General features: G+C 61.0%; 120 protein-coding genes (2 of these 120 cut by a window edge). 63 read left to right on the top strand and 57 right to left on the bottom strand.

The features are described 5' to 3' along the window. On the bottom strand, window positions 1–32 hold the 5' end (the start) of the coding sequence (locus B8746_RS04555; RefSeq protein WP_095380848.1) for a DUF1674 domain-containing protein. 154 nt of this gene lie to the left of the window's left edge; only the first 32 of its 186 coding nucleotides appear in the window; it begins with the start codon at window positions 30–32; its stop codon lies off the left edge, out of view. A 112-nt stretch (window positions 33–144) separates the two neighbouring features. Here B8746_RS04555 and htpX point away from each other — a divergent pair, with 112 nt between their 5' ends. The 15 genes from htpX to tilS all read left to right on the top strand — a co-directional run bounded on the left by htpX (window position 145) and on the right by tilS (window position 16,154). After that, window positions 145–1,050: a zinc metalloprotease HtpX gene (gene htpX / locus B8746_RS04550; protein ID WP_084392042.1), complete on the top strand. Its 906-nt coding sequence runs from the start codon at window positions 145–147 to the stop codon at window positions 1,048–1,050. Beyond that, entirely contained in the window at window positions 1,047–2,327 is a 1,281-nt protein-coding gene (locus tag B8746_RS04545) for an RsmB/NOP family class I SAM-dependent RNA methyltransferase (protein WP_084392041.1), read from the top strand. The genes htpX and B8746_RS04545 overlap by 4 nt, the downstream gene beginning before the upstream one ends. Before the next feature lie 115 nt (window positions 2,328–2,442). After that, entirely contained in the window at window positions 2,443–2,937 is a 495-nt protein-coding gene (locus B8746_RS04540) for an outer membrane lipoprotein (protein WP_084392040.1), read from the top strand. An 88-nt stretch (window positions 2,938–3,025) separates the two neighbouring features. Then, on the top strand, window positions 3,026–3,682 hold the full coding sequence (gene rpe, locus B8746_RS04535; RefSeq protein ID WP_084392039.1) for a ribulose-phosphate 3-epimerase: 657 nt from the start codon (window positions 3,026–3,028) through the stop codon (window positions 3,680–3,682). Window positions 3,683–3,712: 30 nt separating this feature from the next. Next, the gene (locus B8746_RS04530) at window positions 3,713–5,440 is read left to right on the top strand and encodes a heparinase II/III family protein (protein WP_084392038.1); all 1,728 of its coding nucleotides are present in this window, start codon (window positions 3,713–3,715) and stop codon (window positions 5,438–5,440) included. Continuing rightward, window positions 5,437–7,332, top strand: coding sequence for a polysaccharide biosynthesis protein (locus B8746_RS04525; RefSeq protein ID WP_084392037.1), 1,896 nt, complete (start codon window positions 5,437–5,439; stop codon window positions 7,330–7,332). Before B8746_RS04530 ends, B8746_RS04525 begins: the two co-directional genes overlap by 4 nt. Window positions 7,333–7,392: 60 nt before the next feature. Further along, complete coding sequence (gene purH, locus B8746_RS04520; RefSeq protein WP_084392036.1) at window positions 7,393–8,979, top strand: bifunctional phosphoribosylaminoimidazolecarboxamide formyltransferase/IMP cyclohydrolase; 1,587 nt, start codon at window positions 7,393–7,395, stop codon at window positions 8,977–8,979. Between the two features lie 147 nt (window positions 8,980–9,126). Continuing rightward, window positions 9,127–9,570 carry a YbgC/FadM family acyl-CoA thioesterase gene (locus B8746_RS04515; protein ID WP_084392035.1) on the top strand — a complete coding sequence of 148 codons (444 nt, stop codon included), beginning with the start codon at window positions 9,127–9,129 and terminating at the stop codon, window positions 9,568–9,570. Between the two features lie 183 nt (window positions 9,571–9,753). Further along, the gene (gene tolQ, locus B8746_RS17500; RefSeq protein WP_084392034.1) at window positions 9,754–10,458 is read left to right on the top strand and encodes a protein TolQ; all 705 of its coding nucleotides are present in this window, start codon (window positions 9,754–9,756) and stop codon (window positions 10,456–10,458) included. 3 nt (window positions 10,459–10,461) lie between these two features. Next, entirely contained in the window at window positions 10,462–10,908 is a 447-nt protein-coding gene (locus tag B8746_RS04505; protein WP_084392033.1) for an ExbD/TolR family protein, read from the top strand. Window positions 10,909–10,913: 5 nt separating this feature from the next. Further along, entirely contained in the window at window positions 10,914–11,810 is an 897-nt protein-coding gene (locus B8746_RS04500) for an energy transducer TonB (protein ID WP_084392032.1), read from the top strand. A 24-nt stretch (window positions 11,811–11,834) separates the two neighbouring features. Next, on the top strand, window positions 11,835–13,193 hold the full coding sequence (tolB, locus tag B8746_RS04495; RefSeq protein ID WP_084392031.1) for a Tol-Pal system beta propeller repeat protein TolB: 1,359 nt from the start codon (window positions 11,835–11,837) through the stop codon (window positions 13,191–13,193). A 136-nt stretch (window positions 13,194–13,329) separates the two neighbouring features. After that, window positions 13,330–13,881 (top strand): peptidoglycan-associated lipoprotein Pal, encoded by a 552-nt coding sequence (gene pal, locus B8746_RS04490; RefSeq protein ID WP_084392030.1) that lies wholly within the window; start codon window positions 13,330–13,332, stop codon window positions 13,879–13,881. 102 nt (window positions 13,882–13,983) lie between these two features. Next, window positions 13,984–14,952, top strand: coding sequence for a tol-pal system protein YbgF (gene ybgF, locus B8746_RS04485; protein WP_084392029.1), 969 nt, complete (start codon window positions 13,984–13,986; stop codon window positions 14,950–14,952). A gap of 29 nt (window positions 14,953–14,981) precedes the next feature. Next, window positions 14,982–16,154, top strand: a complete 1,173-nt coding sequence (tilS, locus tag B8746_RS04480) for a tRNA lysidine(34) synthetase TilS (protein WP_084392028.1) — start codon at window positions 14,982–14,984, stop codon at window positions 16,152–16,154. On the opposite strand, the gene B8746_RS04475 is transcribed toward tilS, so the two are convergent. Then, complete coding sequence (locus tag B8746_RS04475; RefSeq protein WP_084392027.1) at window positions 16,135–16,905, bottom strand: formyl transferase; 771 nt, start codon at window positions 16,903–16,905, stop codon at window positions 16,135–16,137. The two genes, tilS and B8746_RS04475, sit on opposite strands and share 20 nt — an antisense overlap. Before the next feature lie 104 nt (window positions 16,906–17,009). Beyond that, window positions 17,010–18,356, bottom strand: coding sequence for a phosphoglucosamine mutase (glmM, locus tag B8746_RS04470; RefSeq protein WP_084392026.1), 1,347 nt, complete (start codon window positions 18,354–18,356; stop codon window positions 17,010–17,012). A gap of 227 nt (window positions 18,357–18,583) precedes the next feature. Between glmM and glmS the strand changes: the two genes are divergently transcribed. Further along, window positions 18,584–20,422, top strand: a complete 1,839-nt coding sequence (gene glmS / locus B8746_RS04465; protein WP_084392025.1) for a glutamine--fructose-6-phosphate transaminase (isomerizing) — start codon at window positions 18,584–18,586, stop codon at window positions 20,420–20,422. Between the two features lie 311 nt (window positions 20,423–20,733). Here glmS and B8746_RS04460 read toward each other — a convergent pair whose 3' ends face one another. Continuing rightward, complete coding sequence (locus B8746_RS04460) at window positions 20,734–21,348, bottom strand: TetR/AcrR family transcriptional regulator (RefSeq protein WP_084392024.1); 615 nt, start codon at window positions 21,346–21,348, stop codon at window positions 20,734–20,736. Window positions 21,349–21,424: 76 nt separating this feature from the next. On the opposite strand from B8746_RS04460, the gene B8746_RS04455 reads away from it, so the two are divergent. From B8746_RS04455 to B8746_RS04445, 3 genes are read left to right on the top strand one after another with little or no spacing between them, the layout of a single operon-like run. Further along, window positions 21,425–22,414: an NAD(P)H-dependent glycerol-3-phosphate dehydrogenase gene (locus B8746_RS04455; RefSeq protein ID WP_084392023.1), complete on the top strand. Its 990-nt coding sequence runs from the start codon at window positions 21,425–21,427 to the stop codon at window positions 22,412–22,414. 1 nt (window position 22,415) lies between these two features. Further along, entirely contained in the window at window positions 22,416–22,706 is a 291-nt protein-coding gene (locus B8746_RS04450) for a YciI family protein (RefSeq protein ID WP_084392022.1), read from the top strand. Continuing rightward, window positions 22,706–23,383: a glutathione S-transferase gene (locus B8746_RS04445; protein ID WP_084392021.1), complete on the top strand. Its 678-nt coding sequence runs from the start codon at window positions 22,706–22,708 to the stop codon at window positions 23,381–23,383. Before B8746_RS04450 ends, B8746_RS04445 begins: the two co-directional genes overlap by 1 nt. On the opposite strand, the gene B8746_RS04440 is transcribed toward B8746_RS04445, so the two are convergent. From B8746_RS04440 to B8746_RS04415, 6 genes are all read right to left on the bottom strand, one after another. Next, window positions 23,361–24,176 carry a sulfotransferase family protein gene (locus B8746_RS04440; RefSeq protein WP_084392020.1) on the bottom strand — a complete coding sequence of 272 codons (816 nt, stop codon included), beginning with the start codon at window positions 24,174–24,176 and terminating at the stop codon, window positions 23,361–23,363. The genes B8746_RS04445 and B8746_RS04440 overlap by 23 nt on opposite strands. A gap of 43 nt (window positions 24,177–24,219) precedes the next feature. After that, window positions 24,220–24,756, bottom strand: coding sequence for a TerB family tellurite resistance protein (locus tag B8746_RS04435; RefSeq protein WP_084392019.1), 537 nt, complete (start codon window positions 24,754–24,756; stop codon window positions 24,220–24,222). Window positions 24,757–24,834: 78 nt separating this feature from the next. Next, entirely contained in the window at window positions 24,835–27,111 is a 2,277-nt protein-coding gene (locus B8746_RS04430; RefSeq protein WP_084392018.1) for a PQQ-dependent dehydrogenase, methanol/ethanol family, read from the bottom strand. A gap of 117 nt (window positions 27,112–27,228) precedes the next feature. Continuing rightward, window positions 27,229–28,110, bottom strand: coding sequence for an orotidine-5'-phosphate decarboxylase (gene pyrF, locus B8746_RS04425; protein WP_095380825.1), 882 nt, complete (start codon window positions 28,108–28,110; stop codon window positions 27,229–27,231). Beyond that, entirely contained in the window at window positions 28,107–28,937 is an 831-nt protein-coding gene (locus B8746_RS04420; RefSeq protein ID WP_084392017.1) for a S1 family peptidase, read from the bottom strand. Before B8746_RS04420 ends, pyrF begins: the two co-directional genes overlap by 4 nt. Before the next feature lie 15 nt (window positions 28,938–28,952). Then, window positions 28,953–29,384 (bottom strand): DUF350 domain-containing protein, encoded by a 432-nt coding sequence (locus B8746_RS04415; protein ID WP_084392016.1) that lies wholly within the window; start codon window positions 29,382–29,384, stop codon window positions 28,953–28,955. A 77-nt stretch (window positions 29,385–29,461) separates the two neighbouring features. Between B8746_RS04415 and B8746_RS04410 the strand changes: the two genes are divergently transcribed. Together B8746_RS04410 and B8746_RS04405 are read left to right on the top strand one after the other, a co-directional pair. Next, window positions 29,462–30,247, top strand: coding sequence for a 3-hydroxybutyrate dehydrogenase (locus B8746_RS04410; RefSeq protein ID WP_084392015.1), 786 nt, complete (start codon window positions 29,462–29,464; stop codon window positions 30,245–30,247). Window positions 30,248–30,361: 114 nt separating this feature from the next. Further along, the gene (locus B8746_RS04405) at window positions 30,362–31,204 is read left to right on the top strand and encodes a hypothetical protein (protein WP_084392014.1); all 843 of its coding nucleotides are present in this window, start codon (window positions 30,362–30,364) and stop codon (window positions 31,202–31,204) included. A gap of 274 nt (window positions 31,205–31,478) precedes the next feature. On the opposite strand, the gene B8746_RS04400 is transcribed toward B8746_RS04405, so the two are convergent. The 4 genes from B8746_RS04400 to B8746_RS04380 form a co-directional block, all read right to left on the bottom strand. Beyond that, window positions 31,479–32,888: a vWA domain-containing protein gene (locus tag B8746_RS04400; RefSeq protein WP_143434523.1), complete on the bottom strand. Its 1,410-nt coding sequence runs from the start codon at window positions 32,886–32,888 to the stop codon at window positions 31,479–31,481. Between the two features lie 183 nt (window positions 32,889–33,071). Then, the gene (locus tag B8746_RS04390; protein ID WP_084392011.1) at window positions 33,072–34,352 is read right to left on the bottom strand and encodes an HlyC/CorC family transporter; all 1,281 of its coding nucleotides are present in this window, start codon (window positions 34,350–34,352) and stop codon (window positions 33,072–33,074) included. Between the two features lie 3 nt (window positions 34,353–34,355). Next, complete coding sequence (gene aroB / locus B8746_RS04385) at window positions 34,356–35,474, bottom strand: 3-dehydroquinate synthase (RefSeq protein ID WP_233123919.1); 1,119 nt, start codon at window positions 35,472–35,474, stop codon at window positions 34,356–34,358. Window positions 35,475–35,478: 4 nt separating this feature from the next. Beyond that, the gene (locus tag B8746_RS04380; RefSeq protein ID WP_084392009.1) at window positions 35,479–36,060 is read right to left on the bottom strand and encodes a shikimate kinase; all 582 of its coding nucleotides are present in this window, start codon (window positions 36,058–36,060) and stop codon (window positions 35,479–35,481) included. Between the two features lie 93 nt (window positions 36,061–36,153). Between B8746_RS04380 and B8746_RS17495 the strand changes: the two genes are divergently transcribed. Both B8746_RS17495 and B8746_RS04375 read left to right on the top strand, forming a co-directional pair. Further along, window positions 36,154–36,288 carry a hypothetical protein gene (locus B8746_RS17495; protein WP_267905928.1) on the top strand — a complete coding sequence of 45 codons (135 nt, stop codon included), beginning with the start codon at window positions 36,154–36,156 and terminating at the stop codon, window positions 36,286–36,288. Continuing rightward, on the top strand, window positions 36,278–38,032 hold the full coding sequence (locus B8746_RS04375) for a hypothetical protein (RefSeq protein WP_084392008.1): 1,755 nt from the start codon (window positions 36,278–36,280) through the stop codon (window positions 38,030–38,032). The genes B8746_RS17495 and B8746_RS04375 overlap by 11 nt, the downstream gene beginning before the upstream one ends. Here the strand turns inward: B8746_RS04375 and B8746_RS04370 are convergent. From B8746_RS04370 to lepA, 4 genes are all read right to left on the bottom strand, one after another. After that, window positions 38,029–38,868, bottom strand: a complete 840-nt coding sequence (locus B8746_RS04370; protein ID WP_084392007.1) for a rhamnogalacturonan acetylesterase — start codon at window positions 38,866–38,868, stop codon at window positions 38,029–38,031. The genes B8746_RS04375 and B8746_RS04370 overlap by 4 nt on opposite strands. A gap of 15 nt (window positions 38,869–38,883) precedes the next feature. After that, window positions 38,884–39,690, bottom strand: a complete 807-nt coding sequence (locus B8746_RS04365; protein WP_084392006.1) for an enoyl-CoA hydratase/isomerase family protein — start codon at window positions 39,688–39,690, stop codon at window positions 38,884–38,886. Between the two features lie 181 nt (window positions 39,691–39,871). Next, window positions 39,872–40,561 (bottom strand): hypothetical protein, encoded by a 690-nt coding sequence (locus B8746_RS16955; RefSeq protein ID WP_143434522.1) that lies wholly within the window; start codon window positions 40,559–40,561, stop codon window positions 39,872–39,874. Between the two features lie 2 nt (window positions 40,562–40,563). Further along, the gene (gene lepA, locus B8746_RS04355; RefSeq protein ID WP_084392004.1) at window positions 40,564–42,369 is read right to left on the bottom strand and encodes a translation elongation factor 4; all 1,806 of its coding nucleotides are present in this window, start codon (window positions 42,367–42,369) and stop codon (window positions 40,564–40,566) included. A 116-nt stretch (window positions 42,370–42,485) separates the two neighbouring features. Here lepA and B8746_RS04350 point away from each other — a divergent pair, with 116 nt between their 5' ends. From B8746_RS04350 to B8746_RS04340, 3 genes are read left to right on the top strand one after another with little or no spacing between them, the layout of a single operon-like run. Then, window positions 42,486–42,677 (top strand): type II toxin-antitoxin system VapB family antitoxin, encoded by a 192-nt coding sequence (locus B8746_RS04350; RefSeq protein WP_084392003.1) that lies wholly within the window; start codon window positions 42,486–42,488, stop codon window positions 42,675–42,677. After that, on the top strand, window positions 42,678–43,082 hold the full coding sequence (gene vapC / locus B8746_RS04345; protein WP_084392002.1) for a type II toxin-antitoxin system VapC family toxin: 405 nt from the start codon (window positions 42,678–42,680) through the stop codon (window positions 43,080–43,082). It abuts the gene before it with no gap. Between the two features lie 19 nt (window positions 43,083–43,101). Beyond that, window positions 43,102–44,214, top strand: a complete 1,113-nt coding sequence (locus tag B8746_RS04340) for an aromatic ring-hydroxylating oxygenase subunit alpha (RefSeq protein ID WP_084392001.1) — start codon at window positions 43,102–43,104, stop codon at window positions 44,212–44,214. Between the two features lie 15 nt (window positions 44,215–44,229). Here the strand turns inward: B8746_RS04340 and B8746_RS04335 are convergent, their stop codons facing one another. From B8746_RS04335 to B8746_RS04325, 3 genes are read right to left on the bottom strand one after another with little or no spacing between them, the layout of a single operon-like run. Beyond that, window positions 44,230–44,442: a DUF4287 domain-containing protein gene (locus B8746_RS04335; RefSeq protein WP_084392000.1), complete on the bottom strand. Its 213-nt coding sequence runs from the start codon at window positions 44,440–44,442 to the stop codon at window positions 44,230–44,232. 42 nt (window positions 44,443–44,484) lie between these two features. Further along, window positions 44,485–45,201, bottom strand: a complete 717-nt coding sequence (locus tag B8746_RS04330; RefSeq protein ID WP_084391999.1) for a DUF1428 domain-containing protein — start codon at window positions 45,199–45,201, stop codon at window positions 44,485–44,487. A 35-nt stretch (window positions 45,202–45,236) separates the two neighbouring features. Further along, window positions 45,237–45,917: a glutathione S-transferase family protein gene (locus B8746_RS04325; protein ID WP_084391998.1), complete on the bottom strand. Its 681-nt coding sequence runs from the start codon at window positions 45,915–45,917 to the stop codon at window positions 45,237–45,239. A 69-nt stretch (window positions 45,918–45,986) separates the two neighbouring features. Between B8746_RS04325 and B8746_RS04320 the strand changes: the two genes are divergently transcribed. Beyond that, a complete protein-coding gene (locus B8746_RS04320) occupies window positions 45,987–46,427 on the top strand; it encodes a MarR family winged helix-turn-helix transcriptional regulator (RefSeq protein WP_084391997.1) in 441 nt (146 codons plus the stop codon). A gap of 109 nt (window positions 46,428–46,536) precedes the next feature. After that, window positions 46,537–47,166: a MarC family protein gene (locus B8746_RS04315; RefSeq protein WP_084391996.1), complete on the top strand. Its 630-nt coding sequence runs from the start codon at window positions 46,537–46,539 to the stop codon at window positions 47,164–47,166. 15 nt (window positions 47,167–47,181) lie between these two features. Here B8746_RS04315 and B8746_RS04310 read toward each other — a convergent pair whose 3' ends face one another. Further along, complete coding sequence (locus B8746_RS04310; RefSeq protein ID WP_084391995.1) at window positions 47,182–48,060, bottom strand: 3-hydroxybutyryl-CoA dehydrogenase; 879 nt, start codon at window positions 48,058–48,060, stop codon at window positions 47,182–47,184. A 191-nt stretch (window positions 48,061–48,251) separates the two neighbouring features. Here B8746_RS04310 and B8746_RS04305 point away from each other — a divergent pair, with 191 nt between their 5' ends. Beyond that, window positions 48,252–48,785: a DUF305 domain-containing protein gene (locus tag B8746_RS04305; RefSeq protein ID WP_084391994.1), complete on the top strand. Its 534-nt coding sequence runs from the start codon at window positions 48,252–48,254 to the stop codon at window positions 48,783–48,785. Here B8746_RS04305 and B8746_RS04300 read toward each other — a convergent pair. Further along, a complete protein-coding gene (locus B8746_RS04300; RefSeq protein WP_084391993.1) occupies window positions 48,775–49,185 on the bottom strand; it encodes a MerR family transcriptional regulator in 411 nt (136 codons plus the stop codon). The genes B8746_RS04305 and B8746_RS04300 overlap by 11 nt on opposite strands. A 161-nt stretch (window positions 49,186–49,346) precedes the next feature. Between B8746_RS04300 and B8746_RS04295 the strand changes: the two genes are divergently transcribed. Then, on the top strand, window positions 49,347–50,048 hold the full coding sequence (locus B8746_RS04295) for a glutaredoxin (protein WP_308421850.1): 702 nt from the start codon (window positions 49,347–49,349) through the stop codon (window positions 50,046–50,048). Between the two features lie 21 nt (window positions 50,049–50,069). Next, a complete protein-coding gene (locus B8746_RS04290) occupies window positions 50,070–50,822 on the top strand; it encodes an SIR2 family NAD-dependent protein deacylase (RefSeq protein ID WP_084391991.1) in 753 nt (250 codons plus the stop codon). Window positions 50,823–50,880: 58 nt separating this feature from the next. Here B8746_RS04290 and B8746_RS04285 read toward each other — a convergent pair whose 3' ends face one another. From B8746_RS04285 to B8746_RS17065, 7 genes are all read right to left on the bottom strand, one after another. Beyond that, window positions 50,881–51,810, bottom strand: a complete 930-nt coding sequence (locus B8746_RS04285; RefSeq protein ID WP_084391990.1) for an electron transfer flavoprotein subunit alpha/FixB family protein — start codon at window positions 51,808–51,810, stop codon at window positions 50,881–50,883. Further along, window positions 51,810–52,556: an electron transfer flavoprotein subunit beta/FixA family protein gene (locus tag B8746_RS04280; RefSeq protein WP_084391989.1), complete on the bottom strand. Its 747-nt coding sequence runs from the start codon at window positions 52,554–52,556 to the stop codon at window positions 51,810–51,812. The genes B8746_RS04285 and B8746_RS04280 overlap by 1 nt, the downstream gene beginning before the upstream one ends. Before the next feature lie 134 nt (window positions 52,557–52,690). Continuing rightward, window positions 52,691–52,942 carry a DUF3297 family protein gene (locus B8746_RS04275; protein ID WP_084391988.1) on the bottom strand — a complete coding sequence of 84 codons (252 nt, stop codon included), beginning with the start codon at window positions 52,940–52,942 and terminating at the stop codon, window positions 52,691–52,693. 63 nt (window positions 52,943–53,005) lie between these two features. Beyond that, a complete protein-coding gene (locus B8746_RS04270) occupies window positions 53,006–53,428 on the bottom strand; it encodes a hypothetical protein (protein ID WP_084391987.1) in 423 nt (140 codons plus the stop codon). Window positions 53,429–53,438: 10 nt separating this feature from the next. Further along, window positions 53,439–54,011, bottom strand: a complete 573-nt coding sequence (locus tag B8746_RS04265) for a cob(I)yrinic acid a,c-diamide adenosyltransferase (RefSeq protein WP_084391986.1) — start codon at window positions 54,009–54,011, stop codon at window positions 53,439–53,441. A 9-nt stretch (window positions 54,012–54,020) separates the two neighbouring features. After that, the gene (locus tag B8746_RS04260; RefSeq protein ID WP_084391985.1) at window positions 54,021–54,224 is read right to left on the bottom strand and encodes a twin transmembrane helix small protein; all 204 of its coding nucleotides are present in this window, start codon (window positions 54,222–54,224) and stop codon (window positions 54,021–54,023) included. Window positions 54,225–54,680: 456 nt separating this feature from the next. Next, the gene (locus B8746_RS17065; protein WP_158084532.1) at window positions 54,681–54,995 is read right to left on the bottom strand and encodes a hypothetical protein; all 315 of its coding nucleotides are present in this window, start codon (window positions 54,993–54,995) and stop codon (window positions 54,681–54,683) included. Between the two features lie 268 nt (window positions 54,996–55,263). Between B8746_RS17065 and rpoH the strand changes: the two genes are divergently transcribed. Next, a complete protein-coding gene (gene rpoH / locus B8746_RS04250) occupies window positions 55,264–56,151 on the top strand; it encodes an RNA polymerase sigma factor RpoH (RefSeq protein ID WP_084391984.1) in 888 nt (295 codons plus the stop codon). Here the strand turns inward: rpoH and B8746_RS04245 are convergent. Then, entirely contained in the window at window positions 56,148–57,356 is a 1,209-nt protein-coding gene (locus B8746_RS04245; protein ID WP_143434521.1) for a hypothetical protein, read from the bottom strand. The genes rpoH and B8746_RS04245 overlap by 4 nt on opposite strands. 83 nt (window positions 57,357–57,439) lie before the next feature. On the opposite strand from B8746_RS04245, the gene B8746_RS04240 reads away from it, so the two are divergent. Both B8746_RS04240 and B8746_RS04235 read left to right on the top strand, forming a co-directional pair. Continuing rightward, window positions 57,440–58,234: a TrmH family RNA methyltransferase gene (locus tag B8746_RS04240; protein WP_084391982.1), complete on the top strand. Its 795-nt coding sequence runs from the start codon at window positions 57,440–57,442 to the stop codon at window positions 58,232–58,234. Between the two features lie 75 nt (window positions 58,235–58,309). Then, the gene (locus B8746_RS04235; protein WP_084391981.1) at window positions 58,310–58,636 is read left to right on the top strand and encodes an RcnB family protein; all 327 of its coding nucleotides are present in this window, start codon (window positions 58,310–58,312) and stop codon (window positions 58,634–58,636) included. 7 nt (window positions 58,637–58,643) lie between these two features. Here B8746_RS04235 and B8746_RS04230 read toward each other — a convergent pair whose 3' ends face one another. The 6 genes from B8746_RS04230 to B8746_RS04205 form a co-directional block, all read right to left on the bottom strand. Beyond that, window positions 58,644–59,939 carry an adenylosuccinate synthase gene (locus tag B8746_RS04230; protein WP_084391980.1) on the bottom strand — a complete coding sequence of 432 codons (1,296 nt, stop codon included), beginning with the start codon at window positions 59,937–59,939 and terminating at the stop codon, window positions 58,644–58,646. 86 nt (window positions 59,940–60,025) lie between these two features. Then, window positions 60,026–61,492, bottom strand: coding sequence for a flavin-containing monooxygenase (locus tag B8746_RS04225; RefSeq protein WP_084391979.1), 1,467 nt, complete (start codon window positions 61,490–61,492; stop codon window positions 60,026–60,028). 78 nt (window positions 61,493–61,570) lie between these two features. Then, window positions 61,571–62,158 (bottom strand): acyloxyacyl hydrolase, encoded by a 588-nt coding sequence (locus tag B8746_RS04220; protein ID WP_084391978.1) that lies wholly within the window; start codon window positions 62,156–62,158, stop codon window positions 61,571–61,573. Between the two features lie 95 nt (window positions 62,159–62,253). After that, complete coding sequence (locus tag B8746_RS04215; RefSeq protein WP_084391977.1) at window positions 62,254–62,844, bottom strand: flavodoxin family protein; 591 nt, start codon at window positions 62,842–62,844, stop codon at window positions 62,254–62,256. A gap of 101 nt (window positions 62,845–62,945) precedes the next feature. Next, complete coding sequence (serA, locus tag B8746_RS04210; RefSeq protein WP_084391976.1) at window positions 62,946–64,541, bottom strand: phosphoglycerate dehydrogenase; 1,596 nt, start codon at window positions 64,539–64,541, stop codon at window positions 62,946–62,948. Window positions 64,542–64,657: 116 nt separating this feature from the next. Then, window positions 64,658–65,830 (bottom strand): phosphoserine transaminase, encoded by a 1,173-nt coding sequence (locus B8746_RS04205; protein WP_084391975.1) that lies wholly within the window; start codon window positions 65,828–65,830, stop codon window positions 64,658–64,660. 188 nt (window positions 65,831–66,018) lie between these two features. Here B8746_RS04205 and B8746_RS04200 point away from each other — a divergent pair, with 188 nt between their 5' ends. Together B8746_RS04200 and B8746_RS04195 are read left to right on the top strand one after the other, a co-directional pair. Continuing rightward, window positions 66,019–66,924, top strand: a complete 906-nt coding sequence (locus B8746_RS04200) for a DMT family transporter (protein ID WP_143434520.1) — start codon at window positions 66,019–66,021, stop codon at window positions 66,922–66,924. 66 nt (window positions 66,925–66,990) lie between these two features. Beyond that, window positions 66,991–67,839, top strand: coding sequence for a TauD/TfdA dioxygenase family protein (locus B8746_RS04195; RefSeq protein WP_084391973.1), 849 nt, complete (start codon window positions 66,991–66,993; stop codon window positions 67,837–67,839). A gap of 34 nt (window positions 67,840–67,873) precedes the next feature. On the opposite strand, the gene B8746_RS04190 is transcribed toward B8746_RS04195, so the two are convergent. The 5 genes from B8746_RS04190 to ftsH form a co-directional block, all read right to left on the bottom strand. Further along, window positions 67,874–68,686: a PhzF family phenazine biosynthesis protein gene (locus tag B8746_RS04190; protein ID WP_084391972.1), complete on the bottom strand. Its 813-nt coding sequence runs from the start codon at window positions 68,684–68,686 to the stop codon at window positions 67,874–67,876. Between the two features lie 89 nt (window positions 68,687–68,775). Then, window positions 68,776–69,438: a peptidoglycan DD-metalloendopeptidase family protein gene (locus B8746_RS04185; RefSeq protein WP_084391971.1), complete on the bottom strand. Its 663-nt coding sequence runs from the start codon at window positions 69,436–69,438 to the stop codon at window positions 68,776–68,778. Then, complete coding sequence (gene thiD / locus B8746_RS04180; RefSeq protein ID WP_084391970.1) at window positions 69,435–70,259, bottom strand: bifunctional hydroxymethylpyrimidine kinase/phosphomethylpyrimidine kinase; 825 nt, start codon at window positions 70,257–70,259, stop codon at window positions 69,435–69,437. Before thiD ends, B8746_RS04185 begins: the two co-directional genes overlap by 4 nt. Before the next feature lie 44 nt (window positions 70,260–70,303). Beyond that, the gene (locus B8746_RS04175; protein WP_143434519.1) at window positions 70,304–70,885 is read right to left on the bottom strand and encodes a hypothetical protein; all 582 of its coding nucleotides are present in this window, start codon (window positions 70,883–70,885) and stop codon (window positions 70,304–70,306) included. Between the two features lie 51 nt (window positions 70,886–70,936). Continuing rightward, entirely contained in the window at window positions 70,937–72,856 is a 1,920-nt protein-coding gene (gene ftsH / locus B8746_RS04170; RefSeq protein ID WP_084391968.1) for an ATP-dependent zinc metalloprotease FtsH, read from the bottom strand. A gap of 204 nt (window positions 72,857–73,060) precedes the next feature. Here ftsH and B8746_RS04165 point away from each other — a divergent pair, with 204 nt between their 5' ends. Further along, on the top strand, window positions 73,061–74,365 hold the full coding sequence (locus B8746_RS04165) for a TAXI family TRAP transporter solute-binding subunit (RefSeq protein ID WP_233123917.1): 1,305 nt from the start codon (window positions 73,061–73,063) through the stop codon (window positions 74,363–74,365). Here B8746_RS04165 and rlmN read toward each other — a convergent pair. After that, window positions 74,362–75,525, bottom strand: coding sequence for a dual-specificity RNA methyltransferase RlmN (gene rlmN / locus B8746_RS04160; RefSeq protein ID WP_084391967.1), 1,164 nt, complete (start codon window positions 75,523–75,525; stop codon window positions 74,362–74,364). The two genes, B8746_RS04165 and rlmN, sit on opposite strands and share 4 nt — an antisense overlap. Window positions 75,526–75,627: 102 nt before the next feature. Between rlmN and B8746_RS04155 the strand changes: the two genes are divergently transcribed. Further along, the gene (locus B8746_RS04155) at window positions 75,628–77,448 is read left to right on the top strand and encodes a flavin-containing monooxygenase (RefSeq protein WP_084391966.1); all 1,821 of its coding nucleotides are present in this window, start codon (window positions 75,628–75,630) and stop codon (window positions 77,446–77,448) included. Here B8746_RS04155 and B8746_RS04150 read toward each other — a convergent pair. Next, complete coding sequence (locus tag B8746_RS04150; protein WP_084391965.1) at window positions 77,445–77,945, bottom strand: invasion associated locus B family protein; 501 nt, start codon at window positions 77,943–77,945, stop codon at window positions 77,445–77,447. The two genes, B8746_RS04155 and B8746_RS04150, sit on opposite strands and share 4 nt — an antisense overlap. 234 nt (window positions 77,946–78,179) lie before the next feature. Here B8746_RS04150 and B8746_RS04145 point away from each other — a divergent pair, with 234 nt between their 5' ends. Together B8746_RS04145 and B8746_RS04140 are read left to right on the top strand one after the other, a co-directional pair. Beyond that, the gene (locus B8746_RS04145) at window positions 78,180–78,698 is read left to right on the top strand and encodes a sigma-70 family RNA polymerase sigma factor (protein WP_084391964.1); all 519 of its coding nucleotides are present in this window, start codon (window positions 78,180–78,182) and stop codon (window positions 78,696–78,698) included. A 133-nt stretch (window positions 78,699–78,831) separates the two neighbouring features. Further along, window positions 78,832–79,479 carry a cupin domain-containing protein gene (locus B8746_RS04140; RefSeq protein ID WP_084391963.1) on the top strand — a complete coding sequence of 216 codons (648 nt, stop codon included), beginning with the start codon at window positions 78,832–78,834 and terminating at the stop codon, window positions 79,477–79,479. A 19-nt stretch (window positions 79,480–79,498) separates the two neighbouring features. On the opposite strand, the gene B8746_RS04135 is transcribed toward B8746_RS04140, so the two are convergent. After that, complete coding sequence (locus B8746_RS04135; RefSeq protein WP_084393114.1) at window positions 79,499–79,840, bottom strand: DUF2794 domain-containing protein; 342 nt, start codon at window positions 79,838–79,840, stop codon at window positions 79,499–79,501. Window positions 79,841–80,201: 361 nt separating this feature from the next. Here B8746_RS04135 and B8746_RS04130 point away from each other — a divergent pair, with 361 nt between their 5' ends. Genes B8746_RS04130 through B8746_RS04115 form a run of 4 tightly spaced genes read left to right on the top strand, consistent with a single transcriptional unit; the run spans window position 80,202 to window position 84,644 of the window. Continuing rightward, window positions 80,202–80,930 (top strand): ABC transporter ATP-binding protein, encoded by a 729-nt coding sequence (locus tag B8746_RS04130; protein WP_084391962.1) that lies wholly within the window; start codon window positions 80,202–80,204, stop codon window positions 80,928–80,930. Beyond that, entirely contained in the window at window positions 80,927–81,691 is a 765-nt protein-coding gene (locus B8746_RS04125; RefSeq protein WP_084391961.1) for an ABC transporter permease subunit, read from the top strand. Before B8746_RS04130 ends, B8746_RS04125 begins: the two co-directional genes overlap by 4 nt. Next, entirely contained in the window at window positions 81,688–83,577 is a 1,890-nt protein-coding gene (locus tag B8746_RS04120; protein ID WP_084391960.1) for a Gldg family protein, read from the top strand. Before B8746_RS04125 ends, B8746_RS04120 begins: the two co-directional genes overlap by 4 nt. Next, window positions 83,574–84,644 carry a DUF4340 domain-containing protein gene (locus B8746_RS04115; RefSeq protein WP_084391959.1) on the top strand — a complete coding sequence of 357 codons (1,071 nt, stop codon included), beginning with the start codon at window positions 83,574–83,576 and terminating at the stop codon, window positions 84,642–84,644. Before B8746_RS04120 ends, B8746_RS04115 begins: the two co-directional genes overlap by 4 nt. A 4-nt stretch (window positions 84,645–84,648) precedes the next feature. On the opposite strand, the gene B8746_RS04110 is transcribed toward B8746_RS04115, so the two are convergent. The 8 genes from B8746_RS04110 to cysS form a co-directional block, all read right to left on the bottom strand. Continuing rightward, entirely contained in the window at window positions 84,649–85,476 is an 828-nt protein-coding gene (locus B8746_RS04110; RefSeq protein WP_084391958.1) for a glycosyltransferase family 2 protein, read from the bottom strand. Further along, on the bottom strand, window positions 85,473–86,747 hold the full coding sequence (locus tag B8746_RS04105; protein ID WP_084391957.1) for an O-antigen ligase family protein: 1,275 nt from the start codon (window positions 86,745–86,747) through the stop codon (window positions 85,473–85,475). The genes B8746_RS04110 and B8746_RS04105 overlap by 4 nt, the downstream gene beginning before the upstream one ends. An 8-nt stretch (window positions 86,748–86,755) precedes the next feature. Next, window positions 86,756–88,735 (bottom strand): threonine--tRNA ligase, encoded by a 1,980-nt coding sequence (thrS, locus tag B8746_RS04100; RefSeq protein ID WP_084391956.1) that lies wholly within the window; start codon window positions 88,733–88,735, stop codon window positions 86,756–86,758. Between the two features lie 18 nt (window positions 88,736–88,753). After that, the gene (gene yidD / locus B8746_RS04095) at window positions 88,754–89,074 is read right to left on the bottom strand and encodes a membrane protein insertion efficiency factor YidD (RefSeq protein WP_084391955.1); all 321 of its coding nucleotides are present in this window, start codon (window positions 89,072–89,074) and stop codon (window positions 88,754–88,756) included. A gap of 123 nt (window positions 89,075–89,197) precedes the next feature. Further along, window positions 89,198–89,647 carry an iron-sulfur cluster assembly scaffold protein gene (locus B8746_RS04090; protein ID WP_084391954.1) on the bottom strand — a complete coding sequence of 150 codons (450 nt, stop codon included), beginning with the start codon at window positions 89,645–89,647 and terminating at the stop codon, window positions 89,198–89,200. A 50-nt stretch (window positions 89,648–89,697) separates the two neighbouring features. Then, on the bottom strand, window positions 89,698–90,327 hold the full coding sequence (locus B8746_RS04085) for an exopolysaccharide biosynthesis protein (protein WP_084391953.1): 630 nt from the start codon (window positions 90,325–90,327) through the stop codon (window positions 89,698–89,700). Then, on the bottom strand, window positions 90,308–90,853 hold the full coding sequence (locus B8746_RS04080; RefSeq protein ID WP_084391952.1) for a SixA phosphatase family protein: 546 nt from the start codon (window positions 90,851–90,853) through the stop codon (window positions 90,308–90,310). The genes B8746_RS04085 and B8746_RS04080 overlap by 20 nt, the downstream gene beginning before the upstream one ends. A 14-nt stretch (window positions 90,854–90,867) precedes the next feature. Beyond that, window positions 90,868–92,253 (bottom strand): cysteine--tRNA ligase, encoded by a 1,386-nt coding sequence (cysS, locus tag B8746_RS04075; protein ID WP_084391951.1) that lies wholly within the window; start codon window positions 92,251–92,253, stop codon window positions 90,868–90,870. A gap of 380 nt (window positions 92,254–92,633) precedes the next feature. Here cysS and folE point away from each other — a divergent pair, with 380 nt between their 5' ends. The 5 genes from folE (at window position 92,634) to B8746_RS04050 (ending at window position 95,779) form a co-directional block, all read left to right on the top strand. Next, entirely contained in the window at window positions 92,634–93,248 is a 615-nt protein-coding gene (folE, locus tag B8746_RS04070) for a GTP cyclohydrolase I FolE (protein ID WP_084393113.1), read from the top strand. Between the two features lie 62 nt (window positions 93,249–93,310). Further along, window positions 93,311–93,664 carry a hypothetical protein gene (locus B8746_RS04065; protein ID WP_143434518.1) on the top strand — a complete coding sequence of 118 codons (354 nt, stop codon included), beginning with the start codon at window positions 93,311–93,313 and terminating at the stop codon, window positions 93,662–93,664. Between the two features lie 75 nt (window positions 93,665–93,739). Next, a complete protein-coding gene (locus B8746_RS04060) occupies window positions 93,740–94,831 on the top strand; it encodes an alpha-amylase (protein ID WP_084391949.1) in 1,092 nt (363 codons plus the stop codon). A gap of 84 nt (window positions 94,832–94,915) precedes the next feature. Continuing rightward, window positions 94,916–95,296 carry a VOC family protein gene (locus B8746_RS04055; protein ID WP_084391948.1) on the top strand — a complete coding sequence of 127 codons (381 nt, stop codon included), beginning with the start codon at window positions 94,916–94,918 and terminating at the stop codon, window positions 95,294–95,296. 57 nt (window positions 95,297–95,353) lie between these two features. Beyond that, window positions 95,354–95,779 (top strand): hypothetical protein, encoded by a 426-nt coding sequence (locus B8746_RS04050; RefSeq protein WP_084391947.1) that lies wholly within the window; start codon window positions 95,354–95,356, stop codon window positions 95,777–95,779. 48 nt (window positions 95,780–95,827) lie between these two features. Here the strand turns inward: B8746_RS04050 and B8746_RS04045 are convergent, their stop codons facing one another. Further along, entirely contained in the window at window positions 95,828–96,316 is a 489-nt protein-coding gene (locus tag B8746_RS04045; RefSeq protein ID WP_084391946.1) for a cupin domain-containing protein, read from the bottom strand. A gap of 161 nt (window positions 96,317–96,477) precedes the next feature. Continuing rightward, on the bottom strand, window positions 96,478–98,928 hold the full coding sequence (gene hrpB, locus B8746_RS04040; RefSeq protein WP_084391945.1) for an ATP-dependent helicase HrpB: 2,451 nt from the start codon (window positions 98,926–98,928) through the stop codon (window positions 96,478–96,480). A gap of 132 nt (window positions 98,929–99,060) precedes the next feature. On the opposite strand from hrpB, the gene B8746_RS04035 reads away from it, so the two are divergent. The 9 genes from B8746_RS04035 (at window position 99,061) to B8746_RS03995 (ending at window position 106,652) form a co-directional block, all read left to right on the top strand. Next, window positions 99,061–99,792: a glycosyltransferase family 2 protein gene (locus B8746_RS04035; protein ID WP_084391944.1), complete on the top strand. Its 732-nt coding sequence runs from the start codon at window positions 99,061–99,063 to the stop codon at window positions 99,790–99,792. 204 nt (window positions 99,793–99,996) lie between these two features. Continuing rightward, window positions 99,997–100,464, top strand: coding sequence for a hypothetical protein (locus tag B8746_RS04030; RefSeq protein WP_084391943.1), 468 nt, complete (start codon window positions 99,997–99,999; stop codon window positions 100,462–100,464). 131 nt (window positions 100,465–100,595) lie between these two features. Then, a complete protein-coding gene (locus B8746_RS04025; protein ID WP_084391942.1) occupies window positions 100,596–102,284 on the top strand; it encodes an alanine/glycine:cation symporter family protein in 1,689 nt (562 codons plus the stop codon). A 160-nt stretch (window positions 102,285–102,444) separates the two neighbouring features. After that, complete coding sequence (locus B8746_RS04020; RefSeq protein ID WP_084391941.1) at window positions 102,445–103,359, top strand: tyrosine recombinase; 915 nt, start codon at window positions 102,445–102,447, stop codon at window positions 103,357–103,359. 93 nt (window positions 103,360–103,452) lie between these two features. Further along, window positions 103,453–103,707 (top strand): hypothetical protein, encoded by a 255-nt coding sequence (locus B8746_RS04015; protein WP_084391940.1) that lies wholly within the window; start codon window positions 103,453–103,455, stop codon window positions 103,705–103,707. Window positions 103,708–103,827: 120 nt separating this feature from the next. Then, a complete protein-coding gene (locus B8746_RS04010) occupies window positions 103,828–104,466 on the top strand; it encodes a putative 2OG-Fe(II) oxygenase (protein WP_084391939.1) in 639 nt (212 codons plus the stop codon). An 82-nt stretch (window positions 104,467–104,548) separates the two neighbouring features. Next, window positions 104,549–105,604, top strand: coding sequence for an HpcH/HpaI aldolase/citrate lyase family protein (locus tag B8746_RS04005; RefSeq protein WP_084391938.1), 1,056 nt, complete (start codon window positions 104,549–104,551; stop codon window positions 105,602–105,604). A 38-nt stretch (window positions 105,605–105,642) separates the two neighbouring features. Further along, window positions 105,643–106,191 (top strand): TonB family protein, encoded by a 549-nt coding sequence (locus B8746_RS04000; RefSeq protein ID WP_084391937.1) that lies wholly within the window; start codon window positions 105,643–105,645, stop codon window positions 106,189–106,191. A gap of 35 nt (window positions 106,192–106,226) precedes the next feature. After that, window positions 106,227–106,652 (top strand): hypothetical protein, encoded by a 426-nt coding sequence (locus B8746_RS03995; RefSeq protein WP_084391936.1) that lies wholly within the window; start codon window positions 106,227–106,229, stop codon window positions 106,650–106,652. Between the two features lie 59 nt (window positions 106,653–106,711). Here B8746_RS03995 and B8746_RS03990 read toward each other — a convergent pair whose 3' ends face one another. Further along, on the bottom strand, window positions 106,712–106,912 hold the full coding sequence (locus B8746_RS03990) for a dodecin family protein (protein ID WP_084391935.1): 201 nt from the start codon (window positions 106,910–106,912) through the stop codon (window positions 106,712–106,714). 140 nt (window positions 106,913–107,052) lie between these two features. On the opposite strand from B8746_RS03990, the gene B8746_RS03985 reads away from it, so the two are divergent. The 4 genes from B8746_RS03985 (at window position 107,053) to sugE (ending at window position 109,431) form a co-directional block, all read left to right on the top strand. Then, complete coding sequence (locus B8746_RS03985; protein WP_233123910.1) at window positions 107,053–107,472, top strand: nuclear transport factor 2 family protein; 420 nt, start codon at window positions 107,053–107,055, stop codon at window positions 107,470–107,472. Next, entirely contained in the window at window positions 107,469–108,017 is a 549-nt protein-coding gene (locus B8746_RS03980) for a GNAT family N-acetyltransferase (protein ID WP_084391934.1), read from the top strand. Before B8746_RS03985 ends, B8746_RS03980 begins: the two co-directional genes overlap by 4 nt. A 33-nt stretch (window positions 108,018–108,050) precedes the next feature. Then, window positions 108,051–109,013 (top strand): acetyl-CoA carboxylase carboxyltransferase subunit alpha, encoded by a 963-nt coding sequence (locus B8746_RS03975; RefSeq protein WP_084391933.1) that lies wholly within the window; start codon window positions 108,051–108,053, stop codon window positions 109,011–109,013. A 97-nt stretch (window positions 109,014–109,110) separates the two neighbouring features. Beyond that, window positions 109,111–109,431 carry a quaternary ammonium compound efflux SMR transporter SugE gene (sugE, locus tag B8746_RS03970; protein ID WP_084391932.1) on the top strand — a complete coding sequence of 107 codons (321 nt, stop codon included), beginning with the start codon at window positions 109,111–109,113 and terminating at the stop codon, window positions 109,429–109,431. 3 nt (window positions 109,432–109,434) lie between these two features. Here the strand turns inward: sugE and B8746_RS16950 are convergent, their stop codons facing one another. Beyond that, a complete protein-coding gene (locus B8746_RS16950; RefSeq protein ID WP_143434517.1) occupies window positions 109,435–109,689 on the bottom strand; it encodes a TraR/DksA family transcriptional regulator in 255 nt (84 codons plus the stop codon). 104 nt (window positions 109,690–109,793) lie between these two features. Between B8746_RS16950 and B8746_RS03960 the strand changes: the two genes are divergently transcribed. After that, a protein-coding gene (locus B8746_RS03960) for an ABC transporter ATP-binding protein (RefSeq protein WP_084391930.1) crosses the window boundary here: on the top strand, window positions 109,794–109,836 show its start. 920 nt of this gene lie beyond the right edge of the window; 43 of the gene's 963 nt are visible here — the first part of the coding sequence; it begins with the start codon at window positions 109,794–109,796; the stop codon falls past the right edge of the window.

Here is a 109,836-nt window from a genome sequence, read left to right as displayed (position 1 = left end):
CGCTGGGCTTCAGGGGAAAGCGGTCTGGTCATGATATTTCTGTCATTCAACACGTAGACGACTGACATCTACGTTAACAAATTCCATATATTCCATTGTAACAGATTAGAACCACCCAATTGCCAATCAAGGAGCTGCGTCCCCGTGGGCACTGCAAAGACATTTATCCTCCTGGCCGCAATGACGGCCCTGTTCATGGCTGTCGGCTATCTTGTCGGTGGCGCCGTGGGCATGGCGATCGCTTTCGGCATCGCGCTGGTGATGAACATCTTCTCCTACTGGAATGCCGACAAGATCGTGCTCAGGATGCAGGGTGCGCGGCACATCACTGAAGACGAGCCCTCGCCCGTCTTGCGTACCTTCGCGAATGATACACGTGCGCTGGCCGAGCATGCCGGCATGCCGGCTCCCAAGATCTATATTATCGACACGCCGCAGCCCAACGCCTTTGCGACGGGCCGCAACCCGCAGAATGCGGCTGTGGCGGCGACGACAGGCCTGCTCAACATGCTGACGCGCGAGGAAGTCTCCGGTGTGATGGCGCATGAACTGGCGCATGTAAAACACCGCGACACGCTAACCATGACAGTGACCGCCACGATTGCAGGTGCGATCGGCATGCTGGCCAATTTCGCGCTCTTTTTTGGCAATCGCGAGCGCGGCGGCATCATCACCTCAATCGCGATCATGATCTTCGCGCCGATGGCGGCCGCCCTCGTGCAAATGGCGATCAGCCGTTCGCGCGAATATGAAGCCGACCGCCTTGGCGCAGAGATCTGCGGCAATCCGCAATGGCTCGCCTCGGCGCTACAGAAGATCGACCGGGGCGCGCGGGCCGCTGTGAACCAGCGCGCCGAGGCCAATCCGGCCATGGCTCACATGTATATCATCAATCCGCTGAACGGGTTGAAGGGCGACAACCTCTTCTCGACCCACCCGTCCACGGCAAACCGGGTCGAGGCGCTCCGCAAACTGGCGGCTGAGATGAAGGCGCCGATGGATGACAGTGCAAACGTCGCGAACCAGCGCGCGGCTGGTCCCTGGGGATGAGCGGGGCAAGATCACGGCAGGCAGCGGCTGACCTTCTTATTGAGACGCTCGACAATCGCCGGACTCTCGACGAGGCGATGGCGACGTCGCAATTCTTTGAACGCCTGAGCGGTCCGGATCGCGGGTTTGCGCGGGCCATGGCCAGCGCTGCGCTTCGACAGCTGGGCCGCATCGACAAGGGGCTTGCGCCTTTCCTGACCCGCTCGCTCGATACGGCGACGCCGCCGGCGCGGGCGCTGCTCAGGGTCGGCGCGGCGCAGGCCTGGCTGATGGAAACCCCACCCCACGCCGTGGTCAGCGAGACGGTCGATGCGGCGAAGAGCTGGGCGCGGGCGAAGTCGGCCGCCGGGTTCCTGAATGCTGTCCTTCGCAAGGTCGTGTCGGATCGGTCGCATTTCGACAAGGCGCCGGTGATCTCTGTCTGGCCGGACTGGCTGACCGTTGCGATGATGACGAGCCTGGGGGTTGAGGCAGCGGGGCGCATCGCCGAGGCCCAGCTTGTCGAGCCGGAACTGCACCTCACCCCCAAATCTCCCGATGAGGCCGGAGCGCTCGCGGCAAGCCTTGAGGGGCAAGTGATCGGGCCGGGCAGCGTTTCGGTGCCAACCGGCAGGATTGCCGAGATGGAAGGCTTCGAAGGCGGCGGCTGGTGGGTGCAGGATGTCGCGGCCGCCTTGCCGGCTCGCCTGCTCGGCGCGCAACCGGGCGAAATGGTTTTCGATCTCTGCGCTGCGCCGGGTGGCAAGACCATGCAGCTGGCTGCAACCGGCGCTAAAATCGTGGCGCTGGACCGCTCGGCCTCGCGGCTTGAGCGGGTCTCGGAAAATCTTGCGCGGACGGGGCTGTCTGACAATGTCGAGATCGTGGCCGACAAGCTTGAAGACTGGACGCCGTCTCAACCGGCCGACCGTATCCTGCTGGATGCGCCCTGTTCGGCGCTCGGCACACTGCGGCGGCACCCGGAAGGGGCATGGATCAAGTCACCGGACGACATAGCGCGCTTTCCGGAGGTGCAGGCGCGCCTGCTCGAAGCGTCCGCGAGGATGCTGAAGCCAGGCGGAACGCTCATCTATTGCGTATGTACGCCTCTCAGCCGCGAGGGCGTGGAAGTGGTCGACCGAGTGGTTGCGGGCGGCCTTCTGGAACGCGCGCCGATAAGCGCTGACGAGGCGGGCGACTTCGCCAATGGCGTGACAGGGCACGGCGATGTCCTCACCTTGCCGAACGGTCAATATGGCCACGATTTCTTTTTCGTCTCGCGCCTAAGGCGAATTTAGACAGTCCTTGCCCTAGAATACCGGCAAATCGCCACAATATTGCCTGCGCGAATTCATATCGGGTTCAGCGAGAAGGCGGGATAATTGCCGCGTCCAATGTGCAAAGGAGCACCAGATGACAACTGAGAACAATACCGTTCAAACGCCGAGCAAGATGATGGCCGGCGCTTTCGCTGCCCTGACGCTCGCGCTTGCGGGTTGTGCCAGTGGCTATGGTGCCAACACGGTCAGCCCGAACGCGGTCGGCTATCAGACCGAAGTGCGGTCGGGTGTCGTAACCACTTATCGCGAAGTCCAGATCAAGCCGGAGCAATCCTGGCTGGGCGCGGCAACAGGTGCCGTCCTGGGCGGCCTCGCAGGCTCTGAGCTTGGCGGCGGCGACAAGGCCCAGACGGCTGGCGCCGTCGGTGGCGCTGTCCTCGGCGGCGTTGCAGGTAACGAAGCCGGCAAGGCCCTCAATACCCGCCGCGGCTATGCCTATACCGTCCGTTTCGACAATGGACAGGTTGCCGAAATCATTCAGGGTGGAGACATCTTCATCCAGCCCGGTACGCGCGTGAACGTCACCTATGGTGATCGGGTTCGTGTCGTCCCGCTCAGCGCCTACTGATTCAGAGCGCGCTGAGCGCTGCAGTAGAGTGATTTAGAGTGCCGCCGTCAGCCTTGTGCTGACGGCGGTTTCGGCTTAGGCGGTAGCCATGTCTGATGTCCTGATTTCTCCATCGATCCTGTCTGCCGATTTTGCGAAACTCGGCGAGGAAATTCGTGCCATTGATGCGGCCGGTGCCGACATGATCCATGTCGATGTGATGGATGGCCATTTCGTGCCAAATCTAACCTTCGGACCGCCGGTCATCGAAAAGCTGCGGCCGCACAGCGACAAGCCGTTCGACGTGCACCTGATGATTGCGCCGGTTGATCTCTATATCGACGCCTTTGCCAGGGCGGGCGCGAACATACTGACGGTGCACCCGGAAGCCGGTCCGCACATTCACCGCACGCTGCAGGCCATCCGGGCCGCGGGCATGAAACCCGGCGTGGCCATCAATCCCGGCACACCGGCGGATGTCGTCGACCCGATCATTGACGATATTGACGAGATTCTCGTCATGTCGGTGAACCCTGGGTTTGGCGGGCAGAGCTTTATTGAAAGCCAGCTCAGAAAGATCGAGATCTTCCGCAAGAAGATCGACGAGACAGGCCGTGACATCATCCTTGAAGTGGATGGCGGCCTCAACCCCGAAACGGCTCCGCGCGCGATTTCAGCCGGCGTAAACGCCATCGTGGCGGGTTCGGCAGTGTTCAAGGGCGGCCCAAGCCACTATGCTGCGAATATCGCGGCCCTTCGGGGCTGAGCACCCAGCAGGTCCAGCAACAGGCAAGCTATGAGCGTAGAGTTTGCAAAATCGGCCCCTGCCATGCGCCGCACACCTGAAGAAGACGCCGAACTGTGGGCGCGGCTGACGGGTCGTAGCGGCGAGGAATCAACGGCAAGTCCGATTCACCGCCTGAAGATTGCGGGAGCCGCGCCCGACGGATTCGGCGTGTATCCGCGGGCTATTGCGCCGGCTGACGATATGCGCGGCGAGAGCCTGATGCGCGATATCTGGCGGATCGGCATGGACAAGATCCAGATGGAAGCGGGACGTGCCCCATGGTCGGGACGCCTGCCTTCAAAGCATTTTGCCGATCGCCTGCACCGGTTTGACTGGCTACCCGATGTGTTCACGCAAGGCGATGCGGGCGCTGACCGCGCGCGCTTCCTCGTGGATGACTGGATCGAGAATTTCGGCCGGTTCAACGGATTCGCCTGGCGGGCTGGCTGCGCTGCGGACCGGATCTGGAACTGGATGATCTGCGGTCCGGCCCTGTTCGAAGTGGGCGACGAAGAGACTGTCCATCAGCGTCTCGACGTGCTCGGCCGGCAGATCCGGCATGTCGAATCCCTGCATGATGACTGTACAGAACCGGCTGCGCGGTGGCGGATCTCGATCGTGCTCGTGCTGAATGCGCTCTGCCTGAAGCGGGGCAAGGGGCTCAGCGAAGCGCTGACCCTGCTGGAGAATGAGTGTACCGCGCAGATCCTGCCCGATGGCGGGCATGTGACGCGGGCACCGGCGCGCGGATTGCGGTCGATGCTTGAGCTTTGCGTCCTGCGTGACGTGATCCAGCGGTCGGACCGGGCGGTGCCGCCCTTCATCCAGAGCTGGATCGAACGTCTCGGCGGGATGGTGGGGTTCTTCCGGGCGGGCGATGGTGCGCTTCCGCCCTTCAATGACGGGCATGAGAGCCTGCCGGAGGCGGTGGACGCTGCAATCGAGCAGCTGGGCACATCGCCGCGTCGGTTTACCGTGGCGCCGAAATCCGGCTTTCACAAGCTGGTCAAGGGCGAGACAAGCCTTTTGCTCGATGCCGGCGCCGCACCGGAGCAGCCCTTTGGCGACCGCGCCCATGCCGGCGCTCTCGGTTTCGAGCTGCATGACGGGGCCGCCAGGCTGGTCACCTCCTGTGCGTTCAGCCCGGAGATCGATATTGACTGGCAGGCTGCCGTGCGCCGCACGAGCGCGCATTCGACCCTGATCCTTGCGGGCGAGGACTCAGCGCCCTTCGTGCGCAATGACGAGACGGGGCTGACCTTCCCGGATGGGCCGGAGGGTATCTCGGCAAAGCGGCTGGAAGAGGCGGACGAGATCTGGCTCGATGCGCAGCATGGTGGCTACAAGAAACATTTCGGCCTGTTGCACAGACGGCGGCTTTTCATGTCCGGCAATGGGCGCAGGCTGGCCGGAGAGGACTCGCTCGCGCGCCCGGTGTCGGCAGGGCCTGCCGATGATTCGCGCACAATTGCCTATACGGTGCGGTTTCACCTGCATCCAACGGTAACCGTCATGATGGGCGACAATTCCATTCGACTTGAAACCGAAACAGGGGCAGTGTGGCGCTTCAAGACGAGCCACGAGGCGGCTCGGCTGGAAAAGAGTTTTTACCTCGGGCGTGGCGTGATTGAAAAAACCTCCCAGATTGTTCTCAGCGGCCGTGCACAGGCCGATAGCGACGGGTCCGGTCCGCCAAACTGTGTCCGCTGGGCATTCCTGAAGGACAGGCCTGCATGAGCCCGCGGGACGAAGCGCGCCGCGCCATGGCGATGACGCTCGGTTTCGATACCGGGGCAGCCGCCGTGGCGATGGCAATCGCAATATCATCCAGATGGCTTTCAACCGGCGGGGCACCGCCGGAGGCCTGGCAGGCCGGGGCCGTTGCAACCTTCACCTTCGCCCTGGTCGGGCTGGCATCATTCTATCTGCTGCGCGTGCACCGCCAGGTCTGGCGCCATGCCGGCTGGCCCGATGCTGTGAAGATCATGCAGGCTGTTGGTCTTGCGACGCTGATGTTCCTGCCAGTCATGTTCCTCTGGAACCGGCTGATCGGCTTTCCGCGCAGCGCCATTCTCATCGCGGACCTGATCTGGTTGGCCATTATCTTTCTCGGCCGGATGATTGCGCTCGGCCGGTCGACCCGCCGGCCTTTCCAGATCTTCTTTTCGAGAGTTCGCAACGACGCGCCGATGACGCTGCTCATCTGCAAGGCGATTGAGGCACCGTCTGTCCTGCGCGCGCTCAATCAGGACCAGGAAGGCGCCAAGGTTCGCGTGCTTGGCCTGCTCGAACCGGACGGTGCAGAATTTGGCCGGGCCATTCGCGGCGTTCCGGTGATGGGCGGGCTTGATGATCTCGGCAAGGTGCTTGACCTGCTGGCCGTGCGCTACGGCAAGACACCGCTCGTTGCGGTTTCGGGCTCTGCGCGTGAGCGCCAGTACATGACGCAGATCCTTGAAGAGGCGGCCAACCGCAAGACGGAAGTCATGTCGCTCGATGCGGGCGGCGATGGCGGGGCGATGCTGCCCGTGCGCCCTGCCGACCTTCTCAAGCGACGCGAGCGCATTCTGGATAATCGACCGGTTGCGGGCCTCATTGAGGGCTCCCGCGTTTTCGTGACGGGCGGCGGTGGCACGATCGGGTCTGAACTGGCACGCCAGTGCGCCGCAATGAATCCCGACCTTCTTACCCTGTTCGACTCGTCAGAATACAATCTCTACGAGGCGGACCTTGCCCTGCGCAGCGAGTTTCCGAACGTGCGGATCAAATCGGAGCTCGGCGATGTTCGCGACGAAATCCGCGTGCAGCGCGCCATCAAGGAAGCGGATCCGGATGTCATTATCCATGCAGCCGCTCTGAAACACGTGCCGCTGATGGAGCACAATGTCTGTGAAGCGATCCTCACCAATGTCGGCGGGGCGGTCAAAACAGCCCGCGCGGCCATTGAGTATGACGTCGAGAAGCTGGTTTTTGTCTCGACCGACAAGGCCGTGAACCCGGACAATGTGATGGGCGCAACCAAGCGGCTCGCCGAAATTGCCATGACGCGTCAGGCCCGCTCATCGAACCTGGCCGTTTCCATGGTGCGCTTCGGCAATGTGCTGGGCTCGTCCGGCTCTGTCGTGCCGCTGTTCGAACGGCAGATATCCAATGGCGGTCCGGTGACGCTGACCCATCCGGATGTCACTCGCTACTTCATGACGGTGGAAGAGGCCTCGGCGCTGGTGTTGCAATCGGCCACGCATAATGGCTCACCGGGCACCTCGTCTCTTTATGTGCTCGATATGGGCGAGCCGATCCGTATCAAGGCGCTCGCCGAAGCCATGATCCGCCTGAAAGGTCTCGTGCCGGGCCGCGATATCGAGATCAGGACAACGGGTCTGCGACCCGGCGAGAAGATGCACGAAATGCTGACCTACAATCACGAAGAGGTTCACTCGGTCGGGATCGAAGGCATCTACAAGGTGGCCCTGGAGCATCCCATTGCAAACGATTTCGACGAGCAACTGGACGAATTGCTCGACCATGCCCGTAACCGGCGCCGGGATGAGGCCATCAAGGCGCTGTCGCGCCTCGTGCCTGAATACAAGCCAAAACACCTCAGGGACCGAGACAGTCTGATCGGTTGACCTTGTTACAGTGCGTGCTACGGCAGCGCCTGAATAGCCCTTTCCGGAGACCGCCTGCCCATGTCCGAGCGTTTCAAGATTCGCCGCGCGCTTCTTTCTGTGTCTGACAAGGAGGGGCTGGAAAAACTGGCGCAACGTCTGGCCGCTCACGGAGTGGAACTGGTTTCCACGGGTGGGACAGCGAAGGCGATAAAGGCGGCCGGTCTCGACGTTCGCGATGTTTCAGACCTGACCGGCTATCCGGAAATGATGGACGGGCGGGTCAAGACGCTGCACCCGGCGGTGCATGGCGGACTGCTCTTCCGACGCGATCTCGATACCCACATCCAGGATGCCGAGACGCATGGCATCGTTCCAATCGATCTCGTCTACATCAACCTCTACCCGTTCGAGGCCACGGTTGCCGGCGGCGCGGATTTCGAGACTTGTATCGAGAACATCGACATTGGCGGCCCGGCCATGCTGCGCGCCGCAGCCAAGAATGGCGATTCAGTCGCGGTGTGTACCGACCGCGAGGACGTGCTGGCCGTGCTGGGTGAAATGGATTCGGGAAAGGGCCTGATCCCGCGCGCCCTTGGCCGCAAGCTGGCGGCAAAGACCTATGCGCGCACGGCGGCCTATGATGCGGCGATTTCCGGCTGGTATGCCGCGCAGCTCGAAGAGAATGCGCCGGACTGGATGGCGTTCGGCGGCGGTCTTTCACAAAGCCTTCGCTATGGCGAGAACCCTCACCAGTCAGCAGCCTTCTACAAGACCGGCGACAAGCGCCCCGGTGTCTCGAATGCGCGCCAGGTGCAGGGCAAGGAGCTGTCCTACAATAATATCAATGACACCGACGCGGCCTACGAGCTGATTGGCGAACTGGGTGATGAGACGCCCGCCGTGGCGATCATCAAGCATGCCAATCCGTGCGGCGTGGCGCTGGGCGAGACGGCAATCGAGGCCTACCGGCAGGCGCTGGCCTGCGATTCCACTTCGGCCTTTGGCGGGATCGTTGCCCTCAACCGTATGCTGGACGCGGAAACGGCTGAAGAGATCACCAAGGTCTTCACCGAAGTCGTGATCGCGCCGGGCGCCGACAATGGCGCGCTGTCTGTATTCGAAAAGAAGAAGAACCTTCGCCTCCTGCTTACCAATGGCATTCCTGACCCTTCCGCGCGTGGAAAGGTCGTGAAGTCTGTGGCGGGCGGGCTTCTGGTGCAGGACCGCGATTTCGGCCGGATCGACATCGAAGACCTTCGCGTGGTGACGGACAAGGCGCCGAGCGAGCAGGAACTGAAGGACCTGATCTTCGCCTGGCGGGTTGCAAAGCATGTGAAGTCAAACACGATCGTCTATGCCAAGGACCTGGCGACAGTGGGCATCGGGGCAGGCCAGATGAGCCGCATTGATTCAGCGCGCATCGCCGCTCGCAAGGCAGAAGACGCCGCGGAAGTCGCAGGCTGGCCCGAACCGAAGACCAAAGGTTGCGTCGCCGCGTCCGATGCCTTCTTCCCCTTCCCCGATGGTCTGCTCCAGGCGGCATCGGCAGGGGCGACCGCGGTCATCCAGCCGGGTGGGTCGATCCGTGATGAGGAAGTGATCAAGGCGGCGAATGAGGCGGGCATCGCCATGGTGCTGACCGGCATGAGGCATTTCCGGCACTAGCTAGGCGGCGATTGTGGCTTCATCCTTCGACAGGCTCAGGATGAGGTTGCGCTTGAGGAAAAGGTTGGCATGGCCATCCCATAGCCCTCATCTTGAGCCTGTCGAAGGACGAGGGCCATCTGGCGGTATGCAAAGGGAAGCAGGCGGATGACAGGGACTTCCGGCAGGATCGACGAACGGAACCAGCACTGGCTGCAGGTTCGTGTCTATTATGAAGACACCGATTTTACCGGCATGGTCTATCACGCGAATTATCTGCGCTTCTTCGAGCGGGGGCGATCCGATTTCCTTCGCGATGCCGGGGTGTCTCACCAGTCCTTGTTGCAGCGTCCCGACCCGGCCGCCTTCACGCTGACCAATGTGAATGTCGATTTTCGCAAGGCGGCGAAGGTCGATGACCTGCTCGAGATCCGGTCGCGCTATATTGGTGTGCAGGGGGCGAGGATCATCTTCCAGCAGACGGCGTTCCGGGGCGACGAAGTCGTTGCCGAGGCCGATATCACCGCGGTGATGATCCACTCAGATGGCCGCCCGCGCCGGCCCGTGCCCGAAATGGTCGAGCATCTGAAGTCCTTCATATTTGCGGCCTGAAACCCGTTCATTCACTGACAAATCGTTAACCAGTTCGCTCCAATGCTGCGCCTGCTGCCATGAATGGCTGCGACGTCAAGTTTCCGCCCGATTCTCATTGGATATGGGAGGAGTTTGCCAATTCTGGCTCCGTCCGGCTGCGCGGGATGTGCAGTGTCAGATGCACAATTAACGAGGATATTCATGGAAAGCGAAGCTCTCTCCCAGGCGCCTACGGAAGGCGGCTTCTCCCTACTCGGCCTGCTTCTCGAAGCGGACATCGTGGTGAAACTGGTGCTGATCATACTGTTTATTGCCAGCCTCTGGTCCTGGTCGGTCATCATCGAGAAGCTGTTCACGGTCGGCAGTGCCCGCAAGAAGGCCAAGGCCTTTGAGGACGCTTTCTGGACGGGCCGTGCCGATGATCTCGACGCACGACCCGGCTCGGGCAACAGTGATCCGGCGTCGCGGCTCTTCGCGTCGATCTCGCGTGAGTGGAATGATGCGCGCCGCATGCCGCCGGGCGATGACGCGAATTTGCTGATTGGCCGCGCGGAGCGGTCTCTCCGCGCTGGCGTTGACCGCGAAGTTGGCCGGGTGAGCAAAGGGCTCGGCGTGCTTGCGACAATCGGTTCGTCTTCGCCCTTTATCGGCCTGTTCGGCACGGTCTGGGGCATCATGAATGCCTTTATCAACATTTCCGAAAAGCAGGACACGTCGCTGACCAACGTGGCCGGCCCGATTGCCGAAGCGCTGTTTGCAACCGGCCTCGGCCTGATCGCGGCGATCCCGGCAGTCATCTTCTATAACAAGTTCACGGGTGACCTGAACCAGTTTGCCGACAGGCTCGACACGTTCAGCCAGGACCTTCTTGTCCGCCTGTCGCGCCGCACGACCGAGAGGAGCTAGACCATGGCAGGTGGTTGGGCAGCTGGACCCTCAGGCGGAAAGCGCGGACGCCGCGGCCTCGCCGCTGAAATCAACGTCACGCCGTTCGTCGACGTCATGCTGGTGCTGCTGATCGTGTTCATGATCACCGCGCCGCTGCTGACGACTGGGGTGGAAGTGTCGCTGCCGAAGGCGTCGGCAGAAAACCTGGCCGCGCCGAAGTCGCAGCCCCTTTCGGTCACGCTGAATTCCAGCGGCGAGATGTTCATCCAGGATACGAAAGTAAGCCCCGAAGACCTGGTCTCGACGCTCTATGCCATCGCTGGCGAAGGTTATGAGGAGCGCATCTACCTGCGCGCCGATGACGGCGTGAACTATGGCGCGGTGATGGAAGTCATGACCCGCATGCAGCGCGCCGGCTATCGCAACATCGCGCTCGTCACCGACCCGAAAGCGCAAGGACAACAGTAACCCCCATGATTCGCGGCATTCCTGCCTCTCTCCTGCTTCATGCCGCCGTTATCGGCGCGGGCTATATCGTATGGCCCTATGTCGGGGCAGACGTGCTCGAGGAAGAGTTCGTGATCGTGCCGGTCGATCTCGTTGACCTTGGCGAGATCACCAATGTCGCGCCTGTCCGTGAACAGCCCGAGGAAACCGAGCCGGAAGAAGAGCCGGAGCCCGAACCCGTCGAAGAGGAAGAGCCTGAAGATCCGGTAGAAGAAGAACCGGATGAGCGGGACCTGCCTGAAGATGATATCGCGACGGCGGCAGAGCAGTCTGCGCCGGAAGAAGCTGAAGACGATATCGTGCCGGACCTCGATAAAGAGCCGGAAGAAGAACCTGAGCCTGAGCCAGAGCAGCCCAAGCCGCAGCAGCCTAAACCACCCAATCCGACGCCGAAGCGCAATCCGCTCGATGACTTCCTGAATGATGCGGATTCGACCTTCGAGAGCGAGCGCGAGACCAAGCGCCGCACCGATCCGCCCAAGCAGGAACAGACGAAAATCCCTGACGTCAAGCCGAACCAGGAAGCCCGCAAGGGCGCTGGCGAACGCACGGCCAATACGGTTCGGATCGAGCAATTGCTCTACAACCAGATCTATCCGTGCTGGGACGGCGTGGCCGACCAGCCGGAGCCGAAGCGGTTAAACGTTCAGATGCGCGCTGAACTCGATGCAGAGGGCAATCTGATCGATATCGAACTTGTGCGCCCGTCGCGCGCGCCTATTGGTGACCGGTCCATGTCGCTTGCAATCGAGCGTGCCCTACGCGCAGTTCGCAAATGCCAACCTTACCGGTTGCCGCGCGACGATTACGAACTCTGGAAGACTGCAAACATCAATCTCGGACCTGCCTTTACAGGCGACTAAAACCAACGAGGCGAGGAGCCCCATATGCTTAAACGATCCATCGCTGCCCTTCTGACCGGACTTGCCGTCCTGCTGCCTGCCGCCCAGGCCCAGGTGACAGTCAATATTGCCGAAGGTGTGCTGAAGCCGACCCCGATTGCCATCCCGACCTTCGAGGCGACGGGTGACAATGTGCAGCTGGCGACCGACATCACCGCGGTTGTGCAGAATGATCTGCTATCGACGGGCCTGTTCACGATCACCCCGCAAAGCGCACATATCCAGCGCGATCTTTCGATCAATGCGCAGCCGCGCTTTGCGGACTGGAAGATCATCCAGACGGATGCCCTGGTTGTCGGCGAAGTCGATACGGTGACGGTCGAGGGGGTCGAATTCATCCGCGCCTCCGTCCGTCTCTGGGACGTCTATGGCGAGGAAGTCATGCGCCTTGAGGGACAGGCCGGCCGACGCTTCACGGCAAAGCCTGAAGACTGGCGCCGCATCGCGCACAAGATTGCAGATTCCATTTATTCGCGCCTGACCGGTGAAGATCCGTATTTCGACTCACGCATCGTCTACATCGCCGAGACCGGCCCGAAGGATGCACGCACCAAGCGCCTCGCCATCATGGATTCTGACGGTGCCAATGTGAAATATCTGACGTCCGGCACCTTCACCGTGCTGACGCCGCGATTCTCGCCGTCGAACCAGCAGATCACCTATATGTCGTATGAGAATAACCGTCCGCGCGTCTATCTCTTCGACATCCAGAACGGTCGCCAGGAAGTTCTCGGCAATTTCCAGAACATGACTTTTGCGCCGCGTTTCTCGCGTGATGGCCAGTCGGTCCTGCTGACGCAGGCCAATAGCGGCAATTCCGACATCTTCATCCGCGATCTCGTAACCCAGAGCACGCGCAGGCTGACAGATCACCCGGCGATCGATACCTCGCCATCCATGTCGCCAGATGGCCGCCAGATTGTGTTCAACTCCGACCGCGGTGGCAGCCCGCAGCTCTACATAATGAACACGGATGGTTCGCCGCTCACCTGTCCGTCGGGCGGCCGCGACACCGCCTGCCGGATCACATTCGGGTCGGGCCGCTATTCGACACCGGTTTGGAGCCCACGCGGTGACCTGATTGCCTTCACCAAGCAGGCCGCCGGAAAATTCCATATCGGCGTGATCGGCATCGACGGAGAGGGCGAGCGTTTGCTGACCGAATCCTATCTCGATGAAGGTCCGGAATGGTCGCCGAATGGCCGTGTGATCACCTTCTTCCGCGAGACGTCACCGGGGGCAGGACCAAAGCTCTGGTCGGTTGACCTTACAGGCCGCAATCTTCGCCAGATTCCAACGCCGACCGACGCTTCGGACCCGGCCTGGTCTCCTCTTTTGAACTGAAGACTTGCTGTTTGAAGTATAGTGTTCAAAATGCCACAGCGTGCTGATCAAGAATCAGGTCGGTATATTAGCCACGAAGTTGACAAATTCGCTGTCTATAGGCGCACGCTGAAACGACCATAGCAAGGAGTAACCAATGCGTCGTACTGTAATGTCTACCGCTTCCATCGCCCTTCTTCTCGGCGCTGCAGCATGTGCTTCCAAACCGAAGCCAGCCCCGGTGCAGGAAACTGCTCCTGTTGCTGAAACCACAGAACCAGCAAATACCCGCACTGTGGTCGAAGAACCAACCCGCGTCATCGACGCCGGCCCAGCTGCTGGTTCGATCGAAGACTTCACCGTCAATGTTGGTGACCGCGTCTATTTCGATCTCGACCAGTATCGCCTCGACTCCGACGATCAGGATATCCTGCAGCGTCAGGCAGCCTGGCTGCAGTCCTATCCGTCGGTTCGCATTCTCGTCGCTGGTAACTGCGATGAGCGTGGCACCCGCGAGTATAACCTCGCCCTCGGCGAGCGCCGCGCAAGCATCGTGAAGGACTATCTCGTCAGCCTCGGCGTTGATCCGGCCCGTATCGAAACCGTTTCTTACGGCAAGGAGCGCCCGCTGGCGACTGCATCCAATGAGGCGGCCTGGGCTCTCAACCGCAACGGCTTCACCCAGATCCTGTCCGGCGCAACCAGCTAAGGCGGTGTGCCAACTGTAATGATTGAGCCGGGTGCCATAATTTGGCCCCGGCTTTTTCATATGCGAAAACGCTGAACACCCGATTCGCGTGGAGTCTTCTATATGAACCGTCTGGTTATCGCCTGTAGCCTGCTTGCCATGTCGTTCGTCAGCGTTCCTGTTGCCAGCGCACAAGCTGCCCCGATTGTGCGGGGTGCGACGAGTGGCAACCTTGCCGACGCCGTCGCCGATGTGCGTCAGCAAAACGCGCAGCTGAAGCTGAGCGTGACCCGCCTTCAGGATGAGAATGCCCAGCTCAACGGCAAGATCGAAACTCTTGAATTCCTTCTGTCGCAGTCTCGTGACGAGATGAACCGCATGCAGAATGACGACGCGCAGATCGCAGAGGAGCTTGAAAGCCTGCGCAGTGCCAATGCGAGTCTGAATAGCCGCCTGCAGGATCTTGAGGGTGACATACAGGCCATTCTCAGCCGGGGACTCACCGATGAAGGCAGCGAGGCCGTGATCGCGGCGCGCACGGCGCCTCCGGAAGATGCCGATGAGCGGGCGCAGGTTGCCAGTGCTGCAACGCAGGCGGGAACCCAGCGCCGGATTGTGACGCGTACAACAGACACGGGGACTTCAGGTGCCAATCCGTCCGTGCAGGGTTCGCTCGGTACGCTGACAGCCAGCGACCTTCCAGGCGAGGCCGGCCCGCTGTTTGCGATGGCGAAATCGAGGCTCCTGAAATTCCAGTATGAAGAGGCCGAGCAAGCCTTCCGTGCGTTTCTTGAGCGCTTCGGCGACGATCCGCAGGCGGGCGAAGCCCAGTACTGGCTGGCGGAAACGCTGTTCCAGCAGGAAGCCTTCGCCGAATCCGGCCAAGCCTACACCCAGATGATCCGCGAATATCCCGATGATGCCCGCGCGCCTGACGCGCTGGTCAAGCTCGCGCGGTCCATGCGTCTCGTCGGTGACACGGACAAGGCATGCAACGCGCTTGCCATCCTGCCTGAGCAATATCCAAATGCGTCGGGCGTGACGCGGAACCTGGCGGCGCTTGAAAGCACGCGGTCGGGTTGCGATTCCTAGGCCAGCATACGCATCAACTGATTGATCGCATGGCGGCGGGGCGAGAGGGGCCCGTCGCCATCGCCGTTTCTGGCGGCAGTGATTCTCTGGCGCTGCTCCTGACGGCGCATGACTGGGCCAAGGTGAGCGGGCGAGACCTTCTGGTTCTGACCGTTGATCATGGGCTTCGCCCGGAAGCAGTGGATGAAGCGAAGGGCGTTGCAGCCCGTTCCGAGGCGCTCGGCCATGCAAGCCGCATTCTGACATGGAGAGATGGCGCACCCAGCCAGGTGCAGGCAAGGAAGGCCCGGCATGGCCTGCTTGCGCGTGCAGCGCGTGATGCCGGCGCTGAGCTCCTCCTGCTTGGCCATACGCGCACCGATGTGGAAGAGACGATGCTCATGCGGCTTGCTCGCCCGACTCGTCTGCCAGCCTCGGTTGGACCGCAGCCGGTGTCAGTGTCGCCGGTCTGGCCGGAAGGGCGCGGCCTGCTGATTGGTCGGCCCCTGATTGGCGTGAAGCGGGCGATGATCATGTCCTCGCTCGCGCAAGCTGGTGAGGCCTGGGTGAGTGACCCCAGCAATGAGTCTGACGCCTACGAGCGGGTCCGGATCCGCAAACTCTCTGAACGGCTCGATCCGGCGCGGCTGCACAAGGTGACATCAGCTGGAATGATACTCAGGGCGGTTGAGGACGTGCGGCTTGCTGGGCTTGTCGAGCAGTGCGCCCGCGTCGATGCAGATGGTCTGATGTCGGTTGATCTCACAGCCTGCGAGGCAGCGCCGCCCGTTATGCGGCGCTTTCTGACGCTGCTGCTGCTGGCAGCATCGGGCGACAGCAGGTCCGCCGCTGCGCCGGCTGTGCAGGCGCTCGCAGAAGACATTGCAGCTGTTGGTCCCGCGAGCCGTTTGACGCTTGGCGGGGGGTGGGTTCAGAGACGCGGTGGCACGCTGCTCATCGGGCGTGATCCGGGTGAGGCCCGCCTTGAATGGCGTGGCGGCATCTGGGATGGCCGGTATCAGCGCGGTGCTCGCCTTGCGCGCGGTGACGCGCTTCCATTCCTGGTGCGTCACGGCGTGCCGGATAAGCCATGGCAGGAAATCGTCTCCGAGCGACTTGCCTTATGGGTCGACGCTCTGAGGCTCGGCGCCGACATCGCGGCCGAGCTTGCCAGTCATTCGCCCGGCAGCCCGCTCTCGATGGCTACCACACACCCCGCCTGAGGCCGGCCCAGACGTATCCGCCCAGCGTCGGCGCGAACCATTGCTTCGAAGGAAGGTCCACCATTGAGGGGCTGAGCTGGCCGCTCAGGGCGTCCTCCATGGCACGAATGACGATGCCGCGGCTGCCGGCGGCCATGCGCCAGAGATAGGTGTGAAAATTGTCGCCCGGTTCCACCTGCACCTTTGACTGGTAGAGAATGTCGCCGGTGTCGACGCCGCTATCGATGAGGTGGACGGTCGCGCCGAAATGCTCCGGTTCACCATTGGCGAGCGCGAAATAGCCGCCGAACATGCCGCGATAGGCCGGATTGATGCCGGAATGGTAGTTGATGAAAGGCGCGTCGACGCTGGTCAGCGTCTGCGCTGAGATCATGCGGGTCGATACCACGAAGACGGCACGCGGGCCGGCGGCTTTCAGGGCGCGGCGGCAGGCGTCCGAGTTTACGGACGGCACATGGGTGATGTTCGTTCCCGGGCGCGGCTCGGGTTCAAGCTTGTGGCGCTCGATCATCTCACTGATGATGCGGTCCGTGCCGCGCCTCGTCAGCTTGATGGGCAGGCGGGCGGCCTGCATGCTGGCAACCCTGAGTGGCCCGAGCATGCGCCGGCGGCGTTTCCAGAAGAGGGCTTCCGGTTCGCCCTGCTCAACGATGACTGGAAAATCACCGAAGCGGTCGCGCAGGGCATTGATCATGATCCAGCTGTGCGGCCCGCCGGAGGTCAGGGCAATAATGTCAGAGTGTTCGGCCATGAAGGTCCCCAGAATCTGCTGGGACCTTCGTTGCAAACCGCGTGCTAGATGAATCGGAGCCGGAAAATTCGCCTGAAATTTTAGGGCTTGTTGTGTGCTGAGCCTCAGCTGACCTTGCGGACCGCGTCGGCGATCTCGTTCACCGCGTTTTCCATATCGTCGGCGTTCTCAGCCTCGGCCATGACGCGGATGAGCGGCTCTGTGCCGGATTTGCGGATCACGAGACGGCCGGACGAGCCGAGGCGTTTCTCTACCGCCGCAATCGTATCCTTTACCGAAGCCTCGTCCAGCGGCGCGCCAGAGGAGTAGCGGACATTCACCAGCTTTTGCGGGATCGGCTCGAAGACACGGGCGACCTCAGACAGCGGCTTGCCGCTTTCGACGAGCACAGCCAGGACCTGTAGCGCCGCGATCAGTCCATCGCCTGTCGTGGCATAGTCGGAGAGAACGATGTGGCCGGACTGTTCGCCGCCGAGATTGAACCCGCCTTCGCGCATTCTCTCGACGACATAGCGGTCACCGACCTTGGTGCGCTCCAGTGTGAGGCCCAGCGAGCCGAGATATTTCTCGAGGCCCAGATTGGACATGACCGTGGTCACGACGCCTTTCTTGGAAAGCTGCTTTGCCGCCTGCCAATGGGTTGCGACGAGGCCGATGAGCTGGTCGCCATCGATCTCATTGCCTTTCTCATCAACAAGGATGCAGCGGTCGGCGTCGCCATCCAGCGCAATGCCAATATCGGCGCGGTATTTGAGCACCGCTTCGCGCAGGGCCAGCGTGTCGGTGCTGCCGACCTCGCGGTTGATGTTGAAGCCGTCCGGATTGACGCCGATCGGGAAGACTTCTGCACCAAGCTCATAGAGCGCAGCCGGGGCGACCTTGTAGGCCGCGCCATTTGCGCAATCGATGCAGACGCGCAGGCCTGACAAGCGCATCCCGCGCGGGAAGGTGGCCTTGACGATCTCCACATAGCGGGCCTGCGCATCGTCAACCCGGCGGGCACGGCCGAGGGCCTCCGGCGCGGCGAGCTTGTCGTCCAGCGCGCGGTCCATGCGGCTCTCGATTTCCAGTTCGATGTCGTCGGAGAGCTTGAAGCCGTCCGGACCGAAGAGTTTGAGGCCATTATCCTCAAAGGAATTGTGGCTGGCGGAGATCATCACGCCAAGATCGGCGCGAAGGGAGCGCGTCATCATGGCGACGCCGGGAGTCGGAAGCGGCCCGAACAGGGTGACGTCCATGCCGACCGAGGTGAAGCCTGCCACGAGGGCCGGTTCGATCATATAGCCGGACAGGCGTGTGTCCTTTCCGATTACGACGGAGTGTCGGCGCGAGCCGCCACGGCGGAAATACTTGCCCGCCGCCATGCCGAGACGCATTGCGATTTCCGGAGTCATCGGGGGTGTGTTGGCCGTCCCGCGAATGCCGTCGGTACCAAAGTATTTTCGCGACATCCAAGCTCTCCTGTGTCGTCCGGGACGTTTGCAGCTGGCATGCCACATCTGCCAATCGGCTGCCAAGACCAGATACGGGCAATCAGGCGTCAGAATGGCAGGGGGATCAAAATATCAAATTAATGCCGGGGGCCTGTCACAATCCGACACGGTTTTTGCAATGACGTAACGCACCTGTGTCTCATATGGCGAGTATGACAGCTGTGAACGGAATGGATTGAGTTTGTATGTGTGGAATTATTGGCATTCTTGGGAGTGAGCCAGTTGCGCCGCGGCTTCTGGAGGCGCTCCGTCGCCTTGAGTATCGCGGCTATGACAGCGCGGGTGTCGCCGTGCTTGACGATACAGGCAGGATGGATCGCCGCCGCGCACCGGGCAAGCTGAAGAACCTGGAAGCCGAACTCGCGGAAAACCCGCTCGCGGGGTTTCAGGGTATCGGCCATACGCGCTGGGCCACGCATGGTTCGCCGACAGTGGTGAACGCGCACCCGCACGTCTCCGGTCCCGTTGCAGTGGTTCATAATGGGATTATCGAGAACTTCCGCGACCTTCGTCAGGACCTTGAGGCCAAGGGCCACAAGTTCGAAACCGAGACAGATTCAGAAACGATTGCGCACCTCATCGCCTCGAACATTCAGGCCGGAATGAGCGAAGTCGACGCGGTGAAGGCTGGCCTTGCCCGACTCGAAGGCGCGTTCGCGCTGGCCTTCCTGTTCGCCGGCAAGCCTGACCTGCTGATCGGCGCCCGCAAGGGCTCGCCTCTGGCCATCGGTGTTGGCGATGGTGAGATGTATCTCGGGTCCGATGCGCTTGCTGTTGCGCCATTTACAAACAAGGTCGTCTATCTGGAAGAAGGCGACTGGTGCGTGCTCGACCGCGACAGTTACACGGTTTTCAACGAGAAGGGCGCTGAGGTCAGCCGCGAAGTGACCCTCGTGCAGGGCGCTGGTGCCGCGGCTGAGAAGGGCAATTATCGCCACTTCATGCAGAAGGAAATCTTCGAGCAGCCCGATTCCACGGCGCGCACGATTGGTGCCTATGTTAATGTGCTGAAGCAGACGGTCGAACTGCCGGGTGAGAATGGCCACGCGATTGACTGGAACGACGTGACCAGCCTGCACATGATCGCCTGCGGAACGGCGCATTACGCCACGCGGGTTGCCGAATACTGGTTCGAACAGGTCGCGGGCCTGCCGGTGAAGACCGACATCGCCTCCGAATTCCGCTACCGCGAACCGGCCTTGCCGAAGACAGGCGGGCTCGCACTCTTCGTCAGCCAGTCCGGCGAGACCGCCGACACGCTGGCGGCGCTTCGCTATTGCAAGGAAAAGGGGCTGAAGACGGCCGCTGTCGTCAATGTGCCGACATCGACCATCGCGCGTGAGGCCGACCTTGTCCTGCCGACGCTGGCCGGCCCTGAAATCGGTGTGGCCTCGACCAAGGCGTTTACCGCGCAGCTCTCAGCGCTCGCGGCGGTCGCCATCGCGGCGGGCCGGGGCCGTGAAACGCTTTCCAGGGATGCTGAAATCCGGCTCGGCAAGGCGCTGACCCAGCTGCCACGCCTAATCTCTTCGACGCTTGCGCTCGATGAGCGGATCGAGAAGCTCGCGCGTGACATCGCGAAAGCGACAGATGTCATCTATCTCGGACGCGGCGTTCATTACCCGATTGCGCTGGAAGGGGCGCTCAAGCTGAAGGAGATCAGCTATATTCATGCTGAAGGCTATGCATCGGGAGAGCTGAAGCACGGTCCGATTGCGCTGATCGACGAAGACACGCCGGTTGTGTTTGTCGCGCCATTTGATGGGCTGTTCGACAAGTCCCTTTCGAACCTGCAGGAAGTCGCTGCGCGTCGCGGCGAGGTGATCCTGATTTCGGATGAAGCCGGCCTGCGGGCGGCGGCGGATGCACCGGCGCACCGGATCGAACTTCCCGATTGTGACCCGTTCGTCGCGCCGATCCTCTACTCCATCCCTGTGCAGCTTCTCGCCTATCATGTGGCAGTGGAGAAGGGCACGGATGTGGACCAGCCGCGCAACCTCGCAAAGTCCGTCACTGTCGAATAGGCCGCCTCTCTTCAAGTATAAAAAGCCCCGTCAGCGCGAATGCTGTACGGGGCTTTTCAGTTTGTTGTCTCCACCCGTCGGGGTGGCGATGTCATACAATTGATCCAGCAGTCAGCAGGGTCAGGCCGACCAGGCCAGCGGCAAGCGGCAGGCTGAGCAGGGCGGCGAGAAAGCCCTGGCGGGCTTCAGTCAGGGAGGAAACGCTCATTATTTTTATCCTTCAAGCATTTGCAGGGCAGGCATGTTCACCCGTCCCATGCAGCCTATGTAGCATGCCTTGAAAAATAATCAATGAACGAAATCAAAAATATTTAGTGTTCAGTTTCCGGCGTCTTTTCGACACCATGTCTGAGGCCTGCGATGATGATGTCGAGCGCCCCATTCAGCTCGCGGCGAAGCTTTGGCAGGGTGAGCCGGGAAAAGAGCTGCGGGAAGCGGAACTTCATCAGCGCCGACTGGATCATCTCCGCCGTGTAATTGCAGTCTGCAATAGGTGCGAACTCGCCCTTTTCCACGCCATCTTCGAGGATGACGCAGAGATAGATACGCTCCTGAGCGAGGCCTTCATTCATGAAGAGCGGGCGCTCTTCTCCAAGCACTTCAGCCACTTCCAGGATCTTTGCTTCTCGCTCAATGGTCTCATAGCTCTGGGTCAGGTCGTCATGGAAGACCTGCCTCAGGCGCTGCGATGCGGGTCCATCGCTACGCGCGATCTTCGAATAGGCCTGATACCGTTCGGCGTTATACTGCCGGGCCATGGCTTCGGCGATGTCGATCTTGGAGGAGAAGAACCGGTAGATATTGCCAGCTGACATGCAGCAATCCTTGGCAATCTCCGACATGGTTGTTTTGCCATAGCCGTAGTGTTTGATACGGTTCATTGCCGCTTCAAGAATCTGTTCGCGGGTATCTGATTTGTCACTCATGATTACACGATAAGGGAAATGTCTGAATGATCAACGAATTCTTCAGCGCATATGTTCCCGGGAGAGAAATGGCCTGATGCAGAAAATTGGAATCCTTGGGGCAGGCGCCTGGGGCACTGCGCTTGCTTTCACCGCGCGCGAAGCTGGCCGCGACGTGCAGATATGGGCACTGGAACAGGATGTGGCAGACGCGCTGTCGCAGGGCAGGGGCAATCCCGCCTTCCTGCCGGGGATCGACCTTCCGGCCATGCCGGCGTCCAGCGATCTTTCCGACCTCGCCGGGTCGGACGCAATCCTTTCAGTGGTTCCGGTGCAGCATGCCCGCAGGGTCTTTACCGATCTTTCGCCGCACGTCGCGGCCGGAACGCCGATCGTGCTTTGCTCGAAAGGCATCGAGCAATCCAGCCTCAGCCTGATGACGGATGTCCTGCACGAGACCATCCCGCAGGCCGTGCCGGCCGTCCTCTCCGGTCCGAGCTTTGCCGCCGACGTTGCGCGCGGCCTGCCGACCGCCGTGACGCTCGCCTGCGCCGACCAGGCACTGGGTGACACGCTGATGCAGGCCATTGGCCGACCGACGTTCCGCCCCTACTGGTCGAATGACCTCATCGGAGCAGAAGTCGGCGGAGCGGTGAAGAATGTGCTCGCGATTGCCTGCGGCGTTGTCGAGGGCATGAAGCTCGGCAAGTCCGCGCACGCTGCTATTATTGCACGAGGATTTGCAGAGATGACGCGGCTCGCCGTGGCACTTGGCGGGCAAGCGCAGACCTTGTCGGGGCTTTGTGGGCTGGGCGACCTGGTGCTGACCTGCTCGTCGGTGCAGTCCCGCAATATGAGCTTTGGCAAGGCCCTCGGCGAGGGCCAGTCGGCCGAAGCAATCCTGGCAGAGCGAAATTCTGTGACCGAAGGTGTTGCCACAGCACCGGCCTTGATCGCGCTTGCCGAGCGGGAAGGCGTGTCCATGCCAATCTGTGAGGCGGTCGACGATACGTTGAGCAACCGGATGAGCCTCGACGAGGCGATCCGGGACCTGTTATCCCGGCCCTTCACGCAGGAGACAAGCTGACATGCCGCAATTTCTGATCAATGCCCGCGACAAGGCGGGAGCCCTTGAGTTGTGCATGGCGAACCGCCCACAGCACCTGAAATGGGCGAAATCACGTGCGGGCAGGATCCTGATGGCAAGGCCCGTCTTTGCCGATGATGACGAATCCTTTGCCGGTTCGACCTTCGGCGCAGAATTCGACATGCTTGAAGACGCGAAAGCCTGGACTGCCGATGATCCATACGCAAAGGCGCGGCTCTTCGATGCGGTGGAGATACGCCCGTTCAAATGGCTGCTTGGGGACGGCAAGTGATGAGAAAGTTCGTCAGTGGTAATCTTAACTACTCGAGCTGGTCGATCCGGGCCCTGCTCATGGCGCGTCATGTCGGGCTGCAGGTCGAGGAGGAGATCGTTCCGCTCGATTTTCCGGCGACGACCGCGCGCCTGGCAGACATCAGCCCGAGCAGGAAGGTCCCCCTGCTAATCTGGGATGACGAAACCGTGTGGGATTCGCTCGCGATCATCGAATGGCTGGCTGAACGCTATCCGAGCGTCTGGCCGGAGAACCCGGCCGCGCGGGCCCGCGCGCGGGCGATATCGGCGGAGATGCATTCAGGCTTTCCGACGCTTCGCCGCGATTGTCCGATGGATATCCGCTCCCGGCACGCCACGCCGGAGCTGACTGCCGCGCTGCAGGCGGATGTGCAGCGTGTGGACACGATCTGGTCGGAAACGCGCGAGCGGTTTGGCGTGCGCGGTGATTTCCTGTTCGGTGACTGGAGTGCTGCGGACGCTGTCTACGCCCCGGTTGTAACGCGGTTTATCACCTACAACCTGCCGCGCAGCGAGATTGCACAGGCCTATATGGACGCTGTCATGGCGCACCCGCTGATGGTGACGCTGGCTGAAGAAGCGGCAGCCGAACCCTGGTGGATCAAATATGAAGCGGGCGTGCGCAGCGCGGGCTTCACGTCTTCGGAAAATTCATGAGGTCATAGCCGAGATCGTGGCGGAACAGCTCGCTGACGCGCTGGCGGTAAATGTCCAGCGCCTCGCCTGAAAACTGTTCTTCCAGCGGCGTCTTGCGGAACTGGAGCACATTGGCTTCGGCTTCGGGGTCGACCTTTTTCGCCATCGCATCCTTGGTGCCGGCCTTCAGGGCGGCATCGATCGATTTCGGCGTCAGCGCGATTTTCCAATGGGCGGCCATGCCGCCAAGGATGGCCCGGGGATTGGCGCGGGTGTCCTCATAGTGGACGCGGTAGATCCGGTCGCCGGCCTCCTCTAGCACTTCGCCCCAGCGGTTCCAGAACCGGGCGATCCAGTAAAGGTCTGCGCGGTAGGCAGAGCCGGACGGGTCGCCGCGCAGATAGTCCAGCCAGTCGACATTCAGCTCATGATTCCATTTCGCATGGTGGCTCGCGAGAATGCTCATCGGGTGGCGCACGAAGAGGACGTAGGGCGGCAGGGAAGCAAGCTTGCGGGCCCAGCCCCAATCGGCGAGCCGGTGCGGGATGGTGTGGCTGAAGGCGAGGCGCGGCAATTCCTTATAAGTCGGCTTGTCCTTGGGCCAGCCAATATAGGGGCGCACCGCATCTTCGGAGAAATAGAGCGGGCGCGGCACGTCATATGTGTCGGCGAGCGCGACCGAAAACATGTATTTTACCCAGTGCGTGCCGGAATTCTTGGAGGTGACAAGCACCCCGTCAAAAGCGCGGTGGCGCAGGATGGAAAAATTGCCCCAATTGTCCTTGCGGACGCGTTTGTCGAATGCGCTGCTCATTGGGAGTGGTTGTAGTCCGCTGCGCCGCGTCCTGCCAAGCAGTTCAGTTCAGTCCGGCCTTCTGGCGCCAGATCTGGATGAGATCACGTTCCATGATGCTGACATCACCATCGGCTACGGCGACATTTTCCAGCATGCTGGCCAGTTCGTCGAATTCCTTGTGACCCATGCCGGGCGATTTCACGATCACTTCGCTCATGCGGCCTACCACAATGTGCGAGGCGGGGGCATTGCGCGTGAGCCAGCCGGCCTGCGTCACCATCTCTTCCGCGGTGCTGTCGCTGAAGCCGAAATGCTCGATCATCTCGGCGCGCATCGCCGCTTCCTGCTTTTCGGTGATTGCGCCCCGGGTGCGGGCGATTTCAAGCATCATCACGGCGGCAGCCTCGCGAGGGTCCTTCACCGTCTCGAGACCACCCTTGCGGGCCCGCCGTCGCCTGAAGTCGAGTTCGCGCGGTTTGTTGGCGAGCCCCTTGGCGGCGTTATAGCCGTCGCGGGCGGCGCCATGCAGCATCTTCAGGCGCCAGTACCAGACGGCGATGAAGGTGAGGAAACCCAGCAAAGCAAGCAGGATATGCATTAAAAAGCTCTCCGACAGTCCCTGCCGGAGAGCTTAGTTGTTTGCCCTCCGGAATAGAAGAGGGATTGGTGTTGGCGCTTATTCGCCTTCGCCCGCTTCCATTTCCGGCTCTGCGTCATCGGGCAGGGCTGGCTCTTCGCCATCTGTTGCATCTTCTGCGGGTGACGCAGTCGTCTCGTTCATATGCGCCTGCGTGATGACGTAGGCGCGAATGGCTTCGGAGTCTTCCGGCGTGATGACGTCGGAGAAGGACACCATGCCATTGGCCGCAAGGTTGCCATCCATGACCACGCCCTTCCACGCTTCGGCGCTGGCAGTGTAGCTCGACCAGCGAAGGTCAGGCAGGACGCCGGAACTGATGCCGAGCATGCCGTGGCAGACCGCGCAATTGCGGGAATAGTGCACAAGACCCGCCTGAAGCATGTCCTCGTCGCCAAACGGGTCGGCCTTTGGCTCAGGTTCGACAATCAGGCCGGTGTCGAGCGGTGGAATTTCCGCTTCGCCGCCCAGCTTGAACGTAATGACCTTGCCAACGGCTGGCGGGACGGTGTCCTTGAACAGGAATCCGGCCGCAAGGCCATAGGCGTGGCCCCAGCCTGTTGTGATGGTCACGTATTGCTCGCCATCGATTTCGTACGTGCCCGGTCCGGAGAGTGCGCCGGAATGCAGCTGTTCGGACCAGAGTTCATCGCCCGTCGCCGCATCATAAGCTGCGAAGGTGCCATCAAGCTTGCCCTGGAAGACGATGCCGCTGGCGGTGGACAGGATACCGCCATTCCAGCCGGCTTCATGCTCGACCGTCCAGCGTGCTTCCTGCTTGACCGGGTCCCAGGCGACGAGTGTGCCCTTGGCGGAGGCCCGCAGCGCTTCGACCGTGCCTTCCGGATAGCGAAGCGGCATACCGGCAGAAAGGTCCATGCCGGTGTTCCACTTGGCCGGCTTGGACTTGAAGCGCGCATCCGTGATGTAGGCTTGCGCGGTTTCCATGGCAGGAATGTAGACAAGGCCGAGATCCGGGTTCATCGCCATCGGATGCCAGTTGTGCGCGCCATACGGCGCCGGGATCTGGACGAAGCCCGCATAGGTCGCCGGATCATTGTTGCGCGCTTCGGGGTGCTCAATCGGACGGCCATCTTCGTCGAGGCCTTCGGCCCAGTTGATATTGGCGTAAGGCTCACCCGAGATGAGTTCGCCGGTGGCCGCGTCTATGATGTAGAAAAAGCCGTTCTTCGGGGCCTGCATGGCAACGCGGCGGCTTGCGCCATTCTCGCCGAGTGGCAGGTCGGCCAGCATGATGTGCTGGGTAGCGGTGTAATCCCAATTGTCGCGCGGCGTGGTCTGATAGTGCCAGTTGTATTCGCCCGTGTCGGCGTTGACCGCGACGATGGAGGAAACAAACAGGTTGTCGCCGTCGCTATTGGGATCGCGCAGGTTGGCATTCCAGGGCGAGCCATTGCCAACCCCGAAGATGACCTGGTTGTTCTCGACATCATAGACAATCGAGTCCCAGACCGTGCCGCCGCCGCCATCGGTGGTCCATGCGCCATCATTGCCCCAGGTGTCATTGGCGAGTTCGGCGAAAACCGCATCGGAGACTGCGCCGTCAGGCTCCTTGTTCGGATTGGGTACAGTGTAGAACCGCCAGGAGAGGTCGCCGGTCTCGGCATCATAGGCTGAGAGGTATCCGCGGACCCCAAGCTCTGCGCCGCCATTGCCGATCAGCACATTGCCTTTGACGATGCGCGGTGCGCCGGTGATCGTATAGGGCTTGGACTGGTCGACGGTCACCTTGCTCCAGACGACATCGCCGGTCTTGGCGTCGAGCGCCTCGAGACGGCCATCGATCACGCCGACATAGACCTTGCCATCATAGACAGCGACACCGCGGTTCACGACATCGCAGCAGGCCTTCACGCCGACCGCCTTGTCGACTTCCGGATCGTACACCCACAGTTCTTCTCCGGTGACAGGATCGAGCGCATAGACGATCGACCAGCTGGAGGTGAGGTACATCACGCCGTCCACGACAATCGGGGTCGATTCGATGCCGCGGCCGGTCTGCAGGTCATAGGTCCAGGCGGCGGACAGTTCGGAAATATTGTCCTTGGTAATCCCGGTCAGGCCGGAGTGGCGTTGCTCATCATAGGTGCCATTGTATGTCAGCCATTCCTGGGGCGTTTCACCGGCTGCAAGCAGGCGCGCATCGTCGACGGCAGCCGTGCCGGTCGCATCGGGCGCTTCGACAGGCGGGCTCTCCGCCTTTTCGATATCCTCGACAGTATCGGACGGGTTGCCGCATGCCGCCAGCAACAGCGCTGACACGGCTGCGGTCGCTATCAAGCGAACGGATTTCATGATCACTCCTGAGTTTGCCTCTCCCATGGCGTCCCGTCTTTGCGCGGGTTCCGCCTGAACGATGGGCATGCTAGCTTTTTTTAAATGCTTGTCGAGACGGACGCTAGGGAAAGCGCCTCAGAGGCCCGCCGCTGTAATCAGGTCTTCGCGTGCAGCGTCCATGGCGGCCCCGACAATCTCTTTCCACGCGTCAATGGATGTCGCCTTGTCGGCACCCTCAGGGAAGTTGAGCGAGCGGGATGCATTGACGATTCCGCCGACGAGCCGGTTCCCGTCCGGGACAAATCCGGCAAGCGCTTCCTTTGCGCCCGCGCCCTGTGCGCCATAGCCTGGCACGAGAAAAAGGGCCTTGGGAGCCAGCTCGCGCAGGCGTTTTGCTTCGGCCGGTCCTGTGGCGCCGGTCACCAGCATCAGGCCGGACCAGCCACTTGCTCCCGTCAGGCGGTCGATCATGGGCGCGAGCGCTTCGACCACCCGTTCGAAGAGCGGGGCGCCGCCCATGTCGCGGGACTGGAAGTCGGCCGAACCGGGATTGGATGTCCGGGCGAGTACGACAACGCCTTTTCCGAACTGCTCGGCGGCTTTTACGTGCGGCTCGATCGTGTCGAGCCCCATATAGGGGTTCACGGTGAGCGCGTCGCAGGTAAACGGCGCGGGCTCCTTGAGGAAGGCGGAGGTGTAGCCTTCAGCGGTTGAGCCAATGTCGCCGCGCTTGGCGTCCATGAGGATGAGCAGTCCTGCCTCGCGCGCACTGGCGAGGATGCGCTCAAGGGCGCGAAGGCCGGGCCAGCCATGGCGTTCGAAAAACGCGATCTGCGGTTTGACGATGCCAGTCCTGCCAATGGCGATTTCTACCAGTGCCTGTCCCCAGCGTTCGATGCCATCGGGCGTATCACCGCCGAAAATGGCCGGAATTTTTCCGGCATGCGGGTCGATGCCGACGCAGAGCGGACCGTGCATGGCGGTCGCCTCGATCAGCCGGTCGGCAAAGGGTTTCAAGAATTGTCTCCGACGCTGCAAGCGACTTTCACGACCTGAAGGCTCTGACGGGCACGGTCGGCTGATCCCCCATAGGTGTCCGGTCCGAAGGGAAGCGGGCGCTCGCCGATCGGCTCAACGCCTTTCTCGGCGAGGAATTCCGCGATGGCTTCTGGCGAGGCGCTGTAGATACGACCGCGGCGCGGGCTTTCGGCGATGATGACACCGCGCACGCGGCCATCGGAGTCGTAGACCGGCCCGCCGGACAAGCCGCCAAGCGATCCGCTGAGGTCTGATGTGCGCCCGGTTTCGGCCCAGGTCAGGACCGGTTCCTCGCCCCTGCGAAGGCCGCTCGTGACGAGCTTCGAGCGCGAGATAAGGCGGCTGGCGGCCTCACCAGGTCGACCCTGTGGGTAGCCGACATGGAAGCCATAGGAGCCAATGCGAAGGTCAGGCGAGGTGTCGAGGGCAACGGGTGAGAGGCTGGGATAGGCCGTCAGCAGCGCAAGATCAGTCGACTGGGACACATCCACTTTTTCGACCCGCAAATAGCGGTTCGGTGCAACGAGAAGGGATACGTCCTCGCAGCCATCGACCACGTGACGGGCCGTCAGCCACTGGCCGTCCGTATTGATCGAAAAGGCCGTTCCAATGCCATCCCGTGGGCTGTCGACGCGGACGAGGACGGTTTCGTCGAAGGCGGAAGGCGGCGGGAGGGTTGCGCCTTCGCGCTCAACCGAGTCCGGCGTCGCTGGCGGCGCATCCTGGTCTGGCACATTGGAAAAGACGCCGCCAACAATCGCAAGAAGGGCGAGCGTGTAAACCAGCCAGTCAGGGACAAAACGCAAGGCGGCTTCTCCTCCTTAAAACCGTTGAAGGGCCGGGTCCCAGAGGCCGGCCGCGAGCAACATGGCACTGGCAAGCTTGGTCCCGATCAGGACGATGGCAGCGCCTGCTTCATCATCCTGAATTCGCTTCGGCAAGTCTCGCAGCATCAGGTCCGTAAGTCGATAGGCAAGCAGCTGCAGAATGAGCGATACGATGCCCCAGAGCATGAGATCGAGAAGCGACACGCTGGATGCAAGACAGGAGGCGAGCGGGATGGCAAGACCGACGATTGCGCCGGCCAAAGCGAGGCCCGCCGTGCCATTGCCGCCTTTGACGAGGGCCAGTTCCTTCCACGGGGTCAGCAGTACATAGACTGAGACGGCCAGAATGAGCATGAGGCCCGCGGCCCCGGTCCAGAGCAGGAAAGTCGGAAAACCTTCCTGGAATGACTGAAATACTGATCCCATGAATACACCGGCCTGTTGTCTTGGAAAGCTTTGTCCTAAACAAGCTACGGCTCTCACTCAAGGACAATGGAGAAATCATGCTGCATCGCGGAAAAACGGCTCTTGTAACGGGCTCTTCAAGCGGAATCGGCAAGGCGATTGCCGAAGCGTTTGCAGCAGAAGGCGCGAATGTCGTTCTGAACGGACTGGTAAAGCCAGGTGAGGAGGATGCGCTCGTCCAGGAGTTCGAGAGCAAGTATGATGGAAAATTCGGATTTTCCGGCGCGAACCTGACCGATCCCGAAGCCATTGAGGGCCTGATCAGCTATGCGGCGCGCGACTTTGGCGGCGTCGATATCCTCGTCAATAATGCCGGTGTCCAGCATGTCTCCCCCATCGAGGATTTCCCAGTCGCCAAATGGGACCTGATCATCAGCCTCAATCTGAGCGCGGCCTTTCATACGACGCGGATGTGCATGAAGCCGATGAAGGAAAAAGGCTGGGGCCGGATCGTGAATACGGCCAGCGCGCACGCGCTCGTCGCTTCGCCTTACAAGGCGGCCTATGTCGCGGCCAAGCACGGCATTGCCGGCCTCACCAAGGTCGTTGCGCTGGAGGGGGCGCAACACGGCGTGCGCTGTAATGCGATTTGCCCTGGTTATGTCCACACGCCGCTGGTCGATGCTCAGATAGCAGACACTGCCAAGGCGCGGGGTATCACCGAGGACGAGGTCAAGCAGAACGTCCTGCTTGCGGCTCAGCCGACAAAAGAGTTTGTCACAGCCGTACAGGTGGGGGCGATGGCGGTCTTCCTGACAAGCCCTGCCGGCGACCAGATCAATGGCGCGCTCATGCAGATGGATGGTGGCTGGGTGGCGCAGTGACGCTACGTCACCTGCAATGGATATTGCAGGACAAAAACTAAATGACTGGTTTCCATTCAGGCTCGATTCAGCTTAGTTCCCCTAGGCGGTCCGGGTTATCCAGGGGAGGCATACATGCTCAAAACTACTCTTTTCGCAGCCGTGTCGGTTGGTTTCGCGGGCGCTGCAAGTGCTCAGATTCTGGAAATTGAGGACCATCACGAACGCTTCGATGTCGCCGGGGTGAAGCTCGGAGATACGCCGGATGACGCCATCGCGACATTGAAGGATCGCGGCTATGAGTGTGATTTCCGGGGCCTGATGGGAGCCGACGGCGCCCCGGTGAACGAGCATGGCAATGCCGGCTATATGCGTTGCAAGACGACCGAGATGCTCGAGGTCGGACGCCGCAGCTATGCGCGCGGCGAGATGGATCTTTTCTTCGGCAACCTCGACCTCTCCGGAACGGGGACAGATGCGAGCAAGGTTTTCGTGCAGAAGATGGTCTTCAAGGAGCGCTATGGCGACAAGCCGAACCTCGACACGATGCATGCACGTATCCAGTCCAAATACACCGGAGCAGAGCGAAGCCAGGGCAAGTGGATTGCGTTCGGCAAGTCAGCGCCGGATCAGGAGGCTCGCGAAGATGCCTACCGTGCGAAGGTGCAATCCTGCGCGGAGTACCGGAACGAGGCCCGCCGCGACGGCACGACGAGGGATGAGCGGATCAAGATTCTCGAATGTGCGCTGGAGCGGGCTGAACTGAACTATAGTTTCATGATTGGTCATCCTACGCAGATGACGGCGAAATACTCGAACCGCCCGACTGACGAATATTCCACGATTGAAATTACAGCTGAATGGCCAGCCTGGCTGCGGGTCCAGCAAATCCACGTGGATGCGTTCAACAACTCGAAGTCTCTTGAAGCGGCCAAGGCAGGCCCGCAGATCGATGAGGACGTCGAGACGACCTTCTAGGTCTTTGCGGCGCTGATAAAGGCCGGGCTCCTCGCTTGCGGGAGGCTGCACAATAAAGGCCCCGCCCCGACCCTCCCCGCGAGCGGGGAGGTGCTGTTGTGCCAGCGGCCGAATGGTTCGACTTCGCTCACCATGTCGGCCTGCGTTGCGTCAGAAATAGTCCGACTTGGTGAGGGTCCTTCGACTAGCCCAGGATGAGAGTCGAACCATTGCGGGCGAATAGCGCAAACGGTTGAGACCACCCCTCCTTTCTCAGGAGGGGCGGGTAGGCAAGTCAGCTCTCCGTCGCTTCCACCTTGCAGATGCCAGCCTTGTAGTCGCCGACGACACGGATCACCTCGTCGCCGTCCGGCTCGACGCGCTGACCGGAAATGAGATCGACCAGGACGCGCTCGACGAGGCTGTCGAGGCGGGTGACGACATAGCAGTCCACGGTGGGCTCGGCGTGCGCATTGCCGACGCCGCTATCATCGGTGAGAAACAGATAGCGCCCGCCCGTGACCTGGCCCATGGAGCGCATCAGGAATTCCGCCGTATCATCGACGCCGCTGGCCGCCAGCGGGACAATATGGATGCCCCTGGTGCGGGAGATCAGCCCGCTTTCCCATGTCGACTGGATATCCTCATCATGCGGTGGGGCGTCGGCGACGAGCATGTTCACCTTCACCGCATCGTCACGCCAGCTGAATTCAAGCCCCTTGGCCATCGCGTCCTGCATGGCTTCGGGGAAATCGCCGCCGCCACCGGCGCTTTGAGCCTTCAGGTTCTCGACGAAGGCAGTGAGATCACCGGTGAGATCAAAATCGCGAACGACATAGGCGTCGCCCGTGTCGCGGTAGACGATGAGGCCGGCCTGGATATCGAGACCGCCCTGGCTTTCACGCACCCGGTCGAGGATGGCGATGAGCTCGCTCTGGAGGTAGCGCATTTCGTCAGCCATGGAGCCGGTCGCGTCGAGGGTCAGGACGAGATCCAGCTTGGTGACTTTCGCGGCATCGCCGGAGAAACTTATCTCGACCGGGCCATCGGGCCCACCTTGGTTGAGGTTGATCGTTTGGGAGATGCCGGTGCTGCCGGGCGCAATCGCCTGGATGACGACACCGTCCCCCAGCGCGTCAAAACGCGGATAGAGATAGGCCATGCCGTCCGCGCCCGTGCGCAGCGGGAAAAGCGTCTCCCCCTGATCGTTCTGGACGAGAATTTCGACAAAGGGCGCCGGCTTGCCGAGGCGGTCGGTGAACTTCAGTTCGACCCGGTCCGCCGCGTCGACATAGGGCAGGTCCTTGCGGGAGATGAGGCTCTTGCTCTTTTTCAGATAGGCCTCGTACAGGCCGGGATTCAGCACGTCATCATAGTCGCCAGCCGTAAGTGTCCCGGATTGGGGGAGCGGCTTTTCGGCCGCCTTGTCGCGTTCGTCGACGGTGCCGGACATGCTGTCGGCAGGGGCTTCAGCGCTCGGTGCTGGCACGGGGACCGGCTCTGCGCTCGACATCGCCGGAGGCGGGGGTGGCGGAGGCGGCGGAGGAGGTGGTGGTGGCGGTGGTGGGGGTGCCGGTGGGCTGAAGCCGTCTTCCGTTCCCGTGACAATGATGTCGTCTGACCCCTCGCCGGCACGTTCGGTTGCGCAGCTTGCCAGAACAAGAACGCTTGCCATGGCAAGCGCAGCAGATGTTGTGAATCGCATTGAGCGTCCCCTTCTTCGATCCTGAACCGGCAGTCAGTATTAAAATCTGGACACAAACAAGGCGGGCCGACGGAGAATTGTGGCCAGTTCAGTCTCGCTCAAACCTTGCTCATCAAACGCAAGGCGCGCGTGGTTTCGAAGCCTTCGACAGATTTCAGCTTAGTCGCGCGGGGGAAAAGCCCCTCAGCGCGAGGAATCTTCTTCCGGCTCTTCCGGAATTGGCGCGACACGAAGGCCAGTGATCTGGTTGCGTGTCTTGCGAATGATATCAAAGCGGTGACCGTGGAAGGAGAAACGCTGGCCGGGTTCGGGAATGGTTTGGGCTTCGTGGATGACGAGACCGGCGACCGTGACAGCCTCGTCGTCCGGTAGCTGCCAGCCAGAGGCGCGATTGAGGTCACGGATCGTGACCCAGCCTTCCACGATGACCGAGCCATCGGATTGCGGGCGGACACCCTGAACGGGAACATCGTGCTCGTCGCGAATGTCGCCAACAATCTCTTCCAGAATGTCCTCAAGCGTCAGAAGGCCCTGCAGTTCGCCATACTCGTCAACAACGAGGGCAAAGTGGTTGCGCTCTGTGAGGAAGAGGTCGAGCTGGTCCTGAAGCGGTGTCGTCTCTGGCACGAACCAGGGCTCACGCAGGAGTTCGGTCATGTCGATATTGTCGATCTCGCCATTCTGGTTCACGACGGCGCGCAGCAGATCCTTCACGTGCAGGATGCCGGTAATCTCATCGTCGTCCGCATTGTAGAGAGGCAGGCGCGTATGCGGGCTGTTCAGGGCCTGCTTGATGATTTCCGCAGAGGGCGCTGACGCGTCCAGCATGGTGATGTTCTTGCGGTGGATCATCACTTCTTCCACCGTCATGTCTTTCAGGTCGAGTGCGCCGACAAGGCGGTGGCGGTCGGCTTCGTCCACCCCGCCCTCGGAGTGGTGGAAATCGATCGCGCCGCGGATTTCCTCCTCGGCGGTAAAGCTCGCATCAGGCGCGCCAGCGCCAACCAGCCTCAGCGTGGTGTTCACGATGGCCTGGATGATTACCACGATCCATGACACGGCCTTGACCAGCCACGAGATCGGCTTGCCGACCGACATGGCCATCGAGTCCGCGCGTGTGATGGCATAGGTCTTTGGCAGGACCTCCGCGAAAACGAGGACGAGCACCGTCATCACCGCTGTCGCCACTGCCACGCCCGCAGCCCCCGGCAGGAGCGAGGCGAAGAGCGTCGTCGCCAGGGCAGATGCGAGGATGTTGACGAGGTTGTTGCCCAGCAGGATGGCACCGATCAGGCGTTCGCGGTCACCGATCAGGCCGTTCACTGTGGCGGCGCGCTTGTTTCCTTCGCGCTCCAGCTGGTGCATCCGGGTTCGGGAGGCTGCAGTGAGGGCGGTTTCTGACCCCGAGAAAAAGGCCGACATTCCCAGAAGGCAGAGAATGGCGATAAATGTCCCAATAATCATGGCTCAGCCCTGCTGAAGCTCCTTGTCTAGAAAATCGCGAACGTCCGAAAGGTCGGCGTCCGGCTGGATGAAGGCGCGGCCCAGCCCGCGTGCCAGGATGAGAGGAACGCGCCCGGCGCGCACCTTCTTGTCCTGCTTCATCGCTTCGACGAGCGTGTCAGCGGGATAAGGTCCTCCTGGAAGACAGTTTAAGTGTGTCACAAGGCCCGCAGAATCAAGCAGCTTGCTGGCGCGCTCGCTGTCTTGTCCGGTCATCAGGCCGAGGCGGACCGAATAACGCAGCGCCAGCGCCATTCCCATGGCGACCGCTTCGCCGTGCAGCAGGCTTGGCTTGAAGCCATTCGCTGCCTCCAGCGCATGGCCGAATGTGTGGCCGAGATTGAGCAGGGCACGAACGCCGGATTCGCGCTCATCCTGCGAGACGATACGGGCCTTTGAGGCGCACGACACCGCAACAGCATGGGCAAGCGCATCCGGCTCGAGCGCGACAACGCGGGCGCCGTTCTGCTCCAGCCATTCGAAGAAATCCGGGTCGTCGATCAGCGCATATTTCACAATCTCGGCATAGCCGGCGAGGCGTTCGCGTTCCGGAAGGGTAGAAAGCACCGACGTGTCGGCGAGCACAAGCTGTGGCTGGTAAAAGGCGCCGATCAAATTCTTGCCCTGGCTCGCATTCACCGCCGTCTTGCCGCCAACCGAGCTGTCGACCTGGGCCAGAAGCGTGGTCGGCACCTGGACGAATTTCATGCCGCGCTTCATCAGCGAGGCGGCGAGACCGGTCAGGTCGCCGACAATGCCGCCGCCGAGCGCGACCAGCACATCGTCGCGGCCTGCGCCTTCCGCAAGCAGCCAGTCCAGAACCTCGCCAAGCGTGCCCCAGGATTTCGAACCTTCCCCATCGGAGACGGCTTTCAGGTGCATGGCGAGGCCGGCCCCGCGGAGACTGTCTTCCAGGGCACCGGCATAAAGCCCGCCGACAGTGCCGTCGGTGAGGACGAAAACGCGCTTCTGCTTGACCAGCGGCGCAAGGTGCGTGCCGGCGGAGGCGAGCAGATTGTCGCCGATCAGGATGTCATAGCTGCGGTCGCCAAGATCGACGCGCACCGTTTTGGGGAATGTCATTGTTTCAGCCATGTCGGGCTTTCGACCACTCATCAAGCGCTTTCAGGATTGAGTCCACGGTCGCCTTATGCGGACCTTCCTTGCTGGTCACGACGAGATCGGCCTGTTCGTAGATCGGACGACGTTCATCCAGCAGGCGGCTCAGCACGCCTTTTGGGTTGTCAGCTTTCAGAAGTGGACGGTGACTGCGACGGGACACGCGCCGCCAGAGGGTTTCAAGGTCAGCGTTCAGCCAGATCGTCACGGCTTTCTCGCGAAGCAGGTCACGCGTGTCCGGATCGAGATAGGCACCGCCGCCTGTGGCCAGGACATGCGGCTCATCGCCGAGGAGGCGTTCCAGCACGCGCCTTTCGCCGCGGCGGAATTCCGCTTCACCATGCAGGGTGAATATGTCTGCAATGGAGAGGCCGGCGGCTCTCTCAATCTCATTGTCGCTATCGAAGAATTTTCGACCGAGCGTATCGGCCAGCCGCCTGCCAACCGTGGATTTGCCAGCACCCATAAGGCCAACCAGGGCGATGGTGCGGTCAGACAGCGCCGCCTCAATTCTGCCTGCGTCTGCTGTGTACTTGCTGTTTGCGGTCATGGGCTTTTCGGTTTCGTTATGACTGTCCTATACAGGCTCGGTCGATACGAGCAATGATTCCGGTGGAACTCGACCGGGGAAAGAGGGTCCGTTTTGCGCAAGTGGCTAATCCTGTTCGCTGTCCTGATTGTGGGCGTTCTTGCAGCCTTGTGGTGGCTGGGCACCGAAGTTGATGCGTCCAAGCCTGAAGCTGGCGAAGTGCGCATGGAGATTGAGAATGTTTTCTAAAGGCAGGTGCACCGGGTTCGCCGCGGCGCTTGCCCTTGTCGCCTTGCCCGCAAGCGCGCAGATCGAAGCGGGCGGGCTGGACGATGTCGACAGCTGGGGCGTGAGCCTGCTGGAGCGTGGTGAGGCAGGCCTCAGCGAGCGCGTCTGGTCCGGTTCGGATGGCGAATACCTGTTTGGTCTCCTGAGCGCGATCGATGTGGAGGCTCTGTCGGAGCCGGAGCGCGCTGTTCTGAGCCGTGCCCTGCGAAGCCCCGCCAATGGTATTCGCGGCGATGTTGCCACCGATCTTGCCGAAAAGCGGCTTGGCCTGCTCATGGCGCTTGGTGAGGAGGACGCTGCGATCAAGCTTGCGCGGCAGCTGGACGAGCCGCCTGAAGGATTTGACGGCGATGCAATCCTGTCGGATGCGCGCCTCGCCAATGGCGACCTCGATGTTGTGTGCCGCCAGATGGACCCGGTCGCCGAAGGTGCCTTCTGGGCGCAGCTTCGCGCAATCTGCACGCTGAGCAATGAAGACTATGCTGCGGCCGAGCTATCCATCGAAATCGCGGCGCAGCAGGAAGGTGTGGACCCGTGGTTCGCCGAAACGGCGATTGCCATCCTTGCAGAGGCCGAAGAGCTGCCGGATGCCCGGTATGGCTCTGGTCTGGAAATCGCGCTGTCGCAACTCGCCGGGCTGCAGATTACTGAAGAGACAATCGACAGCATGCCGCCCGAAATGGCGGCGGACCTTGCTGGCGACCGGGATATCGACCTTGGTCTGCGTCTCATGGCGGCGGGAAAGGCTGCGGCGGCGGGGTCCATGAACCCCAAAGAGCATCGCAGGCTCTATGCCGAGCTGATCGAGACCGAAGAATTCGAGCCGGAAAGCGCGATTGAAGCGGCCTTCGTAGCGCTTGCCCGCGAGCCGGACCCTGAACCAGAGCCCGAACTTGTCATCGCAGCTCCCTCCACTGGTGGCCCGCGTGACCTGCGCGTGATGAATGAGGACTGGATAGAGCCCGTACGCCCTGAAGATGTTTCGCCAGAGGCGCTCGAAGCTGACCCGGTGGATGAGATTTCGCTTGCTGAAGAACAGGCACTCGCCATCTCCGAGGCCCTGCGCCAAGCGGGCGGTGACAAGAGTGACCTGCAGGCGCTGGCGCGTCTGTTTGAGGCCGATCTCGGCCGCCTTGAGGTCAATGACGACACCAGGTTCGCCGCCATCTCCTTTGCCGCTGCGCTCATGTCTGTCGGCAACGATCAGGGCGCGATGCGCTGGCTGAACGGGCTCGATGAGGAGGAGCTGTCAGACAGCGAGGCTTTCGAGGCAGCCCTGCTGACAGGCTATGCTTCGATATTCGCCGACCAGCGCACAAGTTCGACCCTTCGAGACATTGCCCAGACGCTTCTGGAGACCGGTATCGAGCCGGCCCAGAACGAGCAGGCCTTGCGTCTCATCTCGCTCTGGTCCGGTTTTGACATGCCGATGCCCGTCGAGGCGCGCATGGCGCTGGCCGATGCCACGCTGCGCTCGCGGCGGATCGAGACCGGCAAGCTTGTCGCCATTGATGCTGCAGCCCGAAACGGTGCACCGGGCGAAGCGCTGTTCTCGCTGCTGGGCGAGACGCGCGGCAATCCCGGGGAACTGTCGGGTGCTGACCTCCAGATCGCGATCCAGGTGCTGCGCCGGATTGGTGCGCAAGTTGAAGCCGAGGCGCTGGCGCTGGAAACCGGCGAGGTCTGGCGACTGGTGCGCCGCTAGGTATTGGCGTCGAGATAGGCGGCGCACTCGGTGACGGGCGCTGGCCTCGGGCGTGCCGGGCCCGGACCCTCGACCTTCTCGCGGTCGACAAGGCCGGACAGCTCGTCCACATCCTGAAACGCGCGGCCAAGCACAAAGGCCATGCCGCATGCGCCGAGCCGCGAGAAGTGCGTATTGTCCTCAATGCCGCTTGGGTGCTGACGGTTTCGGTCCTGCGGCGTCAGCCAGAGAAAGTCTTTCTTCGTCTCATCAGCGCCAATCGTTTCCAGATAGGCGAGGCCGAGCTCTGACAGGTTGATGAAGGGGACGTCCATCTGTTCGGACACAATGCGGTAGGCTTCGAGATAGAGGCCGTGCGTCTCGACCATCGCCTTGCCTTCCCAGAGACGGCGCGGAGCGGGCGAGATGATGACGGGAGTGGCCTCGCGGTCGCGGACATCCTGAACGTAGCGCCGCAACAGGTCAGGGAAGTCTGTCTTCGGATCTGCATAACGGGCAGGCGTGTCATCGCGCTGGTCGTTATGCCCCATGCTGATCAGGACGACGTCGCGCGGTTTGAGATCGATCAGGACCGCTTCCCAGCGGCCCTCGTCTATAAAGGTGCGCAGGCTGCGCCCACTCACCGCGGCATTCTCGAACTGGGCCGGCCTGGCGAGAAAATATCGCAGGGCCTGGCCCCAGCCAGCTTGCGGGGCCGCGACCGCCGTATAGTCGCTGGCTGTGGAATCACCGACAAGGATGAGGCGCGGCCCGTCCTCGTCCGAGCCGGACCCAGGTGAGCAGGCTGATAAGGCGAGAACGGCTCCAAGCGCGATTGACCTCAGGCTGGTTCTCATCTGCAATCTGGCTCCCTAGCGTCCCTTGAAATTGGCCTCGCGCTTTTCGAGAAAGGCGAGCATGCCTTCGCGCGCATCCTCCGACCGCATCAGCGGCAGGAGTTGTAGAAACACATGATGTACATGTTCGGTGAAGGGTTCGGAAAGCCCCATGCGCATCAGGCGTTTAGAGGCCTGTACGGCGAGCGGGGCATTGGACGCGATTTCGATAGCCATGGCGCGCGCCTCCTGCATCAGCGTGTCATGTGGAACGACTTTGGTGCAGAGGCCTTCGGCGAGGCACTCATCGGCCTTTAGCGTGCGGCCTGTGAAGATCAGTTCGCAGGCCTTCTCCCAGCCCAGCATGCGCGGCAGGAACCATGTGCCGCCGCTCTCGGGCAGGATGCCGCGTTTCGTAAACGCCGCCGCCATCTTCGCCTTGTCCGACATGATGCGGATATCGCAGCCGAGCGCTGTGTCCATGCCATAGCCAGCGGCCCCGCCATTGATCGCGCAGATCGTCGGCGTGTCCATATTGAAGAGGATGGTCGGCGGCGTGTTGCGCAGGTCAAGATGCGCCGAGGAGACCGCGCCGGAGCCGATGCCCTCGCCCTTGGTCGCGCTCTCCAGGTTGAGTCCGGCGCAGAAGGCGCGGCCAGCCCCGGTCAGGATGACGCAGCGTACGTCCGGGTCTGCATCGGCTTTGAGAAGCGCTTCGGACAGCCCGTCCAGCATGGGGCCTGAGATGGTGTTCATCCGGTCCGGCGCATTGAGCGTGATGGTCGCGATATGATCGGCGACCTCGTAGAGAATTTCTTCAATATTGGCGGCGGTATCTGGCATGGCATTTCTCCCTGATTTTTGTTGGGGAGAGCGTAGCGGGGGCGGGGCGGCCTGCCTATCGGTGACGTTGGGGCGACCCCACGCCGAGGCTCTTTGCGAGGAGGCAGCTGCCACCTCCGCGACAAGATATCAGCCTGCTCGATGACGGGGCCGTACAAGCATTCCCGCCGGAGTGGCTTGGTTAGGTTTGTCGAAAGTATCTTGTCGCTTCTTCAATCAGGTCTTTTGCGGTGGCATCTGATTTGTGCAGCAGGTTTTCGATTAAAGTCAGTAAGCGCTCAATTTCCTTCCTGGCAAACTCAGCGAAGACATCGTTTGACCAATTGTCATCAGATCCCCCTGAGGCAAGCCAATAATAGCGTGCATAGAAGGAGGGGTGTGCTGCATCGCACAACCATTCATAATCTGGCAGGAATGTGCTGGAGCGCACGAAGTCCATTACGTGAATGGGTTCAGCACTGGTGTGTCCGCCCAATGGCAAAGGGACAGGGGAATTGGTGCCTTTGATTAGTCGTTCAAGACGATCAAAAGCCACTTCATCGCCCGGTTTCTCAGAGAAGCGCTGAACGCATTCCTTCGACAGGAATTCCAACGCGCCGTGGGTTTCGAGGATTGCTCTCGTGAGGATCGCACAAGAGAGAAGGTCGCCTCGGTGCCAACCCGCGATCCAGCTAATTCTCAGGCTGTCGATCGCCCTGAGGGTCCAATGTGCATAAACCGAGCTATGCCAGCGAAAATAGCCTTCACGGTCTAGAGGCTCGGACAATGGCGCAGAAGGCAGATCGCGGATCAGTTCAGACGAAAGCAACCGGTAGTCTTCGATAGCGGCGACTCGCTGGTCAAAACTCTTGAGCGCCGACTTCCAATTCACAGCTAGTCACTATCCATGCGCAGGGCGGCGACGAAGGCTTCCTGCGGGATTTCGACCTTGCCGAACTGGCGCATGCGCTGTTTGCCGGCTTTCTGCTTTTCCAGAAGCTTGCGTTTGCGGGTGGCGTCGCCGCCATAGCATTTTGCCGTGACATCCTTGCGCAGCGCCGAGATGGTTTCGCGGGCGATGACGCGGCCACCAATGGCAGCCTGGATCGGGATCTTGAACATCTGGCGCGGGATGAGATCCTTCAGGCGCTCACACATCTGTCGGCCCCGACCCTCGGCGCGGTCGCGGTGAACCATCATGGAGAGCGCATCGACCGGCTCTTCATTGACCAGGATCGACATCTTCACAAGATCGCCCGGCTTGTGGCCGATAATCTCGTAATCGAAACTCGCATAGCCCTTGGAGATGGATTTCAGGCGGTCATAGAAATCGAAAACGACTTCATTGAGCGGCAACTCGTATTTGCACATGGCCCGACCGCCAACATAGGAGAGCTCCTTCTGGATGCCGCGGCGATCCTGACAAAGTTGCAAAATGGAACCCAGGTATTCGTCCGGCGTGTAGATCGTCGCCGAAATCCACGGTTCGCGGATTTCGGAAATGCGAACGACGTCCGGCATATCTGCCGGATTATGAAGTTCCGTTTCGGAACCATCTGTCATCGTCATTTCATAGACGACCGATGGCGCGGTGGCGATGAGGTCAAGATCGAATTCGCGAGACAGTCTTTCCTGAATGATTTCAAGGTGTAGCAGGCCAAGGAAGCCGCAGCGGAAACCCATGCCGAGCGCGGCGGAGGTTTCCATTTCCCAGGTAAAGCTCGCATCATTGAGTCGCAACTTGGACATGGCCGCGCGCAGATCGTCAAAATCGCCGGCGTCAACGGGGAAGAGTCCGCAGAACACCATCGGCACGACTTCCTTATAGCCCGGAAGCGGAGTGGTGGCCTGATTGCGCTCATCCGTGATCGTGTCGCCGACCGCGGTGTCAGCCACTTCCTTGATCGAAGCGACGAAGAAGCCAACCTCACCGGGTCCCAGCTCTTCGACATCTGTCGGCTTCGGCCCGAAAATGCCGACCTTGTCGATTTCATAGGTCGACTTGGCGCGCATCATGCGGATTTTCTGCTTCTTGCGCATCACGCCATCGACGATGCGCACGATGACGACCACGCCGAGATATGGGTCGTAATAGGCGTCGATGAGCGAGGCTTTCAGCGGTGCATCCGGGTCGCCCTCATGTGGCGGCGGCAGGCGGGTGACGATGGCTTCGAGGACATCCTCGATGCCGATATTGTTCTTGGCCGAGGTCATGATCGCGTCGGAAGCGTCGAGGCCGATAATGTCCTCGATCTGCTCTTTTACACGGTCCGGCTCTGCGGCCGGCAGGTCGATCTTGTTGAGGACCGGGACGATCTCATGGTCCTGCTCAATGGCCTGATAGACATTGGCGAGCGTCTGCGCCTCGACGCCTTGGGACGCATCGACCACCAGAAGTGACCCCTCGCAGGCCGCGAGGCAGCGGCTGACCTCATAGGAGAAGTCGACATGGCCCGGCGTGTCCATCAGGTTCAGGACATAGGTCTCGCCATCCTTGGCGGTGTAATTCAGGCGCACGGTCTGCGCCTTGATCGTGATGCCGCGCTCCTGCTCGATATCCATGGAATCGAGCACCTGTTCGCGCATTTCGCGGTCGGTCAGGCCGCCCGTGACCTGGATCAGCCGGTCAGCGAGGGTGGACTTGCCGTGGTCGATATGCGCCACGATGGAAAAATTGCGGATCTTGTCGCGTGGTGTCATAGGGCGGCATATAGCGGGGCTTGGCCGCTGCGACTAGCGGGGACTTGCTGTCGGACAGATTGTATTCCGCTCTGAGTGTGTATATATTTAAAAAGTATACACATTAAGGGTCGCAAATGCGTACGAATATCGATATTGACGACAAGCTTATGGAAGAGGCGATCCGGCTTGGTGGGTTTTCGACCAAGAAGGAAGCTGTCACGGAAAGCCTGAAGCTCCTGATCCAGTTGAAGCGACAGGACGTGATTAGAGGCCTGAAAGGTAAGCTGGACTGGAGCGGCGATCTTGGTGCGATGCGGGCTGACTAGGTGATTGTTGCCGATTCATCAGTCTGGATCGACTATTTCAACGGGCAGGCAAAAGAGGAGGTCGACCTTCTCGACAGAGCCTTGCTGTCGGCTCCCGTACTGATGGGGGATTTAATTCTTGCAGAGGTGCTACAGGGATTTAGAGCGGACAAGGATTACATGCGGGCGAAAAATGCACTTGCTATCCTGCCCTTCTCCGCACTTGGAGGATACGAAGTCGCGCTCCAGGCTGCTCAGAATTACCGCGATTTACGAAAACGCGGCATTACCGTGCGGAAGACGGTCGATATGATTATTGCAACCTTCTGCATCATAAATGGACACAGGCTGCTGCATACGGACCGAGATTTCGATCCAATGGAGCAGTATCTTGGGCTGAACGTTGTGCGAGCCCTCAACGAATAAGTGGACAAACCTGACCGGCATGCCCGATACGCAGACCCTTATAGACAAGACTGTCGAGACTCAGCCCGGCATCACGCCGGAAGGCTGGCTGACCGATAGCTGGTATCTGGGCTGCACATCGAAAGAGCTGAAGCCCGGCGGGCTGAAGCATGTCATCATGCTGGATCAGCCGATTGTGATCGGGCGAACGGATGCTGGCGAGGCGTTTGCGCTGCGCGATATCTGTCCGCACCGGCTGGTGCCGCTTTCTGCTGGCAAGATGGTGGAGACGGCGGGCGAGCCGACGGTGGAATGCCCCTATCATGGCTGGCGCTTCGGGACCGATGGTGTTTGCCGGCACATGCCAAGCGTGCTGGAAGAACAGCCCTATGAGGCGAGCCGGTTCAAGGTGCGCCGCTATCCGGTGGCCGAGAAGAACGGGCTGATCTTCGTCTTCATCGCGCATGACCCGAAATTCGAAGGCGAGCCGGGTGTGCCCGCGCCCGATTTTGGCGCGCTGCCGGACAAGCCGAAATTTGTCATCCGTGAGGAATTCAACGCGCACATGGATGATGCCGTCGTCGGCCTGATGGATCCGGCGCATGTGGCGTTTGTGCATTCGCAATGGTGGTGGCGCCCGCCGAGCGTCGGCCTGAAACTGAAAGAGAAGCCTTTTGTGCCGCGTGAGCGGGGCTGGGCGATTGACCGCCACCAGCCATCCTCCAATTCGCTCGCCTACAAGGCGGTGTTCGGCGGCAAGGTGACGACAGAGATCATTTTCCAGCTGCCCGGCTATCGCTGGGAGATTGTCGAGAATGACAAGGCGCGGCTTCTGACGCTGACCTGCCTGACGCCGGTCTACAGGAAAAAGACGGTGATCACGCAGGTGACCTGGTTCTCGGGCGCGCCACTGCTCAATCTTGCCATCCCGATCTTCAAGCCGGCGGCGCGAAAGTTCCTTCGTCAGGACGGCGACATTGTCGACCTGCAGAATGAGGGCATGAAGTATCAGAAGGCGATGATCTGGATCGACGATATCGATGTTCAGGCGAAGTGGTACCGCACGCTCAAGAAGGAATGGGCGGCGTCGCGAACCGAAGACCGCCCATTTGAAAATCCGATCCAGCCGGTCACGCTGCGCTGGCGGAGCTGATCGCGCGATCGACGCCTACGAATTTTCTTCGGCGAGCGTATGAGCGACAATCGCGTTAGCATGGCCATGACCCATGCCGTGCTTTTCCTTCAGCATAGTGACCAGTTCCATATGCCTGGCGGGCATGGCCTCAAGCACCAGCGCCTTCCACTCCGATATCTGGCGTCCATACTTCTTTTCGATCGAAGGAAAGTAGGATGCCGGGCCCTTGACTGTATTCTCGTTCATGGGTGCCACCCTCTTTTTTGATTTTGTGGGACAGACATCCGTCTAGCTAAGGTCCACAATCGGTTCGAAGCCGCCAAACACCATGCGCTGGCCGTCGAAGGGCACCTTGGCGTCTGCCATGCGCGGATCGCCCATGATCTTTTCCCAGCCCGCTTCGGAATCGGCCTTGGAGGCCCATTCGATCCAGCCGAACAGGACGGTTTCATCATCCCTGGCCTGCACGGCGCCCTGGAAATCGGTCACTTTCCCTGCTGGCACGTCATTGCCCCAGGCATCCAGCACACGGGTTGCGCCATATTCGGTGAAAATATCGGCCATCTGTTTGGCGAAGGCGGTGAAGTCGGCCTTGTTCGCATTCGGCACGGCAAACAGCGAGCCATTCACATAGCCTGTACCGGCCGGGGCGCCCTTGTCCGAAATCGTGTCGAATCCGCCGAAGATCATGCGCTTGCCATCGAAAGGCATGTCTTTTCCGGCTTCGGCCATACGCGGATCGCTCATCATCTTCTCATTGGCTGCGTCGCGCGCGGCCTTTGAGGGGTATTCGAACCAGGAGAAGACAATCTTCTCGTCCGGCCTGGCTTTTACGGCGCGGCGAAAGTCAGTGACCTTGCCGTCTGGCACATCACTTTCCCAGGTCTCGACCATCCGGCTGACGCCGAATTCCTTGAAGAGCGGGAATGCATCGCTTGCGTGCTTTGTATAGGCGGCCTTGTTGGTCTCCGGAACGGCGGCGACGAAGCCTTCAATATAGGTCATGGGAGGTTTCCTTTGTGGTCAGGGGGCGTGGAGGATCAGGCGGCAAACCCTTCCGGCGCCTTGCCGGTAAAGTCCGCGAACTGGGCATCGATGGCGCGCTGGAAGGCCGGGCGGGCAAGGCAGCGCTTCAGATAGGCGTCGAGCGCGGGCAGGTTGGTCAGTGGCATCTGGCGGTCGACGTCGCGCAGGACAGTGGCCATCATGATGTCAGCGACGGTAAAGCGTCCGATGAGATAGTCCTTGTCGCCCAACGCATCGGAAAGCTGGCCGAGCCGCCGCCGGATAAAATCATGCGCGCTTGGTATGCGCAGCTTCGTCCATTCCTCTTCCGCAAAGACGACATGCAGGAAGAAAAGCTCCAGCGTGTACTGCTCGATGCTGTTGAGCGCCGAAAACAGCCAGCTCTGCGTGGCGGCGCGGCCGCGCGCATCGGTGGGCATCAGGCTCTCGCTCTTTTGTCCAAGATGGAGCAGGATCGCACCGCTCTCGAACAGGTGCACGTCGCCATCGACCAAGGCGGGGACCTGCCCGAAGGGCTGTTCGGCGAGGTACCATTCCGGCTTTTCCTCGGCCGCGTGCACGAGCTTCGTCTTGTAGCCGATACCGGCTTCCTCCATCGCCCACCTGGCCCGGTGATCGCGGACATAGCCCCGCGCCAGCTCAGGCACCCAGCTGAAAGCAAAGAGAGTGATGTCGGCGTTCGGGTCTATTGGCATGGGAGGCTCCGCTGGGCTGCTGGGCCAAGGTTGACGAAAACGTTGATATCAACATATTTGAGCGAGTCAATGGCGAATCAAATTCCATACGAAACAACGATCCATGTCAGGGATCACTGTCTCTGCCTTGCGGCGCAGCGGGCGGCGCGCGCGCTTGCGCGCCGGTTCGACGAAGCGTTTCGGCATCTCGGCATCACCAGCGGCCAGTACTCCCTGCTGATGGCACTCAACAGGCCCGAGCCGCCGCCGCTTGGACCTGTCGCCAGCCTGCTCGCCATGGATCGCACCACCCTGACGGCCAATCTGAAGCCGCTCGAGCGGCGGGGGCTCGTCGAAATGCTCGTCAATCCGGCGGACCGGCGTTCACGGCTTCTGAAGCTGACGGATGCGGGGCGGGCCCTGCTTGCCGAAGCTGTGCCGATCTGGACGAGCGAGCATGCCGCAATCGACGCTGAAATCGCCGATAGCCGGCCCGACCTGTTGCGCCAGGGTCTCAGTCGGCTGGCATAAACAGTCCTGTCGCAATCAAAGCAGATGGCTCCTCTTGTAATGAGGCAGGGTGGGGCGATCTGAGACACATCAACACAATCGAACAAATTTGAGGGGCACGCCGGAGCGGATGAGCCACAATCTACTTGAGCAGTTCATCCTCCTCTGGGTGGTGATCGACCCCATTGGCACGGTCCCGGTCTTCATTGCCGTCACAGCGGGGATGAGCCGGGCGCAGCACGTGAAGACCGCTGTCCAGGCGACGCTGTGGGCGACTTTTGTCCTGCTGCTCTTCCTTGTCGGTGGCCAGTTCCTGATCAATGCACTCGGCATCAGTCTGCCCGCCTTCCAGATCGCAGGCGGCCTCGTGCTGCTGGTTTTCGCGATGACGATGATCTTTGGCGATTCCAAGCCGGAATCGGAAGCGGCTGGCTATGACAAGGCCAAGCGGGATGGCTCGGTGGCCGTTTTTCCGCTCGCCATGCCGTCGCTCGCGTCTCCCGGTGCAATCCTCGCTGTCGTCGTTCTGACCGACAATAACCGGTTCAGCCTGGAACAGCAGGCCGTCACAGCCGGTCTGATGCTGCTGGTGATGATCGCAGCGCTCCTTCTGATGTTGGCCGCCACGCCGATCCTGAAGGTCATCCGCATGAGCGGGGCCGCCCTCGTCAGCCGCATCATGGGCATGATCCTCGCCGCCGTGGCGGTGAACACCGTCATACTCGCCGTGATCGAACTGATCCGGACGACGGAGATCTGATTTGAGGCCGACCGTTTAGCGCGTCGGGACCGGTGCGTCGCCGCGATAGTCGTAGAAGCCGCGCTTGGCCTTGCGGCCTACCCATCCGGCTTCGACATATTTCACCAGGAGCGGGCAGGGGCGGTACTTGGTGTCGGCGAGACCGTCATGCAGGACCTGCATGATGGAGAGGCAGGTGTCGAGGCCGATGAAATCAGCAAGTTCCAGCGGCCCCATCGGGTGGTTCGCGCCGAGCTTCATGGCAGTATCGATGCTCTCGACTGTGCCGACGCCTTCATAGAGCGCGTAGACCGCTTCATTGATCATCGGCACGAGGACGCGGTTCACGATGAAGGCGGGATAGTCTTCGGCATTGGTCGTCGTCTTGCCGAGGCGCTCAGCAAAACCGAGCGCCATTTCATAAGTCTGCTGGTCCGTGGCGAGGCCGCGAATGACTTCCATCAGCTTCATTAGCGGCACAGGGTTCATGAAGTGCAGGCCGATGAACTTTTCCGGGCGGTCCGTCGTGGCAGCAAGGCGCGTGATGGAAATGGAGGAGGTATTGGTCGCGAGGAAGGCGTTCGCTGGAACGGCCGCGCAGACATCCTTGAAGATGGCTTCCTTGATCTCGCGCTTCTCAGTGGCCGCCTCAATCGCAAGATCGACCGCATTGAAAGGCTCAAGCCCGGTTGATGCCTTGATCCTCTTGATCGCCGCCGTCATGGCGTCCGGCGAGATCATGTTGCGCGCAACCTGTCGGGCCATGTTGGCCTCGATAGTCTCCAGGCCCTTGCCAAGCGCTTCATCTGAAATGTCGTTCAGTTTGACGTCATAGCCAGCCAGTGCGCAGACATGCGCAATGCCATTGCCCATCTGCCCTGCGCCGATGACGCCAATTGTTTCGATCTTGCCCAAATGATTCCTCCGTCAGAGGCAAAGCCCAGTGCCTTCTAGACTGATTGTGCGGCGCGTCAAAGATCAAGACCTGTCAGCATGTGTGTGCAAATTCGGGAGGGGTTTGTGGCGCTGGGGGCACAGGGTGGCTGGAACATGGGGCCTTCAGTCCAGTTGTGTGGATATGGAAACACACACACGGGAGCTGTTTGATGGACCACAATGACGGCAAATCCTATGTTCGCTTTGGTGCCATGATCGGCACGTCAATGCTGGTCATGTTCGGTCTGATGTATCTCAATACATATGCGCTAGACCATGTGCGATGGAGTGAGACCCGCTTCTATATGACATTCATCATGGGCGCCGCGATGGCGATCGTGATGCTGTCCTTCATGCTTGGCATGTATCGGAATGCGAGGGTCAATGTTGCAATATTTGCCGCAAGCGCAGTGGTTTTCGCGCTGGCGCTCTTTCTTGTGCGCAGCCAGGCCACCGTTTCAGACCGGTCCTATATGAAGGCGATGATCCCGCACCACTCCATCGCGATCATGACGTCCGAGCGCGCCAATATCGAAGATGTCAGGGTGCGCGAACTGGCCGATGAGATCATTCGGGCCCAGCGACGCGAGATCAAGGAGATGAACTGGCTGATCAATGATATTGCCCAAAATGGCAAAGCGACGAGCAAGGCAGATGCAGAAGCCCGCCCGGTGCCGAAATTCGAGGGCCAGCTTAATCCTTAGGCTCAAAGGCTGTCAGGATCGGGCACGGGCCCCGGTCCGATTCTGAACACGCCCGCTCAAGCCGGGATAGCGCGTCGCGCGCATCCTGCAGCTGGCGGATGCGGTCGTCGATACTGGCGATCTGAGCGCGAGCCAGTTGCCGCGCGCGGACGCGGTCGTGCGATGCGTCGAGTTCGATAAGCTCGCCGATCTGCTTCAGCGTGAAACCGGCTGCCTGACTGGTCCGGATGAAGCGCAGCGTTCGCAGGTGCCGGGCGTCATAGCGGCGGGTCTTGCGCCCGATCATATCGTCGGCCTGCGATTGCGGCGTCTCCAGCAGGCCGGTGCGCTGGTAATAGCGCACCGTTTCGACGCCGACGCCGGCCGCCTTTGCCAGTTCACCGATTGTCAGCTCATTCATCCTTGACTCCGTACCATGGTACGGAACCTATCTAGGATGCAGCTGTAACTCAATGAAGAGACGGAGTTGTAAAAATGCCTGATACGCAAACGAAGACCAAGGAGCCAACTGGACCTGCAAGCGCTGCGACCGGGAGGGCCAGAAAGGCCGTGCTCTACCGCATGGTCATGGACAAGCATATCTGTCCGTTCGGGCTGAAGTCACGAGACCTGTTGAAGCGGAAAGGCTTTGAGGTCGAAGACCATCACCTCACCACGCGTGAGGAGACTGATGCCTTCAAGGCAAAACACGATGTGAAAACGACGCCGCAGACCTTCATCGATGGTAAGCGGATCGGCGGCTACACCGATCTCAAGGCGCATTTCGGCGAGCCATTGCCGGATCCGGACAAGAAGACCTACACGCCCGTTCTTGCAATCTTCGCCATGGGCGCGCTCATGGCGCTCGCAGCGAGTTGGGCGGCCTTTGGCAGCGTGCTGACCATGAGGGCTTTTGAGTGGTTCATCGCCATTTCGATGTGTCTGCTCGCGGTGCAGAAATTGCGCGACCTCAGAAGCTTTTCGAACCAGTTTCTCGGCTATGACCTGCTGGCCCAGAAATGGGTGCGCTATTCCTATGTCTATCCATTTGCAGAGGCGCTGGCGGGCGTGCTGATGATTGCAGGAGCCCTGATATGGCTTGCCTCGCCTGTCGCGATCTTTATCGGCACGGTGGGGGCCGTCTCCGTGTTCAAGGCGGTCTATATCGACAAACGTGACCTCAAATGCGCCTGCGTGGGCGGAAACTCGAACGTGCCGCTCGGTTTCATCTCGCTGACGGAAAATCTCATGATGATCTTCATGGGTCTCTGGATGCTGTTCTAAGGCTGGGATAGTCTCGCGCTCATGAACCATGCAAAACAACTCGCCGACCTCATCAGGGCGGCTGACCGCGTGCTGGTCTTTACCGGCGCAGGTATTTCCACTGAAAGCGGCATTCCGGACTTTCGCTCGCCCGGCGGCGTCTGGTCGAAGATGCAGCCGATCTATTTCCAGGACTTCGTGGCCTCCCGAGAAAAGCGCCGCGAGGCGTGGACGCGCGTCTTCAACAAGTCGGCTGGCTGGGTCGGTGCGAGCCCGAATGACGGCCACCGCGCCATCGCAAAACTGGTCGAAATGGGGAAGGTGACCGCTGTGGTCACGCAGAATGTCGACAATCTGCATCAGGATGGCGGCGTGCCGGATGACAAGGTCATCGAGATCCACGGCAATGCGTCCTACGCCAAATGCCTGGATTGCGGCATGCGCCATGAACTGGAAGAGCTGCGAGCGCCGTGGGAAGCGGATGAGGAGATTGTCTGCGTCAATTGTGCCGGCCTGCTCAAGACGGCGACGATTTCCTTCGGTCAGGCCATGCCCGAAGACAAGATGGAGCGGGCAACCGCCGAGGCCGAGGCGAGCGATCTCTGCATTGTGCTTGGTTCGTCGCTTGTGGTGTATCCGGCGGCGGGCATTCCGGTGATGGCGGTGCGAGCAGGCTCGCGCCTCGTCATCGTCAATCGCGAACCCACCGACCTCGACCCGTATGCACACCTTGTCCTCAACACCGAAATCGGACCGTTGATGAACGAGGTGATGGAAGCTCTGGAGACCGCCTGATCAAAAAAGCCCCGGGCCTTGCGGTCCGGGGCTTTTGGTTTCGGATTCAGGCAAAGACCTAGAGCGCTTCGGTCAGCTCCGGCACGGCCGTGAACAGGTCTGCAACCAGACCATAATCGGCCACCTGGAAGATCGGGGCTTCTTCGTCCTTGTTGATCGCGACGATGATCTTGGAGTCCTTCATGCCAGCAAGGTGCTGGATGGCGCCCGAGATGCCAATGGCGATGTAAAGTTCCGGCGCAACGATCTTGCCGGTCTGGCCAACCTGATAGTCGTTCGGCGCATAGCCAGCGTCGACAGCAGCGCGCGAGGCGCCGATACCGGCATTCAGCTTGTCGGCGAGCGGGATCATCAGGCGGTCGAACTCTTCCTTCGAGCCGAGCGCGCGGCCGCCGGACACGATGGTCTTGGCGGAGGTGAGTTCCGGACGGTCCGACTGGACGATCTTTTCTTCGACGAAGGCCGATTTGAACGGACCAGCTGGCGCGTCGACGGTCTCGACGGAAGCAGAACCACCTTCGCCTGCGGCATCGAAGGCCGTGCCGCGAACGGTGACAACTTTCTTCGCATCTGAGGATTTGACCGTCATCATCGCGTTACCGGCATAGATCGGGCGCTCAAACGTATCAGTGCCTTCAATGCCGGTAATGTCGGAGATCTGCATGACGTCGAGCTTGGCCGCAATGCGCGGCGTGACATTCTTGCCCATCGTGGTGGCAGGCGAGAACAGGGCGTCATAACCGCTCATCAGCGGAACGATCAGGGCTTCCATGGCTTCGGCGAGCTGCTTTTCATAAGCATCGCCTTCGGCATGGAGGACCTTGCGCACACCGTCGATCTTCGCGGCGGCAGCGGCAACATCGCCTGCACCCTTGCCGGCGACGAGGATGTCAATGTCCCCGCCAAATGCCTTGGCGGCGGTCACTGTCTTGTGCGTGGCGTCAGACAGGGCGGAATTGTCGTGGTCTGCAAGTACGAGAACAGCCATTAGATTGCTCCCTTCGCTTTGAGTTTGGAAACGAGCGTGGCGACATCTTCGACTTTCTCGCCAGCTTCACGAACCGGTGGCTCAGTCACTTTCACAACGCTAAGGCGCGGGGCTGTATCGACGCCGTAATCGCCAGGAGCTTTCTCGTCGATCGGCTTTTTCTTGGCCTTCATGATGTTCGGCAGCGACGCATAGCGCGGCTCGTTGAGGCGCAGGTCCGTCGTCACAATTGCCGGAGTCTGAAGTTCGAGTGTCTGCAGGCCGCCATCGATTTCGCGGGTGACTTTCGCCTTGCCGTCTTCGAGGACGACTTCCGAGGCGAACGTGCCTTGTGGCCAGTCGAGCAGGGCAGCGAGCATCTGGCCGGTCTGGTTGCTGTCATCGTCAATTGCCTGCTTGCCAAGGATAACGAGATCCGGGCTTTCGGCTTCGACAACGCCTTTAAGTATTTTCGCCACGGCGAGTGGCTCGACCGTGTCGTCGGTCTTGATCAGGATGCCGCGATCAGCGCCCATGGCGAGCGCGGTGCGCAGGGTTTCCTGGGCTTGCTGTGGTCCGATGGAAACAACGACCACTTCCTCTGCCGCGCCCTTTTCCTTCAGGCGGACGGCCTCTTCGACGGAAATCTCGTCGAATGGGTTCATGGACATTTTGACATTGGCGAGGTCAACGCCCGACTGGTCGGATTTGACCCGGACTTTGACGTTATAATCGATCACCCGTTTCACGGGGACGAGCACCTTCATGGGCTGGCTCCTTATACATTGATCCTGAAATCTGGTGGAGAACTAGAAGAGGCGGACGTAACAATCAAGCTTAACGCTAACGTAAGGGTCAATTCGTCGCGATACTTCGCTATCGTGACATATCGCCAAGTCTCCTAGGCCTGGTTGTCAGTGTCCTCGAACCACACTTCGACCGGGCCTTTCAGCGTCAGTGTCAGCGGTTGGCCCTTCCGGTCGACCGCCTTGCCGGCGACGATGCGGATCCAGCCTTCCGACAGGCAGTATTCGACAACATTGGTGCGTTCCTGCCCCTTGAAGCGGACACCGACGCCGCGCGAGATCAGCGCTTCGTCATAATGGGGGCTGCGAGGGTCAAGGCTCAGGCGGTCAGGGGGTGTATCACTCATGGGGCCATGCTTTGCCCCGAGAGCGGTCAACACTCAAGCCCCTCAAGTGCCCGGCAGGCAGTTTCAGGCCACCGACTGGCGCCGATAGACCGATTTGTTGGCCGGGGCTGAACCGTCCGGCAGGTAAACCACCTGCACGATCCGCATTGTGTCATCATCGATCAGGGTGCGGGTGGCGTGCATCAGGGGCTGCCCCTTCATGCTGGCGCTGGAGTTCAGTTCGCTGCGGCTTTCCGCCGTGATGGTGAGGCTGTCGACGAGATCGCCGCCATTGAATGGCTTTGCCTCGCCGTCTGGCGTTCCGCGAAACGAGGCCTCATGGGGCGTCCCGGCCTGGTCGGTCCAGGCCATGTCGAAGATGAGATCATCGCCATCCTCGCGGATGACATAGGTGCCTGTCTTCGGTGGATCGCCCTGCTTGTAGTCGCAGGAGGCCGGGTCCAGCTCCCAGTGCCCAATGAAGCGCCGATAGAGTTTTTCAGACATGCGGCGTCTCCTACCGGTTTGCGCCGGGCACCCATTTTACGTCCTTGCTACCGTTCTCATTGGCCGCGCGGGCCGCGACAAACAGCCAGTCGGACAGGCGGTTAATGTAGGACAGGGCGTGCGCGCTGACGGTTTCGCCTTCGGTGGCGGCCAGCTGGGCGACGTCGCGCTCTGCGCGCCGGCATATGGTGCGCGCGACGTGCAGCTGCGCCGCAAGGGCAGAGCCACCGGGCAGGATAAAGCTGTCGAGCGGGGCGATGTGCTCGTTCATCGCGTCGATCTCGCTTTCGAGCCGCTCGGTCTGTGCTTTCACGATACGAAGCGGCTCCCAGGCCAGCTCCTTGCCGCGGTCCGGAGTTGCGAGGTCTGCGCCCAGATCGAACAGATCATTCTGGATGCGGTGGATGGCACTCGCCATGTCACCCTTTGCCTCGAGCGCCGCAACACCAAGTGCGGCGTTCACTTCATCGACGCTGCCATAGGCTGTGACGCGGATATCCCACTTGTCGACAGGTTCACCCGTGGCGAGCCGGGTTTTGCCCTTGTCGCCGCTGCGTGTGTAGATTTTGTCGAGTTTGACCATGGTTCAAGACTAGTTGAAGGCACCCACCACGAAGCCGAGACCGCAAAGCAGTGCAATGGCGATAGCCTGGACCAGGACGCGCATGCGCATCAGCTTGTTGGAACGGCTCGCCTGGTTCCCGTCGGTGCGGGTCAGGTTGACGAGGCCCATCACCAGCACCACGACGACAACTGCAAGCGCGATATAGAACCCGATAGTGAGAATGTTGGCCATTGAGGTCTGGCTCCTGATCTGCTCGTCAACATGTAGGTCGCCTGGCCCGCGAAGTCATCCTCGTATGCCTGTGCCGCCTCGACGCAGGCGGGAGTGAAGTATTCAGGCGAGGTAACAAACATTTCACTTCTGGGCTCATTGAAGAACACACGTGAAAGGCGTATTTTGTTTTTTGTCGGAGCAAGCGTGCCCCGACGATTGAGGGACACAAGATTTGTCCCGCATGCAAAGGCAAACGCGATGAAATCGCAATCTGTCAAACCGTCAACGAAACCGGCTGCCAAGCCCGTTGCAAAGCCAGGCAAACCATCGATCCCCGGTAAGCCAAAGGCGAAGTAATTCAGCAGGCTGGCGCCTGAAAGGCCCGGATGCCGCCCCCGCATCCGGGTCTTTAACTTGCGCAGTGAGCAATATTCGTCCCGGACGCTCGAGTAATGACCGGAATAAGCTCGATTTTTATTTAATTGCGAAATTTGAAATCTCAGGCACGATTCCAGCGTCCGTACCGATTCGGTGCGGCGACCCTTTGGTATAGTCCGCTCTAACAGAATCGGGATCAGGACATGACGACCACTGCCAAGAAAGCTGCGGCAAAAAGCCGGCAGCGAAAACACCAGCCGCCAAAGCCAAACCAGCCGCAGCGAAGAAACCTGCGACGGTGAAGGCTGCTGCTGCCAAGAAACCAGCGGCCAGCAAACCCGTTGCCGCGAAGAAAGCCGCCCCGGCCAAGAAGCCCGCTGCGAAGAAGCCTGCGGTGAAAAAACCGGTCAAGAAAAAGGCGGCCTGATTAAAGGGCTGCTATTCGACAGATCGCCCGCCCATTCGCATTCCGGATGGTGCGGGCAATCTTTCTTTCCAAAAATCCCCCGTCTGGCCTTTATATTGCCGTCATCTGCCCCATTTATGCGAGTGCGTGATAAGATGAATGCGCAAACAGGGGAAAGACGCTGCCGCTAAGCGGGGCTAATAGGCTTTCTCCATAACCGATACGGAACCGATGCCCGTTTCAGGGGTCAGTGATGTAGATTGGAGAGAAAACATGGCGATCAAGACGTCCGTCGCTTTGAGCCCGGAACAGGGGCTCAGCAGATACCTGACAGAAATCCGCAAATTCCCGATGCTCGAAAAGGAGCAGGAATTCATGCTGGCCAAACGCTGGCAGGAGCATGAAGACACTGAAGCTGCAGAGCAGATGGTGACGTCTCACCTGCGCCTCGTCGCCAAGATTGCAATGGGATATCGCGGCTACGGCCTGCCGATGGCCGAAGTGATTTCTGAAGGCAATGTCGGCCTGATGCAGGCCGTCAAGAAATTCGACCCGGACAAGGGTTTCCGCCTCGCAACCTATGCGATGTGGTGGATCCGCGCGGCCATCCAGGAGTATATCCTGCGCAGCTGGAGCCTCGTGAAGCTCGGCACCACGGCCGCACAGAAGAAGCTCTTCTTCAACCTTCGCCGCATCAAGGGTGAGATCAATGCGCTCGACACGGGCGATCTCAACCCTGAGCAGGTCAAGCACATCGCCGAACAGCTCAACGTCCCTGAAAAGGACGTGCGCAGCATGAATGGCCGGATGAGCGGCTCTGACGCGTCGCTGAACGCGCCGATGGGTACGGAAGGCGACATGGAGTGGCAGGACTGGCTCGCAGATGATGAGCCGGGCCAGGCCGAGACCTTCGCCAATCGCCAGGAGTTCGACAGCCGCATGGAGCTTCTCCAGGAAGCGATGGCGGACCTGTCCGAACGTGAGCAGCATATCCTGCAGGAGCGCCGCCTGACTGACGAGCCGAAGACACTCGAAGAGCTGTCAGAGGTCTATAATGTCAGCCGTGAACGCATCCGCCAGATCGAGGTGCGCGCCTTCGAGAAAATCCAGAAGGCGATGAAGCGTATGGCGAAAGAGCAGGGCCTGCCGGTTTCAAGCTAGATTGAGACCCTGGTCTCGTGGGGCTCCGGATCCTCGGCCGGCGGGTCGAGGAACTCCGGTGGCTTCACGCCCATGATCACGGCCGCAATCAGAGAGGCGACAGCCACGGTGAACACGGCCACGGCGACAAGTCCGCCGCCGACGCCGAGCGTGCGCGTCAGATAGTTCACGATCTCCTCATAGCGGAACACGCCAATCGCGGCGGCGATGGCGCCTGCTGATTTCAGTGCCGTTTCGATATGGCTCGGATAGGTGCGCAGGTGGAAAAAGATGAGCAGCATGGCCCAGACGCCGAAGCCAAGCGCGAAGAGCGGTGCGGTGACGCGGTAGGCATTGGACACGCCGTCCCCGGTCAGCAACGCCGACGTGGAGAGGTAGGCCGCGTTCATCAGCGGCCAGAGCAGGACGAGCGCGCCGCCAGCGGCCAGCGGGAAGGAGACCTGCTGCACCGCCTTGCCGTAAAGCTCGGTCAGCGGCTTCCTCAGCCAGACCAGCAGGATGCCGATGAAGAGCAGCGTCAGCAGGAAGACCATCTTGAAGGGCAGGACGATGCGGTGGACGCGGGCAAGCAGGGACGGGCTCGCGGCCTGCAAGGTGTTCACATGCGTGCGGAAATCGGTCCTGGCCCGGCAGCAGGCCGCCACTGATGTGACCGTCCCGGTTGGAAAGCAGAGCTTTTCCTGGTCGGCGGCAATGCCGTAGCGCAGCCAGTCGGCCTCGCAGCGCGACTGGAAGGACTGCAGGCCGCCATCAATATCGGCCATGATATGAAGTTGCAGGAGCGCTTCGCCGATCGATGCGCGGCGCGCAGCAGCATCTTCGCTTTCGCGGCTTTCATCGGCATGGATCGCGACAGGCGACACTTCGAAAATCGACCGCGTGTTCGAGGCCGCGAAGGCCGATGAAAGAAGGAAGGCGAGGCCAGCAATCACGCCAGCCACCAGGGCGAGCGTCATCCAGCCGCGTTTGATCTTCCCTGTCCCGAGGGAATCGGCGAGCAGGACCGCCGGCCGCCAGAAGGCGATCAGCGCGAGCAGGCCTGCAATGGGAAAGAACAGGAAATTGTGCGCGAACAGGGTCGCCATCGGAATGGCCAGGCCCTGCGGGCTGAATTCATGGAACAGCACACCGATCTCGGCGAGAAAGGCCAGATAGAGCACGGCAAAGAAGCTCGTTACCGCAATGCGCGATCCGATATGTGTCATCGTCCCGGTCCCACCCATTGTCCCTCTGATGAGGCGTGATGGCAGACCCTAGCGCGAAAAGGCAGACCGGGGAATAAGGGGGCATGGACCTGATTCCCGTCAAGGACGCCGACGATCCCCGGCTCGCCCCCTATGTCTCGATCCGCGAGCGTGACCTGACCGGGCGCGCGGACGGCCGGTTCATCGTGGAGGGCAAGGTGACGCTCGCCATCCTGGCGGAACGGTCACGATTCAAAGTGGAAAGCGTGTTCATTGGTGAGAGCCGGGTTGAACCGCTGCAGGGCGTTCTCTCGCAATTGCCGAAGGGCGCGCCAGTCTATGTCGCGCCACAGCCGGTCATGGACGCAGTTGCCGGATTTCCGATCCACAGGGGCGTCCTCGCCTGCGCACATAAAGGCGCGCCGCTGACGCTCGACCAGTTTGCCGGGTGCGAGACACTGCTCGTGCTCAACGACATCTCGAACCACGACAATGTCGGCGCAGCGTTTCGCAATGCGGCCGCATTCGGGGCGGGCGGTGTCCTGCTCGACGAGAAGAGCTGTGACCCGCTCTATCGCAAATCCATCCGCGTCTCGGCAGGCAGTGCCCTCTGGCTGCCCTTCCATCATGGCGGCACGGGCGAGACGCATATCCGCTTCTTGCAGGCTGCGGGCTTCGATGTCTGGGCCATGACGCCCGCAGCCGGGGCGCAGGCTGTTGCATCCGTGCCGGTTTCAGGCAAGACAGCGATCCTGCTTGGCGCGGAAGGTCCGGGGCTTCCGCAATCCTTAATCGATCAGTGCCGCCCGGTCCGGATCCCAATGGCGACGGGCTTCGATAGCGTTAACGTTGCGACGGCAGGCGCGATCGCGTTGTCGCGGCTTTTCGCGTCCCGCTAGCTGCCGCCGACTCGAGCGTTACGGGAACAGACCGGCCCCGTTCTCCGTTGCTTCAATATCGAAACGGAGAATGACATGTTTAAAGTCGGTCTATCGGCCGCAGCGGCAATTGTATTGGGAGGGGCTATTCACGCAGACCCAACAGCGCAGGCGCGCGGCGACCGGTTATCTCCGGCTCATGAAAAACAGAGCACGATTCCACCTGGTCAGGCCAAGAAAACCTGGCATCGCGGTGAAGCCTTGCCGGTCCGCTATCGTAATGCCCGCATATCAGACCTGAAGCGACATGACCTGCGACAGCCGCCAGAAGGATATCGCTGGGTGCGGGTGGAGGACGAGGCTTATCTGATCCACGTCACGAGCGGCATCATTGCCGAAGCCGTGTCATCGGCGTTCAGCTAGAGACTGGCTACACCCGCTCGAACGGGTCCCTCATCAGGATGACGTCTTCTCGCTCCGGCGAAGTGGAGACGAGCGCGCAGGGCTTGCCGACCAGTTCTTCAAGGCGGCGGACATATTTGACCGCTTCCGCCGGCAGGTCAGCCCAGCTGCGGGCACCCCGCGTGGAATCCTTCCAGCCCGGCATGGACTCATAGATCGGTTCGACGGCCGCCTGATCGGTGAGACCCGCCGGGAAATAGTCGATCTCCTCGCCATTCAGCCTGTAACCCGTGCAAACCTTGATCTCGTCAAAGCCATCGAGAACATCGAGCTTGGTCAGCGCGAGGCCGGTCACGCCTGAGGTTGCGCAGGCCTGGCGCACCATGACGCTGTCGAACCAGCCACAGCGGCGTGCGCGGCCGGTGACGGTGCCGAATTCATGGCCCACCGTGCCGAGCCGCTTGCCGATCTCATTGTCCTGTTCGGTGGGGAACGGGCCGGAGCCGACGCGGGTCGTATAGGCCTTGGCAAGACCGAGCACATAGGAAATCGCGCCCGGACCGACGCCAGCGCCAGCCGAGGCGTTGCCGGCGACGACATTGGACGAGGTCACAAAGGGATAGGTGCCGTGGTCGACATCGAGCATGACGCCCTGCGCGCCTTCAAACAGGATGCGGCGGTCCAGCTTCACCTGCTCGTCCAGAAGTTTCCAGACGGGCCTCGCGAAGGGCAGGACTTTCGGGGCGATCTCGAGCAATTGCGCCTTCAGCGCGTCTCCATCCGGCTCGGGCAGGTTGAGACCGGCGCGAAGCGGACGGTGATGCGCCAGGAGGCGCTCAAGCTTGAGGTCGAGTGCGGCCGGATCCGCGAGATCTGCGACGCGGATCGCCCGGCGGCCGACACGATCTTCATAGGCCGGGCCGATGCCCCGCTTCGTGGTGCCGATCTTGGAGTCGCCAAGAGCAGCCTCGCGGGCGGCATCGATATCCTTGTGCCATGGCAGGATCAGGCAGGCATTGTCCGCGAGGATCAGGTCGTCAGGATTGAGCGAAACCCCTTCCTTCGACATGCCCTCAAGCTCGGACAGCAACTGCCACGGGTCGACGACGACACCATTGCCGATCACCGAGAGCTTGCCGCCGCGCACCACGCCTGATGGCAGCAGGTTCAGCTTGAAGGTCTTGTTGCCAATGACCAGTGTGTGGCCGGCATTGTGTCCGCCCTGAAAGCGCACGATCGTATCTGCGCGGCTTGAAAGCCAGTCGACAATCTTGCCCTTGCCTTCATCGCCCCACTGGGCCCCGACAACAACTACGCCTGCCATGGGTTCATACTCCTTGAAATCCCGTGCGCCACAGACAGCGTTTACGTGTGAATATCAAGGGGCGAAGTGTCGCCTGTGCCCAGACTTCAGGCCAATTCGTAATCCTCGACCTTCACCTCCGCCACAGCGGCGGCGTAATCGCGCGTATGCGACGCCCAGTTCTGGGTGATGCGACCGTCAGCGGTCTTGTACCAGGAATTGCAGGCATCGTCGGCCCAGACAGTCTTCTTCAGCTTGTCCTGTAGCGCCTTGTTCCAGCGGTCCTGCGCTGCTTTCTTCGGCATCATGGCCGCTGCCGACTCTGAATTCAGCGTGTCGAGCGCCTTGACCATATACTCAACCTGCCGCTCCAGCATGAAGGTGATGGAGTTGTGGCCGAGATTGGTGTTCGGGCCATACAGCACGAAGAGGTTGGGGAACTGCGATACGGTGATTCCGGCATAGGCTTCCGGATGGTCGGCCCAGACTTCATTCAGGTGGTGGCCGTTGAGGCCCTCCACATCGACCGACCAGTTCCAGCCCGTCGTTTCAAAGCCGGTCGCAAAGACGAGGATATCGAATTCGCGGTGCTTGCCGTCCGGCGTGGTGACGCCCGTCTCGTCAATGGATTTCGGGGCGGCGGTGACCAGTTCGACATTGTCGCGCTCAAGCGCCGGATAGTAATCATCCGCGATCAGGATGCGGCGGCATCCAACCGGATAGTCCGGCGTCAGCTTCTGGCGCAGTTCCGGATCGCTGACCTGTTCATTGAGATGATTGGTCGCAATCGCTGTGTAGGCCGCGCGGCCTGCCTCGGTCCACTGGAAGACCTGCCAGAAGAAATGGTCGGCATTGTCATAGATGAGCTGGCGATTGCGGGCGCCGAGGTCCATAGCGGTTTCCGGCTCGGTGAACATCAGCGCCTGTTCAGCGGCCGTGACCGGCACGTCGCGGCGCGGAATCACCCAGTTCGGGGTGCGCTGGAACACGGTGAGCTGGCTGGCCGTCTTCGCCATTTCCGGGATCAGCTGCACGGCGCTTGCGGCAGAGCCGATAACGCCGACGCGCTTGCCAGCCCAGTCGACCGAATGGTCCCAGCGCGCGGAATGCATCTTCGCGCCCTTGAAGCGATCCAGGCCCTCAATGTCGGGCCAGTTCGGACGGTTCAGCTGGCCGAGTGCGCCGACAAGAATGTCGCCTTCATAGGTCTTGCCGCTCTCGGTCGTGACGGTCCATTTGCTGGTGGTCTCGTTCCAGATGGCTGTGCGGGCCGCATCATCGAGGTGCAGGTTGGGGCGCAGCTGGTAGCGGTCAGTAATCTCTTCGGCGTAGGCCTGGATTTCCGGGCCCTGCGGGAAGGCGCGGGTCCAGTTGATGCTCTGGGCGAAGGAGAGCTGGTAGAGCGCCACCGGCACATCACAGGCACAGCCGGGATAGGTGTTCTCATACCAGGTGCCGCCGACCTTGGGGTTGCGGTCCAGCAGGTCGAAGGTGTGGCCCGCCTCCTGCAACTTGATGGCAGCGGTCAGACCGCCGAGACCGGCGCCGATAATGATGGCATGCTTCTGAGCCATGCGAACCTCCCTGAATGTATGTTTTCAGGAAGGATTCGTCTTATCCGGTGTCATTGCAAGGCTGACTTGGCGGCAAGCCTACTCGCCAAATCGCCAATAGGCCCGTACGCCGAGATTATCGATGCCCTGGTTGCGGCCATTGCCGAGAATCTGGCCGTGAGAGAGGTGCTCATACTGAAGCTGCAGGCCCCAGTTCGGGCCGAAATCCCTGTTCAAGGCGAGGCCTGTGCGGAACAGGTCATCGGAACCGAAATAGACGTTTTCACGGGCGAATGCGTCGCTGCGCGGGTCGCCTTGAGGGAAAGGGCTTTCATTGGCGCCGTCATGGATGACATAGCCGAGGCTCGGCTCCAGCGACCAGCCCTGAGCGAAATCCCAGTTCCAGAGCAGGCCGACGCCGCCGAAATTGGTGTCGCCGGCCGTGTTGTACGAGCCGACGATGTAGGGGCGGGGTGCCAGGATGATCGACAGGATATCGGGGCTGGCGAACACGATCTCGCCTTCAATGTTCGGACCGTCTTCCTTGTCGGCATTCTTGCAGTCGATGACGCAGATATTGTGCTGCATCACGCCGATCCGGGCTTCCTCGACCAGCTGGGCATTGGCGGTGAGGGCTGGTGTCGTGGCTGCGGCGGCAAGTACGGCGAGGGCGAGAGTGCGTTTCATGGAGTTTCCCCGAATCGATTGAACCCGCCCAGAAAGAACCGGGCGGGCCCAAAATCAAGGGGTTTGCCTGCCTGCGAGGGCGGATTGACGCCGCGCTATGCTTTTCCTGCCACCCATCTGCGGGTGACTTCGGCGATGCGCTTGCCGAAGTCTTCGGCGGTGTCGAGATCGGCCTTGTCCGGTGTCTGGTCGGCTGGAAGATCAGTCAGCGCCTGCGTGCCGAGGCCGATCATGTGCCCGGCGCGATTCCAGGCGGTCGCGTAATCGCTTTTGCTTGTATTATAGCCGGGGAATGCCCCGTAATTTGCCCAGATCATGCCGTGCTGTCCGGCCAATACGGAGAGCTGCTGCAGCGTATTCAGCTTGTCACCCGCAAGGGAGCCGGAATTGGTGAAACCCGCCGCGATCTTGTCGCGCCAGCCCTGCGCCATCCAGACCTTGGAGGTTGCGTCCTGGAACTGTTTGAAGACGGCCGAGGCTGAGCCCATATAGGTTGGTGCGCCAAAGATGATGCCGTCAGCAGCGGCAAGCTCGTCCCATGGCCCGCTGTCCGGGCTGGTGAGGTCATCGGCTTTCAGCACAGTGACATCCACACCGTCGACGCTGCCTGCGCCCCTGGCGACATGATCGGCGACTTTTGCGGTGTGGCCATAGCCGGAATGGTAGACGATTGCGAGGTTGGTCATGATTGCTCCATTGATACTGCTTTGCGCAGCAGCAGGTGGAGCGGCCCGTCCCGGAGATCAGCCCCCGGAACGGGCATAAGACTTATGGAAGGCGCCTGGCCCTAGAAGTGCAGCACCTTGGCGTAGCGGACATGCGGCAGGGCATCGAGCTTTGCCGTCATTTCAGCAGGCGGTTCACTATCAATGCCGATGAGGGCGATGGCCTCTCCGCCGGCATCCTGACGACCTAAGTGGAAGGTTGCGATATTGACGCCGGCTTCCCCCAGCATCGCCCCCAGCGCACCGATAAAGCCGGGTTTGTCGATATTGTTGATGTAGAGCGCGACCGGCGAGAAGTCGCCTTCCAGTGGCATGCCTTTCACTTCAACAACGCGCGGGCGTCCCGCTGAGACAGTGCCGGCAAGCGAGCGCCAGCCGCTTTCTTCGGAATTCGCGGTTTTCGGCACCTTCACCTTGATGCGCATCAGGCTGTCATAGACCGGGCTGTCTTCGGTCTTGGTTTCGGACAGTTTGACACCGGCATCAGCAAGGATGGCCGGGGCTGAGACCATGTTGACGTCACCGCGTGAGGCGCGCAGCAGGCCAGCAAGGGCGGCGGCGGTGATCGGCTTGCGGTTGAGCTCTGCCACCTCGCCCTCATACTCGATGATGACTTCATCAAAGCCATGATCAGAGACCTGTCCGGCAAAGGCACCGAGCTTCTCAGCCAGTTCGATGAACGGCTTGAGACGCGGGGCTTCATCGGCAGTGACCGAAGGCATGTTGAGTGCGTTGGTGACCGCGCCGGAAAGGAGATAATCGCTCATCTGTTCTGCGACCTGCAGCGCGACATTCTCCTGTGCCTCGACAGTGGACGCGCCAAGGTGCGGCGTCGCGACGAAATTCTTCGTGCCGAACAAGGCATGTTCCTTGGCTGGCTCCTCCGCGAACACGTCGAAGGCGGCGGCATAGATGTGGCCGCTTTCGAGGAGGTCCTTGGTCGCGGCTTCATCGACTAGTCCGCCGCGGGCGCAATTGACGAGGATCAGGCCTTTCTTCGTTTTCTGAAGCGCCTCTCGCGACAGGATGTTGCGCGTCTGGTCGGTCAGCGGCGTGTGCAACGTGATGACGTCAGCGCGCGCCAGGAGGGTGTCGAGATCAACCTTCTCCACACCAAGCTCGATGGCGCGCTCCTCGGTGAGAAACGGGTCATAGGCAATGACCTTCATCAACAGGCCCTTGGCGCGCTCAGCAACGCGCGAGCCGATATTGCCCGAGCCGATCAGGCCAAGCGTCTTGTAGGAGAGTTCGACGCCGACAAAGTTCTTTTTCGGCCATTTGCCGGCCTGCGTACCGGCATCGGCCGCCGGGATCTGGCGGGCGGCGGCGAACATCATCGCAATGGCATGTTCGGCGGTGGTGACAGCATTGCCGAACGGCGTGTTCATGACAACGACGCCCTTGGCGGTCGCGGCCTTGATGTCGATATTGTCGACGCCGATCCCGGCACGGCCGATGACTTTGAGCTTCGTGGCGGCAGCGATGACATCGGCGTCCGGCTTGCAGGCCGAACGAACGGCGAGGCCGTCATACTGGTCGACGATGGCAATGAGTTCGTCTTTCGACAGGCCGACCTTGATGTCGGTTTCGATGCCTCGATTCTTGAAGATGTCGACGGCGGCCGGGCTGAGATCGTCAGCGATGAGGACTTTAGGCATGGGTTTGATCCTGGAGTTATTCCCGATCATCCCCGCGCAGGCGGGGATCTCAGGCAATTGAGTAAGAATATTATTGCACCTGACCCCCGCCTTCGCAGGGGTGAGCGGACTGAAAATCAGGCGTCCTGAAGCTCGGCGGAGACCGTCGCGAAGGCCCAGTCGAGCCAGGGCAGCAGCTTCTCGACATCGGACGGCTCAACCGTTGACCCGACCCAGATGCGCAGGCCTGGAGGCGCCTTGGCATAGGAGTTGAAGTCAAAGCCTGCGCCTTCCTTCTCGATCAGGGTAACCATCTTCTTCACGAAGGCTTCCTGTTCGGCCGTGTCGAGTTTCGCCACGCGCGGATCGGTGATCTTGAAGGTGACGCCGGTATTCGAGCGCGTCGCCTTGTCGGCGCAGAGGAACTCGATCCAGCCGGTCCTGGCGACCCAGTCTTCCAGAATGGCGAGGCTCTTGTCGGAGCGGGCTTTCAGGCCTTTCAGGCCGCCAACTTCCTCGGCCCAGTCGAGGGCCTTGAGATAGTCCTCAACGGCCAGCATGGACGGGGTGTTGATCGTCGCGCCCTCGAACAGGGCTTCGTTCAGCTTTCCGCCGCTGGTCATCCGGAAGATTTTCGGCAGCGGGCGATCGGGCGTATAGGTCTCGAGCCGCTTCACTGCGTTCGGCGACAGGATCAGCATGCCGTGGGCCGCTTCACCGCCGAGCACTTTCTGCCAGCTATAGGTGATCACATCGAGCTTCTCGAACGGGATGTCCTGCGCGAACACAGCAGATGTTGCGTCGCAGATCACCACCCGGTCCGGGTTCGGCTTGATCCAGTCATGATTGTCGACGCGCACGCCGGAGGTCGTGCCGTTCCAGGTGAAGACGATATCGGCATCATCACGCGCCTTCTCGAAGGCCGGGAGCACACCATAGTCGCCGGTGTGGATTTCGCAGTCCGTCAGCTTCAGCTGCTTCTGCGCATCGGTCACCCAGTCGAGGCCAAAGCTTTCCCAAGCGAAGATATCGACCGGTTTCGCGCCGAGCATGGACCACATGCACATCTCGACGGCGCCGGTATCGGATGCCGGAACGATGGCGACGCGGTAGTCAGCCGGAAGGTTCAGGATGTCTTTGGTGCGGTCGATCGCCTCTTTCAGCTTGGCCTTGGCATCCTTGGCGCGGTGTGAGCGTCCAAAGGCAGCGGTCTGAAGCTGGTCGAGGGAAAATCCGGGACGCTTGGCGGTCGGACCGGAAGAAAAATGCGGGCATGCAGGGCGCACGTCCGGCTTGGCGGGAATCGTCATCTGTTTGTACTCCTATCCTTACAGATAGGCTGGCCCTCGTTGGGGAGGGCTGGCCCGCGGCCTCTATGGCAGATTTCCAGGATGGTGGATAGGGGGTGATTGTGACATCTGCGTGAGGGCGGGGGTTGCCCGGCGGGGTGAAGAGTGCAAATCGCTTCATTCAGCCCAGCAAGGAGCGCCCCGCCAGAATGACGACTTCGCGATCACCTGCCGACTGGGGCGTATTCCTGCTTCTGTCGGCCTGCTGGGCGAGCGCCTTCGCGATGACCAAGGTTGCTGTTGAAGACCTTCCCGCGAGCGTCATCATTCCCGGGCGGCTGATTGCCGGGGCGGTGATCCTGTGGGGGGTGATGCTGGTGCGCGGCGAACGCCTGCCGCCTTTTTCCGACCGCTCGTCCTGGCTCGCCATTGTCGGGCTCGGCACGATTGGCACGGCAGCGCCATTCTACCTCATTACCGTCGGGCAGAAGACCATCGACTCCTCTCTGGCCGCTCTGCTGATCTCGGCTGCGCCGTTGTTCACAGCAGGGCTGGCGCACCTCAAATTCCATGACGAACAGCTTACAGGCTTCAAGCTTCTCGGACTTCTGGTCGGCTTTGCCGGGGTGGCGGTGCTGCTCGGACCGGACGCCATCAGGGGGCTTGGAAATGCAGACTTCATTGCGCAGCTGCTCGTGATCGGCGGGGCGTTCTGCTACGCTGTTAATAGTATCATCGCCCGGCAGGCACCGCGCATGGCGCCGATTGTCCTGCCGGTCGGCTTCCTGACGGTGGCCTCCATCGCCTCCCTGCCAATGCTGTTCTGGACCGACTGGGGTGAGGTATCACCGACCGCGTCCAGTGTCTGGTCGGTTCTCGGGCTAGGGGCGGTGTCGACCGGGCTTGCCGGCATCCTGCTCATGTATCTTGTCGCCCGCACCAGTGCGACCTTCATTGCGCTCACCGGCTATGTGATTCCGATTATGTCCGCGGTGCTCGGCTACTTCCTGTTCCGAGAGACGCAGAGCTGGAATGCGGTCCTCGCTTTCATCCTCATCCTGTCGGGCGTCTGGTTCGCGCAGAGACAGGCGCGGCGACGCAGCCCTTCGCATTGAGCCTTGCGCCGAGCGCCCTCTGGCGTACTCTTTCCTCATGAGCTGGCATGAAGACCGGCCGGGAGGATGCGAATGGCACGGACAATCGAAGTGCAACCGATTTCAGGCGCGCTCGGCGCAGAGATTGTGGGCGTTGATCTCGCAGGCGAGCTGTCGAACGAGGCCTTTGACGCGGTGCATCGGGCCTTTCTCGACCATCATGTGATCTTCTTCCGCGACCAGAACAATCTTACGCCCGAAAAGCACAAGGCCTTCGGGCGGCGCTTCGGGACGCTGAACGTCCACCCCTATGTCAAGGGCATGGACGGGCATCCTGAGATCCTGGAGATTATCAAGGAGCCGGAAGAGAAGACCAATTTCGGCGGCGGCTGGCACACCGACATGTCCTTCCTTGAAGAGCCGGCGCTTGGTTCCATCCTGCATGCCATCGAAGTGCCGCCCTGTGGCGGTGACACGCTCTGGGCGAACCAACACATGGCCTATGACGCGCTGTCGGACGGGTTGAAACAGACATTGGGCGGACTCACCGCCATCCATTCGGCGAAGGGCGAATATGGGCCAAAAGGACAGTCCGCGCACAATCGCCAGTCCATGGACACGACCATGGCGCCAGACGCGCCGGAATTCGAACACCCTGTGGTCCGCACGCATCCGGAAACTGGCCGCAAGGGCCTTTATGTGAACCCCGCCTTCACCATGCATTTCAAGGGCTGGACTCGCCGGGAAAGCCGGCCGCTTCTCAACTATCTTTTCGAGCATTGCCGGCAGGAACAGTTTACCTGCCGCTTTCGCTGGGAAGCCGGATCCGTCGCCTTCTGGGACAACCGGTCAACATGGCACTTTGCGCTGAACGACTATCAGGGGCATCGCCGGCATATGCGCCGCGTGACCGTGAATGGCGACCGGCCCTTCTGAGCGGCCAGTCTCTGGGGAGCGCTAGGGTGGGGAACTACAGCGTGAATTTGCCCTCGATCACGGTTACGGCCTTGCCGCGAATTTTAACGCGGTCACCGATGAGTTCGACATTCATCAGGCCGCCCCGGCCTGGATAGGCCTGGAAACAGTCGAGCGGGCGCTTGAAGCGTGGACCGAGAATGGCGGCAACCATGCAGTGCCAGCTGCCGGTGGCAGGATCTTCCGGAATTCCGCTGGCGGGCGCAAAGAATCGGCTCACCACATCCATGCCATCACCCTGCACAGCGAGGCAGCCGAGGTTGCCGCGATTGACATCTTTCATGATGCCGAGCTTGGCGATCAGGTCGATATCGGGCTGGAGCTGGACGATATCGTCGGCGCTTGCAAAGACGCAGGCGTAGAACGGTCCGCCCCAGGCCTCCAGAGGCCAGGCACCCAGCGCAGCGGCAACATCGTCGGTGATGTCCATCTTGCGCACTGCCGGCGCAGGGAAATCCATTTCATAGCGTCCGCCGGTCGCTCTCTTCACGGTCAGGCGGCCGGATTTTACCGTGTCGAAGCCGATTTCCGGACCGTCAAAGTCCATATGACTGAACAGGACATGCGCTGAGGCGAGCGTTGCATGGCCGCAGAGTGGAACTTCCACGGTCGGCGTGAACCAGCGCAGGGCCCAGACCCCGTCACCCTTCGGAACGATATAGGCTGTCTCCGAAACATTGTTCTCCGCCGCGATCGCCTGGAGTTGCGCGTCCGGAAGAAAATCGTCCAGCGGCATGACGCAGGCCTGGTTTCCCTCGAACGTGCGCGTGGCAAAGGCATCGATCTGGTAGAAAGGCAGGCTGGTCATTCGGCTGGTCTCCGGACTTGGAAGCTCCAGCTAAGCGAGTGAGCCGGGTCAGGCAAACCAGACTTTCTAATCCACGGTTTAGGATGCCCTCAGAGACCCAGCATTGGCCGGGGGTCGGGGCAGAGCATCAGCCATTCGGCGCGCTCACCCTTGCGGCAGACGCCGGGAAAGTCCCCGGACTTGCCTTGAAGATCGAGCATGATCTGGAAATGCAGGTGCGGCGCCCAGCCGCCATTCACCGCGCTGTCACCAAGTCGCGCCATTTCAGTGCCGGCTGTCATGGACTGTCCGACGTTCAGTCCGTCCATGCTGTCGCGGCTCAGATGCCCATAGAGGGACCAGAAAGTGAGGCCGGGAGCGGGGGAGTGTTCGACGATAATGGTCGGTCCATAATCCTTGGCATTGTCATTGACCTGGAAGCTGTGAACCGTGCCATCCAGCGGCGCATGGACGGCGCTTCCGGCTGGTGCGAACACGTCGAGGCCCAGGTGGATGGTTCGCGGTTCGGTGTCCGGCGGATTGAAGATCGGCGTGTCGTAAATGGCGCGATCTTCGCCATAGCCGCCCGCGTAAAGATGGCCGTCATCCGGTTCCCAGTCGATAGGCAGGTCGGTCCAGCCGCGCGCCGTCAGCCCGTCTGCGTCGAGCGGCAAATGGCGCGCTGAGCGCAGGCCCGTCATGAGTTCTGGCGAGGTGTCCGTGCGCGCGGCGAGCCAGTCATCATAGCGCTTGCGGGCGTCAGCGAGGGTCATCTGTCTTCATCCACCTCAAGCGCCCAGCCGTGATTGACCGGTCCATGGCCGTGGCCGAAGCCCTTGGCGGTCTCAATCGCCTTGTGGAGATAGTCGCGCGCCTGCTCGACAGCTTCGCTCAGAGCCGCGCCTTTCGCCACGAGAGCAGAAATTGCACTGGCCAGCGTACAGCCTGTCCCGTGGGTCGAGCCGGTCTCGATGCGGGGACTTTCAAAAATCCACTCGCCGTGCTCGGTCTGCAGGACGTCTGTGATAACGCGTCCGGGAATGTGGCCGCCCTTGACGAGGGCGCCTTTCGCGCCGCGCTTCAGAAGCATCTCGGCTGCCCGACGCTGCCCGTTGACGCCGTCCACCGACTTTCCTGTGAGCACTTCGGCTTCCGGCGCATTCGGCGTTATCAGCGCGGCGCCCGGCAGAAGCAGCGAAGTCAGCGCACCGACAGCGCGTTCATCGATCAGCCGGTCGCCGGATGTCGCGACCATGACCGGATCGATGATGCGCGGTGCGGCCTTCGCCCGCTCGTCCAGCGTCTCGGCAACGGTTTCTACGAGGTCTGCCGTGCCCAGCATGCCGGTCTTGATCGCGTCGGCCCCGATATCCTTGAGGCAGACGAGCATCTGGTCGCGAACTGTCTTCAGCGGGATCGGGTGGACATCGTGCACGCCCTGGGTGTCCTGCACGGTGATTGCCGTGATGGCCGTCATCGCATAGCCGCCCATCGCCATGATGGCCTTGATATCAGCCTGAACCCCGGCGCCGCCGCCAGAGTCCGAACCTGCGATCACGAGCACCCGGCCCTGTGTGTCTTCTGTGTCTGTCATGGTGCAGAGATAGCGCTGTCAGCGCTGCTGCAAAAGTCAGGACTTCACCACGCTTCGCCGGGCGATTCGACAGGGCTGGAGAGATCGAACTCGACGCGGAAATGGCGTTCAGGCCGCTGCAGGTCATAGACGAAGACATTGTCTTTAGGATCGATCTCCATCGACCAGACATTCGCCTTCGATTCCGGGATGCCTTCGGCTTCAAACAGCTCGATCGTCTTGCGGTCGGTCGGGAAGACCTGTCGGGTCGCCGTTGAAGCGCCGGACGACTTGCCGCCATACATGGTGATGGCATCCGGGCTGCCATCCTCATGATTATGCTGGTGGCGAAGCGCGAGGCGGCCATCATCATTGAGCGCGATCAGCCAGGTTCGGGAATGATCGTCGCCGACATGCAGCGGGATCCGAAGGCCTGTGTCGGTGCAGGTTTCAAAATCGGCGATCACGGTTTTGCCGCGCCAGTCCTCATCCTGCGGGTCATCGCTGGTGATGGTGCCCTGATACGACTGACCGCAATAGGGCTGGACATTGGCAAGGAACTCACCGGCTGACACGTCCGCTGGCGCGGTCCGGTCACAGGCAGATACCACTATGGTGAAGGCAAGTAGGGAAAGTCTCATAAACATGGGGGGCAGCCTATGCAGACTGCGCCCTTTGGCAATTATATTTTTTGAAAATCAGGCCGGTTCCGGCTCGCCGCCCGGTTCTTCACCGCGATCCTTGTTGCGGCGCTTGCCGATAACGGGAACAGCCGACGCAGGGCCTTGCGGCTCATCCGGCTCTTCCGGGCGCGATGGCGGCTTGCCATTCAGCAGGTCTTCAATCTCCTGACCGGAGAGCGTCTCATATTCCAGCAGGCCCTCAGCCAGTGTCGCCCACTGGTCGCGATACTTGGTCATGATCTCGCGGGCATCATCCATGCCTTTCTGGACGAGCTTTCGGACCTCTTCCTCGATTTTCTTCGACGTTTCTTCCGACACGTGCGACTTGTTCATCAGCTGCTGTCCGAGGAACACATCGCCCTGGTCTTCGGCATAGTCGACCGGGCCAATCTCTTCGGAAAGACCCCAGCGCGTGACCATGGCACGGGCAAGCTTCGTTGCCTGCTGGATGTCCGATGCGGCACCAGCCGTCACATTTTCCATACCGAACTTCTCTTCTTCGGCCACCCGGCCGCCCATGATGATGGCGAGACGGGACGTCATCTCGATGCGGGACATCGACATCTTGTCGTCCACCGGCAGCTGCATCACCATACCGAGGGCGCGTCCGCGCGGGATGATTGTCGCCTTGTGGACCGGGTCAGCGACAGGCACGCGCAGGGCCACAATGGCGTGACCGGCTTCGTGCCAGGCGGTAAGTTCCTTTTCCTTGTCGGACATGACCATGGAGCGCTTTTCAGGGCCCATCAGGACCTTGTCCTTCGCGTCCTCGAACTCGGCCATGGCCACGACGCGCTTGCCGCGGCGCGCAGCCAGCAGGGCAGCCTCATTGACGAGGTTGGCAAGGTCGGCACCGGAGAAGCCCGGCGTGCCGCGTGCGATGACTTTCGGGTTCACATCCTTGGCCAGCGGCACATTGCGCATATGCACTTTCAGGATGCGTTCGCGGCCAATGATGTCCGGATTGTTGACGGTGACCTGGCGGTCGAAACGGCCAGGGCGCAGCAGCGCCGGGTCGAGAACGTCGGGGCGGTTGGTTGCCGCGATGATGATGATGCCATCATTGGCTTCAAAACCATCCATCTCGACGAGAAGCTGGTTGAGCGTCTGTTCGCGCTCATCATTGCCGCCGCCGAGGCCTGCGCCGCGCGAACGGCCCACGGCGTCGATCTCGTCAATGAAGATGATGCATGGGGCATTGCGCTTTGCCTGTTCGAACATGTCGCGCACGCGGCTTGCGCCGACGCCGACGAACATCTCGACAAAGTCCGAACCGGAAATGGTGAAGAAGGGCACGCCAGCTTCGCCGGCGACTGCGCGCGCGAGCAGCGTCTTGCCGGTGCCGGGAGGGCCGACCAGCAGCGCGCCTTTCGGAATCTTGCCGCCGAGACGCTGGAAACGGGCCGGGTCGCGCAGGAACTCGACGACTTCCTGCAGCTCTTCCTTGGCTTCGTCCACACCGGCAACGTCATCAAAGGTTACGCGGCCATGCTTTTCGGTCAGCATGCGGGCGCGGGACTTGCCGAAGCTCATCGCGCCGCGGCCACCGCCGCCGCCCTGCATCTGACGCATCAGGAAGAGGAAAAGGCCAAGGATGAGGATCAGGGGCAACAGATTGAGCAGGAGGCCGCCAAGGCTGAAGCCGGTCTCGGCATCTTCGGTCACCTGCACGCCCTGGTCTGCAAACCAGGTCGAAGCCTCTATATTGGTCGGCAGCTTTTCGGCGTAATAGGTCTCACCGGTCTTGGTCGTTGCGGTGATGCGGTCATTGGTGACAGTGACTTCCTGAAGCTGGCCCTGAGCTGCCATCTGGCGCAGGTCCGAGATCGGGAGTTTCTCTGAGCCAACCGCTACAGAAGAGCCTTGCATGGCGATCATCATGGCGATGACGAGTGCAGCAATGAGGCCCCATACTGCGAAATTACGCATGTTCATCTTTGTTTCCGTCGGTTCTTGGGTGGTCGTACCCGGCTAACATAGGAACGAATATAGCAGAAAACGACTCCAATAGCCCTTAAGTCTCTGCAATTGATTCAACATGCGTGCCGATCACGCGAGCAGTGTCCAAATGACACTCGACGCGATGCTCAAGAGCAGGCTAAGTTCCGCTCTCGGGTGGGCGACGCAGTGGATAAGCCGATGAAAGATGCATTGAAGGTCTACGGACCGCTGGCCCTGCTCGTCATAGCGAGTATCTGGCTCGCCCTGTCCCTGATTGACCCTGCACCGCCTTCAAAAGTGACCTTTGCATCGGGTGGATCGGGCGGGGCGTATTACTCGCTGGCCCAGCAATATGCTGAAGCGCTCGGCGAGAGCGATGTCGAAGTCGAAGTGCTGGAGACGCGCGGCTCAATCGAGAATATGGAGCTGCTGAAGACGGGACAGGCCGACATTGCCTTCATCCAGGGCGGCCTTGCGGATGCGCAAGCGCGCGAGGAAATGCGATCGCTTGCCGGCATGTTCCACGAACCGTTCTGGGTGTTCGTGCGCGAAGCGACCGGTGCTGAGGATTTCGGAGACTTGCGGTCTGTGCGTCTGTCCATTGGCGCGGAAGGTTCTGGCACGCGGGCGCTCGCGGTTGACCTGCAGGAGGCCTGGGGCGGCGAATGGCCGGACAATTCGCGCCGGATTGAGAGCGGTCTTGCTGCGGCATCTGCCCTCAAGGCGGGGGACATAGACGCCGCGGCGTTTTCCGCGTCGATCGATGCGCCCTACATAGAAGACCTTCTGGAGACGCCGGGGATCAAGCTGCTGCCTTTCGTACGCGCGCCGGCGCTGGCCCGCCGGACGGCAGCGCTCGACGAAGTGACGCTCTACCAGGGCATCCTGGATCTTGAGAATGATGTGCCCGCCGGGAACATTCCGCTAATCGCTTCCGTGGCGCAGCTTGCGGTCAACAAGGACCTGCATCCGGCTATACAGTCGCTGCTTCTGGAAGCATCTGAAGAAATCCATTCCGGCAATAGCGCCTTCGCGCAGGCAGGTGCCTTTCCCGATGAGAATCTGATTGACCTGCCGCTGTCGAGCGAGGCAGAACGCTACTGGAAGAACGGGCCGTCCTTCCTGCGCAATTATTTTTCCTTCCAGGTGGCGAACTTCCTCGACCGGGCCTGGGTGTTCCTGATTCCGCTGCTGACGCTGCTCATCCCGCTCGTGCGCATGGCACCGCCGCTCTATCGCTGGCGGGTGCGCCGCAAGATCTACGTCTGGTATTCAGACCTTCGCGACCTTGAGGCGCGCGGGCGCCAGGCTGAAAGCGACGAGGCGCGCGGCAAGGTGCTGGATGAGTTGTCAGAACTTCAGAAAGAGGTCGGCGAGCTCGATGTGCCGCTGTCCTACACTGAAGAGGTCTACCATCTGCGCAGCCACATCACCTTTGTGCGCAATCTGGTGACGGGGCTCTATGAACGCCCGCTGGACATGGGGGGCACGCGGACGGCTTAAGCCCCCGCCTGCTGTTCGAGCGCTTCGCGGCGCTTCTCTGCGGCCGATTTCTTCACGCTTTCGGAGCGCAGCTGCCCGCAGGCAGCGAATATATCGCGGCCGCGCGGCGTGCGGATCGGCGAGGCATAGCCTGCCCGGTTCACGATTTCTGCGAAATTCTCAATCGTCTCCCAGTCGGAACATTCATACGGGCTGCCAGGCCAGGGATTGAACGGGATGAGGTTGATTTTCGCCGGCACGCCCCGCAGCAGTTTCACGAGGTCGCGGGCCTCGGCCATGGAATCGTTTACGCCTTTCAGCATGACATATTCGAAGGTGACACGCTTGGAGTTGCCGAGGTCCGGATAGGCACGGATGGCTTCGAAGAGCGTCTGGAGGTCGTACTTCCGGTTGATCGGGACGATCTCGTTGCGCAGGTCGTCGCGCACCGCGTGCAGGGAAATGGCCAGCATGGCGCCGGTGCGTTCGCCGAGTTCCGGGATCTTTGGTGCAACGCCCGCCGTGGACACTGTGATCCGGCGGCGGCCGAGCGCGATGCCGTCGCCATCGGAAATGGTGTCGATCGCCTCGGCGACATTGTCGAGATTGTAGAGCGGCTCACCCATGCCCATGAAGACAATATTGGTAAGCTTGCGGTTCTCCATCGAGGACGGCCACTCTTCCAGCTGATCACGAGCGATGAGAACCTGCGCGACAATTTCCTGCGCCGTCAGATTGCGGACAAGCTTCTGTGTGCCGGTATGGCAGAACGTGCAGTTCAGCGTGCAGCCGACCTGCGACGACACACAAAGCGCGCCCGACTTGCCGACATCGGGAATATAGACGCTCTCACCTTCCACGCCGGGCTGGAACCGGGTCAGCCATTTCTGGGTGCCGTCGACGGAGATCTTGTGTTCGGTGATTTCCGGACGGGTCAGGACATATTTTTCGGCGAGGTCAGCGCGAAGCTCCTTCGCGATGTCGGTCATGCCGGCAAAGTCCTGCACGCCGAAATGATGGATCCAGCGGCGCAGCTGCTTGGCGCGCATGCCCGCCTTTTTCGGGTCGAGACCGAGCGTTTCCATCTCTGCCTTGAGGGCAGGAACGGACAGGCCAGCGAGGCTCGCCGGGGAAGAAACGCTTGCGTTGACGCCGCGTGAAAGGTCCAGATCATATTTCATTGCGGTGCACATAGCATGACTTGGTTCAGAATCTAAGAATGCATGGGCATCAGCGATGCAGCAGCGAACAGAAGGCCAATAAGGCCCGTGAGCGGAGGAAACATGGCGAATTCAAACACACCGGAAATGGGTTTCGATCCTGAGGCCTTGCGCGCGCGGTACCGCGCAGAGCGCGACAAGCGCCTGCGCTCGGACGGCAATGAGCAATATGTCGAGGTCAGGGATGACTTCGAGGACTATGTCGATGACCCTTATATCGACAAGGTGATCCAGCGTGCGCCGCTGAGCGACGAGGTCGATGTTGTCGTGATCGGCGGCGGCTTTGGCGGCCTTCTGGCCGGTGCACGCCTGCGCGAGGCGGGCGTGAAGCACATTCGCATGATCGAGAAGGGCGGGGATTTCGGCGGCACCTGGTACTGGAACCGCTACCCGGGCGCGGCCTGCGACATTGAAAGCTATATCTACCTTCCGCTGCTGGAAGAGACCGGTTTCATGCCCGCGGAGAAATACACGCCGGCCCGCGAAATCCTCGGCCATAGCGCGCGCATCGCTGAACGCTATGACCTCTACGACGATGTGCTGTTCCAGACCGAAGTCACGGCCATGCATTGGGACGAGTGGGCGAAGCGCTGGCGCGTCGAGACCAATCGCGGCGATGCCATGAAGGCGCGCTTTGTGATCATGTCGAACGGGCCGCTGCACCGACCGAAACTGCCGGGCATTCCAGGTATCCGCGACTTCGGCGGCCACACCTTCCACACCAGCCGCTGGGATTATGACTATACGGGCGGTGGGCCTGATGGCGGCCTCGACAGGCTGGCGGACAAGCGCGTCGGCATCATCGGAACGGGCGCGACGGCAGTGCAATGTGTGCCGCATCTCGGCGAAGGCGCAAGGCAGCTTTTCGTCTTCCAGAGAACGCCGAGCTCGATCGATGTGCGCGACAACAAGCCGACCGATGAGGACTGGGCGAAGTCGCTGGAACCGGGCTGGCAGAAGAAGCGGATGGACAATTTCAACATTCTCGTTTCCGGCGGCTATCAGGCCGAAGACCTCGTTCAGGATGGCTGGACAGACATCATTCGCAACCTGCTTTTCATTGCCAGCAATCGCGATGGAGAAGAGCTGACGCCGGAGAAGCTGGAAGAAATTGGCGAACTCGCCGACTTCAAGAAAATGGAATCGATCCGTGCGCGTGTGGATGAGGTCGTCAGCGATACAGCAACTGCAGAGGCGCTGAAGCCCTGGTATCGCCAGTTTTGCAAGCGCCCCTGCTTTCACGATGATTATCTGGAGACCTTCAACCGTCCGAATGTGACGCTCGTCGATACGGGCGGGAAGGGCGTGGAACGCATCACGCAAAATGGCGTGGTGGTTGAAGGAGTCGAGTACGAACTCGACTGCCTTATCTATGCGACAGGTTTCGAGGTCGGCACGAGCTATACCCGCCGGTCCGGATACGAGCTCTATGGGCGCGGCGGGACGGCGCTTTCAGACGCGTGGGAGGGCGGCGTCGAAAGCCTGCATGGCATGTTCGTGCGTGGCTTCCCGAACGTTTTCGTGATGGGCGGCGCACAAGCCGCGTTCACGGCGAACTATCCCCACCAGCTCGATGAGCAGGCGGTTCATCTCGGCTATATCGTATCGCGCGCCTTCGAGGAGGGGATCGTCCAGATCGAGCCAGAAGAGGCCGCGCAGTCGAAATGGGTCGAGACGATTATCTCGAAGGCCCAGATGCGCGAGAAGTTCCTCGCCGAATGCACGCCTGGCTATTACAATAATGAGGGCCAGATCGCCGCGCGGGCGCGGCAGAACTCATTCTATGGGGGCGGGTCGATGGAGTATTTTTCGATCCTCAAATCCTGGCGCGAGGAAGGCTCCATGGCCGGCCTTGAAATCACGCAGGATCGCGTCAGCGCCTAGCGGCAGGCCGAGGAGGCCTTGTCGATCGCGGCGGCCGAGCCTGACAGGGAGAAATGATAGGAGACTTTCGTGTCGCGGGCGGAAACTGCTTCGACGCGAAGTTCGCTGCCTTTCTTCAGGGCCGAGACGATCTTGGAATCGTCACGGTCCTGCGCAAAGGCCTCACGCCCAACACCATAGAGTGTCCAGCCAGCGCGCCCGATGGATGCGCGGCCCGGCAGGTCGGCGCGCAGTTCATACCCGACCTTGAGGCTTGGCTGGCTGCGGGCCTTGCCCGATTTCCAGTTGGAGACAAAAAACCAGACATCGCCATGATCGGCTGATTGTGGCGCCTTGTCGGTCGCTTCGGTCGCGGCATAGCAGAGCGTTTCGCCATTCACGGTCTCGGTGAAGACCGTCCAGTCCTTGTAGCGGCCAACCGCCGTCGGTGCGGCCTGCGCCGCTGTCAGCGCAGCCGTTGAAACAAACAAGATCGCGAGAGAAAATCTGGTAATCATGGGGGAGATGGCTATGAATTGGATGCGTGAGGTCTACCTGTCTAAAACTGCCGGAAAGTTAAGGCCGAAGTTTGGCAAATGAGTCGCTTCTGTCATGGAACCATCCGGCTCACCAATGGTTGCAAAAGATGCAGGGAATGAATTTAATGCGAGTGAGTGGACGATTTGGGTTACGCAGTGTCAGTCACACCTACGGGGGGTGGTCGTAACGATCGCTCAATCCACGCGAACTGTATGCGCCGGATCGCGGAAAGCAGATGCCGCGCCTCGTTCGGAACATTGTTCGAATATTTTGGTCCACGCCTCAAATCCTATCTGAAACGCATGGGCGCTGATGATGCCGCCGCCGAGGAGATCGTGCAGGACGTCATGCTCACCGTGTGGCGCAAGGCTGGCCAGTTTGACGAGAAACAGGCTTCAGTATCGACCTGGATCTTCCGCATCGCCCGCAATCGCCAGATCGACATCCACCGGCAGGTCGCGCGGCCGGAATTGTCGCCCGACGAGCCAATGCTCCAGCCCGCCGCGGAGCAGATGCCGGACGAGACCCTGTCACGAGCCCAGATTGAGGCACATGTCCGCGAACAGTTGAAGACGCTGCCCACCGAACAGCTCGACCTGCTGCGCGCCTCTTTCTATGAGGGGCTATCCCACTCTGAGATCGCAGAAGCTTACAATCTGCCGCTCGGCACGGTGAAATCGCGTATCCGGCTGGCATTCGAGCGGCTGCGCGGCAAGATTTCGCGCGACTAGGCGGTTACAATGCAATTCATCGAAACCCCCGCCTTGACGAAGTTTTCCTCCGATCAATATTCCCTCTGGCTCACATTTGCGTGAGCAAGCGAAGGAATCCTGAAGTTTAGTGTCCACGCCTGAATCCACCTCCATGTCCGATTTGTACAGCGCCTATGCGGCTGGCCGGCTGAGCCCGGCCTTCGCGCTGATGGTCGAAACGCAGGCGGCTATCCGCGACGATATCGCCGTAGACATTGCCGTCAGCGAAACGATCGCAGGGGCAATGCTCGAAGGTGAGGAGCGTGAACTGCTGTCGCCGAACGCCTTTGAGCGCGCCCTGAAAGCCCTGGAAGCGTTCGAAACCGAGGACGCGGCTCTTCGCGACGCAGCGAAGCAGGCGGGTGAGGGTGTCAATGAATTGCTTGCGCTGCCTGAGCCCCTGCGGACCCGGGCCCTGGATGCCTGCGCCCAAGGCGGCTGGAACAGGCTGACGCGTGGCGTGAGCCGACTTGACCTGTCGGGCAACTCTTATGTGCACACCCATCTCTACCGCATCGAGCCAGGCGCGGCCGTGCCGCAGCATTCGCATCGCGGCGATGAATACACGCTGGTGGTCCAGGGCGGGTTTTCGGACCATGTCGGAAGCTATGGGCCGGGCGATATCTGCCGCAAGAGCCCGAGCGACACGCATCAGCCGATTGCCGATGATGATGGCGTGTGCCTCGCGCTCGCCATCAGTGAAGGCGGCCTGAAGTTCACTGGCCTGCTTGGCTTGGTCCAGAAGGCTCTGCGGAAATAACCGAAAGAGGTTGCTCCGGTCAGCTGCCGGAGATGATTTCGAACTTTCGCGTCTCGAACACTTTCAGCACCTGAGCGATATCGTGGCCGCGTTTCAGCACCTGATTCTGGCTGCCATAGACGACATAGCTTCCCTGCTGGTTTCGCAGCGCCGGTATCTTCTCGATACGCCAGGTCGGGGCTTCGGCATGCCTGCGATAGATTGCGAAGACGGCGTGATCAGGAAACATCCCGATACCGTAATCCCGGGCCTGTCCGCCCATCACCATTTTCCCGTAAACATTGAGGATTCGACTCATCTCGGTCCGGTGAAACGCCACGTTTGCTTGAGGTTTACGTTGCAGGGGTGTTATACTCGCCATGAACTCCTGACCGGTCTCCTCCCCGAAAAAATTCACATGACGCATATTTAATGCGCCTGACAGGATTTAGCCGCATTCTCGCCTTGCGAGCGCCGCCGATTACGGTCAGTCTGCAATTGTCGGGTGGAGGTGTCCAGCAGGTTTCCCGGACCCATCAGCCCCCCCAGCCCCCCGGGGCACTTGCATAGCCTTTACCCGACTTCTTCTCCCTTTTTCCCATCACAAGAAAATTGACGCCACCGCCTTTGGTGAATTTTCATTCACCTGGGCGCTATTGCCGTCGATTTGCTCATCATGCCTCTGGCCAGCCCAGGAAGTGGCCGCTAGGTAGGCTGTTTGCGACAGGCAACGGGTCCGGTACATGCTCGAATTGAAGCAGCTCGCGAAGTCATTTGGTGAACACAAGGCCGTGGATTCGGTGAGCTTCACGCTGAACAAGGGTGAGGTGCTGGGATTTCTCGGCCCGAACGGTGCCGGCAAGTCCACGACCATGCGCATGGTTGCCGGTGTGATCGAACCAGACCGGGGCGACGTGCTGATCTCCGGCAATTCCGTTATCTCGCAGCGCCGCGAAGCGCAGCGGCGTCTTGGCTACCTTCCGGAAGGCGCGCCGCTCTACAGGGACATGACACCTGTCGAGTTCCTGAAATTCATGGCTGCCGCGCATGACCTCACCAGGGCCGAGCGCAATGCGGCCATTGACCGTGTCATCGCGGACGCCCGAATCGCCAATGTCGCCAGCCGCCGGATCGGCAATCTTTCCAAGGGGTATCGCCGCCGCGTTGGCCTCGCCGGTTCACTGTTGCACGACCCGGACGTGCTGGTCCTTGATGAGCCGACGGACGGGCTCGACCCGATCCAGAAACGTGCCGTGCGGGCTCTCATCGCGCGCATGGCACCTGAAAAGGCGATCCTGATCTCGACCCACACGCTGGAGGAAGTGCCGGCCATGTGTAACCGCGCCATCGTGATCGACCGGGGGCGCATTGTGGCGGACGGCACGCCCGAAAGTCTCGCCAGCCAGAATCCGGGCGGTCTTGAAGAGACCTTTATCAAGCTGACCGAAGCCAGCGAAAGCGAAGCGGCATGAAAATCTGGCTGGGTGATACGATGACCGGCCTGCGCGCCAGTTATCTGCGCGAACTTCGTGCTTATTTCGCGACGCCGCTCGCCTATGTCTTCATCGCGATCTTCCTGATGATGCTCGGCTTCTTCACCTGGGAGGCATCGCGCTTCTTCGATACCGGCGCGGCAGACCTCCAGCCCTTTTTCTACTGGCATCCGTGGCTGTTCATGATCTTCCTGCCAGCGCTGTCCATGCGCCTCTGGGCCGATGAGGGCGCTGACGGAACGGCTGAACTCCTCCTCTCCTTGCCGATGACAATTACCGGGCTGGCTGCCGGCAAGCTGCTGGCGGCATGGACAGTTGCGGGGCTCAGCCTCGTCTTCACCTTCCCGATGTGGATCACGGTCAATTATCTCGGCAGTCCCGACAATGCGTCCATCCTGCTGACCTATGCGATGAGCCTTGTCATGGCTGGCGCGTACCTGTCGATTGGCGCAGCTGTATCGGCGCTCGTGAACAGCCAGGTGCTTGCCTATATAATCGGTGTCGTCATCGCCTTCATTTTCACCGCGGCCGGCTGGCCAATGGTGACCGGGGCGGTTGCAGGCCTTCTCGGGGCGGGTGTCGGCGACCTTGTCGCGCAGTTTTCCTTCCTCACCCACTTCGAGACGGCGGAGCGGGGCGTTCTGGAATTCCGCTCCTTCCTCTTCTTCATCGGCTTCGTCGCCATGTGGCTGGCGCTGAATGTCATCTGGGTCTCGCAGCGCAGGAGCGCGGCGCGATGACATCGAAAGCCTTCCAGCCTGCCGCTACGGCCCTCATCGTTGCGATTTTTATCGCGGCCGTGCTGATCCTGCAGCCGCTGATGAGGGGCGCGCGCGCCGACTTCACCGAGCAGCAGCTTTACACACTGTCCGACGGGACCCGGAACGTCCTGCGGGGCATCGATGAACCGGTGGACCTCACCTTCGTCTACACCCGCCGTGTCGGGCAGGATTTTCCCGCGGTGCGCGCCTATGCAACGCGGGTTCGCGAATTGCTCGACGCCTACAAGGCGGTTGCCGGCCCCAGTCTGCGGATTCGCGAGATTGACCCTGAGCCCTTTTCCGAAGCCGAGGATGAAGCCCTCGCCGCGGGCATTGTCGCGGTTGATACAGATGGCAATGATCCGCTCTACTTCGGCCTGATTGGCGGCAACACGGTGGATGATGAACGCGTCATCCCGTTCCTCGCGCCCGAGCAGGAAGAAACTCTCGAATATGATCTGACCCGGCTGATCGCACGGCTCGACCGGCCCGAGCCGCCGGTTGTCGGCGTCCTGTCCACCCTGCAGGGCATGAGCGGCGATGGGCGAGATAGCGGCTACACTTTCCTGCGGGAGATCGCCAAGGGATTCACGCTGGAAGAGATCAATGAAGATTTCTTTTCCCTGCCGGAGGACATGGATGTCCTGATCATGGTCCATCCGCCAGAGCTCAATGACTGGCAGGCCTGGCTGGTCGACCAGTTCCTGCTACGCAAGGGGCGAGCCATCATTATGGTCGACCCCGCTGCGAAGACTTCGCAGGGCAGCGCCTTTGCCGGCCTGGGAGAACGCCAGATCCGCTCCGACCTTGGCCGGTTCGGACCGAGATGGGGCGTCACGCTTTCCGATGATGCGCTCGCCGATACCGAGACCGCGCTTCCGATCCAGGCCGAAGCTGGCGAGGGCCGCACGACAGTGCTGCGCCATCCGCTCTATCTTGCCGCGCCGCCCGCCCTCATGTCGCATGACAGCCTCATCACAGCCGACCTCGGCCGGACCGTCAATTTCGGGGCCCCCGGCGCGCTGATCCTCGATGAGGACTCTCCCTTCGACCACGAAGTCCTGATCTCGACCGGACCTGCGCCATCCTGGATCCCGGCCGACCGCGCTGTGACAGAGCTGTCCGCCCAGGATACGCTGGAGCTCTACGAAGCGCAGGAGACAGCCCAGCCGCTGGCCATTCGCCTGCACGGCGCGCTCGTCTCTGCCTTCCCGGATGGAGCGCCAAACCCCGACATGCCGGATGATGCGGTTCTGGCAGAGCTGGCCCGCGCGGAGGCTGAAACTGCGGCACCGCACATTTCCACCAGCGAGCGGGACGCCGAAATCCTGATCATCGCCGACGCCGACATGGTTGATGACGGGCTTTATGTGAACCTCGAAAACTCCACCGCTTTTGCTGACAATGGCAACTTCCTCATGAATGCCCTTGATGTGCTGTCGGGCGACGCAAACCTGCTCAGCCTGCGGGCTCGCGCCTCCAGCCGCCGCCCGATGAAACGTGTCGAGGCGATGCGCGATGAAGCCCAGGAGCGTTTCTTCGACGAGCAGGCACGGCTGGAGAGTAGCCTCGCTGAATCCCAGGCCCGCCTCGAGGAGCTGCAGCAGGTTGGCGCAACTGATGGCTTTTTCGAGGGCGACCTCGAAGCCAATCTGAACGATGCCGAACGGGCTGAACTTGCCCGGCTGCGTGAAGATATCGTTGAGACGCGCTCTCGCCTGCGCTCCATCGAGCGTGATTTCCGCCGTGAAATTGATGGTCTCGAAGCCTGGCTGAAATTCTTCAACATCTTCGGCGGGCCGATCATTATCGGCGCGCTCGGTCTGTTCGTGTGGTGGCGTCGTCGCCCGGGAGAGCGCCGATGAGCATCGCCCTCGACAATCGCCGCCGGGTTACGGTTCAGCGGCTCTCCATCGTCGCGGCGACGCTCTGGGTCTGCCTGATCCTGATGAGCCTGTTTGCGCCCAGCACGAATGATATCAGCCCCCGGACGGGCGATCCGGTCCTGAGGAATTTCTCTGCGGTGCGCGGCGACACTGGCTCGATCAAGGTGACCATGGCCGATGAGAGCTACACGCTGGAACGGCGCGGCAGCGAATGGGTCATGGCCGAGACCGGCGGCTATCCTGTGCGGACCGACCGCCTCAACACATTGGCCGAAGGACTGGAAACCCTCACCTGGGGAGCGCGCCGCACCGACAATCCGGAACGCATGGAGCGTCTTGGCCTTGGTGATCCGAGAAAAGGCGGAAACGGCGTCCTGGTGCAGGTCTTCGCGACGAATGGCGCCCTGACAGCCGAGATGATTACCGGGCGGCGCGGTGACCGGCTTTATGCCCGCGATGCGGGCGAGGATGTTGCCTTCCGCGCCGAGGGCGAGCTGCCGCCACTCTATACGCGCCAGGCCTGGCTCGATCTCGACATCGTGGACATTGAGGACAGCGCGATTTCCGCCGTCAGGCTGACTGATTCCAGCGGTGCTTCGATCTACCTCACACGGGAAGCCGGGGGCGGCCCGCGCAGCTTCACGCCTGCACCGCCGCATCAGAATGACCGGCTGCGCAGCCGGCTCGCCGCGTCAACGACCGCGCTTGCGGTCTCGCGCCTGTCGCCGATCGATGTAAAGCCGCAGGCGGACCTCACCAGCCGCGCCGTCGCGCGCCATATTACCGAAACCTATGATGGGCTGGAAATCGATCTTCGTGCCTGGCGTGAGCCGGATGGTCACTGGGTCACGCTGCGTGCTGTCGAAGCTGGCGATGCCGCACGCCGGGCGCAGACGATCAATGACCGGGCCGAGGGCTGGGCGTTCAAGCTCACCGAGTATGACTGGCAGGAATTTGCACCGCGCGTATCCAGCATCGTCATCAAGACGCCTGTGCCAACCTCGATCGACGGACCGCCGCCGATTACGTCGGACTTTCAGCCCTGACCGCCTACTTCCGCGCGCGTGCTATGGTAGCCGCCTTCAGAACCGGCGCGAGTAGCGCGACCAGCGCCCGCTCGAACGGGCTGGAAGCAAATTTCCGGAAGTAGTGGACGAGGCTGTCGGCCTTGTGCCTTGCGACCGTCGCCGAGGGCGCTTCTGACGTACTGCCATAGTGAAGGGCGCCGGCGTGCGGGCAGTATATGACGGCACCGCCCGCCTCCGTGGCGCGCCGACAGATATCGACATCCTCGACATGCAGGAAATAGTCTTCATCGAACCCGCCCAGCTGGTCGAATCCGGCCTTGCTCATCAGCATGAGCGCGCCCGATACGACCGGCATGGGAATTGGTCCATCTGGCGCGGGCGTGTTCTCCAGCGTCCATGTGTTCCAGCCAATGAAGCGCGTCATGGCCCGAAACAGGGTCAGTGTCTTCCGGCGGGGGCCGCGCAGCTCCTTGCCCCGCTCATCGAAAATCCTGCCGCCGATGATCCAGGGCTGCGCTCGGCCCGCTGCGGCCTCGCGCATCGCCTCGACCGATCCCCGCTTCAGGACGGCGTCGGGATTGATGATCAGCAGATCGCCATCCGGTGCCTGTTTCGCAGCGAGGTTCACGCCGGCGCCGAAGCCGAGATTGCGGCCAGGTTCGATCAGCGTGACGTGATCCAGCTTGCCTGCAAAGGTACGTAGCCATGCGACTTCAATATCCGGGTTGCCATTGTCGACGATGAGGAGGGCTGAAATCGCCGGATCGTAGGCCAGCGCGTAGAGACATTCATGCAGCCGGGGTCCGGTGCGGTAGCTGACAATGATGGCGGTGGTTGCGAGAGTCGTCATTGCGGTGTCAGGCGCTTGTGCACGAGAATGACACCGGCGGCTGCGAGCACCACTGTGGCCCAGAACGCCTCGTTCCACACGCTATAGGAAAGGCTGAACAGTGAGAAGGAGGCCGCGCCCAGCGCGGCGATTGCGACGCTGGTGGAAACGGGCAGTGCGGCGGGGGCGGGCAAGCGCCAGCCGATGAGAAGCAGAAGCGCGATAACAAGCAGTGCGCCGATGAGGCCGGTTTCGGCCCAGATCTGCAGGCCCATATTGTGCGGATGTCCGGGCAGGATGCGGTAGACATCCCAGCGGCCATCATCGATGCCGGTCCGCGCCACCATCTCCTCCAGGAGGTCTGGATGGTCACCAAAGGTCTCGCGCCATTCCTTTGACGCTTCGATGCCATGTCCGGTGATGGGGCGCTCTGCAATCTTTTCCGTGGTGAGCTGCCAGGCCCAGACCCGCGACTGCACGGAAGACGGCAGCGGCATACCGGCATCAGAGACGGCCGTGCCGCCGATGCCGAGTACGAGCGGAGAGACGAGGACGAATGCAGCCATGGACGCAAACAGGATCCTGAATCCGTTGCGGTTTGCGATGAAGATCAGTCCGATTGCCAGGGCGATTAGGACAACACCAATCCAGGCGACGTCCGATCCGATCATGCAGAAGATGATGAAAGCTGCGATCAGCAGGGCCACGATGCTCGGTACCGGCAGCTTGCCCGGCAGGGCGCACATGGCACCGATCAGGATAGGCAGGCCGAGCAGGAACGCATTCGTGCTGCGCAGCATGTTCTGCGGCGCTTCCTTTTCGACATCGCTGAACGGCGCGTAGAGGCTGAGAATCCAGCCGGGTGCAAACGCCATGGCCAGCGTCCACACAGCATGGATGATAAGGCAGGCCAGCATGACGAACAGGGCTGTCCGGGCGCTAGACGGCGACATGCGCAAGGCGGCGGAAATCACGAGTATGCCAGCGAGCGCTGTCAGCGCAAAGCGGATTGCGGCTGCACCAATATTGAAATCACCGCTGGCCAGTGTTCCGTCTATGATGGCGGAGTTTTCTTCAGACCAAAGGCTGGAGACCGTCGCCCAGAGGGCAATCAGGGCGACGGTGATCGTGATGGTGTTCACCCGCTTCAGCGGAGCAAGGAAAGCTGCCGGAATCGCAGCGAGCCCCAGCAGGGCGGAAAATCCCTGCGTGCCTGCCAGGGCGACCGGCGTCCAGAGGACGAATGCCGCGGCCAGGACGACGGCGTAGCTGATACCGCGGGATTTCGTCATGCTTGGCCTTAAGCTTTTACGCGCTTGAGATCAGGCGCCGTGGCCTCATCCGACAGCTTTTGGGCCGTTTCTGCAAGGCTGAGTATTTCCTGCCCTTTCGAACCGAAACGGCGCAGCGCAAGTGTGCCTTCGGCGGCTTCGCGCTCCCCGACAACGGCAATCACCGGCACTTTCTGCAGCGAGTGCTCGCGGACCTTGTAGTTGATCTTCTCATTGCGAAGATCGACCTCGACCCTGAGGCCTGCCTTGCGAAGTTCCTCGGCGGCTTTCTCGGCATAGGCATCGGCTTCCGAAGTAATCGTGGCGACCACGACCTGAACCGGGGAGAGCCACATAGGGAAGGCCCCCGAAAATTCTTCGATCAGGATGCCGATAAATCGCTCCATTGAACCGAGAATGGCGCGGTGAAGCATGACCGGACGCTGCCTGGAGCCGTCCGGTGCCGTGTACTCGGCGCCAAGGCGTTCAGGCAGCACATAATCGAGCTGCAGCGTTCCACATTGCCAGATCCGACCGATCGCATCCGTCAGCTGGAATTCGAGCTTTGGACCGTAGAACGCGCCTTCGCCCGGCAGGATTTCGCAGGGCAGGCCGGCAGCCTCCACCGCATCCTGCAGACCCTTTTCGGCCCGGTCCCAGACTTCGTCGCTGCCGGCGCGAATTTCCGGACGCGTCGACAGTTTCACAGCGATGTCCTCGAAACCGAAGTCGCGATACACGCTTTCCAGCAGGCGGCAGAACTTGATTGATTCCTCAACGATCTGGTCCTCACGGCAGAAGATGTGCGCGTCGTCCTGCGTAAACTGGCGCACCCGCATGATGCCGTGAATGGCGCCATGCGGTTCATTCCGGTGACAGCAGCCAAACTCGGCAAGGCGTAGCGGCAGGTCACGATAGGATTTCTGGCCCTGCTTGAACACTTCGACATGGGCCGGGCAGTTCATCGGCTTGAGGGCCATGAGTTTTGCGTCCTCCGGCACCTTTATCTCAACACCCTCTTCGCCCTCCGGGATGAAGTCAGGCACGATGAACATGTTCTCGCGATACTTGCCCCAGTGTCCGGATTTCTCCCACTGGACCGAGTCCATGAGCTGCGGGGTCTTGATCTCGTCATAGCCTTCGGCATCGAGCCGCCGGCGCATATAGGACTCGATCTGGCGCCAGATCGTGTAGCCCTTGGCGTGCCAGAAGACAGAGCCAGCAGCGGCCATGCCGTCAAGGTGAAACAGATCAAGCTCGCGGCCAAGCTTGCGGTGGTCGCGCTTTTCGGCTTCCTCGAGGCGCGTGAGATGAGCCTTGAGGTCCTTTTCATTCGCCCAGGCCGTGCCGTACATGCGTTGCAGCATCTCATTGCGGCTGTCGCCGCGCCAATAGGCACCGGCAAGCTTCATCAGCTTGAACGCCTTGGGCAGCTTGCCCGTCGATGGCAGGTGCGGGCCGCGGCAGAGATCGAACCAGTCGCCCTGCTTGTAGACAGTGATTGGCTCACCGGGCGGGATGATGTCGTCGATGATCTGCGCCTTATAGTCCTCGCCGATCTTCTTGAACGTCTCGATGGCGTCCTCTTTCGACCAGACTTCGCGGATGATCGGATAGTCCTTGTCGACAATTTCGCGCATCTTCGCTTCGATCTTCTCGAAGTCTTCCGTCGAGAAGGGCTCCTCGCGCGCGAAGTCGTAATAGAAGCCGTCATCGATCACCGGGCCAATCGTGACCTGCGTGTCGGGATAGAGTTCCTGCACGGCCTGCGCGAGGACGTGGGCGGCATCATGGCGGAGCAGTTCCAGCCCCTCCTTGTCGCGCGCCGTCACGATGGCGACTTCTGCGTCTCCTTCGAGCGGGCGGTTGAGGTCATACATTTCCCCGTTCACCTTGGCGGCAAGGGCGGCCTTGTGCAGTCCGGGTGAGATGGACATGGCGACGTCTGAGGGGCTTGAGCCATCTTCGTATTGTCGCACCGATCCATCGGGCAGCGTTACATTAATCATAGGTCTTGCTTTTCAAATTCAGTCTGGCTGGACGTCCGGGAACTTTCGCTCTCCCGTAGCCCAGTCTCCGGCTCTCCATGGAGCCCAGAAGGGTGAAGGTTTTGCTTTCATCGGTGCCGGATCGAAGCCGCGCGATCCGCCTGGGCGGCATCGCGACAGCCGGGCGAGCGTCATCCAGCTTCCGGTCCACAGACCATGGCGGGAGACACACTCGGCGCAATATTCGCTGCAGGTTGGCACATGACGGCACTTGGCCCCGAAGACCTGGAAGGCCGGGGACAGCGTCAACTTGTATCCTTTCAGGACTGCGTAGGCAGTCTTTCTGCGAAGGGCGGACATGCGCTTCGGGTTCCGGTTGTTGTTGTTACGAAAGCGGTTCTAGACGCGCGGGGGTCGGCTCACAACCCGGCTCGGGCTGCGCCAAATTCAGCAGCGGGCCGACGACTGGCTACAGCGGTGCGTTCAGGCCGCTGCAGCCCGGTTAGTTCGTGCAGTCTCGATGGCCTCGCAGGCCGCTTCGAAGGCAAGCATGGTGGAGGTGTGGCGCGGCGGATAGTCCGCGACGCCCTGCAGGTGACGCAGTTCCGCAAACCGGCCGCGGGGCGGCTCTGCGCCGTCCTTGAGCATGGCGCGCAGGGCATCACGGGCCGCGAAGACGTCAGACACCGGAGCGCCGACAATATGCTCTGACAGGATTGCCGTCGCGGCCTGTCCAAGGGCGCAGGCGCGCGGATCGACGGCCACGGCATCGACCGTCTCGCCATCTTCGCTGAGCGCAATGTCCACGCGCACGACAGATCCGCAGACACGCGAGACCTTCTCGACAGATGCGTCTGCATCTTCAAGGGCCCCGACATGCGGGATATTGGCGGCCAGTTCCAGCACGCGATTATGATACAGCTCAGCGCTCATGACGCCTAGATCGCCTCGAAAGCCCTGAAGATCAAGTGAATCAGCCGAATCTAGCTGAACAGTGACTCAATGACGCCGATAACCCGTGGCAGGACACGGACGAGGATAATGATCGCCCCGGTCAGCGCGGCTGCGGCGAGCAACAGGAAAACGCCATCACGAGCGGTGAGCGCCAGTCCGAACAGCAGGATGGTCAGGCCCGGCAGGACGGGGCCGAAGGGAAACAGGCCGAGCGGTATGGTGATCAGCGCAGCAGCCACACAGATCAGGCCGATAATCGGTGCGATGATGGGGTTTGTCAGGAAAGTCAGGCGCGGCTTGACATAATGATCGATCATCTTGGCGTATTTGCGCCCGCCGGCCACACCGGAAACGAGGTGTTCGCGCTTGAACTCAAAGTCCAGCAGCCGGCGCGGAACCCAGGGAAACTTCTTGCCGAAGACGATCTGGATCGAGATGAGCAGCGTCACCAGCGCCACCAGCCACGTTGCACCGGGTATGAGCGTCAGGGGGCTGACCGAGATGAAGCCGAGCAGGAGCAGGATCGGGCCATAGGCCCGGCGGCCCACTGCATCCAGCAGGTCCCGGACGGTCACGCTCTCGCCCTCCGTCTGCTCGCAGAGGCTCAACATCAGGCTTTCGAGATTGTTGACTGGGCGTTTAGCCGCCGCTTGCGTCATAGCGCGCTCCAAATCGTCTGATCTCCGTCTCGACACGGCCTGTGCCGACACCTGTCAGCACGTAGAGCCGGTCATATTCCGACGGCTCGAAGATCGGCTCACCGGGTTCGCCGCCAAGCGCAGCAGAAAGATCGGGCGTGGTGTTCGAATGGCCCACAACCAGCGCGGTTTCGCCATTGGCGCGCAGCGTATCGGCGAAGGCTGCAAGATCACTGGGGTCATAGAACTGTATGTCGATGTCAAGCACCGCGGCGAGCGGTCCTGCCGTCTGCCGGGTACGAAGATAATCCGTCGACCACACAGCCTCGATACCGGCATCCTTGAGCATATCGGCAAGCTCTGTCGCCCGCGTCTCACCCTCGGGCGTGAGGGGCGGATTGTCGACATCGAGCACCTTCTCGGCATGGCGGACAAGATAGAGCGTGTGGCCCGCATCCTCGACGGGCTCAGGCGCTGCCGGGTTCGGTGAGCAGGCGACAAGCGAGATCAGCGCTGCCGCTGCAATGGGGACCCACGAGGATTTCATGGGCGCACCATCGCCTAAACCCGGCGCCACGTCGAGCCTTGCGGCCCGTCCATGATCTCGATGCCTTCTTCGGCGAGCGTGTTGCGGATACGGTCTGCCTCGGCCCAGTCCTTGTTCGCCCGCGCATCGACGCGGGCCTGGACGAGCGCATCGATCCGCGCCTTGTCATCATCGCTGCCGCCCTGTTCCCATTGGGATGGGGAAAGGGAAAGAAGGCCGAGCAATTCGCCCGCGTCGAGCAGGTCCGCCCGCGCCTGCGTCATGCGGGCCTCGTCTTTTGCATCAGCGGCCTGATTCGCCTCAGAGGCGAGTCTTGAGAGCTCAGCTAGCGCAACAGGTGTATTGAGGTCATCCTGCAGCGCCTTGAGCACACCCTTGTCCCTGGCCACGCCGCCTTCGGCCTGCCAGACGCGGCGAAGCGCACCATAGATGCGGCCAAGGGTCGTCTTCGACTGCTCGAGGAGGTCACGCGTCCAGTCGAGCGGGGCCCGGTAGTGGCCCGAGAGCAGTGCAAAGCGCAACACTTCGCCGGGCCAGTCGGCCAGAAGGTCGTGGATCAGCTTCACATTGCCGAGCGATTTGGACATTTTCTCGCCGTCCATGTCGAGAAAGCCATTGTGCAGCCAGTAGCGGGCCATAGGCTCGCCATGCGCGCATTCAGACTGGGCGATCTCATTCTCATGGTGCGGGAATTGAAGGTCGATGCCGCCGCCATGGATGTCGATCGTCTTGCCGAGCGTCGCTGCAATCATGGCCGAGCATTCAATGTGCCAGCCGGGTCGTCCGCGGCCCCACGGGCTGTCCCAGATCGCGTCTTCCGGCTCGCCTTCCTTGGCGAACTTCCAGAGGGCAAAGTCCGCCGGATTGCGCTTTTCATCGGACACCGCGACGCGGGCACCGGCCTCATTGTCCTCAAGCTTGCGGCCGGACAGCTTGCCATAATCCTCCATCTGCTCGACGTCGAAGAAGACGCCGGACGGGGCGACATAGGCATAGCCCTTCTTTACCAGCTGCTGCGTGATTTTCAGCATGCCGTCGATATGGTGCGTCGCCCATGGTTCGATGGTGGGCGGCAGGACGTTCAGCGCGCTGGTGTCGGCGTTGTAGATATCGGCATATTTGCGCGTGATTTCAGGGATCGGCGTCCCGTCCGCCAGCGATGCAGCGATAATCTTGTCTTCAACGTCCGTTATGTTGCGCGCATAAACGACCGCGCTCTCTCCATAAGTGCGGCGGAGCAAGCGGTTCAGCACGTCGAACACGACGGGCGGGCGCGCATTGCCAATATGGGCGTAATTATACACGGTCGGGCCGCAGACATACATCGTCACCCGTGACGGGTCTTGCGGTTCAAAAATCTGCTTTTCACGTCCGAGCGTGTTGTAGAGTCTGATGGTCATCGGGGTCTTCTAGGCCGGGAAAGTAAAAACAAAGCAAGTGCGGCGCGCATCTGCGCGGCCTGTCTGTGTCAGTGGCTACAACACTGTCTGTTCGCGGCGAAGGCCATATGCAACATTCCTCAATGTGGGCGTGGGCTCTATGCCACAGCGGGGTCAAAGCGCCAAGTGACATCGGGGTTTGCAGCGTCGCCGCGAGAGGCTGACGCTGCGAAAACCGCTCGATTTTCTGGAAAAACGAATCAGTTTGCCCTATGTCTCTAACCACGCCCTGAGGGTACAACTCGGGCGGGCGTTAAGTCCGGTATTGGAGTGCAAGGGCGCACTCACAGAACATCTGGCTCGACCCCCGTCCCTCAGAATACAGGATTTCAGCTATGGCGATGGATGCCATCACGACAGATACATCGCTTGCGAATGCAGAGCCGGTAAAACGGCCGACGCAGGAGGAAGCAGAAGACGCAGTTCGCACGCTGCTCGCATGGGCCGGCGACGATCCGCGCCGTGAGGGCCTGCTCGACACGCCGAAACGCGTGGTCAATGCCTATAAGGAATGGTTCCAGGGCTATGACGAAGACCCGGTCAAATATCTCTCGCGCACCTTTGAGGATGTGCAGGGCTATGATGACATGGTCATGCTTCGCGAAATCGATGTGGAAAGCCATTGCGAACACCACATGGCGCCTTTCCTCGGTACGGCTTACGTCGCCTATATGCCGACCCAGGCTGTTGTCGGTATCTCCAAGATTGCGCGCGTTGTTGAAATCTTCGCCAAGCGCCTGCAGACGCAGGAGACGATGACGGCGCAGATCTGTGACGCGCTGACCGAAAGCCTCGCGCCAGCCGGCGTCGCCGTCCTGATTGACGCGGTCCATCAGTGCATGACAACGCGCGGTGTCCATCATCCAAACGTCTCGACGATCACCACCCAGTTCACGGGCGTCTTCAAGACCGACAAGGACATGCGCGACCGATTCCTGCGCCTTGCTGGCCGGTAGGGCTCGGCAAACGCGCAAACGTCGCATTGTCGGCGCAGCCCCAACTACATAAGAGCCGTCTCATGAAGAGGCGGCTCTTTCATATCCTGGGCATGTTTGCCCTCCTTGCCTATTTCGCGAATGGCGCGCAGGCGCATTTGCGTATTGTGCCGGGAGAGACGATCGCTGTCCCGCTCTGCGGCGACGGCCTTCATCGCACCATCGAGATCAGGGTCGGCGGCGGACAGGAAGACACGTCCCACACAACATGCTGCGGCGACTGTACGGTGCCCTTCGCAATCAGCGCCAATCCTCCGGCTCTGCCGCAACGCAGCCGGATGCGGCATGTTCAGTCCTCACCGGGACGGGCCGATGCGGCGCACCCCCGGTTGCCGCTTTGGCCAGGCGCGCCGCCCCATGGACCGCCGCTGAGCTGAACCGGAACCTTTCGCACGCCTGTCTGCCCCATCGCAGACAGCGCAGCCATTCCTGTTCACGTTCAGAGACATTCAATGACCTTTAAAGCCCTATGCGCCGCGGCCGCGCTCAACGCCGCTCTTCTTCCTATCGTTCACGCCCATGAAGGCGATGGCGGCACTGTCAGCTATGCCAGCGATCATGCGCCCATCGGTGTGATGGCCGACCACCGCCACAAAAAGGGTGAGTGGATGTTGTCTTACCGATACATGCACATGGACATGTCGGGAAACCGGATCGGGACCGACAGCGTAGACCCGGACACGATCGCCACCACTGTACCCAACCGGTTCGCTGGCGCGCCGATGATGCCGCCGACCTTGCGTGTCGTGCCGCTCGAAATGCCGATGAAGATGCACATGGCGGGGGCGATGTATGGCCTGACCGACCGTATCACGCTGATGGGCATGGTGAACTACCATTCGAAGGAAATGGATCACCGCACCTATATGGGCGGCATGGGCACAAGCGTGCTTGGAAACTTCACCACCGAGGCCTCCGGATTCGGCGATACGAGCGTTGGCGCGATCTTCGGTCTGGATGATGGCAGTCATGACCATCGCCAGGTCAACCTGTCGGTCATGCTGTCCCTGCCGACCGGCTCGATGACCGAGACCGACACCGTGCTGACGCCGATGAACATGCAGCCGGAGCTACGCATGCCTTATCCGATGCAGCTCGGCTCCGGCACCTATGACCTCAAGCCTGCCGTCACAGCGCGTAGCCGGAGTGGCCAGTGGAGCTATGGTGCGCAACTGTCCGGCGTCGTGCGCCTCGATGAGAATGATGAGGGGTATGCGCTGGGCGATGTGCTTGAAGGCACCGCATGGCTGGCTTTCGAGCCCCGCCCATGGGTGTCGGTATCGGGTCGCCTGAAAGCGAAGACGCAGGGCCAGATTGACGGCATTGACCCGAACATCATGGCACCTGTGCAGACGGCCGATCCGGACAATCATGGCGGCGAAACCGTTGAGGCGCTGTTCGGCGTCAATCTTGCCGGTTCCGAGGGCTGGAAGAGAGGCCACAGGCTGGCGCTTGAATTCGGTGTCCCCCTGCACCGCGACCTCAATGGCCCGCAGATGGAAACCGACTACACGCTGACGCTGGGATGGCAGAAGGCGTTCTGACCGGCTCGCGCGTCGTCAGACTTGATTTGACGAACTGGCCCTGAAAAGCGACGCTCCCTTCAAGTGTGAGGGGAGCGTTTTTTCATGGACATCCAGTCTGCCAAGGCGAGCTTTTTCCTGGCCACCACCAAGGCGAGCGCCTGCCGCAACTTTTATGAGGGCGTGCTCGGTCTTGACCTGGTCGAGGAAGATGACTTTGCCGTCGTCTATCAGCTGGCCGGCGCAGAACTTCGCATCTCCAAGGTCCCGCAATTCACGCCGCAGCCTTTCACCGTGCTCGACTGGCAAGTGGAGGATATCCTCGCCATGCGCGCTCACCTTGTCTCCAAAGGCGTCGAGCCTCTGGTGTTCGATGGCATGGGGCAGGACGAGAACAGGATCTGGACGGTGCCGGGCACGAACATCCGGATCCTGTGGTTCAAGGACCCGGACGAAAACGTCCTCTCGGTTTCGCAGCGCGCTTGACCGTCTTCATATTTTGAATTATCGTTTTTCGATAATATAATGAGAAGGACGCCTCCCATGCGCGCTGAACTTGTCCGTGTTTCGCTTCACCAGGTCGATATCAAGATCGTCACCGATGACGACGAGATGCATGTCCTGCAATGGCGGCGCAATCTCCTCTGGGACGAGGTGCTGCTCGACGGCAAGCGGCAGGGCCATTCCGGCGGTTTCTCACGCGAAAAGGTCTATGGCCTCGTCTTTGGCCGGGATCGCGAAGGCAATGGCGGCACGAAAGTCATGCTGCTGCTCGACCCGTCAACCAGCTATGGCAACTGGGGCAGCCCGCACCAGCAGATTGCCGGCGTACGGCTCGAAACCGCCGAAGGCCCAATCGTTTCATTCGGTACGCTTGATCCGAAGAACCTCGAAAAGCCGTCCACCTTCTCCGACTGGATGAAGAAGACGATGGGCATGGACTGGGGCGACGAGCGCCGTCCGAACTGACGGTCGTTGCCCGCATTCGGCCTCAGCAAGGCTTGGAACATGCCAGGACTATTCGCCGAAATTGCTTTCGGCCTGCATCGCATCGACTGGATTTTCGAACGCGATGAACAAAGTGCATGGAACGTCACTGATACATTCTGCCTTGTGCGGCAGCTCGGCCGGACCATAGGCGTAGTCGCCTGGTGTAAGGGTCTGCGCAGCAAACCCTTCATATTGAACACTGAGTTCGCCAGCGACGAGGATCATGCGTTCCGCTGAGGTATGTGTGTGAGTTGTGAGGCGGGAGCCGGCTTCAACCTCCAGAAAAATATCGGCGTTGGGTTTGGCCGGGTCGCCATGAAGCACGGCAATCTTGCATCCGGATGGAAAGATGTCGGGGCAAGGCCCCCATTGCAGATTGGTATCGCCAGCCGATCGCGTGATTGGCGCTTCCTGTGGAGTGGATGCGGTTTCCGTTTCCGCCGACGAAATCGGTTGTCCGCAGGCTATACAGAGAACAGAAATAATAGCGCCAGAAGTGATGATTTTTTTGGGCATTGTAAATACTCCCCACAATTCGCGACAGGATCGCCGCGTCAACAATCTTACGCCCTTTTAATCGGATCGTCTTTTCAAATATTCGGGGAAAAGGAAAAAGTATTGGGTGTTTTATGAATTATGTGGACATTCGTGCTGTGTTTCGGAGAAACTTTTCGCGCCTAATCTCCCCCCTTAAGACGCTTTTTCGTCATGCCGACATGCGGCTTGGCTTTGGCCGGATCGTCGGGCCAATCATGCTTCGGATACTGCGCTCGCATATCCTTCGCCATGTCCCAATAACCGCCAGACCAGAAGCCTGAAATGTCCTTCGTGACAGCGATGGGCCGGCCTGCGGGCGAGGTCAGTTGCAGGGTGACGGGCACGCGTCCTCCTGCAATGGCAGGCTGACGCGTCAGGCCATAAAGTTCCTGCGCCCTGGCTTCGATGAGCGGCGCATTTTCGCTGAGATAATCGACTTCAGCCTTGCGCCCGCTCGGCAGCTCGATGCTGGATGGTGCCAGGTCCTCAATCTCCTGCGCCTTCGGCCAGCCGAGGGATTGCCTGATGGCATTGCTGGCCGCACCATCGGACGGGAACTGGAAGGCTTTGGAGCCGAGGATCGGGGCGAGCCATTCATCCACTGTCTCGATCAGCTGGTCTTCCGTGATCGGGGGCCATTCCTCACCAAACGCACCGTTCAGCAGTTTCAACCGCGCGAGGATGGGTCGGGCAGCATCGCCGAGGCCGGCCTCGTTCAATCCGTTCTCTCGCACAAAGACCAGAAACGCATCTCGGGCCACTTCGCCGGATGGCTGGGGCAGGGGCGTTTCAGACAGCACAATCTTGCCGACGGCCTTCACGCGCCTTGCCTTGAAGCTGCGGGTGGAGGGATCGAAGACCGCCCACTCATCGGTCTGCGGCGGCGAAATACGAAGCACATCCGCTTCGCTGACAGGGCAGGCGAGCGTAATCCGCGCGCGCCCCGCCGCGCCGACCATGTCGACAACGACCAGCCAGTCTGATTTCGAGAGTGCCGTGTCGGCCGGCAATTCACCCGCGCGTCCATTGGCGAGGAGATAACTCGTTTGCGAGCCATCCCTGCGCCTCGCGATCTGTCCCGGCCATGACCGGGCAAGGAAGGTCGCTGCGTCCGCTGACGGTTTTGCGCCATTCGACCAGCGTTCGGCCTGTCGCTTCAGGGCCTTGGCGCGCTGGCCATTGTCACGCCTGAAGCCCTCCAGTCGGTCAACCAGACTGGCCGACTGGCCGCCAATGCCGGCCTCGCTCGCGAGCGCCGCGATCTCGGAGGCGAGCGCCCGTTCGCCATCATTCTCTGCGGCGGCAATGAGGCTCGCCCATTTCGGATCGAGCGGCAGTTTCGCCATTTCCTTTCCGCGCGGTGTGAGGTTGCCAGTCTCATCGAGGGCGCCATAGGCGAGCAGCGCCTCGCGAGCCGCCTTGATCCGCCCCGGCGGCGGGGCATCGAGCCAGGTGAGGCGCGCCGGATCACTTTCGCCCCATTCGGCGAGGCTGAGCAGCAGGCCTGAAAGGTCGGCATTGAGGATCTCGGGTGCGGGGGCGGCAATCAGGCCTCGGGTCTCTTCCTCGTCCCACAACCGGTAGCAGACGCCTGGGCCAAGCCGGCCGGCGCGGCCCCGGCGCTGGTCGACATTGGCGCGGGCGGCGCGGATGGTTCTGAGAACCGATGTGCCGCTGGCGGGTTCGAATTCCGGTACGCGCGCAAGCCCGGAATCCACGACGACATGCACGCCATCAATGGTGAGCGCGCTTTCTGCGATATCCGTCGCAAGCACGATCTTCCGGCGGCCTTCGGGCGCGGGTTTCACTGCATCGTCTTGCTCTCTTGGCGACAGAGCACCGAAGAGCGGGTGGACGCTGATATTGGCTGGCAGGCTCGACAGGCGGTCCGCCGTGCGGCGGATTTCGCCAGCGCCGGGCAGGAAGGCGAGGATGGAGCCGGATTCAGCCCGGGCCGCCTTCTCGATGGCGCCGGCCATCTGGTCTTCGATCCTGTCCCGCGTGCGGCCGAGATATTTCGTTTCGACCGGGAATTGCCGGCCTTCGCTTTCGATCACCGGCGCACCCATGACGCCCGCAAACTTGCCGGTATCCAGCGTGGCGGACATGGCGAGGACATGAAGGTCCTCGCGAAATACGGATTGCGCTTCCATGGCGAGAGCGAGCCCGAGATCGACATTCAGGCTACGCTCATGGATTTCATCGAAGATCACGCAGGCGACACCTTCGAGCGCCGGGTCTGCGAGCAGGCGGCGCACGAAGAGGCCATCGGTGATGACCTCGACCACAGTGTCCTTCGAGACTTTGCGTTCGATACGCGTCGAGAGGCCGATCCGCCCTCCAGTGCGCTCACCCAGTGTTGCTGCCATCCGGTCGGCGGCCATGCGAGCGGCGAGACGGCGCGGTTCCAGCATCAGGATGCGACCTTCCAGCGGCTGGAAGCCGTCGATCAGTCCGGCAAGGGCGAGCGGCACGCGGGTCGTCTTGCCTGCGCCCGGCGGGGCGGCCAGGACAAGCCGCTTTTCGGCGCGCAGCGTCTCGCTGATCTCGCCGAGCAGGCTTTCAATGGGAAGGTCAGTTGGCGCGGACATGCCAGGCCGTCTCTAGTGCAAGTTTCGCCACGGCGCACGACCCATCGCAGCATTTGCGGTCATCTTGTGTTTTGAAATAGGGTCGAAGCGCTTAAAGAGGCTCAGCAGAATTTTGGGAAAGGTCCGCGCCTGATGGCTGAACCGCTAGAGTTTTCCGTTGTCGTTCCAGTGCATAATGAAGCTGGCAACGTCGAATCGCTGGTGCGCGAGATCTCGGCGGCCCTCGATGGGCGCGCCTATGAGATGGTGTTTGTCGATGATGCTTCGACCGACGACACGCGCGCTGTGCTCGCTGGCCTGAAGCAGGATTTCCCGACGCTCCGCGTGCTCAGCCACCGCAAGAATGCCGGCCAGAGCCGCGCGATCCGCACAGGCGTCCAGGCCGCACGGGGCCGCGTCGTCGGGACACTGGACGGCGACGGGCAGAATGACCCGGCCGACCTGCCAGACCTCTACCGCGCGCTCACCCGCGCTGATGCCCCCGAGGGCCTTGTCATGGTGATGGGCCGCCGCGCCAGCCGCAAGGACACGGCCTGGAAGCGCTTCGGCAGCCGGTTTGCCAATTCTATTCGCAAGCGCATGCTGAAGGATGATTGCGACGATAGCGGCTGCGGCATCAAGGTGATCAAGCGCGACGCCTATCTCTCGCTTCCCTATTTCGACCACATGCACCGCTACATGCCGGCGCTGGTTCGGGCCGAAGGCTATGGGACCGAATTCATGGACGTGAATCACCGCGAACGCGGCGCGGGCAGCTCCAAATATACCAATTTCGGGCGGCTCTGGGCGGCCCTGTCTGACCTTCGCGGTGTCACCTGGCTGATCCGCCGGCGGCGCAATCCGCACGGCGCAGACGAGGTCTGAGTCGCAAAAAATCCGCTGAGTTCGAAAAGACACGCCTCATTCTCGACAGAGAGTGTGCTAGAATTTCATGCTTAACAGGCCGGACGGGGGACGTTAGGCATGAGTATGAGAGGGATTTTCGCGGCCGCGGCGGCAGCCAGGCTCGAGGATCGACGACAACGACAGGCCGAAACGGGTCAGTCACCGCAACGCAGGGGATCCATAATGCGCGTGCTTCTTGGAATATTTCCGCTTCTGATCATTCCGGTCGCGATCTACAACCTCATCGCCCTGCCTTATGGCGGCACCAGTGAGCAGGTCGACGGTGTGGTCTTAAACAATATTGCGCCCATCGTCGAAATGCTGAGCAAGCCGATGATGACCTTCCCGATGATTTCCGGCGTGAACTGGGCGATCACCAATGGGGAGATGCTGATCCTGTTCTCGATCGCGCTCCTGTTCATGGAAATCCTGAAATCGACGAGCACCGGCACGGCAACGATCATCAACCACGCCATCTCGATGATCCTGTTCATCGTCTGCCTGGTCGAGTTCCTGCTCCTGCCGAACTTTGCGACCTCGGTCTTCTTCATCATCACCATCATGACGCTGCTTGATGTCCTGGCAGGCGTGGTCGTTACCATTGTCTCGGCCCGCCGCGACTTCGGGGTCGGCGAGGGCTTCGGCGCCTAGCCATCAGGCGCAACATTCTTACTCAGTTTGACGGGGCAGATGTAAAATCTGCCCCGTTCCGCTTCACAGACGCGAAAACCTGTCTAGTGTCGGCCCCCATTCAGGAGTGTCAGTGAGCCGGGGAGGCCAGTTTGGACATCATTACGCTTATCGAAAATATCGCCGGATTTATCTGGGGTGGCTCATGGGGCGAGACCACGATCATTCCGGGCAATATCGGACCGCTGGCCGTTCTCCTTCTGGGGACCGGCCTTTTCTTCATGATCCGCCTGTCCGCGAGGCCGCTGCGCCGTTTCGTGCCAGCACTTGCGGAGGTGTGGCAAGGGCGCAAGGCGCAGGGCGAGGACGGGGCGATTACGCCCTGGCAGGCCCTGTCCACGGCGCTGTCAGGCCAGGTCGGCACCGGTAACCTCGCCGGGGTTGCAACGGCAATTACCTTTGGTGGGCCGGGCGCGATCTTCTGGATGTGGGTTGTGGCGATCTTCGGCATGGCGCTCGCCTTCGCAGAGAGCTCGCTGGCCGTTAAGTATCGCGAAACCGATGAATATGGCCGCATCAATGGCGGGCCGATGTATTATATCAAGAACGGCCTCGGCAAGAAGTGGCTCTGGCTCGCCGTAATCTTCTGTCTCGGCACGCTCTTCTCTGCAACAGCGACCGGCGGGATGATCCAGGCCAACTCCATTATGGAATCGGTCACCGAGACCAGCCAGTCTTCCTTTGGTCTTAGCATTCCGCCATGGCTGATCGGGCTGATACTGGCCGGACTTGTCTTCGCGGTGATTATTGGTGGCATCAAGTCTATCGGCAGTTTTGCCGGCAAGGTCGTGCCATTCATGGCGGGGCTCTATGTGCTTGTGGCGCTGTTCGTCCTGATCATGAATGCGCCAAAGGTTCCGGACGCCTTCATGCAGATCATCGAATCGGCCTTTGGCCTGCGCGAAGCGGCAGGTGGCGCGGCCGGTTACGGTGTCATGCAGGCCGTTCGCTACGGTATTGCGCGTGGTCTTTTCTCCAATGAAGCCGGTCAGGGCTCAGCCCCGATTGCGCACGCCGCGGCCCGTACCAAGAACCCGGTGCAGCAGGGCGAAATCGCGATGATCGGCGTGTTTATCGACACGATCGTCATCTGTACGATGACTGCGCTGGTCATTCTGACTGTCACTGGAGACTTCAAGAAATCCGGTGCACTGATGGCCGCCAATCAATGTATCGAAGCAGGCCAGACGCTTCCGGAAGGCACTGAACTGGATACGCTGTTCCCAAGCGCCTACGCCGAAGGACGTGCCGAGCTCATTGCAGCGAATGGTGCTGTCGCCACGGCATGGCTGCAGGAATGCCAGGCTGCAGGTGTGGAGATTGACGAGGCCGCGATTGCTGGCGCGTCTGATCCGGATGTGCTGATCGACGTCGATCATGCGTGGGAAACGGACGCCAACTCTGCCGCCATTACGACGCGGGCTTATGGTGCTGCTTTCCCGGGCGGTGAGTTCATCGTGCCGGTGGCGCTGTTCTTCTTCGCCTTCACCACTATTATCGGCTGGTCCTATTATGGCGAGCAGGCGGTGACCTATATGATCGGCGAATGGGCAACCCATCCGTTCCGCTATGTCTGGGTCATCGTCATCTTCCTTGGCGCAATTGCGTCTGCGGACTGGCTCTGGCTGCTTGGCGACATTGCAAACGCCTCCATGGCCTTTCCCAACCTGATCGCGATCATTGCGCTTTCAAGCGTGGTTGTGGCCATGCACAAGCTGAATGACGATCCCGATCATGGCCATCCTGTGATCGACAAGACGGAGCCACCATCCGACGCATGATCCAGGGCCGGTCCGGAGGATATTCCAGCCTCCGGACCAGGTCGAAACCGGGCCGATTACGGGCCGGTTACGGCTCAATTCCAGAGAGGACGCGTCCGCCCGGCCGGAGGCGTCCTCTTCATAAGTGCGGTGTTAAGCATCATGGCCGCATTGTTCGACCATGAGCGATGCAGCCCGGATTGATGCCTTCCTGGAAATGATGAGCGCTGAGCGCGGGGCCTCGCCCAATACGCTTGATGCCTATGGCCGCGACTTGCGCGATGCTTCTGACTTCATGAAGGGTCGCCTGATCAATGCCGATGCTGCAAGGGTCTCCAAATATTCAAGCTGGCTTGCCGCGCAGGGACTTGCACCGCGCAGTCAGGCCCGCAAGCTCTCATCGCTGCGCCGCTTTTTCCGTTTCCTGTTCGAGGAAGGAGCCCGCACGGATGACCCGACCTCGCGGATAGAAGGACCCAAGGCCGGCCGCGATATTCCTGATGTGCTGTCGCGCGAGGAGATGGACCGCCTGCTGGCGGCCTGTGAGGGGGATGCCCGCCTCCGATGCCTTGTCGAGCTGCTCTATGGGGCGGGACTGCGCGTCAGCGAACTGGTCAGTCTCAAGCTCGGCAACCTGCCGCGCCGAAAAGGCGATCGATGGGAAACGACTGACATCATCGTGCGCGGCAAGGGCGGCAAGGACAGGCTCTGTCCGCTTGGCAGGCCGGCCCTGGACGCCATTGTCGCCTGGCTCGCCGTGCGTGAGGAGACCCTGCCAAAAGGCACGCTGAAGCGCAGCGGTGCGGGCGCCTATCTCTTCCCGTCCCGCGGCAAGGCCTTGCACCTCACCCGCCGCCGGCTGGGTCAGATGCTCAAGGACCTGTCTCTCAAGGCCAATCTCGACCCCTCCCGCGTTCACCCGCATGCGCTGCGGCACGCCTATGCGACACACCTTCTTCAGGGCGGGGCGGACCTGCGGTCAGTGCAGACACTGCTCGGCCATGCCGATATCTCGACCACCGAGATCTATACACATGTGCTGCAGGACGAGCTCGCAGAGCTTCTGGAAACGGCGCACCCGCTTTCGATAAAATAAACTGTAGCTGGCCCCTCCCGCTTTGGAAGGAGCAACATAATATCTTGCCGTGAGCACAGATCACCTGTGCGACCTCCAGCAGGACCCTGAACCATGTCAGCTTTCTTCCGCGCATTTGTTGCGACAGTCTTCGTCTTCGAAATCGCCGGCGCATTTGCGCTGGGTTTTGCCACGCTCATCCTGCTTGCCTTGCATGTGCATGGAATTGCTTTCTGGAGTGTAGAGGCGCTGACGGTTGCGGTCGTCGCGTATGGGTCTTTCCTCTTCTTCCTGCGGGCCTATGCCAGCGAACAACGCATTGCGGTTGAGGCGAAATCCGGCGCCGAGGACTGGACAGAATCTGCCTGATTCAAGGCAAGGATAAAAATCGAAACTTTCGGCTTGGCAGCGCTCGTTACATATGTAATACGGCGGACCTGCAGGGACCTGGTCGGGCGGCTGTTCCCTCGGCAACGAAGGTGAATAATCATGCCCGCAATCCTGACGCCATCCGCAGGCAAAGAGTTCTTCACGCCGTTCGGGCCGATGATGGGATATTGCCGTCTGCGTCCCGAATTCGTCGCGCACCTCAATGCGGCCATGACCGACAGCCTGGAAGATCACTCGCCGCACCTGGTCGGCAAGGTCCGGCAGGAATTGCGGTTCGACCGGCCCCTGATCGACCGTGTCGCCGCCGAACTCGGCCAGACGATTATCGAATACCATATCCGGGCCAGCCGGCGCGGGTCCTTCGGTGACTACAACCATACCGACAAGCGCTACAATCTCGACATTTCAGGCGGCTGGTTCGTGCGCCAGTATGCCGGTGAGTATAATCCGCTTCACATCCATACAGGCGCGGCACTCTCCTGCGTCGGTTATCTCAAATTGCCTGACGGGATCGAGGCAGAGTGGGAAGAGGATTATCGCGATCACCACCCCTCGCACGGCCACCTTCAGTTCGCGCACGGCACGGACACGCATTATTCTGTCTCCAATTTCATGGTGAAGCCGAGGGTTGGCGATTTCTGGATGTTCCCGTCCTACATGTTTCATTGTGTCTATCCTTTCCGGTCCGAGGGTGAGCGCCGGTCCTTCAGCATGAATTTCTCCATTTCGGAGGGCTGATCCGGGGGGCACCATCCTGCCGATTGCGTCGCAATTGACGGGGACAGGTTCGCGGCTATGTTGCAGCGCAACGGAGGACTGCATGAGCCAGAAAACACCACGAAATTTCTTCAAGCCGCTTGCGATTGGCGCGCCAGATCCAATGCGGGAACTGCCGGTCCGGCTGGAGCGGATGATCCATTTCGTGCCGCCGCATCTCGACAAGGTGCGCGCCAAGGTTCCGCAGATGGCGGACCAGGCCGATGTGGTGCTGGCGAACCTCGAAGATGCCATTCCGTCCGATGCCAAGGATGCGGCCCGCGCCGGCGCGATCGAAATGGCCGGCATGGTCGACTGGCAGGCCAAGGGCACAGGCTTCTGGAGCCGCGTCAATCCGCTGAACTCGCCCTGGTTCCAGGACGATGTGTCCGAGCTTGTCCTGAAAGCGGGTCACCAGCTTGACGTCATCATGCTGCCCAAGGTCGAGGGGCCGTGGGATATCCATTTCGCTGACCAATTTGTCGCCCAGCTCGAAGCCAAGGCCGGCCTGAAGCGCCCGATCCTGTTCCACGCCATCCTCGAGACGGCGCAGGGCATGGCGCTCGTCGAGGACATCGCGCTTGCCAGCCCGCGCATGCAGGGCATTTCGCTCGGCCCGGCAGACCTTGCCGCCGACCGCAAGATGAAGACGACGCGCGTCGGCGGCGGCCATCCCTTCTACCGTGTCATCGACGACCCGAACGAAGATGGCAGCCCGCGCGCCAATGCCCAGCAGGACCCATGGCACTATACCATCGCCCGAATGGTCGACGCCTGCCGCATGGCGGGAATCAACGCCTTCTACGGCCCATTCGGTGACATTTCCGATCTCGATGCCTGTGAGCAGCAGTTCCGCAATGCCTTCCTGCTTGGATGTGCAGGCACCTGGAGCCTGCACCCGAACCAGATCGCCATTGCCAAGAAGGTGTTCAGCCCGGACCCAAATGAGGTGAAGTTCGCCCGCCGCATCCTCGAAGCCATGCCGGATGGCACAGGCGTCGCGATGCTGGACGGCAAGATGCAGGATGATGCGACCTGGAAACAGGCAAAGGTGATTTCGGACCTGGCCGATCTTGTCGCCGCGAAGGATCCTGATCTGGCGGCAGCCTATTCGGCCTGATAGGGTGGGGCGTTAACCAGTAAAGGACGTCCCCTCGCATGCGAATTTCATCCCTTCTGGCGCTCGGATCAGCCGTCGGTCTCATCGGTGCCTGCGCGGTTGATGGGCCCGCCATCTATGGTCCGGGCCCGGTATCAAGCGGCACGACTGCGTCCGCTGTCGTCACAGAAAACATGATCGCCGAGTGCGGTCATCCCGGTGCCAAGCCGGCCCGCATCGCCTTTCCGGATGGCTGGCAGACCCGGATGAATGAGGTGGCGACAAAGTCCGCCTCCAATGATGAGCTGCTGGGCGGGCCGGTGACGACGGAAGTGGTGGACCGCAATGCCCAGCCCATTTCCCCACCGGTTCCGACCTATCCGGCGGCCGCAGCATCGACCGGCCGTGAAGCGAAGTGCGAGGTGATGTTCGATGTCAACAATGCAGGCACGCCCGAGGAAATCCTGACGGCCTGTTCGTCGCCGGAATTCAACGCCTCAGCTTTCAGCGCTGCATCCGGGCTCCGCTTTGCGCCAATGGTCGTCGACGGACGCAATGTCCGCCGACTCAACGTCGTCTATCCGCTGCTTTACTGCCTGTCGGATTGACGCGGGAAATTCGTGAATAAAAAAGGGAGAAAACCATGAGACATTTTCTGTTCGCTGCCTTGCTTGCAGCGACGACCAGCGCGCCAGCCATGGCTGATGAGGTCTGGTCGACCAGCATAGGCGAGGTCATTTACGATCATGAAACCGATGCGGGGCAGGCCGTACTGACCTATCCCCTCGAGGGTGGAGAGGTGCGCGGCATTGGCTATATTGATGGTCTGGCAGGCGTGTTCGAGGGCCGATCATCCTATACCGGCATCTGGATTGAGCCTGATGGGATGGGCTCACCAGCCTGCGATTATGCTATCACCGATCCGGAAACAGGCGAGCCCCGCCAGACCTGGGGCCGCGTGGAGATGATCTTCACCGAGCCCGACTTTCCGTCAGGCTGGGTGATCAAGCGCGGCCATTGCTTCGGTGATCTGGACCAGGTGCTGATCGGCAAACCGGTCACGGGTTAGGGAACGCGCTGGGGCCAGACGGGCGGCATCATGTGCTGAGCCGCCCGGAACCGGTGGTCCTAGTCGTCGAGAACGAATGTGACTTTCATGGTCACGTAATAATCATCGATCTTGCCGTCCGACACGCGGGCCTTGATATCCGATACCCAGACATGTTCGACATTCTTCAGGGTTTTTGAGGCGCGTTTGACGCCTTCTTCCATGGCATCCTGGATCGAGTTTCCCTTGGCGGTGATTTCTGTGACGCGGGCAACACTCATTGTTGGCCCTCCTTGCATTAAAAGAGGCCCACCCCAACCATCTAACCAAATCATAAAACCCTGAGGGGTTCCAGCGTCAGGCCTTCGCGGCAGGCCAATAGCAGGCTAGAGGTGACGACAAGACAAACCGGGAGGCCGCCATGATCGCGAAGACAGGGCATTCGAAGAATTTGCAGCGCTGGATGGATTATTTCCACGGCAGCCACGATCCAGCCGAACTTGCCGGCATGCTGCACGATGATGTCGTGTTCCGCAGCCCGGTTGTGCACACGCCGCAGGAAGGCAAGGCAATCACCATGATGTATCTCGGCGCGGCAGGGCAGACCCTCGGCGGCGAGAGTTTTCGCTATGTCCGCGTCTTCGACTGCGGCGAGAAGGCTGTGCTTGAGTTCGAGTGCGAAATGGACGGCGTCCTTGTCAACGGCATCGACATGATCGAGTGGGACGAGGACGGCAAGATCACCGATTTCAAGGTCATGGTCCGCCCGCTCAAGGGCATGCAGGCGGTGCACGCCGCGATGAAGGCGATGCTCGAAAAGATGAAGGCCGCGCAGGGATGAGCATCGCCCGCGAGGTCCCGGTCCTGAAGACCGAACGGCTGCTGCTTCGCGGGGCCGAAGCGAGCGACTTCGAGGACAGCGCCGCCATGTGGGGCGATCCGGACGTGGTGAAATTCATCGGCGGCCAGACGCGCGGGCGCCAGGATGCCTGGTTCACCCTCTGCCGGATGCGGGGGATGTGGGATGTCGTCGGCTATGGCAACTGGGTCGTGTGTGATCGCAGCACCGGCCAGTTTCTCGGCGAGGTCGGCCTTGCCAATTTCATGCGCGGACTGAAGCCGGATATTTCGGATTTTCCCGAAGCCGGCTGGGCCTATGCCAGACATGCGCACGGCAAGGGCTATGCGACCGAGGCGCTGCAGGCGGTCCTCGACTGGGCCGACGAGGCGCTGAAAGCCAACAGAATTGTCTGCATCATCGACCCTGAGCACATCGCCTCCCAGCGTGTCGCCGAGAAGTGTGGCTTTCGCTTTGTAATGATGACGAAATATCGCGACAGCGACGTCCAGCTGCTCGAACGGCAGATGCCCAGCCAAAAGGTCTAGGATTTTCAATCGACGCAAGCTAGTTTGCCCGCCATGCCTACGACATATCTCGATTTTGAAAAGCCGATTGCCGAGCTTGAGACAAAGATTGCCGAGCTGGAGTCGCTCTCCAAGACGGGCGACGGACCGTCGATTTCCGATGAGCTGAAAAAGCTCAAGGACAAGGCGGCCAAGCAGCTGAAGGATACTTACTCCTCGCTGACCCCGTGGCGGAAGACACAGGTGGCGCGCCATCCCGAGCGTCCGCACTTCACCGATTATGTCGAACACCTTCTGGATGATTTCCAGGAGCTGGCGGGCGACCGTGTCTTTGGCAATGACGAAGCCGTCATTGGTGGCCTTGCCACGTTCCGGGGCCGCTCGGTCGTGGTCATGGGGCACGAGAAAGGCCGTACGACCGAAAGCCGCCTGCGCCACAATTTCGGCATGGCGCATCCGGAGGGCTATCGTAAGGCGGTCCGCCTGATGGACCTTGCCGACAAGTTCAAGCTGCCTGTCCTGTCCTTCGTCGACACGGCCGGCGCCTTCCCCGGCAAGGCCGGTGAGGAACGCGGCCAGGCCGAGGCCATCGCACGCTCGACCGAGCGCTGTCTCACCCTGTCGGTCCCGATGGTCTCGCTGATCATTGGTGAGGGCGGTTCTGGCGGCGCCATTGCGATCGCAGCGGCCAACAAGGTGCTGATGATGGAGCATTCCATCTATTCGGTGATCTCGCCGGAAGGCTGCGCATCCATCCTTTATCGCGATGCCGGAAAGGCGCGCGATGCGGCAGAAGCGATGAAGATCACCTCCGACGATCTTCTGAAGCTGAAGGTGATCGATGCCATCGTGAAAGAACCGGTCGGCGGCGCTCATCGCGACCCGCAGCGCGCCGTCAGCCAGGCCGGCAAGGCGATCGAGAAAGCGCTCGGTGAGCTCGACGGCCTCTCCGAGGCGGAACTCAGGCGCCAGCGCCGCGAGCGTTTCTACGCTATCGGCCGCGAGGGCCTGAACTAGGCGTCGTCATTACAACCTGACGGAATGAGAGGCCACGACCTCGCCCATCTGGGAAGAATGTCCGGGACGGCCCGGCGCTTGTCAGAAGGAGGTGGGTATGACCTGGGTCACGCTGTTTGTTGCCGGATTGCTGGAAGTCGTCTGGGCGTTCAGCATGAAACAGTCCGAGGGCTTTACGCGCCTCGGTCCCTCGCTCATCACGCTTGCGGCGATGCTGGCGAGTTTCAGCCTGCTGTCATGGTCGATGCGGGTCCTGCCCCTCGGAACGGCCTATACGATCTGGACGGGGATCGGCGCGGTCGGGGCTTTTGCTGTTGGCGTTATTTTTCTCGGTGAAAGTGCGTCGCTGATGAGGTTGATCGCACTCGGCCTGATTGTCGGCGGGCTTGTCCTGATGCGCCTGTCTACCCCCGGCTGAGGGTCAGTCCTCATCGCAGGTTGAACAGCTGGTAACGGCTGGATCGAAGGTTAGGCGGGCGACGCTGATCTGATCGCCGCAATACAGACAATGCCCGAACCGGCCTGTTTCGAGACGGCGCAGCGCGGCATCGATCCGTTTCAGGGTCTTCGCCTTTACGGCGCGCGGGCCAAGGCTGATCTCTTCCCGGCTCACCGCAGATGGCGATGGGTGGACAGGGGCGTTGCCTTGGGGGCGGGGACCAGACTGCCTTGTCATGACAGGGAGCCTGCGACGGCTTTAATGACTTTGCAAGGGCTAGCCATGAAAGACAGGGTGTGGATTATCGAGAGTCGAAAAAGACTCTGGCTTTTGGAGGGGTAATGAGTGTGCATCCGCTGGAAATGAGGTCAGTTACCAAGCGCT

Origin of the sequence: Henriciella pelagia (genome assembly GCF_002088945.1) — a bacterium.
Lineage (GTDB): Bacteria > Pseudomonadota > Alphaproteobacteria > Caulobacterales > Hyphomonadaceae > Henriciella > Henriciella pelagia.
Note: the sequence above shows the minus strand (reverse complement) of the source record. Positions and strands in the feature narration are given on the sequence as shown.

Bases quoted from the DNA above. Each gene is read 5' to 3' on its own strand.
- B8746_RS04200 (WP_143434520.1), top strand. From the start codon at position 66,019: ATGACGACTTCGCGATCACCTGCCGACTGGGGCGTATTCCTGCTTCTG.
- B8746_RS04515 (WP_084392035.1), top strand. From the start codon at position 9,127: ATGACAGGGACTTCCGGCAGGATCGACGAACGGAACCAGCACTGGCTG.
- B8746_RS04110 (WP_084391958.1), bottom strand. From the start codon at position 85,476: ATGACGACTCTCGCAACCACCGCCATCATTGTCAGCTACCGCACCGGA.
- B8746_RS04350 (WP_084392003.1), top strand. From the start codon at position 42,486: ATGCGTACGAATATCGATATTGACGACAAGCTTATGGAAGAGGCGATC.
- B8746_RS04320 (WP_084391997.1), top strand. From the start codon at position 45,987: ATGGCGAATCAAATTCCATACGAAACAACGATCCATGTCAGGGATCAC.
- B8746_RS04335 (WP_084392000.1), bottom strand. From the start codon at position 44,442: ATGAACGAGAATACAGTCAAGGGCCCGGCATCCTACTTTCCTTCGATC.
- B8746_RS04505 (WP_084392033.1), top strand. From the start codon at position 10,462: ATGGCAGGTGGTTGGGCAGCTGGACCCTCAGGCGGAAAGCGCGGACGC.
- B8746_RS04215 (WP_084391977.1), bottom strand. From the start codon at position 62,844: ATGACCAACCTCGCAATCGTCTACCATTCCGGCTATGGCCACACCGCA.
- B8746_RS04005 (WP_084391938.1), top strand. From the start codon at position 104,549: ATGAGCCAGAAAACACCACGAAATTTCTTCAAGCCGCTTGCGATTGGC.
- B8746_RS04225 (WP_084391979.1), bottom strand. From the start codon at position 61,492: ATGGCTCAGAAGCATGCCATCATTATCGGCGCCGGTCTCGGCGGTCTG.
- B8746_RS04400 (WP_143434523.1), bottom strand. From the start codon at position 32,888: ATGCGATTCACAACATCTGCTGCGCTTGCCATGGCAAGCGTTCTTGTT.
- ftsH (WP_084391968.1), bottom strand. From the start codon at position 72,856: ATGAACATGCGTAATTTCGCAGTATGGGGCCTCATTGCTGCACTCGTC.
- serA (WP_084391976.1), bottom strand. From the start codon at position 64,541: ATGCCTAAAGTCCTCATCGCTGACGATCTCAGCCCGGCCGCCGTCGAC.
- B8746_RS04080 (WP_084391952.1), bottom strand. From the start codon at position 90,853: ATGAAATCCTCGTGGGTCCCCATTGCAGCGGCAGCGCTGATCTCGCTT.
- B8746_RS04185 (WP_084391971.1), bottom strand. From the start codon at position 69,438: ATGACCCTCGCTGACGCCCGCAAGCGCTATGATGACTGGCTCGCCGCG.
- B8746_RS04330 (WP_084391999.1), bottom strand. From the start codon at position 45,201: ATGACCTATATTGAAGGCTTCGTCGCCGCCGTTCCGGAGACCAACAAG.
- B8746_RS04000 (WP_084391937.1), top strand. From the start codon at position 105,643: ATGCGAATTTCATCCCTTCTGGCGCTCGGATCAGCCGTCGGTCTCATC.
- B8746_RS04540 (WP_084392040.1), top strand. From the start codon at position 2,443: ATGACAACTGAGAACAATACCGTTCAAACGCCGAGCAAGATGATGGCC.
- B8746_RS04325 (WP_084391998.1), bottom strand. From the start codon at position 45,917: ATGCCAATAGACCCGAACGCCGACATCACTCTCTTTGCTTTCAGCTGG.
- B8746_RS04380 (WP_084392009.1), bottom strand. From the start codon at position 36,060: ATGACCGCAAACAGCAAGTACACAGCAGACGCAGGCAGAATTGAGGCG.
- B8746_RS04195 (WP_084391973.1), top strand. From the start codon at position 66,991: ATGCGAATGGCACGGACAATCGAAGTGCAACCGATTTCAGGCGCGCTC.
- cysS (WP_084391951.1), bottom strand. From the start codon at position 92,253: ATGACCATCAGACTCTACAACACGCTCGGACGTGAAAAGCAGATTTTT.
- B8746_RS04085 (WP_084391953.1), bottom strand. From the start codon at position 90,327: ATGACGCAAGCGGCGGCTAAACGCCCAGTCAACAATCTCGAAAGCCTG.
- B8746_RS04155 (WP_084391966.1), top strand. From the start codon at position 75,628: ATGGCGAATTCAAACACACCGGAAATGGGTTTCGATCCTGAGGCCTTG.
- B8746_RS04020 (WP_084391941.1), top strand. From the start codon at position 102,445: ATGAGCGATGCAGCCCGGATTGATGCCTTCCTGGAAATGATGAGCGCT.
- B8746_RS04290 (WP_084391991.1), top strand. From the start codon at position 50,070: ATGAACCATGCAAAACAACTCGCCGACCTCATCAGGGCGGCTGACCGC.
- B8746_RS04130 (WP_084391962.1), top strand. From the start codon at position 80,202: ATGCTCGAATTGAAGCAGCTCGCGAAGTCATTTGGTGAACACAAGGCC.
- glmS (WP_084392025.1), top strand. From the start codon at position 18,584: ATGTGTGGAATTATTGGCATTCTTGGGAGTGAGCCAGTTGCGCCGCGG.
- B8746_RS04500 (WP_084392032.1), top strand. From the start codon at position 10,914: ATGATTCGCGGCATTCCTGCCTCTCTCCTGCTTCATGCCGCCGTTATC.
- B8746_RS03985 (WP_233123910.1), top strand. From the start codon at position 107,053: ATGATCGCGAAGACAGGGCATTCGAAGAATTTGCAGCGCTGGATGGAT.
- B8746_RS04525 (WP_084392037.1), top strand. From the start codon at position 5,437: ATGAGCCCGCGGGACGAAGCGCGCCGCGCCATGGCGATGACGCTCGGT.
- B8746_RS04455 (WP_084392023.1), top strand. From the start codon at position 21,425: ATGCAGAAAATTGGAATCCTTGGGGCAGGCGCCTGGGGCACTGCGCTT.
- B8746_RS04285 (WP_084391990.1), bottom strand. From the start codon at position 51,810: ATGGCTGTTCTCGTACTTGCAGACCACGACAATTCCGCCCTGTCTGAC.
- B8746_RS04300 (WP_084391993.1), bottom strand. From the start codon at position 49,185: ATGAATGAGCTGACAATCGGTGAACTGGCAAAGGCGGCCGGCGTCGGC.
- rlmN (WP_084391967.1), bottom strand. From the start codon at position 75,525: ATGAAATATGATCTGGACCTTTCACGCGGCGTCAACGCAAGCGTTTCT.
- lepA (WP_084392004.1), bottom strand. From the start codon at position 42,369: ATGACACCACGCGACAAGATCCGCAATTTTTCCATCGTGGCGCATATC.
- B8746_RS04295 (WP_308421850.1), top strand. From the start codon at position 49,347: ATGGTCATGGACAAGCATATCTGTCCGTTCGGGCTGAAGTCACGAGAC.
- B8746_RS04090 (WP_084391954.1), bottom strand. From the start codon at position 89,647: ATGAGCGCTGAGCTGTATCATAATCGCGTGCTGGAACTGGCCGCCAAT.
- B8746_RS04430 (WP_084392018.1), bottom strand. From the start codon at position 27,111: ATGAAATCCGTTCGCTTGATAGCGACCGCAGCCGTGTCAGCGCTGTTG.
- B8746_RS04265 (WP_084391986.1), bottom strand. From the start codon at position 54,011: ATGGTCAAACTCGACAAAATCTACACACGCAGCGGCGACAAGGGCAAA.
- B8746_RS04045 (WP_084391946.1), bottom strand. From the start codon at position 96,316: ATGCCCAAAAAAATCATCACTTCTGGCGCTATTATTTCTGTTCTCTGT.
- tolQ (WP_084392034.1), top strand. From the start codon at position 9,754: ATGGAAAGCGAAGCTCTCTCCCAGGCGCCTACGGAAGGCGGCTTCTCC.
- B8746_RS04390 (WP_084392011.1), bottom strand. From the start codon at position 34,352: ATGATTATTGGGACATTTATCGCCATTCTCTGCCTTCTGGGAATGTCG.
- B8746_RS04365 (WP_084392006.1), bottom strand. From the start codon at position 39,690: ATGCCAGATACCGCCGCCAATATTGAAGAAATTCTCTACGAGGTCGCC.
- B8746_RS04270 (WP_084391987.1), bottom strand. From the start codon at position 53,428: ATGTCTGAAAAACTCTATCGGCGCTTCATTGGGCACTGGGAGCTGGAC.
- B8746_RS03975 (WP_084391933.1), top strand. From the start codon at position 108,051: ATGCCTACGACATATCTCGATTTTGAAAAGCCGATTGCCGAGCTTGAG.
- B8746_RS04055 (WP_084391948.1), top strand. From the start codon at position 94,916: ATGGACATCCAGTCTGCCAAGGCGAGCTTTTTCCTGGCCACCACCAAG.
- B8746_RS04140 (WP_084391963.1), top strand. From the start codon at position 78,832: ATGTCCGATTTGTACAGCGCCTATGCGGCTGGCCGGCTGAGCCCGGCC.
- sugE (WP_084391932.1), top strand. From the start codon at position 109,111: ATGACCTGGGTCACGCTGTTTGTTGCCGGATTGCTGGAAGTCGTCTGG.
- B8746_RS04260 (WP_084391985.1), bottom strand. From the start codon at position 54,224: ATGGCCAACATTCTCACTATCGGGTTCTATATCGCGCTTGCAGTTGTC.
- B8746_RS16950 (WP_143434517.1), bottom strand. From the start codon at position 109,689: ATGACAAGGCAGTCTGGTCCCCGCCCCCAAGGCAACGCCCCTGTCCAC.
- rpe (WP_084392039.1), top strand. From the start codon at position 3,026: ATGTCTGATGTCCTGATTTCTCCATCGATCCTGTCTGCCGATTTTGCG.
- B8746_RS04435 (WP_084392019.1), bottom strand. From the start codon at position 24,756: ATGCATATCCTGCTTGCTTTGCTGGGTTTCCTCACCTTCATCGCCGTC.
- B8746_RS04125 (WP_084391961.1), top strand. From the start codon at position 80,927: ATGAAAATCTGGCTGGGTGATACGATGACCGGCCTGCGCGCCAGTTAT.
- tolB (WP_084392031.1), top strand. From the start codon at position 11,835: ATGCTTAAACGATCCATCGCTGCCCTTCTGACCGGACTTGCCGTCCTG.
- B8746_RS04235 (WP_084391981.1), top strand. From the start codon at position 58,310: ATGTTTAAAGTCGGTCTATCGGCCGCAGCGGCAATTGTATTGGGAGGG.
- pal (WP_084392030.1), top strand. From the start codon at position 13,330: ATGCGTCGTACTGTAATGTCTACCGCTTCCATCGCCCTTCTTCTCGGC.
- B8746_RS04145 (WP_084391964.1), top strand. From the start codon at position 78,180: ATGCGCCGGATCGCGGAAAGCAGATGCCGCGCCTCGTTCGGAACATTG.
- B8746_RS03990 (WP_084391935.1), bottom strand. From the start codon at position 106,912: ATGAGTGTTGCCCGCGTCACAGAAATCACCGCCAAGGGAAACTCGATC.
- B8746_RS04105 (WP_084391957.1), bottom strand. From the start codon at position 86,747: ATGACGAAATCCCGCGGTATCAGCTACGCCGTCGTCCTGGCCGCGGCA.
- B8746_RS04150 (WP_084391965.1), bottom strand. From the start codon at position 77,945: ATGATTACCAGATTTTCTCTCGCGATCTTGTTTGTTTCAACGGCTGCG.
- B8746_RS04220 (WP_084391978.1), bottom strand. From the start codon at position 62,158: ATGAAACGCACTCTCGCCCTCGCCGTACTTGCCGCCGCAGCCACGACA.
- B8746_RS04240 (WP_084391982.1), top strand. From the start codon at position 57,440: ATGGACCTGATTCCCGTCAAGGACGCCGACGATCCCCGGCTCGCCCCC.
- B8746_RS04165 (WP_233123917.1), top strand. From the start codon at position 73,061: ATGAAAGATGCATTGAAGGTCTACGGACCGCTGGCCCTGCTCGTCATA.
- B8746_RS03980 (WP_084391934.1), top strand. From the start codon at position 107,469: ATGAGCATCGCCCGCGAGGTCCCGGTCCTGAAGACCGAACGGCTGCTG.
- B8746_RS04340 (WP_084392001.1), top strand. From the start codon at position 43,102: ATGCCCGATACGCAGACCCTTATAGACAAGACTGTCGAGACTCAGCCC.
- B8746_RS04245 (WP_143434521.1), bottom strand. From the start codon at position 57,356: ATGACACATATCGGATCGCGCATTGCGGTAACGAGCTTCTTTGCCGTG.
- yidD (WP_084391955.1), bottom strand. From the start codon at position 89,074: ATGTCCGCCCTTCGCAGAAAGACTGCCTACGCAGTCCTGAAAGGATAC.
- B8746_RS04120 (WP_084391960.1), top strand. From the start codon at position 81,688: ATGACATCGAAAGCCTTCCAGCCTGCCGCTACGGCCCTCATCGTTGCG.
- purH (WP_084392036.1), top strand. From the start codon at position 7,393: ATGTCCGAGCGTTTCAAGATTCGCCGCGCGCTTCTTTCTGTGTCTGAC.
- B8746_RS04445 (WP_084392021.1), top strand. From the start codon at position 22,706: ATGAGAAAGTTCGTCAGTGGTAATCTTAACTACTCGAGCTGGTCGATC.
- B8746_RS04530 (WP_084392038.1), top strand. From the start codon at position 3,713: ATGAGCGTAGAGTTTGCAAAATCGGCCCCTGCCATGCGCCGCACACCT.
- B8746_RS04010 (WP_084391939.1), top strand. From the start codon at position 103,828: ATGCCCGCAATCCTGACGCCATCCGCAGGCAAAGAGTTCTTCACGCCG.
- tilS (WP_084392028.1), top strand. From the start codon at position 14,982: ATGGCGGCGGGGCGAGAGGGGCCCGTCGCCATCGCCGTTTCTGGCGGC.
- B8746_RS04060 (WP_084391949.1), top strand. From the start codon at position 93,740: ATGACCTTTAAAGCCCTATGCGCCGCGGCCGCGCTCAACGCCGCTCTT.
- B8746_RS04135 (WP_084393114.1), bottom strand. From the start codon at position 79,840: ATGGCGAGTATAACACCCCTGCAACGTAAACCTCAAGCAAACGTGGCG.
- thrS (WP_084391956.1), bottom strand. From the start codon at position 88,735: ATGATTAATGTAACGCTGCCCGATGGATCGGTGCGACAATACGAAGAT.
- B8746_RS04375 (WP_084392008.1), top strand. From the start codon at position 36,278: ATGTTTTCTAAAGGCAGGTGCACCGGGTTCGCCGCGGCGCTTGCCCTT.
- B8746_RS04015 (WP_084391940.1), top strand. From the start codon at position 103,453: ATGTCAGCTTTCTTCCGCGCATTTGTTGCGACAGTCTTCGTCTTCGAA.
- B8746_RS04030 (WP_084391943.1), top strand. From the start codon at position 99,997: ATGCGCGTGCTTCTTGGAATATTTCCGCTTCTGATCATTCCGGTCGCG.
- B8746_RS04230 (WP_084391980.1), bottom strand. From the start codon at position 59,939: ATGGCAGGCGTAGTTGTTGTCGGGGCCCAGTGGGGCGATGAAGGCAAG.
- B8746_RS04315 (WP_084391996.1), top strand. From the start codon at position 46,537: ATGAGCCACAATCTACTTGAGCAGTTCATCCTCCTCTGGGTGGTGATC.
- B8746_RS04280 (WP_084391989.1), bottom strand. From the start codon at position 52,556: ATGAAGGTGCTCGTCCCCGTGAAACGGGTGATCGATTATAACGTCAAA.
- glmM (WP_084392026.1), bottom strand. From the start codon at position 18,356: ATGTCGCGAAAATACTTTGGTACCGACGGCATTCGCGGGACGGCCAAC.
- hrpB (WP_084391945.1), bottom strand. From the start codon at position 98,928: ATGTCCGCGCCAACTGACCTTCCCATTGAAAGCCTGCTCGGCGAGATC.
- B8746_RS04410 (WP_084392015.1), top strand. From the start codon at position 29,462: ATGCTGCATCGCGGAAAAACGGCTCTTGTAACGGGCTCTTCAAGCGGA.
- folE (WP_084393113.1), top strand. From the start codon at position 92,634: ATGGATGCCATCACGACAGATACATCGCTTGCGAATGCAGAGCCGGTA.
- aroB (WP_233123919.1), bottom strand. From the start codon at position 35,474: ATGACATTCCCCAAAACGGTGCGCGTCGATCTTGGCGACCGCAGCTAT.
- B8746_RS04305 (WP_084391994.1), top strand. From the start codon at position 48,252: ATGGACCACAATGACGGCAAATCCTATGTTCGCTTTGGTGCCATGATC.
- B8746_RS03995 (WP_084391936.1), top strand. From the start codon at position 106,227: ATGAGACATTTTCTGTTCGCTGCCTTGCTTGCAGCGACGACCAGCGCG.
- B8746_RS04050 (WP_084391947.1), top strand. From the start codon at position 95,354: ATGCGCGCTGAACTTGTCCGTGTTTCGCTTCACCAGGTCGATATCAAG.
- B8746_RS04190 (WP_084391972.1), bottom strand. From the start codon at position 68,686: ATGACCAGCCTGCCTTTCTACCAGATCGATGCCTTTGCCACGCGCACG.
- B8746_RS04415 (WP_084392016.1), bottom strand. From the start codon at position 29,384: ATGGGATCAGTATTTCAGTCATTCCAGGAAGGTTTTCCGACTTTCCTG.
- B8746_RS04065 (WP_143434518.1), top strand. From the start codon at position 93,311: ATGAAGAGGCGGCTCTTTCATATCCTGGGCATGTTTGCCCTCCTTGCC.
- B8746_RS04275 (WP_084391988.1), bottom strand. From the start codon at position 52,942: ATGAGTGATACACCCCCTGACCGCCTGAGCCTTGACCCTCGCAGCCCC.
- B8746_RS04450 (WP_084392022.1), top strand. From the start codon at position 22,416: ATGCCGCAATTTCTGATCAATGCCCGCGACAAGGCGGGAGCCCTTGAG.
- ybgF (WP_084392029.1), top strand. From the start codon at position 13,984: ATGAACCGTCTGGTTATCGCCTGTAGCCTGCTTGCCATGTCGTTCGTC.
- B8746_RS04545 (WP_084392041.1), top strand. From the start codon at position 1,047: ATGAGCGGGGCAAGATCACGGCAGGCAGCGGCTGACCTTCTTATTGAG.
- B8746_RS04460 (WP_084392024.1), bottom strand. From the start codon at position 21,348: ATGAGTGACAAATCAGATACCCGCGAACAGATTCTTGAAGCGGCAATG.
- B8746_RS04370 (WP_084392007.1), bottom strand. From the start codon at position 38,868: ATGAGAACCAGCCTGAGGTCAATCGCGCTTGGAGCCGTTCTCGCCTTA.
- thiD (WP_084391970.1), bottom strand. From the start codon at position 70,259: ATGACAGACACAGAAGACACACAGGGCCGGGTGCTCGTGATCGCAGGT.
- B8746_RS04115 (WP_084391959.1), top strand. From the start codon at position 83,574: ATGAGCATCGCCCTCGACAATCGCCGCCGGGTTACGGTTCAGCGGCTC.
- B8746_RS04440 (WP_084392020.1), bottom strand. From the start codon at position 24,176: ATGAGCAGCGCATTCGACAAACGCGTCCGCAAGGACAATTGGGGCAAT.
- B8746_RS04405 (WP_084392014.1), top strand. From the start codon at position 30,362: ATGCTCAAAACTACTCTTTTCGCAGCCGTGTCGGTTGGTTTCGCGGGC.
- B8746_RS04205 (WP_084391975.1), bottom strand. From the start codon at position 65,830: ATGACGATTCCCGCCAAGCCGGACGTGCGCCCTGCATGCCCGCATTTT.
- B8746_RS04175 (WP_143434519.1), bottom strand. From the start codon at position 70,885: ATGTTTATGAGACTTTCCCTACTTGCCTTCACCATAGTGGTATCTGCC.
- B8746_RS04475 (WP_084392027.1), bottom strand. From the start codon at position 16,905: ATGGCCGAACACTCTGACATTATTGCCCTGACCTCCGGCGGGCCGCAC.
- B8746_RS04035 (WP_084391944.1), top strand. From the start codon at position 99,061: ATGGCTGAACCGCTAGAGTTTTCCGTTGTCGTTCCAGTGCATAATGAA.
- rpoH (WP_084391984.1), top strand. From the start codon at position 55,264: ATGGCGATCAAGACGTCCGTCGCTTTGAGCCCGGAACAGGGGCTCAGC.